Source organism: Vibrio sp. D54, assembly GCF_021728075.1.
In the GTDB taxonomy this organism is placed as follows: Bacteria; Pseudomonadota; Gammaproteobacteria; order Enterobacterales; family Vibrionaceae; genus Vibrio; species Vibrio alginolyticus.
On the sequence record NZ_JAKKCS010000002.1, the window covers coordinates 343,750 to 451,279 of the forward strand.

A 107,530-nucleotide genomic window follows, 5' to 3' on the forward strand; every position below is an offset into this window, starting at 1 on the left:
AACCGATGTTTACAACCAATATCACATGGGTGTGACGGCAGAAAACGTAGCAAAACAAATCGGCTTAACTCGCCAGCAGCAAGACGAATACGCGCTGTCTAGCCAACAGAAAGCGGTAGCCGCTATCGAAGCTGGCAAATTTCAAGACGAAATTGTTCCAGTGGAAGTAAAGCAACGCCGTGAAACCGTGATGTTTGATACGGATGAATACCCAAAAGCGAACGCGACAATGGAAGCCTTAAGCAAGCTACGTCCTGCTTTTGACCGAGAAGGCACTGTGACTGCGGGTAATGCATCAGGTATTAACGATGGCGCGAGTGCGATTATCGTGGCGTCTGAAAGCGCAGTTAAAGTGCATGGATTAACGCCGCTTGCTGAGATCGTAAGTTATGCGCAATCGGGTCTTGATCCGAAGATCATGGGCCTAGGTCCTGTAGAGTCGGTCAATAAAGCACTCGAAAAAGCGGAACTCACAGTAAATGACATCGACGTTTACGAGTTAAACGAAGCATTTGCAGCGCAAGCACTTGGCGTGATTCATCAGTTGGCGGAAACAAACCAAGTTCCAGTTAACGCGATTCAAGATAAAGCGAACTTTAACGGTGGTGCTATCGCGCTAGGACACCCGCTTGGTGCATCTGGAAACCGAATCTTAGTCACGCTGGTTCACGAGCTTCATAAGCAAAATGGTCAATATGGCGTTGCTTCACTTTGTGTGGGCGGCGGCATGGGCACGGCTGTGGTTGTAAAGACAGTTAAGTAATTATTTAAACGGACATTTTTAATTCTTTCTCTAGGAGACAAACCATGTACACAGATTTCTTCAAAACATTTAGCGATCAAACTGAAAAAAATCTAGAACCTTACTTGAAGTTCAACAAGCTAGTGACAAAAAACGTAGAAGTGTTGACCGAGCTTCAATTGAACGCCATTCGCACATACAGTGAAGTGGGTCTAAACCAGATGAAAGCAGCGACAGAAATCAAAGACGTAACGTCATTGACTGCTTTCAACAGTCAGCAACTAAGCGTACTTACTAAACTTTCTCAACAAATGATGGATGACAGCAACAAGCTTCAAGCGATTGCAAAAGAGTTCAAAGAAGACGTTGAGAAAATGACTTCGGAAAATCTAAAGACTGTTACTCCAGCGTAATTTGTCCGATTCTCGCCGCCCCTAGATTTGGGCGGCGTTGTTTTTTCCGAATATAGGAGTAAGACTATGTTTCAACACTTCTTTTCGGACTATCTTGTGAAGCTTCAGGAAACTAATCATCAGTGGTGGCATGATTTCGAAGTGAACAAGGCAGTCGTGAACTCTCCTTTAAACAAGGCCATGCAAGAAGTGAACTTTGAGGATACTGCCAAACTGTTCGAACAAGCTGCGAATCAGCCTGCTGCGATTTTAAAGCTGCAAGCACAGTGGTGGGAACAGCAGCTGCAAATTTGGCAGAATGTTGCATTGGCAGGGAACCAAGCACAAATCGTCGAAGCTGAAAAAGGGGATAAGCGTTTCTCAAACGAAGCGTGGCAAAATGAAGCCATGTATAGCTTCATCAAACAATCCTACCTTTTATTTAGTAAGACCTATCTGGACACCATCGAGTCTTTGGAAGGCTTAGATGAAAAGACGAAAGAACGTATTATTTTTTTCTCTCGCCAAGCCATTAACGCCCTTTCTCCTTCCAACTTCATCGCCACTAACCCAGAGCTTTTGAAGCTGACACTTGAGCAAAACGGTCAAAACTTACTGGCAGGCTTAGAGCAGTTGAAAGAAGACGTTGAGTCGAGCGCAGACATTTTAAAAATTCGTATGACGAATAACAATGCATTCCGCGTGGGCGATGACGTTGCGACGACACAGGGCAATGTGGTTTTTCAAAACGAATTGTTTGAGTTGATTCAATATCGACCTCTAACAGAGAAAGTGAATGCGACGCCGCTGCTCATCGTCCCGCCTTTCATCAATAAATACTACATCCTTGATTTAACGGCAAAGAACTCAATGGTTCGATGGTTGTTAGAGCAGGGGCACAGTGTATTTATGATGTCTTGGCGCAATCCAGGCAAGGCACAAGCGCACATAGAGTTTGGTGACTACGTGACAGAAGGCGTAGTGAAAGCCGTCGCTGCAATTGAAGATATAACAGGACAAGAACAAATCAATGCTGCTGGTTACTGTATTGGTGGTACTGTTTTAGCAAGCACGGTTGCGTACTACGCTGCAAAACGTATGAAGAAGCGCATTAAGTCTGCCACTTTCTTCACCACGTTGCTCGACTTCTCTCAACCAGGTGAAGTCGGCGCGTATATCAATGACACCATTGTTAGTGCAATTGAAGCGCAAAATAACGCAAAAGGGTATATGGACGGCCGTTCCTTAAGCGTGACGTTTAGTTTACTGCGTGAAAACAGCTTGTACTGGAACTACTACGTAGACAACTACTTGAAAGGCAATAGCCCAGTCGATTTTGACTTGTTGTACTGGAATAGTGACAGCACCAACGTCAGCGCTGCATCTCACAATTTCTTGCTTCGCGAGCTCTATTTAGAGAACAAGCTGGTGCAAGATAAAGGCGTCAAAATTGGTGGAGTATGGATTGATCTAAATAAGATCAAAATTCCTAGCTATTTTGTGTCAACGAAAGAAGACCACATTGCGTTATGGCAGGGAACTTACCGTGGTGCGCTGAACACGGGTGGTAACAAAACGTTTGTCCTCGGTGAGTCTGGTCATATTGCGGGCATCGTGAACCCTCCAGCTAAAAATAAGTATGGTTATTGGTTGAACGATAATTTGGATGACTCTGCTGATGAGTGGTTGAATAACGCGGAACACAAAGAGGGATCGTGGTGGACACACTGGAACGAGTGGTTACTCCAATTCAACCCTAAAGAGCAAGTTGAGCCTTTCCCTATTGGCTCAGAAAACCATCCGGTTATTGATGAAGCGCCAGGACAATACGTCAAACAGGTTCTGCCAGTAAAAGAATCTTAAACAACTCCCTATAGCAGTAAATCTTAGCGGCCTTTATGGTCGCTTTTTTTATGTATGATTGCTTGTTTATTTATTGTTGGCAGTACCATTGAGCAATAAATAAAAAGCGCCGAGAATTTGCTCGGCGCTCAGTGTCAACAAATAGGCTAGTTGACGAGTAGAGATGCGTTACGTTACACCTCTTTATCCTTACCAAATGACAGCAGCCAGAGAGAGATTGCTGCTACCGCCACAAAGCCGGAAAGAATAATCACTGGCATAGCACTGTAGCCAAGGATATGCCAAATTACAGATTCTAATGTACTCATGGTAAGTCTCCTTAGTGCCAGCCTTCAACGCCGCTCATGTCTGGTAGTTTGTGCGCAATACCTTTGTGACAGTCTACACATGTTTTCTCGCCTGAAGCTAGAGCGGTGGAGTGTTGTTCTGCCGCACGTGATCCTTGCTGAGAGTAATCCATGAAATCAAACTCATGACAGTTACGACATTCAAGAGAGTCATTCTTTTTCATACGTGCCCACTCTCGCTCTGCGAGGTGTCCACGACGCTCTTGGAACTTCTCTGGCGTATCGATCGTCTTCGTTACGAAGTGTGCAAATAGCTCTTTAGATGCCTGTACTTTACGAACGATCTTATCCGTCCATTCATGAGGAACGTGACAGTCTGAACAAATCGCACGAACACCAGATCGGTTGGAGTAGTGAATTGTTTCTTGAATTTCAGCAACGATCGGCGCGTGACAGCCAGAACAGAATTCTTCTGTGTTGGTTGCTTCCATACCTGTGTTGAATGCGCCCCAAAATAGAAGGCCACCAGCGAAGCCTAGAAATAAAACCACACCAGCGGCAGCTTTACTCGGGCTCGACAGTCTCTTCCAAAACGCTTTAAGTATTTTCATAAGTAACCTCTTAGTACTCGCGTTTCAATTACTGAAGCGAATCGACTGCCTTAAACTCGTTTTCCACTAGTGGTTTTGCATCCGTTTGTGGAACGTGACATTGCAAACAGAAGTAACGACGAGGAGACATATCTGCCAGTACCGCATCTTCTCTGTTTACATAGTGCGTTACGCTAATTTTAGTCGCACCTGACTCTTTTGCATTTTTCCAGCTATGGCATGCAAGACACTTGTTAGCATTTAACGAAATTTCGTAGTGACGAATGCTGTGTGGGATCAACGGTGGTTGATAAACATAGCTGTCTTCAACAATTTGATCTTTAGGGAAGTCTTTGAACTCGTCTGCTGGACGCGTATCTTCCAATTGAGACATTCCACGTAAAGATTCTAGACCACCAATACCACCTGGATTATCCAACTCAGCTTGCGCAATGCCTGTCACTAACGCACCTACAGATAAAACTGCGACAAGTAATTTTTTCATCATTTCATCTCCGCCTTTATGGCTTAAATTCTTTATTAGGCCGCCATAATGACGGCCGTAGCATTCAGTATCTGAAGGTTAAGCAATCTTAGTAATTTTGACTGGGCACTTCTTAAAGTCTGTCTGTTTAGACAGTGGATCAGTCGCATCTAGGATAAGCTTGTTAATCAAAATACGTGCATCAAAGAACGGTACGAATACCAAGCCTTTTGGCGGACGGTTACGACCGCGAGTTTCAACACGAACGCGTACTTCACCGCGTTTGTTTGCCATGAGTACTTCTTCACCACGGCGAACATTGCGTGCTTTTGCGTCTTCTGGGTGCATGTAACACACTGCGTCTGGTACTGCTTTGTATAATTCAGGTACACGACGAGTCATGGTGCCTGTGTGCCAATGTTCAAGAACACGACCAGTACATAACCACATATCAAATTCATCGTTCGGTACTTCTGGTGGCGCTTCGTATGGCGCGGAAATGATCTTCGCTTTGCCATCAGCATTGCCGTAGAAGTCCCAACCGGAACCTTCTTTCGCGTATGGGTCTGAACCTTCTTTAAAGCGCCACTGTGTTTCTTTACCATCAACAACAGGCCAACGTAGACCACGTACTTCATGGTAACGGTCGTATGGAGCCAAATCATGCCCGTGACCACGGCCAAATGTTGCGTATTCCTCAAACAGACCTTTTTGGACATAGAAACCGAAGTGGTGAGCATCGTCATTCAGTTCACGAGCTTCTTCGATAGGGAATTTGTCGACGTTACCATTGCGGTAAAGTACGTCGTACATTGTTTTACCACGGTATTGAGGCGCTTTCGCTAGAAGCTCTTCAGGCCACACTTCTTCCATTTTGAAGCGTTTCGAGAACTCCATTAGCTGCCACAGGTCGGATTTTGCTTGACCGACTGTGCCCACTTGTTGGTACCAAGCTTGGGTACGACGCTCTGCGTTACCGTAAGCACCTTCTTTTTCAATCCACATTGCGGTAGGAAGAATAAGGTCTGCTGCTTGTGCTGTTGCTGTCGGGTATGGGTCAGACACAACGATGAAGTTTTCTGGGTTGCGGTAACCTGGAAGACGTTCTGTGTTGATGTTTGGACCGGCTTGCATGTTGTTGTTACATTGAACCCAGTAACAGTTCAGAACGCCGTCATTCAGCATACGGTCTTGTAATACGGCGTGGAAGCCAGGTTTTGGTGGAATCGTACCTTCTGGCAGTTTCCAGATGTCTTCTGCAATCTTACGGTGTTTAGGGTTAGCAACCACCATGTCCGCTGGTAGGCGGTGAGCAAACGTACCAACCTCACGAGCGGTACCACATGCTGATGGTTGGCCCGTTAGTGAGAATGGGCTGTTCCCCGGAGTCGAGATCTTACCGGTTAGTAGGTGGATGTTGTAAACCAAGTTATTCATCCATACACCACGAGTATGCTGGTTCATGCCCATTGTCCATAGAGACATCACTTTCGTGTTTGGATCCGCGTATTGCTTCGCAAGCTCGATAAGCTTCTCTTTCTCAACACCAGAGATTTCAGATGCTTTTTCTACTGTGTATGGCGCTACTGATTTCTTGTACTCTTCGAATGAGATAGAAGTGAGTTTGCCAGAGTTCGGGTTCTTCGCTGCTTTTTGTAGCGGATCATCGTCACGTAGACCGTAGCCGATGTCAGTGTCTGCTTGAGTGAAGTTCGTGTGTTTGTTCACGAAGTCCCAGTTTACTGCATCGTTTTCGATGATGTAGTTTGCGATGAAGTTAGCAATTGCAAGGTCAGACTGAGGATTGAAAATGTAGCCGTGGTCTGCCAACTCAAATGAACGATGGTAGTAAGTAGAAAGCACGTTCACTTTAACGTGAGGGTGGCTTAGGCGGCGGTCAGTAATGCGAGTCCATAGAACCGGGTGCATCTCTGCCATGTTTGAGCCCCAAAGAACGAAAGCGTCTGCGTTCTCGAAGTCATCGTAACAACCCATTGGCTCATCGATACCGAATGCGCGCATGAAACCTACAACGGCAGAAGCCATACAGTGACGAGCGTTTGGATCAATGTTGTTTGATCGGAAGCCTGCTTTCATTAACTTTGATGCAGCGTAGCCTTCCATTACTGTCCATTGGCCTGAGCCAAACATACCTACGCTTGTTGGGCCTTTTTTCTCGAGGGAAGCTTTCCATTTCTCAGCCATGATGTCGAAAGCGTCATCCCAAGAGATAGGTGTAAATTCACCATCTTTGTGGAATTTGCCATCTTTCATTCGTAGCATCGGTTGAGTTAGACGGTCTTGACCGTACATGATCTTAGAAAGGAAGTAACCTTTGATACAGTTCAGACCTTTGTTTACTGGTGCTTCTGGGTCACCCTGTGTTGCTACCACTTTGCCGTTTTGAGTGCCAACAAGAACAGAACAGCCTGTACCACAGAAACGACAAGGTGCTTTGTCCCATGTGATTTTGGTTTGATCAGAGCTTGCAATCAGGTTGGCTGCAGATGCTGGTAGTGTCACACCTGCGACAGCAGCAGCTGATGCAGCCGCGTTTGCTTTCACAAACGCACGTCTTGTCATTTTCATACTTCACCCTCGATTTGGGAATGTTGTGTTCCAGTGTCTTCTTCATCCGTTTCTTCAAGCCCAGTTTCGATTTGGTGATAAACCAATACCGTGCTTAAGACGTTCGGTAAATTGTTAATGGCATCGATAGTGTCTGTGATGAAACCTTGGTTCTCAGTTTCAAGTACGACGATAATCTTGCCTTCAGGACTGTCACCATAGATTTCCGCATTTTCGTGTGCTTCTATCTTTTGTTTGATTTCGTCCAAATGTTCCGGCAGCACATGTACTACCAAACTTGAAATATGCACTTCATTTAGTGACATATAGCTCTCTCATTTATTTTTATTGCCTTTGGCCGACGACATTCGGCTTAGGCTGTTATATTGCTCACATTGATGGATGAAGTCGGGCACACTGAAACACAGGCGCCGCAGCCGTTACACTCATCAAGGTCTAAATTGGGTTGTGCTACTTTCCCCAGTTCTAATTTGAACTGAATTGCCATCGGGTCGCACATATCCCCACAGCTTCGGCATTCGACATTTTGTTTTGCTAAGCAGTTATCGTTGATACTTGCTTTTGCTTGCCAAGGTTGTTCTGTTTCTGGCAAGAAAAGGGGCTCAGGACAGGCGTTTGCACATTGATAGCAAAATGTGCATTCATCGATGGAAAAATCGACCGAGGGGAATCCGCCATCACTTTTGGTTATAATCTTTGTTTCACAGGCCTCAATGCATTTACCGCAGCGAGTGCAATCGTCCGTAAACTGTTGCGGTTTAGTTAACCAAGGCAAACGTACGGCGTTGTCGGGGTGCGCTTTTCTTGCAAAGAGTCTTCTTCTGGAAAGGTCTACCACTTAGTCACCTCGAAACTTGGAACCCAAACTAAGCATAGTCCACAATTTTCATTAATAAACTGTCATTTAAACTAACGAAATTGTAGTTTTTGACATATTTGTATAAATACCTCTTAGGGGGTAAATGGTGTGCAATATTGTTTTGGATCAATAAATTCCGTCGCAGGTGATCACATATTGATAAAGTTGAAAGGTAATGGGTTCATTGCACGTACAAATAGGATTGTTAATGGGCGAGGAACTCAGATTGTTTAAAAATGTGAAAAAGTCAGTGACGCGCACGATTGCGTCCGCGATGCTTCTTATTTTGCTGCTCTCAGTCGCTACGACTGGTTTTGCGATTTTTACGTTAGCGTCCAGTTTGAACGATGCTGAAGCCGTCAATGTTGCTGGCTCGATGCGAATGCAAAGCTACCGTCTGGCGAATGATATTCAGGTTAAATCTGTTGACTATTCTTCACATATTGACGCATTTGAACATTCGATATATTCACCTTCAATGAAAGCGCTTCAGCATTGGTCTGTGCCTGAAGACATCACTCACGATTACTACCGTCTTATTATCAGATGGCATGAACTCAAGGCGGTGCTTAGAGGAGACAACCCGGCAGAATATCAACTCCTAGTGGCCGGTTTTGTTGAACAAATCGATGAGTTTGTATTTAAGCTGCAGAGCTTTTCGGAGCAAAAACTGATTAACTTAGCCTGGATCGGCGGGTTAGGGTTGGGGGGCATTCTTTGTGTCAGTATGTTTGTCGTTCATTTTGTGCGCCTCGAAGTTGTTCGGCCTCTGCGTGCCTTAGTTTTTGCTAGCGAGCAAATTAAAAATCGCTCATTTAATATATCGCTCAATGTATCCAGCGATAATGAAATGGGAATACTGACTCGAACCTTTAATCGGATGGCGACAGACCTTGGTAAGTTGTACCGAGGATTAGAACAAGCGGTTGATGAGAAAACACGTAAATTGCAGCATGCCAACCAGTCTTTAGAGGTGCTGTATGACTCGTCAAAAGAACTCACGGCGTCGCGTATTAATCAAGACAATTTCCAGGCGATTTTGCAGCATATCGTCAGTCTTGAGGGCATTAAAGCGGTCAAACTTGAAATCGAGCAGCTGGGAGAACCGAGCTGGATATTGATGGAAGGAGAAGAATGCTGCCAAGATTGTGATGAAGATTGCCACGGTAAAGCCCTGATGCTAGATGGTGAGCACTTGGGCTATTTATATTGGAAAGCAGGGTTACCTTGTCCGAACGAGGCTCTTATTGACAACTTCGTGCAGATTTTATCACGCGCCGTGTATTACAATCGGGCGCAGCGCCAAGCAGAACAAATTCTGCTGATGGAAGAGCGAGCCACTATTGCTCGGGAGTTGCATGATTCATTGGCTCAAGCACTCTCTTACTTAAAAATTCAGGTCGCTTTGTTAAAGAGAAGCGTAAAGAACTTGCCTGACGAAAAGGCGATCGCGCAGGCTAATCAAGTTATTGCTGAGCTAGATACGGGCTTATCTGCGGCTTATACGCAGTTACGCGAGTTACTGACGACGTTTCGTCTTACGATTAAAGAGGGCAGTTTTGGCCAAGCATTGCAAGACATGGTTGAAACGCTCAGTGAACAAACTGCTGCGGACATTACGCTAAAAAATAGACTTTCATCAACTGAACTGGATGCACATCAGCAGGTTCATTTACTACAGTTGATAAGAGAAGCGGCAATTAATGCTATCAAACATGCGCAAGCAGATAATATTCACATTCAATGTCTCGATAATGATGGAAAAGTCACAGTAACCGTTAGCGACGATGGAATAGGCTTTGAACATCAAGACGAAAAATTAAATCATTACGGTATGAGTATCATGCAAGAGCGGGCCGCTAGACTGCATGCCGATCTTCACATCGAAGCATCGATAAACAAAGGTTGTACCGTAAAATTAGAATTCCAACATAGTAAGGAAGTAAATAGTGACAGTGTGTAAAGTAATGCTGGTGGATGATCATCCACTCATGCGAAGAGGTATCCACCAGCTTTTAAGCTTTGAGCCTGAGTTTGAGGTCATTGCAGAAGCAAGTAATGGCGCGGATGCAGTAGCGAAAGCGCATGAGCTGGAACTGGATCTTGTACTTCTTGATCTTAATATGAAAGGCATGTCTGGCCTTGATACTTTGCAAGCACTGCGTGCAGATGGCTGTGAAGCCAGAATTGTCATTCTAACCGTTTCAGATAGCCCAGCAGATATAGAAGCAATAGTTCGAAGTGGTGCCGATGGCTATTTATTGAAAGACACTGAGCCTGATGAGTTGGTTGAGTTGCTAAAACAAGCGCATCAAGGGGACAAGGCATACAGCCAAGAAGTTTCTAAGTATTTGAGTGAACGCTCAGAGCAAGAGGACGTGTTTGATACACTGACCGATCGTGAATCTCAGATCTTAAGAGAGGTGGCAAGAGGTTTCCGCAACAAGCAAATTGCCGATCGTCTTTTTATCTCTGAGTCTACGGTTAAAGTACATATGAAGAGTTTACTTAAAAAGCTTCAAGTTCCTTCTCGTACTGCAGCAACCGTCCTTTATCTTGAGCGCTTTGGCGACATCAAATAACATTGTTGGATTTGAATCTGTAATAATAAATAAAATCAAACAGTTATATTGATTCTGACAAGTAAAAAACCGCCTGTTAGGCGGTTTTTTTACTTGTCTGGGCGAATAGAGTACAAGTCACTGTTGTGCTTACCACACTCCAAATAGTACTGATAAGCCACTTTTTTGCTTTCAGCAATGACTCTCATGCAGTGCATTTTCCCCTGTTCAAAATATCGAATCTCATATTCTACACTGGTATCAAGTTGCTCAGCGGCTGCCATACTTCGCCTCCATAAACCATCCAAAAAACATCCATGCAAATTATATGCCGTTATAGGGAGCGTCGTTCGGTACGTTTTTTAGCCGATAATTGCGCTCTAACTCACTTTTTTGCGGATAGCTGTGATCAAAAAGTTAATTTCAAACTCTATATATTATTAAGGTGGCAATCAATATTTGTCACACTGGTGTAAGTTTGCCGCAATACTAAGTGATACAGGTTGAGTATAGAACTTAATCAACAGAAAAGGGAATACGAATAAGTGACTAAATTAAAGGATGTATCTAATAAGGCGCTTCGTTATGGCCTTCTATTTTGTTTCGTATTTCTGCTTGCCGGTTGTGCGAAAAAGTTTTTATACAGCAATATCGATTGGTTCGTGCTCGATTACTTAGAGGACTATGTCTCGTTGCAAGGGGAACAAGAAGTCCTGGTGGAAGAGCGCTTATTATTGTTGGCAGACTGGCACAAGAAAGAGGAGTTACCATTATATATCGAACATTTAAAAGACCTTGAGAGATTAAAAGCGAGCGATATCACCTTAAATTACTTGCAACAAAATCGAGATAGAATGCGAGCGCATTACGATAGAGTGGTAAGCAAAGCAGCACCAGATCTTTTTGCGTTAAGTTTGCAATTAACGAAAGAGCAAGAACGCGAGTTTTTGAGTAATGTACAAGAACATTATCAAGAGCGAAACGCAAAATATGCCGATAAGACAGAAGACGAAGTGCGTGAAATTATTCTGGATAACACTGAAGAGTGGATGGAAGAATGGCTAGGGAATCTATCAGGAAATCAGCGTCAATTAGCTCAAACATTTTCTCAGCAAGTTATTTTAAACAGCCCTTTATGGAGAGATTATCGAGCCACGGTATATCAAGAGCTCGAATACTTGTTCGACAACAAATCTAATGTTGTGACTTATCAAGATATATTTATGCGACTCTTGTTCGAGCCAGAGAGTTATTATAGTGAGCAGCTTTCTCTGAATATTGATTCTAACTTTGCATTGGTTGATCAACTGACATTAGATGTTTCTCGTTCGATGACCGATAAGCAATGGCGTCATTTTCGTGAAAAGGTTAAAGAGTGGCGAGTACTGGCTGAGGAACTTTTAGATTAAATTCATACTTCAATGAGCGAAAGCAAAGCGCAAAAGCCTTTCTTATCAAAAAATGATTCAAAGCAAATTCTTATTGAGCTAAGAGCGTAACATAGCGTGAGGTTTGATGAGGCAACGTCAGCTTATCAATGCGTGATAAGGCCTCATCGTACAAAACAATGAGAATAAATATGAAACATTTAGTTGAAAGATTTCTTCGATACGTCACGTTTGATACCCAATCCAATCCACATGTGACGCTTTGCCCAAGTTCACCTGGTCAGCTTGTGTTTGCTGAGTTACTTAAAAAAGAGATGATCGAGCTTGGTTTAAGTGACGTGACTTTGGATAAAAATGGCTACTTGATGGCTAAACTGCCAGCCAATGTTGATTATGAGGTTCCTCCTATCGGCTTCATTGCCCATATGGATACCGCGCCGGATGCATCTGGCAAAAACGTAAAGCCGCAATTCATCGAAGATTACCAGGGTGGCGATATTGCATTAGGGTTGGGGGATGAAGTGTTATCTCCCGTGCAATACCCAGATTTACATCACCTACATGGCCACAATCTTATTACTACCGATGGCACTACATTACTTGGCGCGGATAACAAAGCCGGTATCGCAGAGATTCTTTCCGCGGTAGCTCTGCTACTGGAAAACCCAGACATTCCACACGGCGACATTTGTATCGGCTTTACTCCGGATGAAGAAATCGGTCGTGGTGCAGATTTGTTTGATGTTAAAAAATTTGGCGCGAAATGGGCATACACTATAGATGGTGGCCCGCAAGGTGAATTGGAATACGAAAACTTTAATGCAGCAAACGCTGATGTAATTTTTCATGGTGTTAGCGTTCATCCAGGTACTGCAAAAGGCAAAATGGTCAATGCGATGAACTTAGCTGCGAAATTTCAAGTTCAAATGCCCCAAGATCAAACTCCGGAAACAACCGAAGGTTACGAAGGGTTCTTCCATCTAAAATCGGCAGAAATGGGCGTTGCACGAAGCGAGCTAGGTTACATTATTAGAGACTTTGACCGTCAAAGACTTGAGGATCGAAAAGCCTTTATGCAGAAACTCGTCGATGAAATGAACACGGGTTTACGCCATGGTTCTGTAGAGCTAAAAATAAAAGACAGCTATTACAATATGAGGGAAATGGTTGAGCCTTACCCTCATATCATTGAGCTGGCAAAGCAAGCGATGGAAGCGTGTGATGTGGAACCGATTATAAAACCTATTCGTGGTGGTACAGATGGTGCTCGTTTATCTTTTATGGGTTTGCCGTGCCCGAATATCTTCACCGGTGGTTTTAACTTCCACGGAATTCATGAGTTTATTTCTGTTGAAATGATGGAAAAATCGGTACTCGTTATCGTCAAAATTGCTGAGCTTACAGCGAAAAAACACAGTTAAAAGACTACGTCGAGACCTCTTGCAGATTTAATAAAAAATAGCCCAGATCTCTCTGGGCTATTTAAATATTAAGATGGAATACTAGCGCACGTCTTTGTCTTCAATTTCAATGTCTTCTAGTGGTAACCAGTCGACTTTCACACCCGCTTGATCGAACATATCTTGACTGACTTGGATTTTATCTCCCCAGCGAGATAAAAAGTCTTCAGACTGCTCAGGGCAGTGTACGTGTGAGATCCCTGTTTGAATGATTTTTGCCGCGCAGTTAGGGCAAGGAAAATGCGTTACCCAAATATCACATCCGTCTAAGTCACGTTTTGAGAACAAAATTGCGTTCTCTTCCGCGTGCAGTGTTTTAAGGTATTTCAACTCGCGCTCATCGGTGTCGACACTGTCAGAAACACCATGCGGATAGCCATTAAATCCAACAGATACAATGCGATTCTGTTTAGTAATAACGGCACCGACTTGTGTTGATGGGTCCTTACTCCAAGACGCCACTAGTTCTGCCATCTGGTAAAAGCGTTTCGCCCATTTAGAAATCATAGTCATCCTCTCTGTCGAAGGCGTTGAATTAATTGAATGATAACCCATTTATATTAAAAAAATAGTCAAAATCGGGGTCTTGAGTATGAAGGCGTCACTTTTTACCTTTTTAGCCACAAAACGTTCTTATCTTGAGCACTGAATCTCACTTTACGCCCGAATACAATACTCCCGTTAGTGTTTCCAAGCTCACGCTAAAATTCGCGATCTCCTAAGGCGTATATTAAATAGTTATGATTGAGTTGTATGTATGTTGCTCATTGAATACCACTGTTAACTAAATTACTTTATTTTCCTTTTGTTTCTCATGTTTACATTTAGAAACACCTTGGGCGCTTTTCAGTGAAGTTTTCAGTGGCAGCAAGGAGTAAGGTTGATAGGAATTCAACAATATCCTGTTCTATAAAGACGGTAAATACATGCAAAAGAAACCACTTGTCGCACTAATGGCGGCTACAGCAATCCTCGCTGGATGCGGGGAAGCTAATAATGCCCAAACGAAAGGTCAAGCGCCTCTCGTAGTGACTCAGGATGTCACGGTTATCGACTACCAACCGAGCAAGTCTTATATCGGTCGCATTGAAGCAGTAGAAGATACCAATATTACCGCGCAGATTTCTGGCTACTTAAAAGCTCGTCACTTTGAAGAGGGGCAAATGGTAGAAAAAGGGCAGCTCCTTTACTCTATCGAGCCATCTTCTTTTGAAGCCCAAGTCGCGAGTGCTAAAGCCGCACTTGCACAAGCTAAAGCGGCGCTAAAAAAAGCCGAATTAGATCATACACGAGGTAAAAACTTGTTGCCTCGCGGTAGTATCTCTCAATCTGAGTTTGATGCTTTAACTGCGGCACTTCTTGGTGCGAGAGCAGAGCTAGAAGCGGCAAATGCTCAACTTAAGCTTGCTGAAGTTAACCTTTCCTATACTCAAATCCAAGCACCTTTTAGCGGACGTATTAGTGATACCAAAGTGAGTACGGGTGATCTGGTTTCTCCATCATCTGGCGTGCTGACGACATTGGTGAGCTTAGACCCAGTGCATACTTCATTTAGTGTGAGTGAGCGCGAGCGTTTAGCCATGGGTATGGATCAAGTAAAAGGCGATGGCTCGGCTGAATCAAACCGTGTTGAAGTTCAGCTTGAACTGGAAAATGGACAGTTTTTTGAGCATCTCGGTAAGCTCGATTTCTTAGGTAATCGTATTGACACCAAAACGGGTACGATTGCAATGCGTGCGCTAGTGCCAAACCCAGAGCAGAAGTTACTTCCGGGTCAGCACATCAAAGTGAACTTGAGAGACAAGAACACGAAAGACGTTATTGTTATCCCACGACGTGCCGTACAGACTGACTTAGAAGGTGACTTTGTGATGGTGATGGCTGAGGGAAATGTAGCAGAGCGTCGTAACGTCGAGCTTGGACCTCAGGTTGAACAAGGCATTATCATTCGAGAAGGCCTAGATCAGGAAGATACGGTTATTACACAGGGCCTACAGCGTGTGCGTAATGGTGTAGAAGTGCGCATTCAAACACCTGCTGAAGATAAGCAGTAGGGGGCACTATGTTAAGTCGTTTCTTTATTCAGAGACCTAAATTCGCGCTGGTTATTTCGATCATACTAACGCTAGCCGGTGCGATCTCACTGGCGATTTTGCCAGTGGCTGAGTATCCACAGATAAGCCCGCCATCAGTAAGCGTTTCGGCTTACTACACTGGCGCGAGTGCGGAAGTTGTCGAGCAGGCCATTGCTGACCCCATAGAGACCTCAGTCAACGGCGTTGAGGATATGATATACATGTCTTCAAAGAGCGCGAACGATGGCTCTTACAGCCTAAACGTCACGTTCGATGTCGGCACCGATCCAGATATGGCGCAAGTTAACGTGCAAAACCGCGTGTCACAGATTGAGTCAAAACTGCCTCAAGAAGTTCGCATGGTTGGTGTGACGGTGAAAAAGCGTTCACCTGACTTGCTGATGGTACTTAACTTCTATTCACCTGATGGCAAATACGATGATCAGTTCTTGATTAACTACATTAACTTGAATGTAAAAGATCAGTTGGCTCGTGCGAAAGGTATCAGTGAAGTTAACGTGATTGGTGGTGGCGAATACGCAATGCGTGTTTGGTTAGATCCTGAAAAAATGGCCAACCTTAAGCTAACCACGTCAGACGTATACGCCGCTTTGGCTGAACAGAACGTTCAAGTTGCGGCAGGGCGTGTAGGTGCAGCACCATACAACAATCCGCAAGAAGTTCAGTTTAACCTTGTGACCAAAGGTCGCTTGGAAAGCGTGAGTGAGTTTGAGAACGTAGTCCTTCGAGCTAATCCCAATGGCTCTACGGTTTATCTGAAAGATGTTGCTCGCGTTGAACTAGGCAAAAAGTTCTACGATGGTAACGGTAAGTTCCGTGGCCAGGACGCGTCAATCGTTGCGTTGTCTCTTCAATCGGATGCGAATGCGTTAGAAAGTGGTCAGGCCGTCATGGAGCTCCTTGAAGGCTTGAGCAAAAACTTCCCAGAGGGAATGGAATACGAGACCAGCTACGATACAACCGTGTTCGTATCTGAATCGATCAAAGGGGTAGTAAAAACACTGATTGAAGCGATTCTATTGGTGATTGCTGTAACTTACTTGTTCTTGGGTAGTGCGCGTGCAACGTTGATTCCTGTTGTCGCGATCCCCGTTTCTCTGATTGGTACGTTTGCCATCATGCAGGCAACGGGCTTCACCATTAATACGGTTACTTTGTTTGGCTTGATCCTTGCGATTGGTATCGTGGTGGACGATGCGATTCTGGTTATCGAAAACGTCGATACTACCATGGCGAAAGACCCAACCATTTCACCGCGTAAAGCGACGTTGCTAGCGATGAAAGAAGTAACGGGACCAATCATCACGTCGACCTTGGTTCTACTTGCGGTATTCATACCCGTCGCCATGCTGCCAGGTATTACCGGTATCATGTATCGCCAGTTCGCTTTGACCATCTGTATTTCGGTTGTGATTTCATCCATCAATGCATTGACGCTGTCTCCAGCACTTTGTTCTCTGGTATTGAAGCAGGGTGGGGGCAATACCGCTAACTGGTTCCAGGCTTTCAACCGAGGCTTAGAGCGCATCACTACGCGTTATGGCCAGATCGCTGGTTTCTTGGTGAAGAAGTCTTTACTGCTCGTGACGTTCTTTATAGTTGCTATCGCAGCGGTCACTTTCTTTGCGAAAACCACCTCTACAGCGTTTGTTCCTCAAGAAGATAAAGGCATTTTGCTGGTTAACGTACAGCTACCAGATTCAGCCTCTTTATCACGCACTGAAGAAGTCACCAATGATTTAATGAAAATGATCGGTGAAGAACCTGGTGTGGATGGTGTGACGGTTGCGAACGGTTACTCGTTTATGACAGGCGCAGCAGCATCAAACGGTGCTTCTGTATTTATCAAATTGCATGACTGGGATACTCGTAACTCGCTGCAAGGAGAGCACTCTGCTAATGCTATCGCGGCACGTATTAACGGTCGAGCGGCGACAGAGCTACCTCAAGCGGTTGTTTTTGCGATGGGACCACCGGCGGTTCCTGGTATGGGCGCTGCGTCTGGTTTTGAGTTTGTGCTTGAAGACACGCTAGGGCGAAGTCGTACCGATTTGTCGATGGTCATGGGAGAAATGATCCAAGCGGCTAACCAAGCGCCTGAAATTGCCTACACGTTTAGCACGTTCCGCGCGAATGTTCCGCACTACTACGTTGATATCGATCGTGAGAAAGCGCAGCAATTAGGTATTTCGCTGTCGTCTATTTTCCAAACCTTGCAAGGCAACTTAGGTTCGCTTTATGTGAATGACTTCACCATGTTTGGTAAGAACTTCCGCGTAACCATGCAAGCTGATAGCCAGCACCGTAGCAGCATGGAAGATCTAGAGCGTTTCCATGTTCGTTCTTCGAACGGTGATATGGTTCCGTTAAGTACGCTAGTGAGCTACGAGCAAGTGTTTGAGCCTGATGTGGCATGGCGTTACAACATGTACCGCAGTGCTATCATTCAAGGCCAACCAGCACCGGGTTACTCTAGTGGTGATGCGATTGCCGCAATGGAACGCGTTGCTGCTGAAGTTCTTCCACAAGGGTACACGTATGAATGGACAGGTATGGCTTATCAGGAAGTGCTCGCGGGTAACCAAGCCATTTATGCGTTTGCGCTGGCTTTGATCTTCATTTACTTGTTTATGGTGGCTCAGTATGAGAGTTGGAGTATTCCACTGGCTATTATTTTGGTGGTCCCAGTAGCAACGTTAGGTTCCTTCCTTGCGTTGAATCTAACTGGCACGCCGCTTAACTTGTATGCCCAAATTGGTCTTGTCTTGCTCATAGCCTTGGCGGCGAAAAACGCAATTTTGATTGTGGAGTTCGCCAAGCAAGAGCGTGAAGAAAAAGATGCTGATATCGATAGTGCAGCGGTTAAAGGAGGCACGTTACGTTTCCGCGCTGTGAATATGACATCTTGGTCATTTATCCTTGGTATCTTCCCGCTTATCTTTGCCGCTGGCGCGGGGCACGTGAGTCAAAACTCACTCGGCGTGTCGCTGATTGGTGGTCTATTGTGTGTGCTTCTAGCAGGTACATTCTTGATCCCAGGCTTCTACGCTCTGGTGCAAAGACAGCGTGAGAAAGTTCATGGCGGCAACACCAAGCTGGTTCCTCTTGATGATGAATAATCACATCCGAAGTGTGCAGTAAGCACGAAGTGACAATTGAAAAAAAGCCCGAAGCAATGGTTGCCTCGGGCTTTCTATTTTGAAAAAGGGTTATTTTAGCGCAGTTTTGAATTGTGCAACGGCTTCATCCATATCATGAGCTTGAGCAGAGACAGAGTTCACTTCATGCAAGCATTCCTGAGCGGATTGCATGTTATTCTCAGATATTGCGTTTAGCTCGGTGATTGAACCGCTAACTTGGTTCATCACGATACCTTGTTCTTCAATTGCTGAAGCTATGCGCTCCGAATTACCTTGAATTGAATGCATGTCAGTGATGATCTGTTGCAGGCTAGAATCCAGTTTTTCAGAAGCATTAAGTGTTTGTTGCCCTTGATCGTTACATTGATCAATATCAGCAACAACTGTAGACATTTGAGTTTGAATATCTGCAACGACCCGCGTGATTTCCTCTGTGGATTGATGAGTTCGGCTAGCTAGGGCGCGTACTTCATCGGCAACAACTGCAAACCCGCGGCCTTGTTCGCCTGCTCGCGCGGCTTCAATTGCTGCGTTGAGAGCTAGTAGGTTGGTTTGCTCTGCAATTTCTTGGATGATGTTCACGGCACCACCAATTTTATCTACATGCTGATTCAGCGAGCCAATCGACTGCTGGCTGTTTGATAAAATCGTGGTTAGTTGACCGATGTTGGTTACCGTCGCCTCAACAACTCCTCGACCTTGTTCGGCATTATTCGCTGCCTGATGTACGCCTTCTACCGCAACTGATGTGCTTTCAGAGATTTCACCTATTGTGGCAACCATTTGCTGAACTGCCGTCGCCATTGATGCAGTGTGGTCAGTTTGAGTGTGGAATTGCTCCATAACGCCTTCTAACTCACGATGCATATTATCGGTACTTGCAGTGAGTTGCGCCGATTTTTCTTGGGTACTACTAATTAGATGCTCAAGCTTATCCAATAGGCCATTGAGGTGATGACTGATATCAAATAGCTCGTCTTGACCTTTCAAATCAGATCGAAGTCCCATGTTGTTCGTTTCGCTGATACTTCGAATGGTGCCAAGTAAGCTATTCACTCGCGTATTGATTGAACGTGAAATTTGCCAAATCAATGCGAAAATAACGACTAAGATCAGAGCTGTAATGACCTGCTTGATGGTCGACATTTGTTCATCACGTTGTGCGGCAGCAGAGCTAAGGGCTGTGGAAAAGGTTTCAAATTGCTCTTCTACGGCATGAGATAATGCGCGAGTTTCACCGAGTAGGCCTTTGTCATAAGCAACCCCAACAACTTGCTTTTGGGCCGCCAATTGCTTACCTGTTTTGATAAGCTCCGGAGCATATTGCCCCTCAAGCAAGTCACTATTGAATAGTCCTGCTTTTACCGCAGAGTCAAAACGGACTAATGCCAATAACTGCTGGTGGTCTGAACGTTGTTTTGCTTCTAATAGTGCTTGTTCGTAACCAGCGAGAAGCCCACTCTTTGAATCAAGCCCGTATCGTTGGTAAGCGCTGACCAGATTCTGAAAGCCCCTTTGGTATGCGAGCAAGTCTTGCTTAAATTGTTGACTGGAAGGTAATTCATTACTCTTGAGTATGTTCGCAAGCTCTTTTTCTGTGTCTATAAACTTGTCAACATTGGCGTCAAACTTATTTAGATATTTGTCATTACTACGTAGTAGGAAATCTTTTTCATTTCTGCGTAAGTTTAGTAAGCGTATTTCTAGATCACCAACGAGTTTGATGGCGTGATTAAGGTCATTGCTCTTATTTTCAAAATGGGATGACGTACCCAAAAGGGCCACGATGCCTAAAATGGCGATAACTCCGAGGAAGTAGAGTTTTTGCCTAATAGTCATATTGTTGTTTCCTGAATAAGTAACTAAAAAGAGAAATCCAATGAGATTTCCAAGGGCTAGCAAACGTTGTTCAACTAACATGTCGAGAAAACGACATTCACTAATACAGCACTTTTTTACGTTGCTGTTTTTTCGCTCCGTGCTTGTTTTTTGTATCAAGTCGTCGGCGTTGAGAAGCGCGGGTTGGTTTCGTTTTAATACGCTTCTTCTCCTGTAAAGCGGCAGCTTTTATCAATGCTTGAAGCCGATTTAGGGCGTCTTCCTTATTTTGTTCTTGTGTCCGAAATTGTTGCGCTTTGATGATGATCACGCCATCTTTACTTATACGACTATCAGAAAGTGCAAGTAATCGCTCTTTGTAGAAGTCAGGTAAGCTGGAATTCCGGATATCAAAGCGCAGGTGTATAGCGGACGCTACCTTGTTAACGTTCTGGCCACCATTTCCTTGAGCTCTAATTGGGGATAATTGAATTTCCCACTCTTGAATTGTGACGGAGTTCGAAATTTTGAGCATGATAAGTAAATGCCGGTAAGGACGATTGAAAGAGCTGATAAATTAACATTACAGATGCACAAATAGAAGAAAAGACATGAGCACGATTGATTTTAGACCCTATGAGGGATTCATATTTGATATGGATGGTACTCTAATCGATACCATGCCAGCCCACTTGGCAGCTTGGCAAGCAACTGCTGAGCGTTTTGATTTTCCGTTTTGCCAGGAATGGTTTCACAGTTTGGGAGGGATGCCGAGCTTTAAAATTGTTGAGGAACTAAATCGTGTGCATGAGCTTTCATTAGACCCTAAAACTGTCGCGACATTTAAAATGGAAACATTCGCTGCTATGGAGCTTCATGGTGACGTTATTCCTTGCACGAACATCGTGTTAGAGGAATATTTAGGCCATAAGAAAATTGCAGTCGGGACTGGCAGCCAACGAGAAAGTGCCATGCGCTTATTAAGTCATGCAGGTTTATTAGACAAGTTGGATGTTGTAGTAACCGCGAGTGATGTAGAGAACCATAAACCCTTTCCAGATACCTTTTTGGTGGCCGCGGAACAACTCGACTTGGAGGCGTCACAGTGTCTTGTGTTCGAGGATACTGAGTTGGGGAAGCGAGCGGCGCATGCAGCTGGTATGGATTGCGTTATGGTGCAAGATAATGAGTTGATCTTTTTCCCAAAACCATAGTGGCAATATCCCTTAATATGAGATCAAAATGGGGTGCAAATGCACCCCATTAATTTTTACCACATCATCGATCATGAATCATAGATGCTTATTCTGGTTGAACTAGCTCTTGGTATTCAAATGAAGGTACTACAACTTCTACGCGACGGTTTTTCTCACGACCTTCGCGAGTGCTGTTGTCAGCAACTGGGTTTTCTTCACCCATACCTTTGACTGTCAAACGATCTGAACCAATGCCAGCTGCGGTTAGGTAATCAGCAACAGATTGAGCACGACGCTCAGACAGTTTTTGGTTGTATGCCGCAGGGCCTGAGCTATCTGTGTAACCAGTAATCTCTACTTGAGCTTGAGGATATTCGTTCAAGAATGAAACAAAGTTGTCCAGACGTTCAGAAACGGACTCTGTTAACTTAGCACTATCGAATTCAAACGTACCTGTACCGTACTCTTCTTTGTGCACCTTGCTCATCATCACTGGTTCTGGATCTGGCTCGATCACTTCTTCCGTTACAACTGCTGCAACAACTGGAGCAGCTGCGAATTTGTAGTTAACACCGATACCAAAGAAGTTAGCATCCATGTCGTCCCACACGTCGTCAGACATGTCTTGGTAACGTTGGTATTCAGCGCGAACACTCCAGTTTCTATCGATCGAGTATTCAGCACCCAAAGAACCTGTTGGGACAAAGTCTGTTTCGTCATCAGACATCATGTAAGCACCACCGATCTTAGCAAACAGATTCCAAGAGTCGTTTAAGTGCCAGTTGAATTTAGGTGCAAGTGTTAAAGCCGTTAGATTGCCGTCAATCGTATTAATCGTATTAGCCCCTGACCTAGAGTTTCCTTCATAGTCGCCTAAGAAGTCTACGCCGTACTCTAGCCCGATGATATCGGTAAAGTCATAACCGATATGTAGTCCTGCACCGAACGCTTCATCATCACAAGGGCTATTTAGATAGCAAGCGTCGTCAAGTGTAGTCATGCCCACTTTGCCCCCGATGTACATTTCAGCTTGAGCAGAGTTTAAAAGCGCGCTACTACCAGCTACCACTGCTGCTACTGCAATTGCTACTTTGTTCATAATGTTTCCTTGTATTGATTGCATATTAACTTCTACTTCGTTTTATCAAAAAATTAGAAAAAACCAGTGTTTATAAGAAATTAGTTTAATACTCTAATCATTTCATATCAAGCAACAATATATTTGAACTTGATCAACATTTACTACCCAAAAATACCTCACAAACTTCTGATATTTCTTACATTGTAGTAAAGATTTTTTGGTGCATAAGAAAATTGATGATTATTTTGAACTTTTTTTCGTAAACTTTACTTTACATTGTGCGCGGTGGTTAACAGGTGGTTTTTATTTGCATTTATTTGCAAAAACTGATTGCAAGTCTACGCCTAAGCCGATAAGTTACTTAAACGCTAGACAGAAAATGACCACAGCCCTTGATGCTGCTCGCTTTGTGAACAATGTTGCAATGAGTTCAGTTGGTAAAAATGGGGTCGGAAATAAAACCAGGAAGTAGAAGTAATGTTTCAAACTGATGATGTAAGAATAAATAGAGTAAAAGAGTTATTGCCACCTGTTGCAGTATTAGAGAAGTTCCCAGCGACTGAAACCGCTTCTTCGACCACTTTTGATTGCCGTAACGCCATTCACAATATTCTTGAAGGAAAAGACGATCGATTACTCGTGATCGTTGGCCCGTGTTCTATTCACGATCCGGCTGCCGCGGTTGAGTACGGTAAAAAGCTAAAAGTACTACGTGATGAACTGGGCGAGCAGCTTGAGGTTGTCATGCGAGTTTATTTTGAAAAGCCGCGTACGACCGTTGGTTGGAAAGGCCTTATCAATGACCCTTACTTAAATGACACCTATAAGCTAAATGATGGTCTACGTATCGGACGTAAACTTCTTCTTGATCTAACCGATATGGGCTTGCCAACGGCAAGTGAATTCTTAGATATGATCACACCTCAGTACGTGGCGGATTTGATCAGTTGGGGCGCTATCGGTGCTCGTACGACAGAATCTCAGGTTCACCGCGAGCTAGCTTCTGGTCTTTCTTGTCCTGTAGGTTTCAAAAACGGTACAGACGGGAATATTAAAATAGCGAGCGACGCGATTCGTTCTGCAAGCGCTTCCCATCACTTCCTTTCAGTAACAAAATACGGTCATTCCGCGATCGTAGAAACCGCTGGTAATCCAGACTGCCATATCATTCTACGTGGCGGTAAAGAACCAAACTACAGTGCAGCACATGTAGCTCAAATTAAAGATGAGCTGGACACCGCAGGTCTGCCGAAAAAAGTGATGATTGATTTTAGCCATGCTAACAGCTCGAAGCAGTTCAAGCGTCAAATGCTGGTGTCTGATGATGTATCCGAGCAAATCTCAGGTGGCGAAGAAGCCATTTTTGGAGTGATGATCGAGTCTCATTTAGTTGAAGGTCGCCAAGACTTAGTGGATGGCAAAGCAGCCACTTATGGTCAGTCGATCACTGATGCATGTATTGGTTGGGAAGATACGGAAACGGTACTTCGTCAGCTTTCTGATGCAGTAAAAGCGCGCCGCAACAAGTAAACTCAACAGAAAAACTTTTTTAAAAGTGAATAGTGAAGAGCCAGAGGTACTATGCCTCTGGCTCTTTTTGTTGAGAATTACTCTCATATCTTTCTATTGCTTCTGCTTTCCTATATGTTATCTGTATACGTTGTAACCAAAAGGAATTTGGAATTGAATCGTAATGTATGGCTTCTATCCCTCTGCCAAGCCTTATTAATGACAGGGAATATTTTACTCATATCTGTTATTGCCCTTATTGGCAAAACACTTGCGCCGTCATCAAGTTTTATCACATTACCAGTTGCACTGCAGTTTTTGGGACTGATGGCCGCGACAATTCCCGCGTCGCTAATTATGGGCAAGTTAGGGCGTCGCCTTGGTTTTAGCCTTGGTAATGTCATTGGCATTTTGGGTGCTAGTCTAGCGACGTATGCATTAAGTCAACAAAACTTCTATCTGTTCTGCATGTCTACGTTTTTGCTTGGTGTTGGTATAGGTTTCGGTACTCTATACAGGTTTGCTGCCATTGAAGTGTGTGAAGAGTCGGCAAGGCATAGGGCGATTTCGATATCTATGGCGGGTGGGGTGTTAGCGGCGATCCTTGGACCTAATTTGGCGGTGTACTCACAGCAGTGGTCAGGTGATGGCTTATACATTAGTGCATTTGCTGTGCTTGTCGTGCTTTATATAACTGCGTTGGTTGTGCTACAAACCATTCGTTTTCCACCTGCACACACGCAGGCGCTACACGCTAAGGCGGATAAGCTGAGACTGATTATTCGTCGACCTAATTTCATGCTAGCAGTTATCGCGGCAATGGTTGCGTACGCGGTGATGAACATTTTAATGACAGCAACTCCTTTAGCGATGATTGGTTGTGGCTTTGATTTTGATAAAGCGGCGGGAGTGATCGAATGGCACGTGTTGGGTATGTTTGCACCTGCGTTTGTCACGGGCCGTCTGATAGAGCGGTTTGGCGCTAAGAATATGATTTTGGCGGGTGGATTGCTATTTGTTGCTTGTATTGGAATTAATATACATGGAGTGTCTATCTGGCATTTTAGTCTTGCTTTAATCCTGTTAGGAATAGGGTGGAACTTTATGTTTATCGCAGCAACCGGGCTGTTTAGTCAAAGCTATGAAGCGAAAAACAGAAGCAAGGCTCAAGCGTTTAATGAATTCTTCGTGTTCAGTTGTGTCACCATCACCGCATTACTATCTGGTTGGCTTGAGTCTACCGTAGGTTGGCAGAATCTTAATTTGTATGTTCTTCCATTTGTGTTACTCGTTATCGCGATGTTTGCGTTAAAAACGAATAAAAAGCCAGAATCACAAACCGCTTAATTAAGGCTTAATATATAACCCGGCCGATCGTGTCGGGTTTGTTTATTAGCTCAAATCAACAATCTCTTCTTTATGTTTTTATCGATAATGTGAATTCCCACAATAAAAATGTCGATTTGATAAGACTTTTTATCTAACTTTTTGTAATAAAAATAAAAATCCTGTATATATCTTGCCGAAAATCAATAAAAACTAAAGAAGTTTCGTCTATGTCAGCCAATATTTCTCATAAAGCTCAAGAAACTCTCGTGAGGGAGTCTGAGGAACTCGTCTCAACAACGAACTTACAAGGTGTTATTACATATTGTAATGAAGCCTTTTGCCGCGTTGCTGAATACACTCACGAAGAACTTGTCGGTCAGAACCACAATATAGTTCGTCATAATGATATGCCTAAAGCCGCTTTCGGTGACATGTGGGCACGCCTTAAACAAGGTAAAGCCTGGCGTGGAATGGTTAAGAATGCCACTAAGTCTGGCGGTTACTATTGGGTTGATGCTTATGTCACCCCTATCTACGAAGACAACCATGTTGTTGGGTATCAATCAGTGCGCGTGAAACCAAAGCGAGAGTGGGTTGATATTGCGACAAAAGCCTACAAAAGCATGCGTGCTGCAGAGAAGTCTGGCCGAACTTGGTCGTTGAAAATCAATGAAACCATTCGCTATGCGATTCTACTTGGTGCACTAACCGCACCTGCAACCGCATATGCGTTGTCTGTTGAAGGGCCGTTGGCTTGGCTTGCAAGTGCGTTACCTGCAAGTGTTCTGGCTCTGTTATTCCGCCAAGAGTTAATTGATACACCTCAGCAACTTAAAAAGTTACAAAAGCAATATGACAGCGTAAGTCGCTTGATCTATTCCGGTAACACGGCATTTTCGATTGCTGATTTCCATATCAAAATGCTATCCGCAAGAATTCGAACCGTGTTAGGAAGAATGACTGACTCCGCATTGCCTTTACAGCATTGCGCCGAAGAGCTTAGTCAAACAACGGCAGAAGTCTCAGCTGCATTAAATCAGCAAAATACCGATATTCATCGTGTGCGAGATGCTACCCAAGAGGTGGAGTTGTCGGCAAATTCGGTTTCTTCGAGTACCAATGATGCCCATATGTTGATTGATGATACATTGAAGTCATGCTTGATGGCGAAGGAGACCATTGATCAAACGCACACCAATCTAGCGCAATTAAGCCTTCAAGCTGAAAAAGCGACGGAAACGACGTATCAACTGAGTGATCAGGCGCAGAAGGTGAACCATTTGATGGAAGAGATTGGTGGGATCGCAGAGCAAACCAATTTACTGGCACTTAACGCGGCGATTGAAGCAGCAAGGGCAGGGGAGCAAGGTCGTGGTTTTGCTGTTGTAGCTGATGAGGTCCGCGCGCTTTCTGGGCGTACATCCAATGCAACTGAACAAATCCAAGCCTCTATCTCCACTATGTTGGCAACGATTCAAAGTTGGCAGAAAGATATTCTGGCAAACAAAGAGCAAACCGATGCCTGTTCTCAAGTAGCAGAACAAAGCGCGTTGCGTTTGTCTGAAGTTGAACAGATGATGCAAACCATGAGTGGGCTGATGGTTGATGTAGCAGAAGCGGCGAATAACCAGTTAAAGCTATCTAGTGATGTAAACCAGCACATTCATTCTATCGCTTCGACCGCAGAACAAAACTTGGCAGCAACACATTCAGTTGAGCAAAATAGCCGACAGTTGAAAGACCAAGTACAAGATTTCTATCAGCTCGCACTTCGATTTGAAGACAAATAGTCGTAACGAAAGTTGTGATGTTTATGCCCTGGCTGCGTTTATGCGAATAGGAGCCAGATAAAAGAAAGCCCCGCCATTGCTGGTGGGGCTTTTCAGTTTTCACATTCGCAATAGAGAAAACTGACTATCTTTTTACTGCAATTACGCGAGTAGCTCTTTTGCTGTGTTCACTACGTTTTCAGTCGTGAAACCAAACATTTTGAATAGTTCGCCGGCTGGTGCAGATTCACCGAATGAAGTCATACCAATGATGCGACCGTCGAAGCCTACGTACTTGTACCAGAAGTCAGCAATACCTGCTTCAATTGCGATACGTGCTGTTACGTCTGATGGCAGTACAGCTTCACGGTAAGCGGCGTCTTGTTTGTCGAATGCGTCTGTTGATGGCATTGAAACAACGCGTACTTTCTTACCTTCAGCAGTTAGCTGTGCTGCTGCTTCTACTGCTAGTTCAACTTCAGAACCTGTTGCGATAAGGATTAGCTCTGGCTTGCCTTCGCAATCTTTCAGAATGTAAGCACCTTTCGCGATGTCTGCTACTTGTTCTACTGTGCGCTCTTGTTGCGCAAGGTTTTGACGAGAGAAGATAAGTGCTGTCGGTGCATCTTTACGTTCAATCGCTAGTTTCCAAGCTACAGCGGACTCAACTTGGTCACATGGACGCCATGTGCTCATGTTTGGTGTTAGGCGTAGCGATGCCATTTGCTCAACTGGTTGGTGAGTTGGACCATCTTCGCCAAGACCGATAGAGTCATGCGTGTACACTTGGATGTTCTGAATTTTCATCAGTGCAGCCATACGCATTGCGTTACGTGCATACTCCATGAACATTAGGAATGTTGCGCCGTAAGGAACGAAACCACCGTGTAGCGCGATACCGTTCATGATCGCTGTCATACCGAATTCACGCACGCCGTAGTGGATGTAGTTACCAGAGAAGTCGCTTGCTTCTAGAGACTTAGAACCAGACCACATTGTTAGGTTAGAAGGTGCTAGGTCAGCAGAGCCACCCATGAACTCTGGTAGTAGAGCACCAAATGCTTCTAGAGCATTTTGAGACGCTTTACGTGATGCAATGTTTGCTGGGTTAGCTTGAAGATCAGCAATGATTTGGCTTGCTTTTTCTTCCCACTGTGCAGGAAGCTCACCGTTTACGCGGCGTTTAAATTCAGCTGCCAGCTCAGGGTACGCTGCTTCATAAGCTGCAAATTTCTCGTTCCACGCTGCTTCCTTAGCTGCGCCTGTTTCTTTCGCTGACCATTCTGCGTAGACTTCTTGCGGAATTTCAAAAGGACCGTGCTCCCAACCTAGTTCTTTACGTGTTGCTGCAATTTCCTCAGCACCTAGTGGCGCACCGTGACAGTCGTGTGAACCAGATTTGTTTGGTGAACCAAAACCGATGATAGTTTTAGTACAGATAAGTGTAGGGCGTGGATCCGCTTTTGCCGCTTCGATTGCTGCGTTGATCGCTTCAGAGTCGTGACCATCTACAGCAGGGATTACGTGCCAGCCGTATGATTCAAAACGCTTAGGTGTATCGTCAGAGAACCAACCTTCAACGTGACCGTCGATAGAGATGCCGTTGTCATCCCAGAACGCGATCAGCTTGCCTAGACCTAGAGTACCTGCAAGAGAACATGCCTCGTGCGAAATACCTTCCATCAGACAGCCGTCGCCCATGAACACGTAAGTGAAGTGGTCAACGATGTCGTGGCCTTCTTTGTTGAACTGTGCTGCTAGCGCTTTTTCAGCTAGAGCCATACCAACCGCGTTAGTGATGCCTTGACCTAGCGGACCCGTTGTGGTCTCGATACCTGGCGCGTAACCATACTCTGGGTGACCAGGAGTTTTAGAGTGAAGCTGACGGAAGTTTTTCAGATCGTCGATAGACAACTCGTAACCTGCAAGGTGCAGTAGAGAGTAAATCAGCATTGAGCCGTGGCCGTTAGACAGTACGAAACGGTCGCGGTCTGCCCACTCAGGGTTTGATGGGTTGTGGTTTAGATGAGAGCGCCAAAGAACTTCAGCGATGTCAGCCATACCCATAGGTGCACCTGGGTGACCAGAGTTAGCTTGTTGAACACCATCCATGCTTAGCGCACGGATTGCATTTGCTAGATGTTTACGATCCATAGTGATTACTTCTCGATATTTGATTTAAATAGAGGGAACTCGCCGAAACAAGTTCAAATAGAATTTTTTGAAAATAGTGCTGATGGTAAAAGCGAGTAGACGGGCTACTCGCTTTTGGTAAGCAATTAAAGCTTAGCTTCGATCATCGCTTCTAGTTTGCCTTGGTCAACGGCGAAGTTGCGGATACCTTCAGCCAGCTTCTCAACAGCCATTGGGTCTTGGTTATGTTCCCATAGGAACTCAGCGTGAGTCATTGGTGCTGGACGCTCAGCTGCGCCTTTAGAATCAACTAGTTTCTCAACTACTTCACCTTCAGCTGCTTCTAGTTCTGCAAGTAGAGCAGGAGCGATAGTTAGACGGTCACAACCAGCTAGTTCTAAGATCTCACCGATGTTACGGAAGCTTGCGCCCATAACTACAGTTTTGTAGCCGTATTCTTTGTAGTAGTTGTAGATCTTAGTTACAGATAGTACGCCTGGATCTTCTTGAGCTTCGAAGTCACGGCCTTCTTTCGCTTTGTACCAGTCCATGATACGACCAACGAATGGCGAGATTAGGAATACACCCGCTTCTGCACAAGCACGTGCTTGAGCGAACGAGAAGAGAAGCGTTAGGTTACAGTTGATACCTTCTTTTTCTAGGATCTCAGCTGCGCGAATGCCTTCCCAAGTTGAAGCCAGTTTGATAAGGATACGGTCGTTAGTGATGCCAGCATCGTTGTACATTTTCACTAGTTGACGAGCTTTCGCTACGCTGCCTTCCATATCGTAAGATAGACGAGCGTCTACTTCTGTAGAGATACGACCTGGGATAGTTTTTAGGATTTCTTTACCGATGTTTACTGCAAGCATGTCACAAGTATCTTGAACTTGTTGAGCTTTGTCGTTGCTCTGTGCTTTAGCGTATTCGATTGAAGCATCGATTAGAGGTGCGTACTCTGCGATTTGAGCGGCTTTAAGGATAAGAGAAGGGTTAGTTGTTGCGTCTTCTGGCTGATACTTTTTAATTGCATCAATCTCGCCAGTGTCTGCTACTACAGTCGTTAGTTTACGAAGTTGCTCTAACTTGTTGCTCATAATCGATCATCCTATTTAAATGGGCTTAAGCGTGATTTTTGTTATCACAGCTTGTGCATTTGCAAGCGAGTTAGCTAACCGTCTCATCGCATTTAATGAGACATCTGCTCAGCCAACTACGGAAAATTTCGTTACCGAACAAATGCTATGAACATTTGATCGATAGCTGAGTAAATGATGTGTCCATATTTATCCTATCTATGCTGAAAGTCAATCGCTGAAATGGACTTATAGTGAACTTCATCAACGTTTTTTTACTGTGTGTTTAGTGGTTAACCCAAATAAACGTTTGCCCTTATTGTTCAAAGCTTGAGCGTTGTCCAAGAGGGTAAAAAATTGTAGTGAGAAAATGTTATTGCGATGAGCAAATGTAGCGTTTAAATTGATAAAGAACATATGCTAAGTCAATGAGCATATGTTCACTTATTGCATACAATATCGATCCTCTTAAAGGGCGAGAGAAACCATGAGCAGTTCTAATCAAGATATTTCCATTGAAAACACGGATTTGTTGACAGAGATTTCCGTCGCGTATTATCAAGACGGTGCGACTCAGGAAGAGATATCGAGAAAATTTGCCATATCACGCGCAAAGGTCGGGCGAATGCTCAAGCAGGCGCGTGATGAAGGCATTGTTGAAATTACCGTTAAATACCATCCGGTGTTCAGCGCCAAGATTGAACAACGTTTGATCGAGCGATTCGGCGTTAAGCGCGCGCTTGTTGCTCTTGATCAACCGAATGAAGAAGCGCAACGACTACAGGTATCGGGATTGGTGTCCAATTATCTCACTAGCACGCTCAAAAACGGCATGGTGGTGACGGTCGGACAAGGGCGCAACGTGTCGTCTGTCGCTCACCATATTGGTGTTATTACGCCGCGTGACTGTAAATTTGTGTGTGGTATTGGTGGTATTCACCCGCGTGGCGGTATGTATAACGCCGACCATATTTGTCGTCAGTTGGCGAAGAAATATGGGGGGACCTCTGAAACCCTTTATGCGCCGGCATACGCAGAAAATAGAGAACAGAAGTTGGCCTTCATGCAAAATGCAACCGTGAAACAAACGCTCGACCTAGCACGTAAAGCCGATGTTGCTTTGGTTGGTATTGGTGACATGAGCGAAAACAGTTACATGGTCGACTTAGGTTGGTTTACGCCTGATGAAGTGGTTCAGTCGAGACTTCAACAAGGTGTGGTAGGGGATTTTGCAGGTTATGACTTCTTTGATATTCACGGTAATGTAGCGAACACGGTAATGAGTGACCGAGTAATTGGACTTGGTATTGAAGAGTTTCGGCCGATCTCGGAAGTTATTGCGATCGCAGCTGAGAACAGCAAGCCACTCGCTCTACTCGGAGCATTAAGAACTGGAGCGATAGACGTGATCGCCACGAGCGTTAGCAACGCATTAACCGTGCTCAACTTAGATGAGCAAATGCACGGTAACGCGACATCTGAACGCTAACGGAAATAGTCGGCTTTTGATGTAGTCAGGCTATGAGGAGGGACAAATCACTCATAGCCAGTTTCTATTTCGAAATGACAAGTTTGGTTTAGAAGCTGCGTTTAGTTTATTGGAACACATCATCTTTAGATAAACGTAAGATACTTTGTTAAACAGACACTTGTCTTAACACTCGATAGGTAGAGAGTGGTCTGCACCCCATTCGGTCCAAGAACCGTCGTACACCGACAGGTTGTCCAGACCAATTTGATACGCCGCGAGTAATAAAATGCATGCGGTTACACCGGAACCGCAACTAAAAATAATCGAATTGTCACTATCTATCGTTAGTGCGCTAAATATCTGTTGCAACTCTGAATTTGGTTTAATGTGACCGTTGGTCAAGAGTTCTTGAAACGGTAAGCAAACCGAATTTGGAATGTGCCCACTACGTAGACCTTCTCGTGGCTCAGGCACTTCACCAAGGAAGCGAGCTTTGGCTCTGGCATCGATGATATTGGCACTTTTATTGGTTGAATGAGCAAGAACATCTTGTGCACTCAAAAAGGCATTTTGGTTGAGCTTGCCCGCAAAGTTGCCTTCTTCGCTTGGTTGCGATAGGGCACTTTCGGCAGGGAGTCCTGCTTCAATCCAAGCTGGAAGACCGCCATTTAAGACTCGAACATTGTCATGCCCCATGGCTTTGAACATCCACCAAGCTCTTGGTGCCGCTAAAGTGCCTGAGTTGTCATAAACCACAATCAAGTCTTCGTTGTTCAAACCGAGTTGTTGCGCACTTTGGTTGAAGCCTTCTTCTGTTGGCATCATATGCGGTAGGGAGGAGCCGGGTAAGCAAAAGTCATTGTCGTAATCAAAGCGTAAAGTATTTGGAATCCACTTATCTTGAATCTTTTTACCTTCAGAAGGGATTTGAAACGCAATACTAGCGTCGAGGAGCTTGACGTTAGGTTGGCCGAGAAGGCTATTGAGTTCATCAGTACTAATCAGTGCTTGCATTGTCTTTAGTTTGCTAGGTGGATAATCTTACTGTTTTACAACAAAAAAATCGCATGTTCAAAAGAACGATGCGATTTTTAAGTTAAAGATTGAAGATTTGTTCTGAAAGACAGCTTTCGATTTACCCAGTTACATGGTCCAAGTGTTGTCTCCAGAAGTAATCACTTTCTGAATTGGGTCACTACCGTCATAGAACCAAATTTCAACAAGTAGGCTACCTTGGCTATCAGAAACATTAAAGTCGACATTTGCTGTACCATTGTTGAGTGGAACCGATGCGACTTTGCTTGGGTATTTTGCATCGTAGTTACCTGAACTGTTCTCGACAAACTCTTTGTACACGCTTAGGTGCGCTCGTTGAGAAGAGAAACTACTGATGTCTACATTGAGCGTACCTTCCGTCACTGGGTTGTAGCTAAAGCCATCCGGTACTACTAGGTCCTGCATGGTTGCATCTTCTACAGTTACGGTAGTCTCTTCTACGGTTTTTTCTTCCTGTTGGGTAGTGTCTTCCTCTACAACGGTGGTTTGGGTTGGTGGAGGTGGTGTACTGTTACCACCTCCGCCGCCACCGCCTCCGCCACAAGCTGTTAGTGCTAATCCCATGATGATTGTGATAAGTGCTTTCATAATGTTATCTCCCTATGGAATGTAGCATTTGTTAGGTGTTGGAGCGGTGTGCCAATCTGTGCTTCGTTCGCCACCAGACTCGGCCCAAGTTTGGAATTGAGGGTATGCATCGACCATGTCTACACGCTCTAGCGGCCAATCCCAATCTTCTACTATCAACAGTGCCCAAGGTAAGTTGTTTGCTGTTTTGAAGTACACACCTTGTACAGGGTCACTTGCATCGACGCCGACACCGAAGAGGTTTTGGTCATCAAACTGTTCTGTTGGTGCTTGGTCTGCTAAGTGAACCTCCCATTTACGACCTGGTTGGAAGGTAATCCCGTCGCCATGGTAAGTCCCCGGCGTTGCGAAGATGAACGGGTCGTATGGCATGGCTTGAATGGCTGAACGGTCAGAGCCTTCGGTGAAGTACACATTCAAGGTAAAGGTGAGTGAAACGTTATCATCACAGCCAGACTCGGTACGGAAGTAGCTACAGCTGCTCGCCGCGTGTGTGCTTAAGTCTTCACTGATGATGAAAATGGCTTCATCAGAAATACTTTCCAAGCCATTAGATGCTTGCTCTACACCATTGAAGGATAGCGTCGTTAATCCATTTTCAATCGAGCTTCTCAATACACCCGGTAGTCGGATTGCGAAGCCATTTTTGTAGCTTGCACCGTAAGCCGCTAGGTCGCCAGTAATTTGAATACTCTCAACATGACCCGCAAGACTGGTTTCGGTGATGCGGAATTTTACGACCACATCGTTCATGTCGTAGTCTGCGGTGTATGGCCAGTTATCTTCGTAAGCGACGGTGGCGTAATCTTCTGCACTCGGGAAATATTCCACTGAGTAACCATTACCAGTGATGGTAATTGGGTAATCTTCCACCTCACCAGATGTCGAACCACCATCGTAGTTTAATCCGGTTTGTTGGCTAAAGCGGAATCGGCTCCAGCTAGACCCTTCCGTTGCAGCGGTTGAAACGACAAACGGTAGGGGATTATTACCCGCAGACAGTAATTGGTCAGTAAAGACCTGTTCGCCTTCATCATCAAAGTCACCATCGCGGTTCCAGTCAAACCATGCTGATAGGTAGCCAGAAGTAGAAGCTGTCACATTCACAATTGAGCTTAAGCCTGGATCAAGTGCGGATACAAAACCAACACCATCTTCATCGGCTGTGCCCACAGAGTTGTCGTTTGCTTGACCGTCGGCATCACCATCTGGAGCGACGGAACCAAGCCAAGTTACACCGTCCACTTCGTGACGAGGACCGTTTGACGCAAGTGTTGTGTGGTAGCTGTCTGGAGCATCACCGAAATCAATTGGCTCGTCTTCGTTAATCACCGGAGCATTTGCACAACGTGCACCGTCATTTTGGCTTGAGCTTGGACCGTTGGATACAAACTCAACCGCAGGAACGATACCTGCTGCGATATTGGCTGCGTTGCCTTCCGAAAGGTCAACGCGATAGATTTTGCCATCTTGGTTACGTGACACGTAGTAGTTGCCGTTTACATCGAAGTAGCCAGCACCAAATGTGCCTAACTCGCCAGTGTCGCCTATCGCAGTCGTGTTACCATTCGATGGGTTGAACTGGTACAGCACTCCAGAATTATTGTCGATGCCGTAAAGGGAACCGTCGCCTGGATGGAATGCAAAGTCGGTTAGGTTCACAGTCGCTGTTGAGCTGATTTTCACGATGCTCAATGTCGCATTTGGATCAGAATCGAGCGGAGAAAGGTCAATGGAGAAAAGTCCTTTGCCTTTGCGGTACAAGTAGTAGACGTGGTTGTAAACGTCACCTACGTAAAACGTGTGGTCGGTAGGAAGACCCGAAACATTAAGTGTCTCTGCTTGGAAGTCTTGACCAAGACGAACAATCTTTTTGTTTGTGGTGTCGTAGCCGTAGATATAACGGTCAGTGAAGTTAAAGCCTACACCGTTGATGCCCGAAGCCAAACCTGTGTCGTCCTCTAAAAGAGTCGTAGAGCCTGTAACCAAATTGACGCCATAGATTTGAACCGGGGTTGATTGGAATAGGTATGCTTGGCTTGGGCACGTATCAAATGGCGCCGCTTGTGCGTAAGCGCTCGCTATTAGAGACCCAAGTAGTAGTGATGTCCTTTTCATAATTCGCCCTCTCATTGGTTCGTGATATATGCAATGAAAGGAATGTGCCAACTTTTAAGTTGTTGAATTTTATAGAGCTAAGATTTGTAAGAAGAAGGGTTGTAAATCTGATTGTCAAAATGAGAAAAAGCCCAACATCGAGTTGGGCTTTTTGGGAATGATTAGAGGTATAGAACTAACTACAAACCGGACAGGAGGGCATTTTCATCAGATTCATTTCTCGCCAAGACATGCTGAGCGCATCCAAAATCAGAATTTTTCCTTTCTTTGGTTGGCCGTAATCAGCAATCACTTTAATCGCTTCCATCGCTTGCACTGCGCCAACAATACCCACAACAGGCGCCATTACTCCGGCTTCGACACAACTTAGCGCATCGCTGCCGAAGAGGGCACTTAAGCACTGGTAACATGGTTGCGCTGGATCATCGTAAGTAAACACACTCACTTGGCCTTCCATGCGAATGGCCGCGCCTGAAATCAGCGGTGTTTTGGTCGCAAAACATAGGCGGTTAAGTTGATTGCGCGTATCGACGTTATCTGATGCATCGACAACAATAGTGTGCTGTTCGATCAAGCTTTTTAGCTCTGTATCATCAAGACGCTTTGCGATGGTATCTACAATGATGTGCGGGTTAAGCTCGCGTAGTGCATCGGCCGCTGATTCTACCTTCTTACGACCAATATCCGCATCGTGATGCAGTACTTGGCGCTGAAGGTTAGACAACTCGACGATATCATCATCAATCAGCGTGATTTTACCGACACCAGCAGTCGCCAAATATTGGCTTGATGCGCAGCCTAAACCGCCAGCACCAAGCATCAATACCGATGCTTGTTTGAGTGCTTCTTGTCCTTCAAAGTCAAACTGACGAAGAATGATTTGGCGGTTGTAACGCAGCATTTCCTGATCGGAAAGAATATCCACAACGTCTTCCTAGTAAAGGGTTGAGTTGAATAGTTGAACCTGAACCGTTTCGCCCACTTCAACTCGGCCGCGCTCACGTTCCAAGACAACAAAACAGTTCGCTAGGCTCATTGAGCGGAATGCGCCAGAGCTTTGGTTACCGGTTGTTTCAACCACAAACTTGCCATCTTCCAATGTGTAGATACCACGTTGGTAATCGGTACGACCTGGTGCTTTCTTAAAGGCGGTTTTGGTTGTTGCTGGAATAGACTCGGGTGCTTTCCATTCGGTATGGCCTGCAAGTTTTGCCAGCATTGGTTGAACAAGCACGTACATAGTGAGCACGGCAGAAACCGGGTTACCCGGCAGACCACAGAACCAAGCAGTGCTTAGCTTACCAAACGCGAAAGGTTTACCCGGCTTGATTGCTAGCTTCCAGAAACCGATTTCACCAAGCTCTTCAAGAATGTCTTTGGTGTAATCCGCTTCGCCTACACTGACACCGCCGGAGGTCACAACCACATCTGCCAATGTTTGCGCTTGTTCAAAGGTTGCTTTCAGAGTCTCTGGGCAATCTGGAATGATGCCAAGATCAACGGCTTCACAACCGAAGTTCTCGATAAGTGGTTTAATACCGTAACGGTTGCTGTCGTAGATCTGACCTTCGTCTAGCGGTTCGCCCAGTGGTTTAAGTTCATCACCAGTAGAGAAGAAAGCAACTTTGGGTTTACGCACTACTGTCACATGGCTTATACCAAGAGACGCAATCATCGGAATATCGCGAGGTGTCAAACGTGCACCTTTTGCCAGTACGATGTCGCCTTGCTTGATGTCGTCACCTGTTGGGCGGATGTTGTTTTGTGGCTTCACGTCGGTTTGGTTGAACTGAATGCCATCATCTGTCACTTCAGTGTTTTCTTGCATGATAACGGCATCACAACCCTGTGGGATTTTTGCGCCAGTCATGATGCGAACACAGGTACCTTGAGGCCATTCACCTTCAAAAGGTTGTCCTGCAAATGATTTACCTGCCAGAGGCAATACAGAAGATGACTCAAGATCTTGAATGCGAATAGCGTAGCCATCCATTGCTGAGTTATCGAATGGCGGTACGTGAATAGGAGACAAGATATCTTCTGCCAGTACAAAACCGAGTGCTTCAGCAAGTGGAAGAGAAAGCGTTGTTTGGATAGGTTTGATTCGCGATAGCATTTTGTCCATCGCTTCTTCAATTGGCATCAAGCCAGGTGCGTCGCAGCAGCCCATTGAGAAAATCCTGTGTTCTTTTGTTTTGTGGCAACTTTACCATAAAAAGGGGACCGAGTAAGAATGTCCACCTATAAAATATGGGTGTAATTATTCAAAAATCCGAGTATCCTTGTCAGCCATCCGAAAGGGGTAAAAAGCCCGCGGAGCTCAAGAAAATCAGCTCAGTACCTTCATCTGATGTGACTTGGTGTAAAGACACGAACTGAGCAACTCAAAGCGAAAAGTATGAATGCAATTTTGATTGGGTTTGTACGAAGGCTGAAGTAAAACAAAAGAGGAAGTGGAATGTCAGGTCTTAGCGAGTCAGCGAAGTTAGTAAAAGAAGCGCTAGAGCAACGCGGTTTGGAAACGCCAATGCGTCCAAACAACGTAAGTCGTGAAGAGAAGAAAGAGAAGATCGAACACCACATGCGTGAGATCTTAGGTCTGCTTCAACTTGACCTCACTGACGATAGCCTAGAAGAAACCCCTCACCGCATTGCTAAGATGTACGTTGACGAAATCTTCTCTGGTCTGGATTACTCCAACTTTCCTAAAATCACGGTGATTGAGAACAAGATGAACGTGAGCGAGATGGTTCGCGTGAAGGACATCACAGTGACCAGTACTTGTGAACACCACCTTGTGACCATCGATGGCAAGGCTGCTGTGGCTTACATTCCACGTGGCAAGATCATTGGCCTGTCAAAGATCAACCGTATCGTTCGCTTCTTTGCCCAGCGTCCACAAGTTCAAGAGCGTATGACTCAGCAAATTCTTGTTGCACTTCAAACGTTGCTTGAGTCCGATGATGTGGCAGTGACGATTGACGCAACACACTACTGCGTGAAATCTCGCGGTGTGATGGATGCAACCAGCGAAACCACGACAACAGCATTGGGCGGTATCTTCAAAAGCAACCCAGCAACGCGTGCCGAGTTTCTGCACGGTTTACGTTAGGTAACCAAGCACTATTCTAAGAGGATGGCAAACGCCATCCTTTTTTTATGCTTGTTTAGAAAATGACTTCATGATTTCTGGCCAATACATTTTGACGTAACCTGCCGATACCCAAACAACCAATACAGTCGCGATACTGAGCTCTAGAAAACCAAAGTCGTGCAGCCAGTGCCAGTGAGGGTGCGATTCGGCAAAAAAAGAGGTTAAGCGATGCATTGCGATAGCGCTGATCACGGAAGGAAAGGTTACTGCCGCGATAGAAGGTTGAAACTTCAAGCGAAGTAAGCGGAAGTAACATAAGTAGATCAATAAAGTCATAGTGATGGCGATCCCTGCCAATGCGCCTGTTAGTATCGGATCAGGTAAGGGAAAGTTCACCAAGTATGCTGCTAATGACAAGTTTACCGGCGCGGCCATAATCGCGAGGGTCGGTCTTGCTCGCCTTGGTAGAGAGCCGAAAAACACTAAGCGATACAACACGAGTGGCAGCATGAAGAAATAAATGCCGATGCACATCATCGCTAATGTTTCGGAGAATAAGTTGTGACCTAGTTGAGAACCGGCTAGTGAACTACTGATTAGCCCCACCGGATAAAGAAACCAACTCGGTACGATATTGGACATTTTGAAGTTCATTAGCTGAAAGCTAAAAAACAGCACCATCATAGTAAAATGCAGCAAAAGCGCCATAAACCAAAGTGGATAAGCGATGATAGGCGCTACAGCGGCAAGATAATCTGCAAGGATCAGTAACGCCATACTCATTGGTGCCATTAAACTACCACTCAGTGGGTGACGAATGTCGACCATGAATAATCGTGGATTCGCGGCATATTTTATGAGTGCAGGGGCGAGTAAAAGTGCGCCGAGTGACGCCAAAAATGGGCGTATCGGTTCACCAATCTCAGGAACATAGAGTGCCCAAGCTTGCCCTAAACCTATCATACCTAGTGCCAACGCGGCTTGAGACGGCGGGACACTATAAAACTGCACAGGTCTTCTCCAGTTCAAATCTACTCCATTTGATTTTTGCCTGAATGAAACGAAACATGACGATTTGGATGAAATGCTCTATTTAAGTAGCGAATACTAACAAGTATGGAGAGGGGTTTCTCATGAAAGGTGGTGAGCAAATATCAGAGAATGATAATTTTGTGAGTTTGGTATCGAATATTTGGGAAAAGATGTAAAAATGCAGAGTTTATCGCTCCAAACCCTTCGATAGTCTGGAGCGAAGTGATAACAAAGAGAATGTTATGTTGATTGATTCTCCGGTAGATCCTGCTGGCGTAACTTTTCGTTTTTGATTGTACGATGCAGCAGCTGGCTGTAAATAGGTTGTCCACCCAACAATTGAGCAATAATCACAGCGCCCAAACAAGTAATGATCAATGGCAGGATTAAGTAGTAGTTATTCGTCATTTCAATCACTAACAGAATACCAGTAATCGGTGCACGTACCGTTGCAGCAAACAGGGCACCCATGCCCGCAATCGCAAAAACACCAGGCTCGATATCAAGCGCAGGGAGCAAGACATCAGCACTTGCTCCGAACGCATAGCCAAATAAGGTTCCCAGAGCAAGCATAGGTGCAAAGATGCCTCCCGGCGCACCAGAACCAAAACAGAGCAGGGTTGTAATTACGCGACCAAAGAAAAGCAAAACTAAAATAGATACCGAGTAGTTACCGTTAGTAATGTCAGGAATAAGGCCGATACCACCACCAGTTAGTTGGGGTACGTACAAAAGAAGCAAACCAAACACGCCTCCCAGTAGCGAACCCACAATCAAGTAGCGCTTACGATCGTTTTTGTGAATTGCGACAAAACTGTCTTGTGCCACGGTAATCAGTTTATTGAAGATCACGCCAAACACGCCAAACAATGCGCCAAGCAATAAAAACAGCCATAGGGTTTGAAGCTCTGGCGACTGGTATTGCGGCATAGTGATAACGGCGTCTTGCCCGTTGATGGCGCGAAACACTATGTTCGCCATAATGGCAGAAATGATCACTGCGCGAATTGAGATCAAAGAGTAGCGAAACTGAGGTCGCATTTCCTCCACAACGAACATAATGCCTGCGAGTGGGGCATTAAAAGCCGCAGCCAAACCGCCAGCAGCACCAGAAGCGAGCAGGGAGTGGCGGGTATCGTCATCCTTTACGCGGAATATATCGGTCACCATTCGACCAACAGCGCCCCCCATTTGAACGGTTGGGCCTTCACGACCCAGCACCATACCTGAGCCAAGTGCGCCCATGCCGCCGAAGAATTTTACTGGTAGAACTCGCCACCAGCGCACTGGACGAATATTATCCATTGCCCCTTCGATTTCAGGAATACCAGAACCTGCCGCTTCTGGCGCAAAGCGGTGCACAAGAAAATAGCCAATAAAAGCTAAAAGTGCGCTAATGAGAACCGCTGCCAGCCACAACGGTAGAACATTACCAATTTCGCTTCTTAACCATTCTGTTCGTGTTTCAGAAACGAAATGAACGGCAAGCTCGAAATACGTACCGACAAAACCAGCCAACGTACCCACAATGGCGGCCATAATGAGAACAGAAAATGGTGTTGACCCTCGAGAGACAAACTGGTTAATCGCATCTTTCGGTACGTGCGCCAACACAGATTTCACAATTCTCTCGCGTTTGGTCATTAACAAGCTCTCCTGTTGCTGGGGGGAAGGGACGAAAGAAAGTATACGCTTCGCAGAGTCTAGACCTAATCAATAAAGATGCAATTTAGCTTTTCACTATTGAGTGTTCGAAGTGTCGCGATATTATTCATTCACTCAGATTGTGCTATTGCTCTCATAATTTAGGATAAAAAACTTGTTTTTTGAGAAAAATGAACCATGCTTTAATTGTAAAGCAACATGACTGCTTCAGAAGGAGGGATGTGAGGTTTTACACACAATTTGGATGGATTCAAACCCTACGGTAAGTCCTCGTTTTATGTTCGGGATGCATCAATAGACATCGCCGATTCGCACACTCACGATTGAGTAACGAGGTAGAGGCGCACGCACATGTGCGCCTTCTTAATTTCTGCGTTATAACTTTCATCACCATAACTTTCATCGCCACCTGCCACTATTTTTCTCTTGAACATTTTTTTGCAGTCAGTAATGTCTTGGTTCGATGTCAACCAACTAGAGCAGTGCATGCGCTTTTATCTTCGACTCTTACTTTCTTTATGTTGTTGTTCGGTAACGTTTCCGGCACTTTCAACGCCGAGCTGGTGGCAAGACACGTTGTCAGCAATGCCGTACTCCAATTTAAAAGAGCGTATAGAGACAAGGGGAAGCTGGTATCGCTGTGACGTGCAGCAGCAAGATGTTTCAACGTATATCAGCACATTTTGTTTGGACGATTTTTCGTACTATCAGCAGCATCTGTATGGTGAAGTTGTTTTGGGAAAGGACAGTGCTCAGTTCTCTTTTTTGACCGAATATCAATGGCAAAGTCTCAATGACTTAATCCTCAATTTAAGAAAAGACGGATTAGTTTTACGCAACATAACTATCGGACAAGAACACTATGACGTCGTTGAAGCGCTGGAAAACAAATCTTCTGAGCTTGTCGATAAAGAAGTTATCTTGTTGATAAACCGCTATCCGCAAGAAACGATTCGAAGCTTATTTTGGGTAAAACCGGACGAGTTTTCGTCGCCATCACCGTCTTTAAATGTGGAATTGCACAGCGATGGCGAAATTATCGATGTTAAAGTGACTCGTTTTTAGATTCTTTATGGAGAGATAGGAAGGTCGCCATCGCAGACTCGTCTAAAAATCCATCCGATTTTTTGTGCGCACGCAGGTATTGATAGCCAGCGATGAGCTTACGGTGCTGTTCTTCTGCCTCATCTGGCAACGGCTGATTCATAACGTGTTGAAATGCAAGTTTGTACGCATCCATATCTACGACTTCAGCGCGGCGATATAAATAACCACATCCCGTTGCTAACCATTCGAGAGAGCAATTGGCGCGCATTGCAATTTGATTTGCTTTGGTTAGGCTAGGTTCACTGCCTTTAAGGTATTTGCGTATTAAAGCTTCAGACACATCGACGCGTCGAGCGAACCCACTGATGCTTTCTTCTCCGATCAGGGTGGCTAGGCGTTGGGCAAAAGACATATTTCGTACTCCAGTTCGAATTGCGAAAGTTTACCCGTTGAGCCGGTACGAAAACAAGACTACGATGAATGCAGATCAATTGAAGGAGAAAACCCATGGTTGCAAAAGTAGTAACTGCACCAAAAGGCCCAGAGTTCTCAGAGCTGGTTCAAGGATATTGGCGTGCAGTTGAGTGGGGAATGACGGCTCAAGAGCGTTTGTCATTTCTTAAGCAACACATTGAGTTAGGCATTACGACAGTCGATCACGCCGACATCTACGGTAATTACGAGTGTGAGGCGTTGTTTGGTGAAGCGTTAGCTTTAGACAAGAGTGTTCGTGAGCAAATTCAGATCGTGACGAAATGCGACATCAATTTGTGTGGCGATAAAACGCCAGAGCGTAAGATCAATCACTACGACACGAGCTCAGCACATATCTACCAATCGGTGAATAACTCGCTAGAACGTTTGAATGTGGATGAAATCGACGTACTTTTAATTCATCGTCCTGACGTGTTAATGGATGCGGACGAGGTTGCAGAAGCATTTTCTGAGCTTCACAAAGTCGGCAAAGTGAAGCACTTTGGCGTGTCTAACTTCACTCCACGCCAGTTTGAACTGCTGCAATCTCGCTTAGGTAAGCCGTTGGTTACTAACCAAGTGGAAATCAACCCACTTAACTTTGAGGTTGCTCACGATGGAACGCTTGACCAAATGCAAATGTTGCGTACGCGACCAATGGCTTGGTCTTGCCTCGGTGGAGGTTCAATTTTTAGTGGTGACAGTGAGCAAGCTGTTCGTGTCCGTAACGAATTAGAAGCAATTCGTGAAGAAGTGGGCGCAGCGAGTATTGACCAAGTAATTTATGCCTGGGTACGTCGTTTGCCATCTAACCCTATTCCAATCATTGGCTCTGGTAAAATCGAGCGTGTGCAAACTGCAGTTAATGCATTGAACATCGAACTTACTCGAGAGCAATGGTATCGCGTATGGGTGGCTTCTAAAGGTCATGGTGTGCCATAGAATTGATATCTTATCGATGAAATTGTTATTAAAGGCATCCTCTAGCAGGGTGCCTTTTTAGTTTTAGCGCGTTACTGTTTACCCATTATGGAAATGGAAAGAATGAAATTCGAGCAAAAATGGGCTTTGGATGTTAGCTGCAACTTTTTGCTTACTTTGGGTGGAGGAGTTTTACCCATGTTTGTTTTATGTCACTAAACAGCGAATGTGATGCTTGCTTTTTAGTCATTTTGTTCACTCATTCATTCATATTGCGTATGCTTATTGAATAATAAAGAAATAAAAAACTCGTCAGTTTTCTCGTATTACATGCTGTAACAATCTGTTAGACTCCGGCGCAGATTGTGGAATATAAAAAGGTGATTGAATGTCTTTTCCCGTACTCATCTGTGATGATTCAGCGTTAGCACGCAAACAGATGGCGAGATCACTACCAGCCACATTGAATGCCGATATTACGTTTGCTATCCACGGAAAAAACGCGCTAGAAGAACTCGAAAAAAACGAGTTTAAATTGATGTTTCTTGATTTGACCATGCCAGAAATGGATGGCTTTGAAACACTAGAGCACATGCAACGGTTGGGGGATAAAACTCCGGTGGTTGTTGTGTCGGGGGATATCCAACCTAAAGCGAAAGAGCGCGTGTTCGCACTGGGTGCAAAAGCGTTTATTCAAAAACCGATCGCCAAAGATGAACTCAAGAAGGCGCTTAAAGAGTTGGTCGAGCCAGAACCTCGTCCTCAAATTATCACGCCTGTCTCTATTGAGTTACCGATTTTACGTCGTCGCGATATTTACATGGAAGTGGCTAACGTTTCAATTGGTCGAGCAGCCGATGCGTTGGCGCGTCACTTTGACGTGTTTGTGCAACTACCTCTGCCGAACGTCAATATCTTTGAAGTGAGCGAACTTCACATGGCGCTACGCGACTTGGCGTCGCATGACAACGTATCGGGCGTTTGTCAGGGATTTTGTGGCGAAGGTATTGCTGGCGAAGCGCTAGTGATTTTGAGTGATTCAAGCGTATCTGATCTCAAAAAGTTGATGAAAGTACCAGCAGACAGCGAAGAGCTAGAAGAGCTTGAGCTGCTAATGGATATTTCTAATATTTTGGTGGGGTCGTTCTTAAATGGTTTAGGCGAGCAGTCTGAAGTCCGATTCTTCCAAAGTCCACCAGTACTCCTTGGTCAACATATCTCAATTGACTCGATCATTGAATCTACAACTGGAGCATTCAGCCGCACGATGACATTCGAAGTGAGCTACAACATTGAAGGAACGTCGATTCGTTGTGACTTGTTGTTTATGTTTGTGGATGAATCCTTGCCGCTGCTTGATAACAAACTGTCTTATCTAATGGAGGAGTTCTAATGTTGAATATGCCAGCAGAGTTTGAACAATTCCATTGGATGGTGGATATGGTACAAAACGTTGACATGGGCTTAGTGGTCATTGATCGAGATTACAATGTACAGGTCTGGAATGGGTTTATGACTCATCACAGTGGTTTGCAGTCTCATGATGCGATAGGTCGTTCTATATTTGATATCTTCCCTGAAATCCCACAGGAGTGGTTTAAATTAAAAACAAAACCAGTGTATGACCTAGGCTGTCGCAGCTTCATCACATGGCGACAACGACCTTACTTATTCTGCTGTCGCAATGTTCGACCAGTTACGCAGCAAGCGGAGTTTATGTACCAGAATGTTACGTTGAACCCAATGCGCACACCGACTGGAAAAATCAACTCGTTGTTTTTGTCTATACAAGACGCGACGGCTGAAGCTCTGATGTCTCAGAATCAATAGCGATAAAAAACTTTCTCAAAAGCCAAGGTCCGCCTTGGCTTTTTTGTATACTTATAATTGTGTTTCCCAATGCGTAGAACGTGAATATGGACTTTAATCTCGCCCTAAAACTCTATACCGCAGAGCAAGTAAAAAACGGTGAAACGCTGGCTGCGCAAATGGCTGGTGTTTCTATGTATAGCTTAATGCAACGCGCTGGTATGGCCGTGTATGAGCGCTTTTTACATCTGTATCCTAAATCAAAAAATATCTTAGTGATTTGCGGTAAAGGGAATAACGGTGGCGATGGTTACGTATTTGCATCTCTTGCGAAACAAGCTCAACTCAATGTACATGTTTTCCAAATTGGTGATGTATCTGTGCTAAAAGGTGATGCTTTGCGCGCATACCAAGACTGGCAGTCAATCGACGGTGTTAACAATGATTGGGATGAATGGAATACCGCATTGCTAGAAGCAGATGTGATCATCGATGCCATGTTAGGCACTGGTTTAAGCGGTGAGGTTCGTTCGGAGTATCGTCGCTATATTGACCAAATTAATCAAATTCATACCCCTGTGATTGCAGTCGACGTTCCTTCTGGTCTGTGTGCTAATACAGGTGCAGTTTTAGGTGATGCTATTCGTGCCGAGCATACTGTAACCTTCATTGGGGTTAAACAAGGCTTATGCACTGGACAAGCGAGAGATCGAGTTGGCGAGCTCTACTTTTGTGGTTTAGGCGTCAATACTAAGTTTGATACTATCGAAGTAGAAAGTGCATTAGGTATTGATCATCAGGTTGTTTCAAGATTAATGCCCAAGCCAAATCCAACGGTCCATAAAGGTGACAACGGGAAGTTGCTTTGTGTTGGTGGCAATCAAGGGATGTCTGGAGCGATTCGTTTATGTTCCTCCGCTGCGATTAGAGCCGGAGCGGGTTTAACTGCCGCAATTACTCACACGAGTAGCCTTATTCCACTGCAGGTTGGTTGCCCAGAAGTAATGAGCCAGAGCATCACCGCTGACTTACTCAGGGATACTGAGAACGACTTAACTAAACGCATTCGCTGGGCTGACGTATTAGTGTTTGGTCCTGGCTTTGGAGATGATGAGTGGGCTTATCAAGCCTATCAATATCTGGCTCAAGAGCAGAAACCTAAAGTTGTTGATGCTGATGGCCTCAATATTCTAGCGATGCTGAGTCAGCGATGCGATGGCACTCTGGTGTGCGACAACCATCGAGTGATCACGCCGCATCCTGGAGAGGCAGCTCGACTACTAAATGTAACCATTCAACAAATAGAAAGTGACCGATACTCTGCTGCAAGACAACTGCAAGAGCGTTATGGCGGTGTAGTGGTTTTAAAAGGCGCGGGGACGCTTATTTACGATGGAACGAGAATGTACGTCTGTCTAGCGGGTAACGCCGGAATGGCGACGGGGGGAATGGGAGATGTGTTATCTGGAGTCATTGGTGCATTACTAGCCAAAGGTTTACCAATTTCTGTTGCCGCACGTTTAGGTGTGGTACTTCACAGTCATGCTGCTGATATAAACGTGAGTCAGAATGGTCAAATTGGTCTTTTGGCAAGTGATGTCGTTAGCACTCTTCGTACCGCTATCACCCAAGAGCTCTATCGAAATTAATTAGATTTCATGCATTGCTGAGAAAATTGGTCGATTTTTTTGAGTACTTTTTTACGAATTAGCAGGGCATCTTAGTATTAGGTGATTGAGTTTTAGGCAGGTTTGAGAGGTGATGCGTTTTAATTTTTAAGATATGACGCAAAGGTTTGCGCAATAGGTTAACTCAAGTACTTTCTCAAGTTGTTGATAGTTATAAATAATAAGAGGTTTTGGTGACTTGGGGAGCGTTTTTGATATGCGATTTTCAAGATGGTATCACAAAAAAAATTCAAATATCAGACTTGTAGGAAATAAATCACAGCCTATAATGCTGAAAACCGGAGCGTCTGCCAACGCTCCGGTTTTTTTGTGTCCGAAGAACAGTGAACTCGTCTGCCAACGAAATCACTACGCACTCTGGAATGACACATATACATATGAATCAAGGAATTACACAATGCGTATCGAACAAGAACTTAAGTTAGGTTTTAAAGATGTACTGTTTCGCCCGAAACGTTCTACCCTTAAGAGCCGTTCTCAAGTAAATTTAACCCGCGATTTTACATTCAAGCATAGTGGTCGTCAATGGTCTGGTGTGCCAGTAATCGCAGCAAACATGGATTCGGTTGGTAGCTTTGCAATGGCTAAAGCGCTGGCTGAGCATGGTGTAATGACCGCTGTTCACAAACATTACACGGTAGAAGATTGGGCTGAGTTTGCTAAATCAGCAGATAAAGTAACCATGAATAACGTTATGGTGTCTACTGGGACATCTGACGCAGACTTCCAAAAAACCAAAGACATCATGGCACTTTCAGATGAATTTATTTTCATTTGTATCGACATTGCTAATGGTTACTCAGAGCATTTGGTCGAGTATGTTGAACGCGTGCGAGCTGAGTTCCCAGACAAGGTCATTTCTGCAGGCAACGTGGTTACTGGTGATATGTGTGAAGAGCTAATCCTAGCTGGTGCAGACATCGTTAAAGTGGGTATCGGCCCAGGCTCTGTATGTACAACTCGTGTAAAAACGGGTGTTGGTTACCCGCAGCTTTCTGCAATCATCGAGTGTGGTGATGCAGCGCACGGCCTTGGTGGCATGATCGTCGGTGACGGTGGTTGTTCTTGTGCGGGTGACGTAGCGAAAGCATTCGGTGGTGGCGCGGATTTCGTAATGCTAGGCGGGATGCTAGCGGGTCACGAAGAGTCAGGCGGCGAAGTGATCGAGAAAGACGGCGAGAAGTTCATGAAATTCTATGGCATGTCGTCGAAGAGCGCGATGGATAAGCACTCAGGTGGTGTCGCTGGCTACCGTGCGGCTGAAGGTAAAACCGTATTATTGCCATACCGTGGTAGCGTTCACGGCACTATTCAAGACATCCTTGGCGGCGTTCGCTCAACATGTACATACGTGGGTGCAGCAAAGCTTAAAGAGCTAACCAAGCGTACTACATTCATCCGCGTTCAAGAACAAGAGAACAACGTGTTCGGTAAAGAGTAAATCGACTGAATGTAACAAGTGTAAAAGCAACCATATATTGATATTTGGTGCAACCATAATTTGATATTGCCTCTTCGTAAGTCTATTGCTTTTTAAGTTTATGACATTTTTGAAGGGGCTATTTTATATCTGCTTTAGGATGAAATACCTAGCTAAGTGAGTTTGTTTAACACTTCTATCATGGCGTAGGTTTTTCCAACTTGAGCATTGTAATTTCTCAAACTTAACTAAGCGGCAATGAAAATACATGCTTAACCATAGGAGCCATCGTAATCGCTAAGTCATTAAATAGGCGAGGTCTTCCAGGTTGGTTCCCTTGCTTGATTTGCTTCCATAGCTGAACAGTCTCTTAATTAAAAATGTCCGTTAACAGCGGGTGATTAAAGCTTGGTTGTTGTGTTTCCAATTGGTTGTTCTGTAGCGAGGCTGGCTATTAGCCTAAGTATATGAGTGAACTTAGCTGCTCAGCTCATGGGTTGAAGATTTAGTTGCCTGATTTAGGAAACAAAGCTAGTACCCGGCACTAATTTGAATTTTAAGGTAATAAATCACGAATATAACAGTAGAAGTGAAAGACATGCGCTTAATCTGATTAAGCGCATTTTCTGTGTTTTAAGTTTAGTATTTCACTTCGTAGTTCAAGTGGAAGCGACGACCCGGTGCGTTGTAGTAACGTGAGTTGTTACGCTCTGATTGCGCGTACGCCGTCATGTAGTCTTCGTTGAATAGGTTTTCAACAGCGAAGCTTAACGTACCGAACGGAAGATCGTAGTCCACACCAGCGTTTGCAACGAAGTAGCTGTCTACTACGTATTTCGCGCCAGAAGTGATTTCATCTTCTTTATCACGGTTGCCTGAGTAAACCAGCGTCATGTTGTAGCGACCGAATTCGTAAGCGTCGTAACTGATAACAGACGTTACTTTCAATGGTGCGATACGCGTGCCGTCTAGTGGTTCCCAGCCGCTGTCTTCGTTAAGTTTACGCTCACCTTCTTGCCAAGAGATTGTGCTGTCTGTACGAAGGTTAGCAAGAATGCTGTAACCAAGCGTTGCTTCCGCACCCCAAACTTTTTCTGGTGCACGAGTACTTTCTAGCGCATCGCCGGCTTCGTTTACGTTCAGTGTCGAACCTAGGTCAGATTCGCTGTAGAACGCTGCAAGAGAGTAGTCCGCTTCACCAAGGAAGCCGCGCACACCCACTTCGTAGTTGTCTGTAGTAATTGGCTTAATAGCACCTTCAACGGTCGAGCTGTTACCAGAACGAATGTCACGTAGTGCTTCGTTCGTTGACATACCTTGCGCGAAAGACGCAAACAGCTGGTGGTTGTCGGTCAGATCGTGTGTCACACCAATGTTGAATAGGAACTCGTCAAAGTACGGATCACCGCCTTGAACTTGGTCACCTGCGTTGTTGTGCGTGTTACCTACCGTGAAATCATCCACGCTTAGGCGAACGTACTCGTAACGGATACCGTAAGAAAGAACCGTGTTATCGCTTACATCAGTAATGAACTGTGCGAATGGTGCGATAGCAAACTGCTCTACATCCGGTGTGTTGTTGTAGAAACCGACGCTGTTTGGTTGTTTGAACGACTGTTGTTCAACGTCCATACCCCAAGTCACGAATGCCCAATCAATTTGGCTAGAGATGTCGGCTTTCACGCCGAAACGATCAAAATCTGTCTCGTTGTGGCCGTATAGCGTTTGACCAAAGGTTGGAGAATTTGGGTTCTTGTCTTTCATCGCAAGCGTGAACGTCTCAGTGTCCTGAGCCATCCAGTAACCCGTTACATCTAGCATACCTAAGCCAAAGCCCAGATCTTGGTAACGTGCTTGGTAGTTAGCGAACGTACGTGTCACATCGTTTGGTTTCGCGCCATCTTTGCCTGCAACGCCGTTGTTGTAACCAGGGCCACAGTGAACCGCTTCTGCAGGTTTGCCGTTAGCTGCATCGCCATTCGCTGCACACCAACCGTCGTTGTCAGTAATGTTACGAACGCCAACAGTCAAAGTCAGTGAGCGATCTTCGTCGATGTTACGGTTCCAAACGCCGTTTACGTTTAGGTTGTCCATGTCATCTTCGTTGTTTACCGAAGGTAGGCGGTCACCGTTAGCATCGTAGCTGCCGCCACGTTGCTCGTAACCCAAACCTAAACGCCATTGATCTTTCTCATCCCCGCCTGTCGCTTCTTGGTATACGTTCCAAGTGAACGCATCGCTACCAAACTCTTGGAAGCTTGTGCCAACTTTAGTGCGGTATTCTACCGCGCCTTCTTCTGGCATTTTGGTGATCACGTTGATGATACCGCCCTGTGCGCCAAGGCCGTATACCGCAGAACCACCACGGATAACTTCGATACGCTCTACGTTTTGCGGATCAATGGCCGACAACTCTTGGCCGAAGTCTAGGAAGCTGTTGTTTTGTGCAACGCCGTCAATCAGTAGCAGAACACGACGGCCACGGATTTGGTTTTGACCTTTGCTGCTCAGGTTACCGTGAACAGAAGTTCCCATACCCGGAACCAACGTTGAAAGCACATCGTTGATGCTGCGGCTTTGGTTTAACTGAGATTGAAGTTGTTTTTGATCGATAACGGTCACAGAGCGAGGAACGTCGTTAAGCAGCTGTTGAGAACGGCTTGCGGTAACAACCATTGTTTCCATTGCTTGGACTTGGTCGTTACTTTCCGCTGAAACGCCGAAAGGTGAAAGAGTAATTGCACTTACCACTGCAATATTTAGCTTAGATAGTTTGAGTTTCATAACTTCCTGCAACTAAAAGTTGTCTTTTATAAACTTGTTAATAAATTGATTTAGCTAGCGATTATTGAGCACTTTGTAATTACGTGGTAGTCTAGCACGCAAAGAAGTAATGTAAATATCAATAATTATCATTTGTAATTTAATGGGCAATTTTACAGCAGTCGTTATCATTTCAATAATTAGCCAAATGCTGTCTATTCAGCTTGCTTATGCAAGTGGATTAAACGCATCAGTTGTCGATGATCTAGACCATACTATTTCGACGTCGAATGTGACCCATTTCCCGCGTGTTGCAAGCGTGTCTACTTTTGGTGCAGAGCTAGTAATAGCAATGGGTGAGAAGCCTGTTGGTGTATCCGATTATCCTGGTGGATTTCCTCCTTATCTTTCTGCTTTAAATGACGTGCCAAGTCTTGGTAATCGTTCAAGAACCAGCTTTGAAGCTTTGTACGATGCGAAGCCAGATTTGGTTGTTGGTTTGGGGCGAATGTTAGAGCCTTACTATCAGCGCTTCGTCGAAATCGCACCGCCTCTCGGTTTTGATTTGATTACTTTAGAAGACAGTTTTTCTGCGGTAGAGCGTGCAAGCATGGCAATGGGGCGAGAAGAGCAGGGCAATGCACTAAATATGTGTTTTCAGACTTTTCTTGATGAAATGCAATCAAAGCTTGGTAAAAGACAGCTTTCTGGTCTATTTCTGACAAGCGCAGGCGTCACTCCTCGAGCATACTACTCACATTTTATGTCCGTTGCTCTTATGGAAAAATTGAATATCCGAAGTGCGAATGGTGACTCGCCGTACGCGACGAAAACGCCTTTTTCTGGGCAAGTGGGTCTTGAGTGGTTGGTAAAACTCGATCCCGATGTGATTTTTATGTACCAGAACGCCGAGCCACAATTTACCGAATCGAAAATTTGGCAGAGCTTAAAAGCGGTGAAGAACAATCGAGTTTACTTGGTTGATATGGCATGGCGAGAGCCAGAAGGGCCACTTTCACGAATTTGGGTCGCGATGGATATCGCCCACAAAGTGTATCCCGATCTTTTCCCTGCGCCTTCTGTTGAGCGAGTTTATGAGGTGATCAATGGCTCATGCTCTTAGGATAACCAAACCAAGTGCGGTGATGGTTCGCAGTTTGGCGACGGTTTTGTTACTAGCGGTGGTTTATGTGTCTTTGTCGAGTGGCATTTACCATTTTGATGCCCAGCAGATCATGGCGTTTTTGATTTCTGATTCAAGCAGCCAAGCATCTTTAGTGTTTTGGGAACTACGTTTACCTCGCACCTTAATCGCACTCTTTGGTGGGGCGGCGTTGGCGGTATCCGGCTCACTCATGCAAGACATCGTTCGCAACCCATTGGCATCTCCAAATCTGACTGGTGTGATGTCTGGCGCAGCGCTTAGCGTGTTGACGGCGACCATGTTCTTGCTGCCATTGCCAACTTTGTTTTGGGGGATTGTAGGTGGTTTGCTTGGCGGTGCCATTACCTTATCCATTAGTTGGAAACAGGGCGTCACACCAGCGCGTTTGGCGTTAGCTGGCATTTCCGTGAGTGCGTTTTGCCAAGCAGCGGTGACCTACATTCTTCTGTCGGATCGCGTAGACAGTGAGTCACTGTTTTTCTGGTTAACGGGCAGTAACGCAGGCGCGAATTGGTCGGTGTTTACGCCGCTTGTTTATACCGTCATTCCTGCGTTTATATTGCTTGCGGTGACGCATCGACAGCGTGGTTACTTACTGCTGGATGACACGGTTGCTCGTGGTTTAGGTATCGCGATCAACCGTTATAGATTGGCGTTTGGTTTTGTCTCTGTCGTGCTTACTGCGGTTGCGGTTGGTGCATTTGGTCCTGTCGGTTTTGTTGGCCTTGTTGCCCCTCATCTCGCTCGCATGATGGGGTTGGGACTTGGCGGCGCAGCTTTGATTGGCGCGGCACTCGTTACCGCAGCAGATCTCCTTTCTCGAACCCTGCTTATGCCGTTGGAAATTCCGATTGGCGTCATTACCGCGACTTTAGGTGCGCCTTGGTTTCTTATGTTGATTGTTCGTAAGCTGAGAGGGAAATAATGAAAACGCGTTTCTTATTCCCTTGCTTGGCTTTGTTGGTGTTCGCTCCTGCACTGTTTATCGCTTCTAACCCAGAGCTTAGACAAGCAGGTGAACTGTTTATTACTCGCGGTACTTACCACCCATTTTGGTCGCTAACGTTACCAAGATTTTTGCTGGCGATTATGGCGGGTATGATGCTGGCAGTATCAGGCTTATTGCTGCAAACCACCCTCAAAAACCCGTTGGCAGACAGCGGTATTTTAGGGGTGAACGCTGGTGCTTCTCTTGGTGCTGTTTGTGCGATTTTGTTGCCCGCTTGGTTTAATTGGAATATCACCACAGAAAGCGCGTTGCTGCTGTTTTCAATGGCGGGTGGTTTGCTCAGCGCGATTCCTGTTTTGATCGTTAGCCGAATCGGAAATACAAGTCTCACTCTACTCACAGGTGTGGCGATCACGGCGATTCTTGGCGCATTGAGTTCGGCGCTGATCTTCACTATTGGTCAGGGTAAAACCGACATCGCATTGCAATGGATGGCGGGTGGTATGTATGGCCGAGGTTGGGAGCAAGTAAGTTATCTTCTGCCTTGGTTCTTGGCCTGTTTAGCGTTCATTGTTTTGGTGTATTTGCCATTGAAATGGGTACGCTACGATGATGCGATTTTGCGTGGTATTGGTATTAACGGTGCTTTGCTGCGTTTGGGGATTTTATTAGGCACGGTATTTATTACTGCGCCTGCTGTCTCAGCCGTTGGGCCGATTGGTTTTGTGGGATTGGTGATTCCGCACATTGCACGTTTGCTCAGTGCGAATGATCCTTTGCGAACCATGTTCACGACTTTGATTTTCGGCGCTGGCTTCCTCGCTCTTTCAGATGTTTTAGCCAAACACTTACTGTTCCCAACCGAAATCCCAGCGGGCGTGATTACCGCACTGCTTGGTGTGCCATTTTTCCTCTTCTTGTTAAGGAAACACTCATAATGACCCTATCTTCAAAAGGGCTTGAAGGGCAATCGCTCACCTCAGGCTACAACGATACGATGATCTTGAACGATGTGAACATCCGTCTTCAAGAAGGTAAGGTGACGGCGTTCATTGGCCCAAATGGGTGCGGTAAAAGTACGCTGATGAAGACCTTAACCGGTGCAATAAAAGCGAAAAAAGGCGACGTGACTTTTAAAGGTAAAGCGCTTAACCAATGGAAGCTTAAAGATCTCGCTAAACACATTGCGATTCTGCCTCAACATCCTACGGCACCAGAAGGTGTCTTGGTTGAGCAGCTTGTTGCGCTTGGTCGTGTTGCTCATCGCAAGTGGTATCAGGGCAACAGTGAGCGTGACCAAGAAGTGATTACTGAATCGCTTGCTTCTGTCGGGTTGGCTGGTTACGAAAAGCGTGTAGTGAGTACGTTGTCGGGTGGTGAGCGTCAGCGCGTTTGGCTGGCGATGTGTTTGGCGCAAGAAGCTCAGTGGTTATTGCTGGATGAACCAACCAGTTATCTCGATTTAGGTCACCAACTCGAGCTACTCGAAGTGCTCGATAAGTTGAACAAGGAACGCAACTTAACCATCGTTTATGTTCTGCATGAACTGAGCCAAGCTGCGCAGTTCTGCGATGAACTGGTACTAATGAAAAAAGGTCAGATCTTAAAACAGGGAGCGCCTTTGGATGTGCTCACTGAATCGACCCTTGAATCGGTGTTTAAAGTGGAAGGAAAAATGGAAGTCATTGATGGCTACGTTTACTGTTTACCAAAAGCTTATGTTCGTGAGGAAGTGCGTTAATGGAAAGCCTGTTTAATCAGTTTCGTACTTTAGTGTCTTTGCCTGAGAATGTTAAAGCGCTGAGTGTCAGCGAGCAGCAAGCCATCTTGAATCGACACGAACCTTTCTTCCGCTTACGTTTTGCTGAACAGCCGACAGGCACTAAAGCCAGTGAATGGTTTGAGCGTGAGTTTCCTGCTGTTGTGCAAGATTACGCAAACTCTATTGAGGCAAAGCTGCCTTTTGCCGTGCCTATCTGGCAGAAAGTGTTCAACGCGATTTTGCTGACGTCGCTGGTCGGTCACCGTGTGGTGTTTGATCGCGTGTTGCAGTTAACACTCGATGATCTGTATCTGACCATTGGTGAAGACCATCGTATCGCAAGCATTGAAGTGTTGAGTGCAACGCCTTTCTTTGCTCTTGAGGCTGGTAACGAAAACGCGATGCAAGTGGAGTCAGAACTGGCTTTAGATGAGAAACTTGCGCAAGTCATTACGACGCTCTCTGAGCCATTGGTGCCGCTGTACAAAAAGCAGAAAGTTAGCCCGAAAGTGTTTTGGGGGAATGCCTTGTACGCGTGTGATTTGGCGTTTTCTAAACTTGCGCATCAACCATTAGCCAATGACAGGTTAGATCTAGACGTGCAAGCGGCATCAAAGTGGCAGCAAAACCTATTTAACGCGGTAACACCAAAAGGCGGTGAGTTAAACACGGTAAAAAAGGTGACCTTTAATGGTTTTCAAAAGCTCTACGTGAGACGAGAAACGTGCTGTCTGAAATACAAAATTGAAGGCAAAGAGAAGTGCTCAACCTGTAACTTGCACGATTCAGAAATCCAAGAAAACATCATGCGTATGAACATGCTTGGGTTATTTCAGTAAAATCGATAAATTATCATTTTTTATTGACCACATGTAATTTCAGTAAAAGTCGCTTATTTGAAAAGGTTTTATGTGATTTAGAGCAAAGTTATGGCCTACTGTAGTTGCGGATAAATGGCAGTAGGAAGAATACACGAATCGAAGTGGCTGTTGTTACCTGTTTGACTACTTATACCGTTGCCATTCCGCTGTTAACTCTGCTTTTTCTTTTCTCGCTGCAATCAGCATTTCTATATTTACGTCAGTGTTTGGGTGCCTTTGAATGTATCGCTCGTAATCAACCGGAACACCATTGATGTGCAGTTCAAGATGTAAATGCGGCCCTGTTGTTCTTCCTGTGTTACCCGTTTTCCCTATCACTTGTCCTCGGCTAATCTTCTCACCAACATGGACGTTGCGCTGAGATAAGTGTAGGTAGCGTGATACAGCGCCATTTGTGTGGCGGATATTAATGTAGTTGCCGGCAAAACGGTTGTAGCGGGACTTTAAAACGATGCCATCAGCAATACTACGAATCGGTGTACCTACAGGTGTGGCATAATCAGTGCCTAAGTGCGGAGTCGTTATATTGGTCACTGGATGTGTTCGCTTTAAGTCATAGTCAGAGCTCACTCTGTAGTTTTTATCAAAGGGTGAAGAAAACATGAACTGATTATTTATCGACACACCATGCTCATCAAATACGTTACCGTGACCATCATTGATAATAAATAAATCAGTTTTACTGCCTAAATAGTAAAAAGAACTAATGTAAGTTTCATTTTTACTATTTAATTTAGTTCTTAAGATAAAGTTATCACCTCTTTTAATAGAGTCAATAATATTAAACTTGCTTTTGATAAGTGCTAATAGCAAGTTGATCTCTTTTTGACTCACTCCTGATTTTAATAATGAAGCGACAAAAGAGTATTCAACAACACCGATAGTGATTTTTTGCCTACGAGTATTCTTATTAATTGGTGGCTGCACATTCTCACTTTCGAATTCTAAAGGCTTGATGGTAGGTAGCCTATCTACAGGAGTGAGGAAGTAGTGAGAAAGCGATACGCTAATCAATATGATTAACGCAGTAGTGATAAGGGCTACGGTAGGAGCTTGCACACTCCTTTTTATTATTAAAATAGTCATTAGTTTTGTTGGTTTATCAATACTGACAGTTGTGCGTAGAGTATAATATTTTAAATAAAAACTAGCATTAAAGCATGAGTAATTCCTCTGTTTTAACTAAGTTAATAATTATAGGATGTAAAAATAATTTTAATAATTCAGTCAAAGTGACGGTTGGCTTGGTGTTTATGCCTATTTTGTTGGTGTTAATGTCACGTTGAGAAAATATTTTTCAATAATATAATCTCGGGAAAATATATTTTGCCAAATTACTATGTTCGCTAAAAATACGCTGAAATTAACATTAGGTCTTACGCTTACATCTCTTTTATTGAGTGCATGTGGTGGTGGTGATGGAGGAGACAACACACCGCCAGCTAGAAGCAAAGGAAGCATTTCCGGTATGGTGTTTGACGCCCCAGTCAATGGCGCCAAGATTGAGGTTTTCGAGTTCAAAAATGGAAACTTAGGTCGGAAGTTGGCTAACACAACGTCTGATGCCTTCGGAAACTATCTGCTAGAGTTTGAATCTTCGTCAATGCCTCTTTTTGTTGTTGCAAAAGAGGGGAGTTATACCGATCCGTTTACAAATGAAACGGTATCTGTGAGTAATGCGAAGACACTTAAATTTGAAGGTGTTGTGAACTTTAAAGAGGGGAGTGAGCAAAAGTTAATGCTTACTCCGCTGTCGAACTTGGCAGCAGGCTTGGCAAAGTACAAAATTTCTCAGGGGGCCACAGATAAGAGTGCCTTTTCAACCGCTTTGGATAGTATCAATAGCATGTATGGGTTTGACGTAAATGAGACCAAACCTATTGATATAACCAAAGGTGGGCAAAGCAGTTTTGCTAGTACAGGGCATCAATACGGCGCTTTATTAACAGCATACTCGTCTTACTCTTACGATCTTATAAAAAAATACGGCAACAGCGATAACGTCTACACTTCGATGCACTTCGCTGACATCCAATATCGGGATGTTATTGCAGATGGTGTTCTTGATGGTCTTGAAGTGAGCAAGACTTCAGGAGCAGTGACTCCCCTCAGCTTTGGACAGAAAAAGATAAACAGCGACGTTTACACACGTGACTTATCTCAGCACGTTTTGATCGTGGTAAACGACCCAAGTATCAATATTTCAGGTACTGATGCTTCCGACTATGTCGACTTTAGTAAGAAGCTTAATGATTTAGGTACATATGGCAGTACAGATGGCGTCATTCCACCGCGAGATGGGACGGAGATTGATACCACAGCGCCTATCGTGACACGCATTGACCGTGATGTACTTGCTGGCACCGATAAAGTTGATCTAAAAATTGTTGATGATATCGGTGTAGAAGACGTATCCGCTTTTATTCAATATCAGATTAATGGCTCTTGGTCTGGTGAATTTCAATGTAACGACATACAAGATTTTGGAAGCACATTCTGTTCGGTTGAATTTGATGATTTTGAAGTTGGCCTTCGAGAGACCAACGTTAAAGTTAACATTAATACTAAAGAGATCGATAGTGTAGATATGAACCCTGCCACAGGGATCTCAAACGTAACAGCAGCACGGTTAGTCTTGTATACAGCGGATGTACTGGGTAATGAGTTAATTCCAGGCAGCCATTCGGGTCTTCATATCAACTTTGAATGGGATAACGATGCGCCTGTTATCGATATTACATCGGCGAGTGCAATTAATAACCAACTTAAAGAATACGTTCTGAAAGGGGTTGTAAAAGAAAGCTCGCAAGAGATTAGTTCGGTCAGTATTTCATTTAAAGATGGCTTACATGAGGGCGTCACATGTTCTCCTGTCACTGTAGAGTCTGGAAATGCTTGTGAGTTTAGTAAGGCTTACCCAACTGATGAATTCCTATCTACGACGGTCTTTGAGGTTCGAGCGAAGGATAGCAAAGGCAATACGGGCTCTGCGCAGCATGCAGTAAGTCGTGACGATCAAGCGCCAGCACAGACGATAACCTATCCTGAAGGTACGTCAATGACGTACGTAAATGTGGGTTTAGATGGTGAACGAACCACTTACGATGGTATCTACTCTCAAGATACGTACACCCCAGATAATGTTCAAGCAAGCCGCGATTTCCTGAAGATTGACTATGCGTACGCAAGTATAGGGATTCAGAACTCATTAAAAGGGGTAGATTTTAGTAACTTCAACGCTAATTTATTGAAAGAGAATAAAATCCCTTATGTTCGTGTGAAAGTATCAGACGTAAATACCGATACGGTTTTAGGCTCTAACGCTAATAAGCTTAAGCTCGTCGTCAAGTACTACGTAAGCCAAAACAACGATAACAACTACTCACTTCAGCAAGTTATTGACACAACCGCATCCGATGATGATTACATCGCAAAAATTCCGCACGAAACGCTGTTAGATAGCAATGGGCGAGTTGAGGATGTCATTTATTACATTCCGTTTGTAAGAGATATTTTGGGTGACAGCTTTAAATCGGTATCAGAAAACAGTAGTCAAAAGTTAGTCATTCAAACCGTCGATGAGTCTGATAACGAGAGCACTCCAAGAGAAGTATATTTTAGAAGTAGCTTTGACCTACCAACCATAAAAGTGGTGACACCATTTATTGGTGCGCGAGCTCAACTTGAAGGGTTGAGCCCAAGTGGTGAATTCACTTCACTTGCAAGTTGTACCACTATCCAGCAACTGGAAAGTGACCAGTCCATGGCCCTTGACGTAGCGAGCTGTGAAACCACAACTGACGTAGTGAATTATGATTTCATGCGTGTTCGTTTAATTGGTATCGAAGGCAGTGAGCCATACTATTACCAATGGAAAAGAGATCCAGGGACCAAGAAAGTAACGGTTGACTTAAACAAGGCCAATATTGGTGTGTATTTTAAGCTCAAAGGTTCTCAAACTTACTATATTACTGAACTATCGACATATCAGACTGGTTTGTTTGATTTCCAGTGGGATCAAGTGACAGCGGGAGAGAAAACTTCAGAACGTGCGATTCAAATTCTTGATGAGGTGAGCTACGCGTTATCAGGTACGAATAACAACTCATTCTTTGGGTTTGACCCAACGGTTGTGTCTTATGCAACCAATGAAATGCTTACGACTAAAGCGATTCCAGACAAGCCATCAAATGACTATCTACACCGATTCCTTGTTGAAGCAATTGATAGTATTGCCGAGAGAATGCCAAGAAATAACTCATTAGATTTTGCATCTGCTATTTACGATGATTTTAGCTACGATGGAAAAGCAAATGGTATAGGGGCCGGAGGAAGTCAAGTTACGCTCGATTCTTACACGTTTGGCGCTGAAACTTACCGAAAAGACCTGGCGCAATCGTATTATGAAATCATGGCGAGCAAATACGGTATTGAGACCAATATCGCGCAGCTCTATGCTGATGATATTTCGATGGCTAATCCTGACTTAAATGGTAAGAACATTTTTGATACTGAGGGTAGCAGTATCGATACCTTGCCTCCGCAGCCAAAATTAACCATTGAAAGCGGTAGAGAGACGATGGTTGGTAATAGGCTTTATATCGCTGGCGAGGTTGTTTCTAAAATTGTCCTAGACGATCCTTCTGGTATTGTAGGAACCGACGCTTACGGTCCGAAGTTTAGCACGATGTGGTATCAAGCCAATGAGCCAAATATTGAAATACCACTGGACATCAACATCGTAGAAAACTCAGGCAGCAGCAATGCTTATCGAAAAGAGTACTTCTTCACCCTCAACTCCCAGTCTAGTGAACTAAAAGACATTATAGAGTTTGCCGTGGAGACCAGTGCTATGGACCCACATGGCAATGCGTATGGTTACAATGGTAAATCTCCGTTTATAGAATCGCTGTTTATTGATAACGACTTCCCTAAGGCCAGTTACCTTCCACCGAATGATGTCGATGGTAAACCTGTAGAAAACGGTATTTATTTAAATGCGAACAATACTCATGAATTAACCTTCAAGGTTGAGGATATTGTTGGTGATAAGCTTGCCTCGAGGGGCCTTGTTTTCTACCAGCAAACCGGTGAAAAAGTAACATACACACCAGAAAACTTTGCAAGTAACTCGAAAGACGCGTTTAAAGTCAAACTATGTACGGGCGAGATTTGTTCAAATCAAGGCTCTACGATTTATCCTGGTGATGGAGATTGGTTAGTTGTTGCAGCAGCAGAGGACAACTTAGGTAACTCCGTTTCAGAGTTAACTAGCACCGCTCCGAGATTCAATATTCGTATCGACTCTGAAGCCCCTATTGTAAAAAGTGAGCAGGTTCAAAGCCGTTTAGGTGGTAATAACCAATGGACACCTGTCATTGATTGGGGGACGTTAAGCTCTGGCAATAACGTAAAAATAGATTTGCGCCGCGGATCTGGTCAGGCTCTGACATTAGAAAGCTGTGACCCTCTAACAGAGGCGTGTGACGTACCATACCTAGTTGGTGAACAGCCTGACGTCAAAGTCCAACTGGTTTCAAAAGCATTTGATTACGATGAATGGAATGAATTTTACGTCACTGCGACGGACAACGCTTACCCTGCCAATGTTAGTACAACAGGGAAATTTACCTTCCAAGTCGATAACAAAGGCCCTGAAATCATCCTAAATACGCCTTGGGTTGAAGACACATTGTCCAAAGAGAACTATGTCATCGGGCGTGAGTTCAACGTGCGATTTAAATCCGTAATAGACGATTCAGACCTTGAGCAAGTCTCGTTGTATCAAAGTGGTAAAGATTCGCCAATTAAGACAATTGTGCCAACGGATTCATCTAAAGAGTTTGTCATGTCTCTGATCAAGAGTGACACAGATAAAATAGACATTTCCGAAGATGAAAAAACAACGTCATTGTATGTAAAAGCAACCGATATTTATGGTTTTGAGTCTAGTTCTAACACGCACAAGGTTATTCTTGATCGTGATGGGCCAACATTAGGCTTAAGTGGTTTCAATGCGAATGACTACTACTTAGGTAACTATGTCTTTGACCTAACGGCGCTAGACCTAAATGCAAACGGTGATGTTTCAATTAATGGCGTAAATCGAGAAAGCCTAGAGTATTGGACGTTTAGCGATCTGGAACCATTACCTGGCTCTCCGGGTAAAAAAATCAATGAAGATCTCAAAGTGAGCCTTGGTGATTTAGGTACGGGTACACACAAGGTTCGTTTAAAAGGGTCTGATGTTCGTGGCAACACAACCTTAACCAGTGATGAGCAAGATTTTACCGTCAAAGTGTACAACTCAATCCCGCAGGTGACGCTGGCGATGAGTTACACGGATGGAACGCCAATTACAAACAACACCATCTATCAAGATGGGAATATCGTACTTACGCTTGATATTGTTGATGACAGTGGCGTTGATCGAATTGACTCAACGTATAGATTTTCTGGAGAGCAAAACGGGACTAACTTTACGTTTTCAGAAACCGCAGATGGCACTTGGACGGCAACGCTGCTTTCTACACAAATTGCCAAAGATGGTAACTATGAACTTGATATAAAGGTTTACAACAAAGTTCGTTACCTTGACGAAAAAGACAGAAAGGTTGGAAAAGTAAACCAAACCTTTAGCGTACAGCGTGAAGGCGTGGTTCTAACAATTGAAAGCCCGCTGGACTTCCAAAATTACTTATCTGATGGTGTTCTTGATGTCACCTTTACTACATTGAGTGCGGTCAAAGCCAAAACGTTAGAGTGTTGGGTTCGTGAAGAATACAACTCTCTGGATGCGCCACCAACTAATGAGCAACCAACTTCTGGTGTTATCAACGTATCGCAAGAACCTTACAGTTGTAGTGTTAATGTTGGGCAAAACATGACCAAAGCACCTGTTACTTTGATCACTAAAACCTTGGGTACAAATGGGCGTGAAACGATCAACAAGTTCAATTTCTCGATGGTGGATATTGATGCACCGACAGTCGTAGATGGTAACTCATACAGTTTTAAAGGAAGTGATGTTTGGTTTGATGAAGCTTTGAAGAAGAAGATGCTCACATTTGAGCTCTCTTTCAATGATGCTTTATCAGGCGTGAATACCGAAAGTTCAGATGAATATCCAAAGTTGGTTCGTAATCTTGGCAACAAAGCTTATACACCAACGACTTGTGCCAAAGGTGTTGGAAATATCAAGTGTACGTATTCTGAATCCTATGCCGATATTATTGATGGCCTGAGTACAACTCAAGAATACAAAATCAAGAACTTATCTGATTTAGCAGGAAACTTGACGCCAGAGCACGATCTACTGCTTGAATTACCTAAAGGTTCGGTAGTCGTTGAAATTACTGATCCGGTTGGAAACACAACCATTAATGGTCAGCAGCTTGTCGCCAAATTCAGAATTAAGCTGTATGAAAACTCTAGACTAGACAATGTGATGGCCAGATTTGGAACGGAATCCTACAACTATAAAGATAACCCGGAGAAGTTTGCGCAATTGGAAGTGTGTGCAGATGACCCAACCTACAAGTGTTCAACATTTACGAGTGAACTTCCTAGCGATGCGGATGGAAAAACGATCAGGACAATTATTACCGCAACGGATGTGTGGTCGAGAGTCGGTGAAGCGACCGTTGATATTAAAGTTGACAACACACCTCCAAGTGTTGGCGATGAGATTATCGTAACCGAATCGCCAACAAATCCTGATAATGTTCGTTTTCGTTTTGACATAACGGACACTGGTAGCAGCCTCGCAAAAGTAAACTACTCGGTTTTAAACCCGAGTTATCAAGAAGAAAGAGTAGAGGATGGGAATGGTTCATCTACGTACTTTGAACTACCGAAATCTCAGTTAGAGGGGCGTGGTTCAATCACGGTTGATATCAAAGCGACAGATAGTGTTGGGCTATATTCAGACATCAGAAAAGTCATTGATATTAGTGTTCCTAAAGTCACGATTGATTTCGATGGGATTACGAGTTTGCAGGGGGGGAAACTGTTTTTTACCAAGGCGAGCCAGCCGTTCACGGTATCTACGGTGGAAGGAGAAAGAGTGAAAGCTTCACAATATTCTGTGGAGCTTATTCCAAGCCTCGGTGATTCCTTACGTTACTCAGGTGATATTGTTTCATCCAGTGGCAATGGAATAATGAACTTTGCCGTCGATAACCAAGGGTCATATACCCTTAAAGTGACAGTGACGGACTCAGTTGGAAGAGAGAATACAAGCTTTGAATTACTAGGAAAAAGTTATGATGGAAAGGTTATCGAGTCTATTGTTGATTATGACGCTCCAAGTATTTCCGGCTTAAGTGCTAATCAAACCTCTAAGGTGCCGACAAACGATAAGTATCAACTAGAAATTAGTGCATACATTACAGATAAAAATTTAAATCTCGTCACGTCAAAAGCGGTGAGTGGTGGCAGCACTGTGGCTCCTCAAGCGATTACTGAGCCGACAACCGAAGCGGGGCCTTATGTCATAAGCTATTTGTTACCTAAAGGCGATCATACGATCACGGTGGCAGCGACAGACAAGGTGGATAACAAGAGTGAAAGTTCTATTGACGCGCATGTGGAAGCGGCAACCGTTCCCGGGCTAAGTATCTCTACCGCCTCAAGCGCCCCTCTTTTTGGAGGCGAAGAGATTACGCTTGCGTTTAACTTTACAGAAGAAGTTACGAACTTTGTTATCTCAGATGTCCATCTTGTCGCTAGTGATAGCGGTGCAACAGGAACGTTAAAACAAGATACTTGGTCGACTTCAGACAATATTACGTGGACGGTTAACTATGTCAGCCCAGAAAAACAAGATAAAAATATCACTATTCAGGTAGAAGACAATAGCTATCAAAGTACCAACACAATTCCTGGAAAAGGAAGCAGCTTAAGTATCGCGGTTGAAGGAATCTTACCAAAACTAACCAATGTGACATTTAACCCCGAGCATCAGAGTGTGGGTCAAAGCGTGAATGTATCGCTTGAGTTTGATAAAGAGCTCCAAGAGGCGACCGCTACGCTTGGCGGCAATCGCATTAGTTCTCTGTCAGCCACGGCAGATAAAAAGGTCTGGGTTGGTGATGTACAAGTTCCGAGCACCGCGCTGTTAAGTGTCGACTTGGTTGTTAGTCAGTTTAAAGATTTGACTGGCAACATAGGTGAAGATAACACCGCTCACGAATTACCGATCACGCCAACCTTAGCTATTAAGCCAGTGGGCAGTGTGGATGAAACGCATGCCGCCACGCTACAATTCGAAGGCACGTCGACACGTTTTGACGGTCAGTCCCTGCGTCTTGAAGTAAAATCTCAAGGCAGCGCGACGGTACTAAAAAGCGGCAGCGCGACAGTACAAGCCGGTGGCACTTGGACCAGTGACGCAATGGACATGAGTCACCAAACCAATGGCACTTATACCGTGATGGTGACGGGGACGAACTCAGCCGGCATTGAAGTGAGTGAAAGCCAGAGCTTTACACTCGCGCAGTCTCTGCCAACGCTGACTAACGTGACGTTTACGCCTGAGCACCAAACCATCGGCCAAAGCGTGACGGTGACGCTGGAATTCGATAAAGATCTGCAATCCGCCGCGGCGGAACTAGGTGGCACGACGATCACCTCCTTAGTGGCAACCGCGAACCCAAGTGTTTGGACTGGTGATGTAGTGGTACCAGACTCGTCAGAGCTGAATGTGGCGTTACTAGTTCGTGACTACCAAGACTTATCAGGAAACACCGGTAGTCAGAGCACGGCTTACTCCATGCCGATCACACCAACCTTAGCTATTACGCCAGTGGGTAATGTGGATGAAGCGCATGCCGCCACGCTACAATTTGAAGGTACGTCGACACGTTTTGATGGTCAGTCCCTGCGTCTTGAAGTGAAAGCCCAAGGCAGCGCGACGGTATTGAAAAGCAGCAGCGCAACGGTACAAGCCGGTGGCACTTGGAGCAGTGACGCAATTGATATGAGTCACCAAACCAATGGCACTTATACCGTGATTGTGACGGGGACGAACTCTGCGGGCATTGAAGTGAGTGAAAGCCAGAGCTTTACACTGGCGCAATCTCTGCCAACACTGACTAACGTGACGTTTACGCCTGAGCACCAAGCCATCGGCCAAAGCGTGACGGTGACGCTGGAATTCGATAAAGATCTGCAATCCGCCGCGGCGGAGTTAGGTGGCACGACGATCACCTCATTAATGGCAACCGCGGACCCAAGTGTTTGGACTGGTGATGTAGTGGTACCAAGCACGTCAGAGCTGAATGTGGCGTTGCTTGTTCGTGACTACCAAGACTTCTCAGGGAATACCGGTAGCCAGAACACGGCTTACTCCATGCCGATCACACCAACCTTAGCTATTACGCCAGTGGGTAATGTGGATGAAGCGCATGCCGCCACGCTACAATTTGAAGGTACGTCGACACGTTTTGATGGTCAGTCCCTGCGTCTTGAAGTGAAAGCCCAAGGCGGCGCGACGGTATTGAAAAGCAGCAGCGCAACGGTACAAGCCGGTGGCACTTGGACCAGTGACGCAATGGATATGAGTCACCAAACCAATGGCACTTACATCGTGATGGTGACGGGGACGAACTCAGCGGGCATTGAAGTGAGTGAAAGCCAGAGCTTTACACTCGCGCAGTCTCTGCCAATGCTGACTAACGTGACGTTTACGCCTGAGCACCAAGCCATCGGCCAAAGCGTGACGGTAACGCTGGAATTCGATAAAGATCTGCAATCCGCTGCGGCGGAGTTAGGTGGCACGACGATCACTTCATTAGTGGCAACCGCGGACCCAAGTGTTTGGACTGGTGATGTGGTGGTACCAAGCACGTCAGAGCTCAATGTGGGGTTGCTTGTTCGTGACTACCAAGACTTATCAGGGAATACCGGTAGTCAGAACACGACTTACTCCATGCCAATTACACCGACAATACACCTAGACGTTATCAACGATGTTACTGGTGTGGAAAGCGTGACAGTAAGTGGCAGCAGTGAACGGTTTGAAGATGGTGAGTTCATAGATATAAAAGCAGTCGACGCTGATGGTGCAGAAGCCACAGGCATGGCTACCGTGCTTTCAGACTCATGGACAACTGATTTAGATCTTTCAGGACTGAAGGAGGGGGTAGTGACGATTTATGTAAATGGTACCAACAAGCTTTCCGCCTCTGCCGAAGAGGCTCAAGCAACATTTAACTATGATCGTTTCGCAAGTACAGCCTCCTTAGGTGCTGTTTACAACCGATATTTTAGTGATAACAAAACTTTAAAAAATGCGGCATAAATAAAGCGAGCGTTTAGCTCGCTTTATTTCTTTGGGACTTTTTGTGATATTTATCAAAATAATTGCCTTTATTGATAAGTTACTCGAATTAATGAATCGTCTTAATACAAGGCTGAATAACTATAATAACTAGGCCAATGTTGCTTTTAGGTGTGTATGAAGTGATTGTGATGGTCGCTCGGCAGGTGCTGTGGTGAATGTGTCGCGTTGAAAATCTTTTTAAATATTATATATTTACGCTCGTTTCTATACTCTGAGTATAGTGTTCTGCATGAGGTCGATGGGTAATACCTCACCTCTTTAACTCGCGATGAAGCAAATTTAATCCTAGCAAGCTTCAGAGCAGTTACTTTTGTGAGTGCGTAATGCGCTCACCTTTTTATTTAAACTTCCTCAGTAACAGTCAATTTGTTGTTTGTTGCTGAGGAGGGCACCTCATAAACTTCTGAATTTCCTCGTGCTTACCTGAAGCGCACGTTACTACGATTTTTGTTAACTTCAGTCCATAAATTAAATTTTTTTAGATAGTAAGATTTTACCATTTTGACAGAGTGGGTGATGTTACTGGCTTTTATTGTGGTCAAATCGCATGTTTTAATAGTAAAAATCACCATTTTTTTGGTGTTTTTGATTTCGGGCGATTTTTCTATCTCGTTGAAAATAAATGGCTAAGTAAGTAGGATACGCAGACCAAATCGTACTTGTAAGCCTTATCAGCTTAATTGTCACCGCAGCCATATTTACGATGTTGGTTGTGGAGAATTCAAATGCATTTAGTTTGCAAATTTATACCTAGCTCGAAGCTATCCTCCAACGAGCTATCTTATGTTCTTACACCGGACGAGTGTATAGGACAGCTTTCGCGTTTGCGAAATTCAGATGACATCCTTAGAAACCTCCCTAAAGAATTGGCGCAAAATATTTCCACCTCTGCCAAAAAAACGACCAGCGCATTGCTAGCTGCGATAAGAATCGAATTGGGGAAAGGCAATTGGGTGTCATTATCTACCGTTGCTCGTCGTTCGCCATTGACGGACTCTCAGCTGCAAAGCTTCCCTAGACTTAAATCACTCGTTGACTCTGTATCTGCTTCGAATGAAAGCAAAGCTTTTAAAGCAGGATACAAGCAGGTTACTGACGATGTTGCTTTAGTTCGTAGTTACACGCATGTACCTTCTGAGCCAAGCCCAGACCAAAAAATCGTTGTCGAGTTTGCAGGGCAGTGGTCTAGCAACGCGGCATGTTTGATGTTGGGTAAAACGGACGCTCAAAAAGAAAAAGTGACTGTAGGCAAGGCTGATACAGAAAACAAACACCGCAGCCTCGCGACATTTAAAGCTCTCGAAGCTGAGGGCAAAACGCTCTATATCAAGATCCCTTGCACTGACCAGCCTCAGCCAATTTTGCTTAAACTCGCCGAAGACCTGCAACCCGTTGATAAAGAAACTCAAATGGATGAGTGGGATAACGTGTTGGTGCCTGTACTACCTATGCTAGAGGGCCCAAATGGACATGAGTTGGTTGCAGAAGGTTATTTCTATGTAATCTGGAATAACAAAGTTTGGCGAGAGGTTGAAGTTACACCAAAAGGCTACTTTGCTGATGTCGATTTAGAGTACTACAGAAATAATGATCCTGAATCCTCGATGAAAACACGACATGTCAACATTGATGGGGCCAACCTTGTACCAGACTACTATATTGGCGAAGAAGCATTTGAGATTTATCAATCCGGTCAGAAAGTGTATTCGGGACATCTAAGCCTTGATCAAGGTGCTAGGGTATTCCGCTTTGTAGATGAGGAAGTAGATGTTGTTTTTCCAGAATTAGATATTGATCCTATCACTGTTAAAACGGTGCTAAGCCCTTATAAAGCTGGCAAAGATGGTTTGCGTATTGCGCAAGGCGTTCCTCTACCGCATATTTGGGTGCCATATAAAGTCGCGGGAAAAGCACAAGAATGTTATATCCATTACTCCGAGTTGGCTTTGACAAACACGGAACTGTCTGAGCTAGAGAGTGATCCTGCTTCAATTGCTAAGTCTCTTTCAGAGTTGCAAATATACTCCTCATCCCAAAGCTTTAATAATGCGGGCGAGAATATTATTCCAGTTTCCGGTACCGCATCGACAGGCATCGGCAGTGGAGTCATCAACGAACACAAAGAGAGCAATATCGCGGGGCTTAAGTTGGCTCCAAGAGGCGCATTGCCTTCTATACGTTACCTTCACGAGCCTTTGACAGATCAGCCGGACGATTTCTTTGGGCTTCGTAACATAGAACAGGATTGGATTCACAAATCGTACTTTCGTTCAGCAATGAAAGATGACGATGGTTATATGACGCTTCGGTTCGCATTCCCGCCGGAAGAGGTCAAGAGCGTCGATATTGTTCGAGGTGTTCATTCGAGCCTCTCCACCGGTAGCCAACGTCTTGTCGTTGTAGAAGAAAATGTACCCATTTCAGAATTGCTAGGTTAAACCATGAAGAAAATACTATTACTGTTGCTTGCTGCTTTATCGATAGCGGGTTGTAAAGATGACGGCCGCACTTACATTGGTGAACACAACTATTACACCATGGAGCCAAGTGAGATCTTTAAATCTGACTCTGCGACATACCAACAACGTGACTTTCCTCGTTACTTTATCCATCGCGCCAAAGAATGGCCAAGGGAAGACTTAAATGACGCGAGCTCTTACGATTTGCCACGCGTTCAGTTTACTTGGGCCAACTTATCAAACGACTCAGGCTATGAGCCAGACCCTATGTATAATGAATACGAAGGACGAACCAAAATTTGGAGTATGAAGACTGATGGCACCGATTTACGTTTGGTGACCGATTTGCCATGGCTTGGCGATGGTGACATAACTGTTGATAAAACCAGTCGCTCGCCAAACAATCGTTACGTTGCAGTCGGTTTTGGTTTGACTAACTACCTTTTTGATATCAAAAACCAGAAGCTGATTAAGCTGCCACATGATATTGAAGGCCCTTCCGGATTTTTATGGGCGGAAGATAGCAGCTACGTTTATTACCGCACTGGTAAGGTTGGTCGTGTGGTTTATAAGTGGGATATTGCTAAAGGTGAGGCGGAAAAGACCGATCTTTACATCAGTGATACTGGCTTCATAAAGGACGGGAAAAGATATCAGGTAAATGATTTTGCTGCGCTTATTTACGATGCAAATACAAATCAAAAAGCAAAAGCAGTTTTTTGGGATAAGGACTTAGCGACGAATAAATCAAAAGCGGATTATAAAGCCATAAGTCCAGAAGGGGACATTGTCTGGGCGGCTAATCGCAACTATCACAATGTGTTTGTCGTCGACCTAGCGAAAGGTAAACAGATTAAGCGTGATGGGGCAATGCAATATGCCATCGGTTTAAATAATCGTTTTTCGCTAACAAATTACAACGCGATGCTGATGTCGGTGCAGAAAAACCATACTAAACAAGCGTGGAGCTGGTCTCCATTGGGTTATGGGCGCACGTTAGATCCTGCAATTGTGTATAACCTCTCCGCAAATCAAGGAAATTGGTTTAAGGAGGCGAACTAATGGCTTTTACGTTTGATAATGAAGTCTATCTGTTTGGAGCTTTCTTTAGTGCCGTAAAGAACGATGATGGTGTGGAAGTGTGGCCGGACTGGCATTCCCAGCCAGATCTCACTCAAGTAAATGAGCTAGAGGGTAAGATTCGTCCCATACCTTTGACTCCAGTGATGGTCAATGCCTTGTCGGGAGGTGAACCCGCACTGTGGGGCACCACCAGAGAGGGAAAATTGGTCGAGTTAGGTTTAGGCGAGCCACCACAAGCAACGGGTAAGCAACCTTTATCGGGAGAAAAGGTCGACTCTGAAAGTTCTGTACCGAGTGATGTCAACAATTACGAAGTACTCAAGTTGGGCAACCGACCGGAAGGGATCTGCAAAGGGAAAAGCTATGAATTAAGCTTTCCACCATTGCGTTTGTTGGCGCAGATGATTGCGCCGCTGAATGATCCAGAAAGTACTGGGGGCGCAAAAAATCTAGTAAGTCTTGCAGAAAACATTAAGCATTTTGCCCAGTACATTGATGATGGGACCAACAAAACAAACCAAACGGGTGTGAAGTTCCAACTTACTGAAATTGCAGTAAGCCAACTTGCTCCTGCCTATGCTGGTGGTGACCTTTCGCCAGAACAACAAAGTTACAATGATTGGTTAGAGCGTCAGAAAAAAAGAAACAAACCCCTGAAAGGTTTCGTTGTGCCAAGAACGCACAGTTGTGCAGTGTTGTTCACTGATAATCTTTATCGTGGCGCGGAAGTTTCGCTAGTTAGACCGGTTAAGCAGCTCAAAGCGGGCGATTTAGAGAGCGCCGCAGAAGAAGTGATTAATGTGAAGGTAGTCGATACCAACGTTGCAAGATGGGCAATTGAAGTTGGTGAAAAAAACGTTTTACCAAGTGCATTGTTTAACCTTGACCCTAGCCAAGTTGAAGATGGTTTTTATTTGTTGCGCATCCAATTTTGGGAAACTGAATGGAAAGCACTCGATGAAACACGTAAAAAGTTACCTGAAAGTGTGTTGAAGGCCAATGCCACAAAGCAGTTTATGAAACACCCTAAAACTGATGTGGAGCAGAATGTATATACTTATGAGCTGCATGAAAAGCTGACGTTTATCGAGACAGCGGGCATTGGCAAAATGGCGTGCGTGTGTGGTGACATGATCACCTTAGAGGAAGCGCTCATCCAACAATTTCCTAATCAGTTGCCATCTTATTCAGACTACGCGACAAAGGGGTTAACCTATCAAACTAAGCAAAAGCCGGGCGTCGCACCGTTATCTTTGCATGCTGCGATCAACAAAACCTACGAATCGTTGAGCAGTGATTTTCTCTCCATTGACGGTGCTAAGCTTTTTGGCCCACCTGCGGATATGGCGAAAACCATCGGGCAGGCGCTATGGGAAAACAGTGAATCAGGGGCTTTACCTCCATTTCTGATGAGTGGTATCGCGTTACATTCGGCACTTGCCGCCACCAGTGGTGTTAAAAAGAGCGTCAGCCTTGCAAAGGTTTTTGCGCGTAAAGAGCTAACGCTGAAACAAGCACAAGCGTTAGTGTTTAGAAAGCATGTAATCGATATTCCTTATATCAAACGTGCTTTTAAAGCGGCAGGCCCAGAGTCAAAAATCATGCGTGGCGTTGGACGTTTAAGCAGTGATTTTTTGAGCGGAACAAATCGCGCGCTACCAGCAATTGGAGTTATCGCAAGTGGCAAGGAAGCGTTAGAGCAATATTCGGCGTTCTCTGAACAAATTAAAAATGCGAAAGAAGCGCAAGAAACTTTAAGCAAATACTCTGAAAACTATCTTTCTTCTTTAACGTTTGTTCGTCGCTTTGATAATCCAGAACATTGGCAAAAAAAGGCAGAAGCGGTGCAGGAAGCGCTTGGTAAAGAAGGGAATGCTCAGATCTTTGTTGATGGTCAAGGGGTCGTTGTTCGAATGAACTTCAAGTTTAACTCTGCTGAGTTTGAGAACGAAGTTCAAGTACTGCATATCGACTATATAGAAGTATGTAAAAAATTATGCCAGCTTTTATCCAAAAACCCTGATTACCAAGTTGCCATTATTGGCCATGCAGGGCCAATAGGAACGCATGAAAATAACTTAAAAATTTCCAGATTGCGTGCGGATGTCGTTAAAGAGGCCATCCTTGCCAAAGCAAGCGAAAAAGAACGAGCGAATCTAGAATCAAGGTTGTGGATTGAATTTAAGGGTAAGTCACAACTGATTGATGATATCGAAGGTTATGCCGACGTTAACGACCGATCAGATACTGCTGATATCGCTGTGAACCGACGTGTAGAGGTTAGGTTGATCATCCCTGACTTTGCGGTTTCCCTACCACCGAGCCGCTCGGGAACGATGGCATTAAATCGCGCGCATCAAATTTGGGAAGGGCATCAGCTTGCGGCAAAGGAAGCTCAAGATAAGTTGATTATTGCTGCCGTTGATGCAATGGCAAGTGTCGCAATCTGGACGCCTGCCGCACCAGTGGCTGCCTATTATTTTGCCGGTAAAGTGGGTGCAGATCTTTTGGGCGCTGCAACTGATTTCTATGGCGACCTTTTTGGTGATGCGACGTTTAAGGAGATCAAAGCTCAGTACAACAACAAAAGCATGCTAAAGACACTCAGTAGCATCAACAAAGAGCTTATCTCTCTGTACAAAGGGATAAGTCAAGACCTTCAACCTCAGGTCATTGATGCTGTTGGCTTAGCTGACTTTCTCAAAAAACAGGCGAATCATGATGAATTGTTGAAGCGCTTTTTGTTGCGCTCTTATGCTTTGAATTCATTGATTGAGTTACTAACGCTTCTCCGCGCTAAGTGGAGCCTGACGGGTGACTTTGATGATTTCATTGAGGATTATCGAGTTGACGAGTTTATTCAGCTGTATGTCATGAGTGATAACTGGGAAATTCCAGTCGATGATGGTAATACACTGGCCCTGAACTGGGTAAACCGATTTAAAAAATCTGGTTTGTTCTCTAACTCAGATGCCAATAGCTCGTTACAATGGAGTTACGGTGAAAAAATAGGTGGTGCATTTAATACAGGATTCCCTGTACAGACACGTCTATTCTTGGACCGAAAATCAGATGAGTCCTTGCAAGAAAGTGCTTCTATCCGAGAAGGCCTAAAAGCATTTTGTCACGACTTCAACTTAGCTAAAGAAGAACTTGGCCGTGATGATATAGAGTTCAGCCGCTTGCTGGTTCAAGACGGTGAGAAATGGACGCCATATGTAGAGTGGGCATTTGCGCAGAATGGACGAAAGCTACGCCCACAAACTCGCGTGAAACTACAGGTGGTTTTAAAAGACAATGTCTCATCTAAGGCACTGTTTTTACAGGAGGTAGCTTATCGCGCAGCCGTTGTTGGCTTGGTTGGCTTGGACTCTCATGGGCCAACCTTTGATGTGTTGTTTACAAAAATGGATGCTTCTCAATTCGAAGACCCTGATAAAGCGATTCAAAAACACTTTGAGAGTAAAGGTGTCGAGGAGTTGTATGGTCTTGAATTTGAGCCAACATATGGCTTTGGTGAGTTTTTAATTCATGGAATCAAGCCGCTATGCCCAAATGTTAAAGTCATAGATGAGGTGAAAGCCTTCTTTACAGGTCAAAGCGTGTTTGAATATGTTCGAGACACTGGTGCTTTTGAACAGATGAAATATGTCTTCTCACTGGGAGGGCATGATTTACTAGCGGGTAAGTTAGAGGGTTTGGGTACATATAAAAACTACACTCTAGATATTACTGAAGTTAACTTTGGTATCGATGGTCAAAGCCCTGCACAAGAAGCGAAAAACTTTAACGGTCGAACATTGGAAAAGACGAAACTCACAGACACTGACTTTTTGATCGAAGAGTTTGTCATGAGTGAGTCTGCATCATCTCGAGACAGTACACCGAAGGTGATCGATGGCAACCTTATTATTTTGCCTGGTGTTGAAATTGACGGTGACCTTGCTTGGGGTGAAGGCAATGCGAATAAACTGATAAGCAACAAGTTTGATTGGTCGAAAGAGCAACGGTTCTCACTTTGTTTTGCGGTGTTGGGGGATGATCGTGCGAGTGACGACTACGATACAATGTTACTCAACGCCATTGAGTGTGGGGTGAAACTGCAGATCAAAGATGGTCCAGTTAAACATGATGTGATGCATTATGCCGGGGTAGTCAACATTCATTCTCGTCTTGTTACCGAGAAGTCAAATACTGGGTATAATGGAATAGAAACAAGAACCGTTTTTGATCTAGAGCTTGACGATAGCGGCGCGACTAAGCGTACAGGTCTGGAGCAAAGCGCCGTTCAATTTATTGATCAGAATGACGCGAATTTCTCCCGTTTATTAACTTCAAGCGAGAAAAAGTACCTTTATATCATTCGCTTTGAGTACTCTTATGTGTCGCCTACAGGCAAACTAGTTAATGGTTTAAGACCTTTTGGTGATGTTTTAGATGGTAATGATCTAAAACCTATCAAACTTGAGCTGGCTTCATTTGAACAAATGGATGTAAGTGAAGGTTATGAACTACCGAAGTTTGAGCTTCAAGTTCCTGCGGTGAAAGACTTCATGACGGGTAAGCCATGGATAGAAACGGTTGAAAAGGAAAATGCGACAAGTGAGGCGAATCACTTACACTGGAAAAACCTAGGGGTACAGAACGAGCAGAAAGGATATGTTGAGAATTGGATAACGAAACAAGCGTCTTCGCTCAATGCTCCGGAAATCGCTCTTTTACAGGCAAAGTAACATACAAAAAAACCGCCTTCGGGCGGTTTTCTTTTCTTATCACTTCATACTGAATTTAGAAGTTTCTTTTTAACCCCCATCAACCCGCTGCAGAAATATCGTATTTCTTCATCTTATGGTTGAGAGTGCTCATTGGCAGCGCCAATTGCTCAGCGGCTTTCTTGGTGTGCCAATTGCAGGCATTTAAGCAATCGATGATTACTGTACGCTCGTATTGGCTGACAACGTCCTTAAGGCTCTTTGAAACGTCTTCTAAATCCGCTTGTGCTTGCTGCTCGTAAGCAGGTTGCTCTGGGGTAGGTGAAGCTGCTTTCATGTCGATACTTGGTACATCTTCTGGGATTTGTTCGCCAAACTCAATGTGAGTAATGGTTTCAAAATCGGACAGTAGCACCGAGCGCTCAATGATGTTCTTAAGCTCACGCACGTTCCCTGGGTATTGGTAGGCAAGGAGCTGTTTACGTACGTTGGCACTTAACCCTGGCGCTTGCGGCAGACCTAGCGTGTTGGTTGTGTGTTGCACGAAATGTTCGGCAAGGGGAATAATGTCTGACTTGCGAGCTCTCAATGGTGGTAATGTAATAGGGAACACATTCAAGCGATAGAACAAGTCGGCACGGAATCCGCCATCTTTGATTTGCTGCATAAGGTTACAGTGAGTTGCTGCAATAACGCGAACGTCTACTTCAATCTCTTTGCTGGCACCGATAGGGCGAACTTTGCGTTCCTGAAGTACACGCAGCAACTTTGCTTGCAGTAGCATTGGCATATCGCCAATCTCATCTAGGAATAGCGTGCCGCCGTTGGCTGCTTCAAACAGGCCGACTTTGTCTTTGTCTGCGCCTGTAAATGAACCTTTCTTATGCCCAAAAAGCTCAGATTCCAATAACTGCTCTGGAATAGCCGCACAGTTCTGAACGATCAAAGGTTGTTCTGAACGATTAGAGTTTTCGTGAATGTATTTCGCGATCACTTCTTTACCAGCGCCCGTTTCACCACGCAACAGAACGTCGACAGGAAGAGATAGCACCTTATCAAGACGATTCAAGACATTGAGCATTTCTTCGCTCTCTGCAATAGGACCTTGATAGGCTTTCTGGGTACGTTTTTTGAGCTGAGTGTTCTCGCGCACTAGGGCTTGATTGTCGGCATTGAGATTTTTTATTACTTGCCCGTATTGCTCTAACCAAACGGCTTGGCGAATATTACTCGCAGCCATACGACAAAACTCAGTCAATGCAGTTTCATTGTCGATAACACTTAAATCGAGTAAGACTAACAGCCCAATAGTTTTGCTTTCGCTATCAATCAAAGGCCAAGCCAGTAAGTTCTCGCTTTTTAATCCCAGTGTCTGCTCAGTTTGATAGATGCTTTCGCAGTCATAGCCGTTGTACTTATACAACTCGTTAATCAACACCACTTCACCATTACGAATGGCAAAGTTAAATGGATCGTTCTCACTGGCTGAGTCTAACTGTAATGCATCCCAAGGATGGGAAACGATAGTTTTATCGTTATGGTGAGCGGTACTTGGAATCAACGCCTGCCCAGTCTGGTCCAACACATAAATGATGCCGTGCTTTGCGAGGGTCATTTGTCTCGCAGCGGTCAACACAGCATCCAACGTTTGGGTAAGCTGGCTGCGATCAGCCAAAGACTGACTGATCGCAAGTAGGGCGTTACTAAGTTCGCTATGGTTAGCTGAACGCATAGGTTAGTGTTCCTTGCTCATCGACAGACACTTCGATTTGCGTATGTGAATCATCCTTGTCATGCACCAATAGTTGAGTCGATAGTTGCGGCAGCAACTGACGGTTGATGACCGCGTCGATGTTACGCGCGCCCGTTTCAGCAAGGCGACAGTTACCTAGTACGAACTCAACCAAGCTATCTTCGTAGCTCAGAGACAACTTGTGGTGGCTCTGTAGACGCTGAGAAACTTTGTTCAGCTTGTGGTGAATAATTTCTGTCATTGCTTCATCAGACAGCGGAACAAATGGTAGTACTGACATACGTGCCAACAGCGCTGGCTTGAAGTGTTGGTTCAAAGTAGGGCGAATAGCTTCTGCGATGATGTTCGCATCGATGTCTTTTGATTGATGAACCAAAGATTCAATCTCGTGTGTTGCAAGGTTACTGGTCATGATGATCAGCGTGTTCTTGAAGTCGATGGTTCGGCCTTCGCCGTCGTTCAGCGTGCCTTTGTCGAACACTTGGTAGAACAGGTTCAACACTTCAGGGTCGGCTTTTTCCACTTCATCAAGAAGAACAACAGAATATGGACGTTGACGAACCGCTTCTGTCAGCATGCCGCCTTCGCCGTAACCTACGTAACCCGGAGGTGAACCAATTAGGCGAGATACCGTGTGCTTCTCTTGGAACTCAGACATGTTAATGGTCGTCATAAAGCGCTCACCACCAAACATTTGATCAGCAATTGCACGAGCAGTTTCGGTTTTACCCACGCCACTTGGGCCAACCAGCAGGAATACGCCTGTTGGTGCGTCTGGGTTGCCTAAGCCTGCTTTTGCGGTTTGAATGCCTTCAGACAGTGCATCGATAGCGTATTCTTGGCCTTTGATGCTTTGTGTTAGGCTTTCTTTCAGTTTTAGCGTGGTTTCTGCTTCGTCTTGAAGCATCTTACCCATTGGAATACCAGTCCAGTCCGAGATCACATGGCTGACTTCATCTGGGCCCACTTCAAAGTGAACCAGTGGGTTGCCATTGCGGATTGCATCTAGCTGTTCTTGGCAGGCCGAAATGGCAATGCGAACGGCTTCTTCATCCATTTCTGCATATGGAGAAACGTCTTGCTCTTGTTCTGAATCTTCGTCTGCAACAAGCTCTTCTTCATTTGTTTCTCCAAAGACCAGTTCATGTAAGCGAGAGCGTAGAGCAATCATCTCTTGGATCTGCTCTTTTTCTTTGTGCCATTGCGCTTCTTGTTCTGCTAGCTCTTCTTTCGTTGTTTCCATTGCCAGTTTTAGGTATGGAATGTTAGCAAGGCTGTGCTTGTCGCCAGTTTGCTGCAGAGCATCACGCTCAAGTGCTTCAAGCTCGCGCTGTTGAGCTGCAAGTTCTTGTTGCAGTGTTTCTACAGACGCCGGAATGGCATTTAGGTTGATGTTCACACGCGCGCATGCTGTATCTAGAACATCAATGGCTTTATCTGGCAGTTGACGACCAGAGATGTAACGAGCAGAAAGTGCTGCCGCAGCAGTGATAGCATCGTCACGCACGTAAACGTTATGTGATTTTTCATAAGCAGGGCGCAGACCACGAATGATCAATGCTGCTTGTTCAGGAGATGGTTCGTCGAGTTTCACCAATTGGAAACGACGTGCAAGGGCAGGATCTTTCTCGAAGTACTTCTTGTATTCCGACCATGTTGTCGCAGCGATGGTTTTCACTTCACCACGCGCTAGGGCTGGTTTTAGCAAGTTTGCCGCGTCGCTGCCGCCTGCTTGGTTACCACCGCCAACAAGGGTGTGCGCTTCATCGATGAAAAGAATGATGGGGGTTGGCGAGTTTTTCACTTCATCCAATACTGCGTTTAGGCGTTTTTCGAATTCGCCTTTTACGCTTGCACCAGCTTGCAGAAGACCCATGTCCAGGCCGTAAAGCTCAACACCTTTGAGGTTGTCTGGTACGTCACCTTGTACAATCTTAAGTGCCAAGCCTTCTACTACTGCGGTTTTACCAACGCCCGGTTCACCAACAGCAATAGGGTTGTTTTTACGGCGACGAGCAAGAATGTCCACGATTTGGCGGATTTCTTGGTCGCGGCAGAAAACAGGATCGATTTCGCCTTTGCGTGCTTTACCAGTGAAGTCTGTTGTGAACTTGCTCAGTGCTGAGCCATCCTCACGAGCTTGTGTTTTCTCTGAAGTAGCAACTTGCGCCTCAATAGATTGGCTTGTTAGCTCTGCAAAGTTACGCTTAAGGCTGTCAGGGTTTACCGCTTCAAGGATAGAGGCGTAACCATGTTGGCCGTAACGGAGAGGGTTGCTAACAAGAGTAAGGAGCAGGGCACCAGAGCGGATTTGTGTTTCGGATAGATCTAAAGAAGAAACCAGCCAACTTTCTTGCAACCATTCGATTAATAAAGCAGAAAAAACAGGTTTGCTGCCATTTCCTTTGGCGTTGGTGTCGAGTGTGGATCGAACCGATTGTCTTAATAAGTTCTCAGAACAATCAAAATGACTTAATAAGACGTCAAAATCACTATTTGGCCTTTCTAATAGACTCAGTAAATAATGCTCAATTTGAACTTCGTTTGCTTTTTCAGAGACTGCAAGTGCAGCGGCGTCTTCTAATGCTACTTTTGCAATCGGGTGTAGACGCTGAATTAATGAAGAAAGGTTTATATTTATCATAGCCATTTTATTCTTTAGAGGAAAAGAGGTAGCGGCTATTATACTAAAAGTGATTGCGTTCTTTTTTTATCAAGATATTTTGACTATCGTTTGTTGGTTATTTTTAATGATTATTGTGACATTAATGTTTGTGGTTATTTTAATGGCGTTGTTATTCTAAATTAATTGATAGTAAAAGTGTCGGATTTGTTAGTTTTAATGACTTTATTTACACAGTTTTATATGGTTATTTTCACTTTTTAAAGTTAGAACAATTTATTATTATCTTAATCCAACTTTTTGTTTTTTTATCCAATAAATTGTACTCAAGGTATTAGTGAATAATGCCTTAATTTGTATAAGTTGTTGTTTTTTGTTGTGTTTCTAAAGTTGGCATGAACTTTGATTATACCAAGTAGTCGCGGTGATAAGCGATTTGGTGATTTAAACAAAACAGATTTTAGAAAAGGAAATAGCGATGCCAACTCCAGCATATATGTCTATCCAAGGTGAGACTCAAGGCCATATTACTAAAGATACTTACTCTGCAGATTCAGTAGGTAACACATGGCAAGAAGCTCACGTTGATGAGTTCCTAGTACAAGAACTTGATCACGTGCTAACTGTTCCACGTGATCCACAAAGTGGTCAGCCAACTGGTCAACGTGTACACCGTCCACTTGTTGTAACTAAAGTTCAAGATCGCTCATCTCCACTACTATTCAACGCACTAGTATCTGGCGAAAAACTTCCTGAGTGTGTGATCCGCTTCTACCGTACTTCAGTTCAAGGTAAACAAGAGCATTACTACTCAATCAAATTGATTGATGCGCTACTTGTCGATATCCAAACTCGTATGAACCACTGTCAAGACGCAGCAACAGCTGACCGCGTGACAGAAGAAGTGCTTAAGTTCACTTACCGTGCGATCGAAGTAACTCACGAAAACTGTGGTACTGCGGGTAACGACGACTGGCGTGCTCCACGCGAAGCTTAATTGCTCGTCGTGTAAAGATTCAGGGCCAACGATTGTTGGCCCTAATTCGATTATTTGTATCAGGTAAAAGATATGGTGAATGACGTAGAATTTAAATTTGAAGTGCCTGGATGTGGGCATGAATTCCGGGTTGAGAGCTTTCATGTTCATGAAGAGTTATCTAAGCCTTTCCACATCAATCTCTCATTACTTTCACTTGATCCAGATATCTCGTTCGATGAGTTAATACGTAAAGCAGGAACGTTGACACTTTACGGACAAGGTGTTGGGGCTGCGCGCGTGTTCAACGGCGTGGTGAATGAAGTTCGTTACTTAGGGACTGGACGTCGTTTTTCTCGTTATCAATTAGTCTTGGTTCCTCAAGCTTGGTTCTTATCTCAGCGCCAAGATTGTCGTATTTTCCAGCAAAAGTCAGCGCAAGACATCATCACAGAAGTACTCGATGATGGGGCAGTCACCGATTACCGATTTGAAGTGTCGGGTACTTATCCTCCAAAAGAATACGTTCTGCAATACCGTGAGTCTGACTTGCACTTCGTGCAGCGTATGATGGCTGAACACGGTATGTGGTATTACTTTGACCATAGCGATTCAAATCATACGATGGTCATTGTCGACAGTAATGACGCGATTGCACCTTTGATAAGCTCGCCACTAAATGCTTCATACATTGGGCCGATTGTTTATCATGCCGATGGTGGCGGTGTTGCCGATCGCGAACATATCTCTGATCTCGAGTTAGTTAACCGCGTTAGAACGGGACAGGTTACGTACACAGATTACAACTACGAACACCCTAAAATTCCACAAGAGATGACACAGGCTGGCGAGCTAGACCAAGATCTCAAGCAGTTTGATTATCCTGGACGATACGTCGACCCGCTGATGGGTCAGGTGAGAACCACGGAGTGGATGTCGGAACACATAGTCGATAATCAACAAGTGGAAGCAACGAGTGACGTAATGCGCTTAGCATCTGGTTACAGCTTTAACGTCAGTGACCACCCGCGTTCTGAGATTAACCGCGATTACCTCATGTTGTCTGTAATGCACACAGGTCAAGATCCGCAAGTGCATGAAGATGAAGCGAGTGGTATGCCAACCACTTACTACAACCAGTTCTCGTGTATTCCACGCGATGTGGTGTTTAAAGCGCCTAAACTAGCGGCACCAGTAGTGGATGGCCCTCAAACGGCGGTCGTTGTAGGACCAGAAGGTGAAGAGATTTACACCGACAAGCTTGGTCGAGTGAAAGTACAGTTCCATTGGGATCGCTACGGTGATAACAACGAGCATTCAAGCTGTTGGATTCGTGTAAGCCAATCCATGGCGGCGCCAACATGGGGCGCAGTTTATTTGCCGCGTATTGGCCACGAAGTCGTAGTAACTTTCCTTGAGGGGGACCCAGATCGTCCGTTAGTTACGGGCGCAGTTTACAACGGTTTGCATTTCCCACCGTACTCTTTGCCAGAAAACAAAACTCGTACCACGTTCCGCACGCAAACGCACAAAGGAACAGGTTACAACGAGTTGAGTTTTGAAGACGAAGCGAACCAAGAAGAAGTCTATATTCACGCTCAAAAAGACATGTCGACCAAGGTGCTAAACAACCGTTACCGTGATATCGGTCAAGATGAATTCTTGAAGGTTGCACGTCACCAAACGAATGAAGTTCATGGTGACCATAAAGAAACCATTCATGGACATAAAACGACACAAGTAAACAGTACGTTTACCGAGACAGTCGAGCAAGACGTTACCGTCACATACAACGCGAACGAAGCCCAGTATGTGAAAAACAATTCTGACTTAGAAATTGGTGATAACCGTACGACTAAGATCGGTAAAAATGATGACTTAGATATTGGCGAAAACAGTAACCTTACTATCGGTGCGTCTAAGAGTTCAGATATTGGTGCGGATGATAACCAGACGATTGGTGGCAACTTAACGGTATCAGTGAAAGGGAACACCGCTTATAAAGCCGATGGTGCAACGCAAATTATCAGTGGCGACAAGATTGTATTGAAAACGGGTGGTTCCTCTTTAGTGATGAACAGTGATGGTTCAATAAAGTTATCAGGCTCGGCTATTACGATCGAAGGCAGTGACAAAGTCGTCGTGAAAGGTGGCAACGTAGTGGTTAACTAACAATGGAAAAACAACCTCTTACAACAGAAGTAATATCAGAGCAGCAAGCCGAATCAACGGCTTGCTTTTCGCGTTTTGGAATAATAGTGGCTATCAATGAGTCTACGGGCAGTGTGCGAGTTGATTTTGATGGTAACCCATTTAAGCAGCCACTCACTGCGAGACTGGGACGTGGCTTTCGTCGTTCTGAACTGCAAATGGCTATCGATAATCGATTAAGTTGTCGAGTTGAGTTTTTGAACGACGACTTAAGCTTGCCTCTTGTGACGGACATTTTCTTCTCCATTCTGGATGACTCTGACGAGTTTGTATTGCGAGCGAAGAAGATGGTTATCGAGACAGAACAAGAGTTGGTAGTCAAAAGTGGTGAGACAGAAACTCGCTATAGCGGGCGCGATGGACGAATTACCACTAAAGCGAAGTACGTCACTTCTCAAGCAGAAAAAGCACAAAAAATTCAAGGCGGAACGATCGCAATTAACTAATTACCTCGCGTTAGCTAATGGTTTTGTGTTAACAAGTCACGCCGAGTGAGCTAATTACTTCGAGTTAACTAATTGCAATCGCGTTATGGCACGCTAATAACGGATAACTAGATGCGACAAAGAATCGGTGTCGAGCACCTAAAGGCACCCATAACCAATCAAGAAGTCGAAGGCGCGTTAGCAAAAGCTGATCGCGCTGTGAATGACCTTTCCCAGTTGCCAGTAACATGGCTGGATTTCTGTAATGAAAAGCTGTCCATTGCTTCTGAAAGTATCGGGTTTTTAATCAGGCAGCGAGTTCAAATTCACAAAAGGGGTTATCCAAGTCGTGAGTTGGCGTATCTCAAGCTGATCGAACGCCAAATTGAAGAACTGAAGCAGGTGTACTTGTCGTTTTATCGGCTAGCACCGGGGTTGATTCATCAGTTAAGAGGCCAGGAGCCAGAAATCTACAGCTGGCTGATGCTACAGGGCGAGTTGGGCTCAGAGTTGGATAACCTTTTGTGCGGATTGAGTTTACTCGAAGATATTGACGCTAAAACCGCAATGGTCATTGCCGTACAATCTCCGGTTGAATCTATGGATAGCACGCTTTCGGAGCTTATTGAGGGCAATGCGACATCCAGTGCGTTTTACTTTGAATGCTTACGTGTACGTCAAACATTAAGTGTTTCTCTCATCAAGCGCTGGCACAAAGCCAGCATCATTAGCTCTCAAGTTGCTTTGCCACTGCTCGCTTTACAAGACGTAAAAGAGGGGATTGATTGGCTTAATGACAATGCAGGCAGCGAACAATACCTATTTGAACGTTTGATTACCAAACGTGACAGAGGCACTTGGTTCCGTCAGAGCTTTGGCATCGAACCAAATGGATTACCATCAGCGCAAGTGCTTACTTATGCCAAGTTGCTTGAGTTAAAAGAGTTTGAGGCGTTTGATATCTCTTCTTCATTAGCACCTGTTGATTTTGCGCTGGGTGGTGATTGGAAACTGGTACCTCAAATCATCGAGCACTTGGAAAGCCTGGAGGAAGCTGAAGCTGAGGGTGAAATTTGGCTTCAAGCCTTGTATGTCGTCTACGGAAAGCTTCTTCCTCTGAATCCGCAAGACGTTGGTGTCGAGTATGAATGGGAAGAGATCGTCGATCTGCTCAATGAGTGGGTGGAAGATGAAAAATATATCCAAAATCTACCAAGCCGCTTGGGTTACGCATTGAGCTTCGAGTCTACGTTAGCTGCGATGCAAGATTCTAACGTTGATGTGCTGTTCCGCGATTGGCTATGGCGTCAAATCTGCATTCAATCCAGAGCCTACGTGCCTTGGGATATGGCGATGCCGATACATCAGCAAGACTGGAACTTCAACAATTTAAAGGCCGCACCTTCTGCGAGCGAACGATTCAACTTAAGGAATAGCAATGCAGTTATGGGATATTGAAGCGCACCCTGAGCTATCACTTAAAGGTCGTTTTCAACGTGACGAAAACGGCGATGAAGTGTGGGTTGTCGTTGCCAAACGCACATGGCAATTCGATGGTGTGGTTTGGCGCGAATTAGGTGAAAGTGAAATCTTCGATGATCCCCAATATTTGGGCGAAGAAGGCTTCTCTGCGATGAAAGTTGACCACGAATTCGCGTATACCAAAGACAATACAGATGTACTTGTTTACGGTAAAGCGCGCAGTTACGCGAAAAAGCCAGTGACATACCAAGAGTGTCGCGTGTTGATTGATGGTCATATCGATAAGACTCTCGCTATTCACGGGGAACGCGTATGGGTTGAGCATGCTGGCAGTATCACGCTGAGCAATCCAGTCCCATTTATTGAAAAAGACATTGATTACACTTGCGCGGTAGGCGGTGATTTACGTAACCGAATAGGTGGTGGGGTTGCCGACTCCAACAAAGAATTGCTTGAACAGAAAGTACCCTCGATTTTTTATCCCCGAGAGGACTGGAGTGCCGCCGCGAAAAAGCTACGCGTTGCGGGGTTCGGGCCTGTGCCTCCGTTCTTTGAGTCGCGCCAGAAGCTGGCCGGCACGTTCGATGACGATTGGATTGAGAATCGCAAGCCAATGTTGCCACTCGATTTTGATAAGCGGTTCTTCCAAAGCGCGCCTATTGATCAACAGTGCAAAGGCTTCCTTCGTGGGGGGGAGCGTTTGATGATGAGTGGCTTTTGTCATGATGACACGCTTTCATTTCGAATCCCTAAAGAAAAATACCGTGCGATCGCGACGTTCAAAGATCAAAGTTATCAAGCTGATATGGCGATGTACACCTTATTCGTTGATGCGGAAAAGAAGACTATATCAATCAGTTACACCGCTGCGTTTCCTTGTCAGGGCAAGGAGCATTTGTTGGTGTCGACATCGATCACTAAGTTGGAAGAGGTAAGCGAGCATGCATAATTCAACAGGCCGTTACGTGCTAGGGATGGAAGTGATGACGCCAACCGGTATGAATTTAGATATTGCTAGTGCAGTTTCGTATGCTGATTTAGGAAGATTCGACCAATGTGTAGGGGATGATGGTATCGAGCGTTTTACTTACGCCAAAATCGAATACACCAAAGAAAGTGAGCAGTTTGAGAAAACGTGTGAGTTAATCACCCACTTGCTTGATTCATTGTTAGCACAGTTACCACGTTCATTGAGACCAATACCTTTGCTTATAGCGGTGCCTGCGTCTGTTTCACTAGTAAAGGTGCAAGAATGGCTTGGTGAAAGTAACTATGCTGAATTTCTCTCTGTGGTGAATGCTGTTCATGCCAGTGGGCCTAGTTTCGTTCTCCAGGCCATGAAATCATTGGATAAATATGATGCTATGATGTGTATCAGTGTCGATTCCTTGGTGAGTTCGATGCAAACACTCATCGACGATGAGATGGTAATGAGTACCAATAATCCATGGGGCGTTATTCCGAGCGAGGGTGGGGCGGGTTTAATTCTTTGTCGAAAAAACACCGTAGAAACATTGAAACTTAAGCCTCAAGCGCAGCTTGGCTACATTGATACGGAACTAAACACTTCAGACCGAAGAGGCATGTTTCGACTTGTTCAACGTGCGAGTAAAAAGCTCGATTCATTTGGTGAAGTGTATTCCGATATGACGAACCTTCGCATGCACTCGGAAGATTACGGTTTTGCTCTGGGAGCTAAAGCAGAACGATTCACGAACCCAGAACAACCGCAGCTTATCAATGAGTTGTGGGGCACAATGGGCAGTTGTTCTTCTCTCGCTTTAATTGCCTTTGTGGTCAGAGAGCACCACTTTAAGCAACCAACTACGTTGTTAATGTTCGACTTTCATGGTGACAAAGGAGTTCTCCAATTACTGCAATGTTAGTGGGCACTCATCGATCAAATAGCAATGAAAATATACTCATATTATTAGGTTGAAGTTTGTAACACGAAAAAGCGTATAACTCATGCAGTGAAAGCGTAAGTAAAAAGGTCTAATAAGTTAGTAATAATAACTAAAATAATAGGCTTACTGTTTGTTTTAAATACCAACCTTGATACAAGTACGTTCAAGAAAATATTATTCAACTCTAATAATATTTATTCTATGAAAGAGTACTAAGTGTCTAATAATCAGAGTACAGCCAAAGGATATATCGATCAGTTGGTTGTTAAAGCTATTGAGAAAAAGAAACTGAATGAGCAAAGGCTAGCAGAAAAAAATAAGCCGAAGCTTGAGTACGTGCTTTTTTCACAGTTTGATGTATTAGACAAGCTTCCTTCTAAAAATGGTAAGACAACGGTTTACCATCTTGCAAAAAAAGGGCAGCCAGAGAAGCAAATCTGTTGCAAAGTTATCAATGATGACTCGCCAGAATTTGCGAGCAAAATGTTGATTAACGAAGCGAGCAGGCTGGAGCTTTCTCAACACCCTAGCGTGGCTAACTTTGTAAAAATCGGCAACGAATTCGAACGCCCATATTTGATGTACGAGTGGATCCAAGGTGAATCACTGGCAGAAAAAATGGAGCGTCATTCTTCTAAAGGCTTCCGCCACGACCACATCGCTTGGTTGGTGTATCAACTCGCTGGCGCTCTAGAGTTTATGCATACAAGAGGTATCTGCCATCTTGATATTAAACCATCTAACGTATTAGTGAGTGAAGGCGATTACGTTAAGCTCATTGATTTCGGCGCTGCTCGTTACATTGGAGAGACAGAACCTTACGCAGAAGCAAGCTTGAACTACGCTTCCCCTCTTTATATAGAAACTGGCATCGCGGAACCGCAAGATGATGTTTACTCTCTCGCTTTGCTCGCTGGACATCTATTTTTGGGATCAATATTTGGTGATTCTTGGAATAAGCAGTTAAAAGATCGAAAGCGTCCGGCTTTGATCCCGGTTCATATTTGGAAATTGCTGAAAGAAGTCATCAACAAACCAAGAGGGCATGGCTATACCGCTATTTCTTTTGCTCAACAGTTAGCGCGAATCGATACGCAATCAATTAGCTCAAATTCTAACGCACCAATTTTCAGTAGCTTGCGTAACGCGGATTTGCTGCTTACACACTGTAAGCCAAATGATAAAACAGCGTACGGTCGCTTTAAAATATTAGAGGCGAGCTTAGTGCTGAGTGTGCTGGCAACAGCAGGAAGTTATTTATATCAACAGAATAAAGATCAATTGGATGCCATTTTTTCCCAAGGAGTCGCTCCTGTAACTCACGTTATTACGCCCTCTGAAACGGCTTCTTTTTTGGCTCAGCCTCCATGGAAAATCAAAGAAGAATTGTCTCAAGCTACTCAGAGTATTGATATGACAGAAGCTTATCGAACAGCATATCAAGCTCAGCAGTTAAGCCTCTCGAATTTATATGAAGAAAAACAGGCTCAGTTAACGTCGTATCAATCGTTAGCGGATGGCTTACCAATGGCATTAGTCGAATTACGTAAGGAGCTTGTCACCTTGCGAGAAACCCTTGTTCGTGACGGTGCTCTGTTTCCATATGCGGATGAGGCGTTGACTAAAGTGATGTCTGGATTAAATGTCGCGTCTATCGATTCCATGAAAGTATCTGCCATAGCTGGCAGTCGAGATAAGCAGATTGCTCGCTTAATTTTAGATGGTGAAGCTAAGCTCGCAGAAAATGAAATGAAAGAGGCATGGTTGTTAAACCAGTCACAAGCCTATTTCTACAACCAAATCTTACCAAAGGCTGTGATGGAAAATATTAATGACTCCATCGATAAACATGCAGAGGCGCACTTTTACACCAAAGCAATTGAAGAAGCTGAATTAGCCAAAGCCTACTTCGGTAATACGCCAGAACTAGACAAAAAAATAAAGGATTTAATCGTCGCAAGAAGCGAATTTATTTTGTTTAGCACCGTGATGGAGCAATCCGTTTACGACAAACAAAAGCTACATGAATCCCTTGCCGATTTAGAACGGAATGCACCAAGCAAATTTACAGAAATCACGAAAATTCTAGATAGCATGGCGTCGGATGCGATAGAGCAGAGCCATCGGTTATCTAAGCCAGCAAATGGCGCAATTGCGGTAGCGCGTGCGTTGAGAGATTACTTGACTGAAGGAGACGTGAATTTTGTTCAACATTGATATCGATCGTCTGCTTAATCCTATTTCTGATGAATCTCCAGTGGGAAACGATGCCCGTTACGAGTTTTGCTACGAGATGATGGAATCTGAAGTAAAGAAATTCGGTTCCTTGTTTGGCGAAACAGTAGATTGGAGCGTGGTAAAAACGCACGCGACTGAAGTTCTAGAGCACCACAGTAAAGACTTAAAAGCCATTTGTTACCTCGTTCGCGCGCTAACAGAAGAGTTTGGTCTGCAAGGCTTTGAACAAGGTCTAAAGCTGCTTAGTGAGGCGTTAAGTCGCTTTGGCGTTGAATTGTATCCTTCGCGAAAGCGGGGTCGAGATGGCGCGGTTGAATGGTTGAACCATCAGTTTAAACTGGTCAGTAGCAAGTTAGCGGAAAGTGCTCAATCATGGGATTTGGTATCAAACTGCATTTCGACTATTGAAGAAGTGCAGCGCCAGTACGACGAGGTTTACCAAGACTCAGAAGCGGATTTCTTTGAGATTCGCACTCAACTCAATGTTTTATCTCAACAAGCGGCGGCTGATGAGCAGAGCGATGAAGCAGTCGTTAACGTCGAACAAGCGGCGCCTGCACCAGCTACGCAGCCTGCCGCCGCAGAAACGCCAGCGCAGAGTGAAGTGCAAACCGCACCGGTGAAGGCGGTTCCGCCGGCCCCTAAACCTGCGCCAGTTAAGAAAGCGGTAGCAAAAGAAGTCGATCTCGATACGGACTTCTCTTCGCCGACGGCTTCTAAGCGCACCTTGAAGAAGGTTGCGGAAGTCATGCTTCATGCGAGCCCAAGTGATCCGCTGGCTTACCGGATTTATCGTCATCTGACTTGGGATGACATTGATGGTCTACCCGACCACCAAAATAATCAAACGCCTTTGAGCTTGGCAGTGTCGTCCGATCAACAAGCGGAATACCGAGATAAAGCAGACCAAGAAAGCGACATCGACACCATTAAGCGTTTGGAGCGCACATTAACGGATGCGCCGTTTTGGCTGACGGGCCATTACTTCGTGTATTCGATGCTTAATAACTTGGGCTTTGATGATGCAGCACTTGCTGTGAAACAAGAAGTGACGCGTTTTGTTGAATCGCTAGAGGGCATCGAGCACCTCTCATTTAAGAATTCTATACCATTTGCAGATGAAGCGACCTTGAGCTGGTTATCGACTCAAGATACCACTTCTTCGATTTCTCAACCCGTTGTTCAAACGGTTGTGATTTCGCAGGAAGACTCGCTGCCAATGGAGGATATCACTCTAGAAAATCTAGGGGAATGTGCCGCAGAGCTTGCCCACAAACTTGAGCTGGATAGCTCGGGACGTGGGCAGTTCATGCTGTATTTACAATTGATAGCAGCTTACCAGTCTGTTGGATTATACCCGTTGTGTTTGCCGTATCTTGAGAAGGGGTGGGAAGTACAAAAAGCGTTTAATCTCGCGAGCTGGGAACCCCACTTATCGTCACAGTTAGAAGACCTAATTCGAAAAACACTCCATCGGTTATTTGGAAGCAAGGATCTTCTACCTGAGAAGTATGAAGAGTGGAAAGCAATTTACGACTAATTAAAGAGTTAGATAAGGAACGAATTATGTCACGTGACGGCTCGGTGGCTCCTAAAGAGCGAATTAATATCCGTTATGTTCCAGCAACTGGCGATACGCAAGAAGACGTAGAGCTGCCGCTAAGCATGATGGTAGTTGGCGACTTTACTGCGCGTGCAGATGAGACACCAATTGAAGAACGTACTCCAATTAACATCGACAAAGACAACTTTAACGAAGTGCTAGAGGGCATGTCTCCAAACGTTAAAGTCAACGTTGAAAACCGTCTTTCTGATGAAGAAGGCGGCCAGATTGGTGTTGATCTGACCTTCCAAAACATGAAGGACTTCTCTCCTGAAGCGATCGCGAAAAGTGTACCTGAACTAAACAGCCTACTTGAGCTTCGCGAAGCCTTGGTTGCACTTAAAGGTCCTCTAGGAAACGTTCCTGCGTTCCGTAAGAAGATCGCATCGGTTCTTCAAGATGAAGAAGCGAGAAAGAAACTGTTGGATGAACTAAGCATTGGCAACGACCAAGACGCGAAAGAAGAGTAAGGGATATCATGTCTGCAGAAGCACAAGCGCCAGAACAAGAAGCAGCCTTAGTTGAATCAGGCTCACTTCTGGATAGCATTCTTAACGAAACACGTTTAAAGCCAAGTGATGAAGGTTTTGACGTTGCAAAACGCGGCGTAGAAGCATTCATCAGTGAGCTACTAAGCAGTTCGAACACAGAGAAAGTCGACCAATCTCTGGTTGATCTGATGATCTCTGAAATCGACCAAAAATTGTCTAAGCAAGTTGATGCAATTCTTCATAACGAAGAAGTTCAAGCGATTGAATCAACGTGGCGTGGCCTTAAGTACCTGGTTGATCACACTGACTTCCGCGAGAACATTCAAATCGAACTGATCTCTGCGAAGAAAGATGAAGTTCTTGATGACTTCGAAGACGCTCCAGAGGTGGTGAAGTCTGGCCTGTACAAGCAAATCTACACACGTGAATACGGCCAGTTCGGTGGTAAACCTGTTGGCGCCGTCATTTGTGATTACGCTATGTCTGCCTCGTCGCCTGACATCAAACTGATGGAATATATGGCGAACGTAGGTGCAATGTCTCACGCACCATTCATCACGTCGGCATCGGCTAAATTCTTTGGTCTAGACAGCTACGAAGAGCTGCCAAACCTAAAAGATCTTAAGTCTGTATTCGAAGGTCCACAGTACGCGAAATGGCGTGGTCTGCGTGAGCACGAAGATGCACGTTATTTAGGTCTCTGTACGTCTCGCTTTATGTTACGTACGCCTTACTCTGTTGAAGATAACCCAATCAAGGCGTTTGACTACGATGAGCAAGTGACAGACAGCCATGATAACTACCTATGGGGCAACTCAGCGTACGCGATGGCGTCTAAGATCAGTGAATCATTTGCTAAGTACCGTTGGTGTCCGAACATTATTGGTCCTCAAAGCGGTGGTACTGTACAAGATCTACCGGTTTACAACTTTGAAGCTATGGGTCAAATCGAGACTAAGATCCCAACCGAGATCCTGGTTTCTGACCGTCGTGAGTACGAGCTAGCGGAAGAAGGCTTCATTGCGCTAACCATGCGTAAAGGTTCTGACAATGCGGCGTTCTTCTCTGCAAACTCTGTTCAAAAACCAAAAGTGTTTGCGAACACGCCTGAAGGCAAACAAGCCGAGATGAACTACAAGCTAGGTACTCAGCTTCCTTACATGTTCATTATCAACCGTTTAGCGCACTACATAAAAGTGCTACAGCGTGAGCAAATTGGTTCTTGGAAAGAGCGTTCTGACCTAGAAATCGAATTGAACAAGTGGATTCGTCAATACGTTTCTGACCAGGAGAACCCGCCAGCGGAAGTTCGTGGTCGCCGCCCACTTCGCGCTGCGAAGGTTGAAGTATCAGACGTAGAAGGCGATCCAGGCTGGTACAAAGTATCGATGTCTGTACGTCCTCACTTCAAGTACATGGGCGCAAGCTTCGACTTGTCTCTAGTTGGTAAGCTAGACCAATAACCCATTACTGAAACCATCAAGCAGCCAGTGAAGACTGGCTGCTTTTTTCGTAGGACCGCATATGGAAAAAGGTTACCGTCTTTTAGAGCGGATCGAGCTAGGAGAACCAAAAAACTGCTACGAGAAAGTGGTGTCTCATAAGCATTTGATTGAATCCATTCACTCGCATCTCGCTGACTTGTTGAATACGCATTCCGGCAACGCAATGATCGACAATGAGTATGGTCTGCCAGATTTTAACGACGTACTTTCTAACAACACGAACCTCGTTCGCCATATTCAAAAAAACATCACGTCAACCATAGAACGCTTTGAGCCCCGACTCCTTAATGTCGAGGTTCATTACCGTGAAGACCACCATAATCCATTACAACTCGGCTTTGGTATTCGCGGCGAAGTTTCCCATAACGGCGGTAAAGTCCCAATGTCGATCGATGTCTACATGGGAACCGACGGCCAATTTAACGTTTAGTAGGTGCCACTTGAGTAACAGTAAATACTTTCAAGATGAACTCACGTATTTACGCGAGTCGGGTAGTGAGTTTGCCAAATATCATCCGAAGTTAACTCACTTTCTCTCTGAAGGAACTTTTGATCCAGATGTCGAACGACTGCTGGAGGGTTTTGCTTTTTTGACCGGACGCATCCGCGAAAAGATTGACGATGAACTGCCTGAGCTTACGCAATCTCTGATGACTTTGCTGTGGCCACATTACATGCGTTCGATTCCGTCTTTGTGTATTAGCGAACTAAAACCGCATACCGGAAGTGTTACTGAGAAAACCGTGGTGAAACGTGGTGCGGAAATGGCCAGCGAGCAGGTAGAAGGCACGCAGTGTTTGTTCCGTACTTGTTATGACGTCAATCTATACCCAATTACGATTACTAACATCGAACAAACTAACAGCCGCACCAGCTCGATGATTGATGTGACGTTATCGACGGAGCATGGCCTTGAGCTGTCTCGGATAGGTTTAGACACGCTGCGATTGCACCTGCATGGTGAGATTCATATTACTCGCACTGTCTTCTTATGGCTGTTCCGTTATCTAGATCACGTCGAGTTGGATGTTGGTGGCGGCTACAAACATCGTTTAGGGCCAGAATACGTTAAGCCAGTCGGGCATGAAGAGGACGAGGCGCTGTTGCCTTACAGCAAAAATTCCTTTGCAGGCTACCGTTTGCTGCAAGAATTCTTCTCTTTGCCAGATAAGTTCATGTTCTTCGACATTAAAGGCTTAGAGTGGCTAAAAGGCATTCCACAGCGCAGTACGGTCAAAATCAAATTCCACTTTAAGCGTGCTTTGCCTTCAGAGGTGGTGCTTAAAGATAAACACTTAAGGTTGCACTGCACACCTGCCGTTAACTTGTTTGAGAAAGACGGCGATCCAATCCGTTTAGAGCATCGACGAAACGAGTACAAGGTGCGTCCACAAAGTAACACTCAAGAGCATTACGAGGTTTATTCCATTGAGCAAGTGGAGAGCTGGAGTAAAGACGAGCGTCGCCGAAAACCACTGATTGAATTTGAATCGTTTGAGCACCAAATCAACCAGCGTGATAAGCGAGAGTTCTACAAATCCAAAGTGGGCGAGCGAGTAAGCGGAAGAGGGTTAGAGCGCTATATCTCATTCCATACTCACAATGGCGACATCGCGGATTTAGGGACTGAAACAGTATTGATGAAACTGCAATGCAGTAACGCGGACTTAGCGGAGCGCCTGTCAGTAGGAGATATCACGTACGCGACGCACAAATCGCCAACGTATGCGACGTTTAAAAACATTACTAAGCCAACACAGTCAGTAAGTCCTCAGGTTAATGGTGAACTTCAATGGCAGCTGATTGCCAACATGTCGCTCAACTACTTGTCTTTGGCCAATATCGATGTGTTGAAAGTGTTGCTCTCGACTTACGACTTCCACTCTCGAGTCGATAGACAAGCCCACCGCGCGTCGATTCATCGACTTGATGGCATTATTTCTTCAGAGATGAAACCAATCGATCGCGTATTTCGTGGTGTATCTGTGCGTGGTAACCAATTCAAGCTCGTGACGGACTCTAAGTTCTTCGTAAATGAAGGCGATATGTTCCTTATGGCCACGGTATTGAATGAATTTATCCGTTTGTATTCGAGTGTGAACTCCTTTACCGAACTAGAGGTGTTCGATGAAGCGACGGGCGAGGTTTACAACTGGGCAAGCCTAATCGGGCAGCAGACAATACTATGATTAATACACTTTCTGATAAGTCGAATGAGTTTAGTTTCTACCAAGCGGTGTTGCTGTTAGAGAAACACTACCAGCTGGAGCCAAACTCAAACTTTGTTGCCGTGGGCGAGAACAAATACTTTCACCAAGAGCGAATTGAGTTCAGCGTGTCGCCAAACCTGTGCTTTCCAAAGAGTGATATGGACTTTATTACTCATATGGAAAGAAACGGACAGCAATATTCACGTATTGAGACGAACTTTCTTGGCTTGCATGGTTCAAGCTCGCCCCTGCCTGCGTCTTACACTGAGAAACTCGTCGGTCGTGATCCCGATGATAACCCAGTGAAGGATTTCTTCGACTTTTTCCACAACCGCTATACAAGCTTACTGTATCGTGTTTGGAAGAAATACCGATATCACGTGCAGTACAAAAGCGGGGCAAGCGATGCGTTTTCTGGGCGCATACTGCATTTGGCTGGTCTCTCTAGTGTTATGCAAGATTGTGAAGTCGCGGAGTTAGATCGAGCGAAAGTTCTGTCTTACGTGAACCAGTTATCTACGCGTACACGTTCACCTAAGCTTATTTCCGGTATTGTTTCGCACTACTTTTCACTGCCGAATGTGCGAATCGAAGAATGGGTTTATAGACGTGTAGAAATCGCTGAAAGCCAGCGTAACAAACTCAATCGTTCCAATTGTGTAGTGGGGCAAAGCTTACACTTGGGACAAAGCATTGCGGATTTGAACGGCAAGTTTAACTTGTGTATCGACAACATTGATTTTGAAACGTTTAAGCAGTTTTCCTACGATGGTGAGTTACATAAGACGCTGGTGGGCTTGATGCGCTTTATTCTGCGTGACCCAATGTCGTGGGACCTAAAGTTGACAGTTAACCTAGACAGTATTCCAGAAAACAAACTGGGTAATGGAGAAGGGAACCAACTAGGTCAAACGTTCTGGCTAGGAAACCCAGGTGATAAAGACGCCAAAATTCGACTTATCGGAAGCATATAAGAAAGCCGCTCAACGAGCGGCCCTTTATGTTTTCCTCGAAGAGGTCAGAAAAGCTTAACGACTGATCGGCTGGTGCAGTACAACGGTAGTATCAAGCCTTTGAATGCCGTTAAATGATTCAATTTCATTACAAAGATGATGAATAGACTGCAGGTCGGGCGCTTCAATTAGGGCAATAATATCAAAGTTGCCACCAACAACGCTCGTTAAGCGAACCTCAGGGATTTCTTTAAGTGCATTCGTTACATCATTCTTCTTACCCTTTTCACAAGAGATCAGTAGATAACTAGCGGCTTTTCGCCCTTCATTTTCTACACGAATCTGTGCGGTATAGCCTTTGATAATACCGGTCTTTTCTAAACGATTAATTCTTTCTGCTACTGCTGTTCGAGACAAACCAATGTTTCGGGATAGATTCGCAATCGACTCTCGCCCATTCGACAATAGACTTGAAAGTATTTTTCGATCTAATTTATCTAAACCTTGTAAAGTCATGTTTGAAATCATGTGTTCTGCCTATTTTGTTTTTATATTGTTATTAAATCGACTCAGGGAGCGTAAAGTTATACAGCTCAGCAAGAGTGAATGGGTTTTTCTGTGTCAACGGAGTGATGCGTAAGCTCAAGTCCCTCCCTGACACTTTTATGTCACTGACAAAGCTGCCGTTATGAGTGTTTGTCAAGGTCGAGTCACCTAGCAATCTGTATATCGCCCATTGACCACTCTTATTTAAAACGTGCTGTCTGCCTTCATCGGTTACATCCTGGAGTGTGATACTAATATTGAAGTCACCATTTTGCGGTGGCCATGCCATTTCACGAATGCGGCTTGGACCGTGGTAGTAACTTATATTGGTATCTGCAATTTTTAAGCTCGCTCTAATCGCACTAGAATCAAGATCGAGTACTCTTGCACTAAACGGAATATGAACGCGGTTAGTGCTTTTATTAATTAATGTGTCTCGAATAACGTTATAGTTACGCAGTTGCACTAACAGAGCCGGAGAGATTGGCATCGTCTCGCCATCCACCTGTTTTGGCGTCCACAAATTGGTATCGTAGAACGGTGCAAAATTTTTCTGAATAAATGTGTCTAACAAGCCACCTGAAGCAAACAGTAATTCAAAATCTTCAATTGAGATTTCCTCGGTCGCTGTTAGATCAAATGGGTATCGTCCTAGCCCTATCTCTTTAAACTTGGTGTAAATCTCGCTGTACCATTGGGTTTGAATGCCTTTAGCGGACTCTTTAATCATGACTGACCAGCTTTGTTGAACCACATCTAACAACCAGCTACGAACGGGTTCCGGTGATTTTTGGGCAATCTGTTTAAGTTTTATTAATGGGTCAGCGTCACTGCTGTTCATTCGATGCTGAGCTGCCGCTAGCGCCGCCATTTGCGGGTCAGGTGCATCAGCAATGTCTTTCATATACGTGCGAACACGGCTTAGCGCTGTTACGGTCTCATCCCAAGGAGTAGGGGAGTTTGGTGTTTCACTGACCTGAAGTTGGTTTAATAAGTGAAAAGCTTGTTCAACACGTTTCATCAACAAGTAATCAGGCTTAACTACTTCCTCTACTGCGTCTGATGCGGAGTCTGCCGCTGCCACGAGTTTCGGGTCTAGCTTTGAAATCAGAGCATTTTTTTCACCAACGGGTGAAAATTGTGTGTTGGCATAGACCTGCTTCAGTACGGTTGTCATTGGTGAAGAAGGGCCCGAGATTAAGTCTATCGCGTTCGTTAGATCGCCGACATTGTCATAGTTCTGGACTTTTAGTTCACTCAGCGCATTGCGCCAATTACTGATGTAGTCGTCAGTATATTTTTTACGTACTTCCTCTTTGAAGGCTTCTTGTTCTTCACTAGTAGGAATAACGTGTTGTGATAGACCTAAAACCCAGTTGTCACTGATGACTTGTTGTGACATTAGGTCCACGCGTGGTCGATAAAAAGTGCTAAAACCAGTGGAGGTATAGATCTTATCTACGATCAAGCGTTCGCTATCGATTGGTGTGTTGAACACATTGCTAAACTCAAAACCCACAGCTCGTTGCAGATCTAGGGTTCCTAAATCAATCGAATTTGCTTCGTTTAAAATGCCTGCATAAACGAGATCAACATTCGAATTTGCTAGCAATGAGCGACGTGTTGCGCGAACAAGATCCATATTGATATCAATTGGATCAAACTGTGTGCGAAAGTAAGCGTCCAAATAGCGCATCGCCTGATTGACGACGTCATTTTGGTTGCTCAAGTCGTTCATCATTTGGAGAGTTTGATGACGCAAAAAACGGATATCACGCTTTGTTGGATCGTTTAGCATTAGATACCCCTTCAATAGAGGTAAAGCGCGTGTAAAAGTGTTTTGATTTTGTGTCAGTTGTAGACGGTAACCTTTCTCAATGAGAGGTATCAACTGTTGAGCAACGTCCTTAAGTAATGCTTCGTAAGCGATGCGAGTGCTTTGATCCAAACGGCTAATGTTGAGTGGTAATATCTCTTCATCCAAAGCCTTAGAACCTTTAAGCCACGCCCCATAAGAAGGCTCTATTGCTTTCGTCGCCTTCGCTAAAAGCTCATCGAATCTTGCATCTTGCTCCACTTGTGATTTGTCATCGATACTCAAGAGTTGATTCATCACATGTAAGTTACTGTCTAATGTCGTGAAAAAGAAGTAACTGCCCCCAGTAAGCAGGATAATAGAGCCGAGTATTGCCAAACGGCTTTGTCTCTGAATTAGACGAAGATACGTCTTGTTTTCGCCCGCAAAGTCGCTTTCCGGCAATATTTGTGAATCAATCAGAAAGCGAGAGAAATAAGGCGTTTCTGTTAACTGAGTATGCTCTGACGCGATAATAGGTAAGTTGAAGTAATTACTACAACTTTTTGCAAGTAAATTGTACTTGCGACCGCCTTGCAGACTCGAACTAAAGAAAATCTCACGGATGTCTAGTGAATAGACACCGTTGTTAACATCACATAGACGCTCAAGCACATAGCTGACTTCAGACTGACATAGCTCAAACTGCTTAGGGAAAGCGAGTATTGCTTGTTTCTCATCAATGTCCGTTGAATTAGCGGATGCATCTAGCGCATTACTTTCAAGCACTCTCACTAGATTTCGATAGCTATCGCGGTAGTACTCTGCAAATACACCTTTGGCTTCTTTTAGTGGGATAGAGAGGAACTCAACACGTGTCTTGAGAGAGCTAAAGTGCATGTATTCTTTAAAGCCGTCTAACTTGTCTAGCTTTGACATAATCAAATAGATTGGCAATGCTGAAGACGTTTTAGAGTTGATGGTACTCAAGCGCGCCAATAACGACGAAATGGTGTACTCTTTTTGTTCTGGCTCAGAGACGATCATGAACTCGAAATCGGTGAAGAATAGACAGCCTGAAAATGGCTTTCGAGGTCGATGATGAATAACTTCTTCAATGAACGTATTCCATAAAGAAGCATCACTGCTTGATACTTCCTGGAACACTAAGCGTTGGTCAGGTTTGATGTATACAGCGCTGTCAGATTCGTACCATTCAAAAAAGTCATTCTTAGCGGTTCTAGTGCGATCCATCGGTTTAATTGCACTAGAATTAAATAAAAATTGACGTCGCCCTGACCCTTTATTACCAAGCATCAGGTAAATTGGTTTCTTGCCTGAGTTAGCAAGAAGAGGCTGGATAACCATAGAAAGTGCTTCTTCCTCGGTTTCCAAATGTTGAGCTTTAGCGTTGTTCTTTTTCTTCAACCATAATGTGAATTGAAAAGTGACGTAAACCATGGCGATAACACCAAGGGTCAGCCAAAGATAAAGTTGATCGATTTCGTCAAGAAAAAGCAGATAAATAGTGGTGATAATTGCAACCACTAAAAACATCAATATAGTAGAAATCACCACTGGATTTCTAAACAGTTTTTGTTTGAACATAAGCCTAAAACTTCTTTAATTGTATTGTTATTTATTGTCAGTTTTTTCAGCTTGTAGCTGACTCAATTTATATAGGTAGATGTTCAGTAAAAGGGTTGCGCGGTCAATTTCCCTTTGCTGTGAATACTTTTCAGCGTATTCAATACGACCTAAAAGCGGGAATAACGAGTTACTGTATTCGTACGCCTTTTCAGAGTTCTTATCTACATTCTGTCTAGCTACGTTGGCAAACACCGTTCTTGCGTCTGAGAATCGCTTATAAACATCCATAAACTGGTCTTCTAAATGGGCGCTCTGTGTCAAAAAGTTTTGACGTAGCTGCTGTGCAGAAGACGAATCCGGATAGATTGCGATTAATTCATTGGTCAAGCTATCGAGCTCGCTGACGTTACTTACTTTTGCCGAGTCTAAAAACCAGTTATTCATCATAATATCGACACGATTAATGGCCTGCGTTTTCAATGACTGAGCATATTTTTTATTTTCGTAATCTAACGAGGCGACCAAATTTACAAGTTCATTAAGTGAAGCTTGATTAATTTTTTGCTCCAATGTTCGATAACGTTGTTGCTCGTACATGAAATGTGAACATATCGCAGTAACAATCAAACCAATAACGAAGTAGATCATAAATCGACCAGACTTTGCCGGTGATGCTTTCTCTTGGCTATTTAGGTTGGGTGATGACACCGGTGCCGGAGAGGGAGACACATTCACTTTAATTTCAGGTGCCTTCTGCGTTGCTGCAGGAGCGCTAGTGTTGGCTTGTTTTTTCTCGCGTAACTCAGCCGCAATTTGTTGTTCTTTTATCTGCTCAATCCATTGATTCAAAATACGGCGAATGCGACCTAATGACGGCGCTTCAATACCGTAATGAAGACGAAGCTCTTCCTCAATCCTCAAGCATAATTGATGTGCTGCCTCTATCAATGGAAGCTCTTCTGGTAACGCCCGATGCTTATTAATTCGTTTTTCAGTATGCTCTACCATCCATTCAATAGCGCTCATTCGTGCCTTTGACTTTGAATGCTCTGGATACGCGTTGAACCAATATACGACACACACATCAAGTATTGAGTTTAACCCTTCAACAAGGCCTCTTAAGCCGTCGTTATAGGTTGACGCAACGGTAAAGTAACAGCAACAACGTAGGTCTTTCGCTTGGGTACTCAAGATCTTTTTTGAGAGTGTTTGAACCGTTTTCCACGAGACTCTCCCTGTGACTTTATTCAGGTTGTTTATTTGACGTTTAATTTCGTCAAAATCCTCAGAACCATTAGGATTAGAGCCGCTTGGGTTATTTTCATCGATTGGTCTTCGAGCGAAGTCGGTAAAAAGCATAAGGAAAGTTCCAACTGATCATATAGAAGTATTAAGTTATATAGGATTTCACTACTGTTGTTATATTAAATTATAAGCAGTGCACATCTGTCGCAATTCTATAGACAAAATAAGCGGATTAGATAATAAAAATTCATTAAAAGAAATTAAATTACTTTTAGTGTGATCTTTGTTCATAATATTAATATCAATAGTTAAGTCTATTTATAAGAAGAAACTTATATATGAAGATGAGAACGTTGATTAAAAAGTAACTAAATTGTTATCGGAGATTACGTTTTGTTCAATTAGCAATCAAATTCTGTTACTTCTATTTAAATAGAAAGATTTACTGTCTCGTCACTTAATCTGTAGTCGGTTCTTTAGTTTTTGTTTGTAGGTAAAACAACCAACCTGATAGTTGAAATGTATTAAATTATAGGTGTTTTTTTAGGCTTATTGAAAAAGAGAATATAATTGATATCTTTCGCCTCTAAGTAGAATATCGGTTTTCCTAGAGGGACGAAATGCTAAAACCAAGTCAAATTGGGCTGATTTCAGCCATGTGTCTATTTTCTTCTGTTGCAATGGCAAAAGGGGAGCGATATGGACTCTCTACCAGTATGTTGACTATCGATAGCATTAAATACGATGAAGGTAAAAGTGGTGAGCAGGATACGCTTAGGTTCGGCTTGGTTCATACTCGTCCTATTGATGAAAACAATAACCGTTGGCGTTGGTGGTTAGGGCTAAACTATCTAGCAGAAGATATTGAAGCGCCAGCAAACGGCTTATATCAAGAAGCGACGAACTATGAACTTCGTGTTGTTCCTCAATATGCGTTGACTTCTTGGAGTGTTTTCACGCCATACGTTGGTGCGGGCTTGTCTGTCGGTTACTCGCAATATTCTAATCGCTGGCAAGTAGACCAAGAGGGCTATCGTTATGAGAGTGTTGAAGACATCGACCAGTTTGAGTTAGGTGCGGTTATGACCCTTGGTACTGCTATAAAGTTAGGCAGTAATCCTGACGCCCATATACAAATTATCCCGCAGGCCTCTTATATCCTTCCGGTTGTAAATGATGGAATTGGTGGGCTTGAACTATCAGTTTCTTTGCTCTTTTGAGGTTCGTAAATGTACTCAAATCAGCTAGTTTTATTTATCTCAAAGTGTCCAGAGGAATACACCGGTGCAAAGCATATTGAAATGCCTGAAAGTGGTGGTTCGATAGGTCGTTCCCCAAGCTGTAGCGTGTCTTTAGCCGATCACAACCGCTTTATATCGGGCACTCATTGTTTGCTCAGCGTGTATGGAGATACCTACTATATAAGTGACGTATCAACTAACGGCACAATGGTAAATGGGAATAAAATACTAAAAAATCAACCCGTTGCGATAGTTGATGGCGACATCATTTCTTTAGGGCAATATGAGATTGGTGTTTCTCTTGAGCACGTTACCTCAACACTAGACATCGCCGCTGATATTGCTCCTGAGCGAGTATCTAGCGATCCTCTGGTTAGTCTAGGAGATGCGGTTGTCGAAGAGGAAGAAAAAGTCGGTGCCTTAGAAGATTTGTTTATGGAGACTAAACAGGATGACATTGATTGTCATGATCCTGTTGCTCACCTTAACTTTTCGATGCAGCGAGATGACGATTACTTAATTCGTGATAATGAGCGTACAGAATCTGAACAACCTAGAACCGTGGAAAGCACGCGTCAGGTGGTCGATGACAGTTTCAGTATATATTCCGAATTCGATCAGCCAAGCCTAATCCCTGAAGACTGGATGGCTGCGGAAACCAAGAGTAACGCATCGGTCAATGATGCATTAGCGCCAGAAAGCGGTAAGGCACATAGAGCCGATATTGCCTCAGCTGAGGTGATGCAACCTGGCACGGTAGCCCCAGATAGCACGATTCAAAGACAACATCGTACGCATAATGTTACTGAGATGGTCGTAGAACAGGCTAACACAGGGTCAAAATGGGAAGAGATGACCCAATCTTTTACGCCTTCTCCTAACACTAATCAGCAACTTCAAATACCTACGGCAGAGCACGCGATAAACAGTACGACGAAAGCACAAGTCGATACTGATGCGGCCGTTTGCTCTCAAGATATAGCGCAAGCGTTTTTTGATGGTTTGGGTATTCGAAACCCAGAGTTGATGACAAACGAGGCGCAGTTATTCAAGCAAATGGGCACTTGCTTGCGTTTATGTATTGATAACCTACAGAAAGAGTTGCACGAAGTGGAATCGTTAAAAGATGAGCAGAGTGCGAGTGAGGCTAACTCGAACATTGCAGAGCTAATGCTTACTTTGAATAGTCAGCAATTACTGGCTCCAAATGAACTGGTTGAACAAATGCTCGATGAGCTGAACGACCACCAAGTTATGTTTAACAAAGCACTGAATGAGCTCATTTTAGAACAGTCAGAAACGAACGATCCCGTAGCATTTGCTAACAGGGTCGCTAGCCAGTCTTTGTTCTCAACTAAGTCAAAGCTGTGGGCCGAATACCTAGATTTCTACACTAATAATCGTCGCCTGCTTAATGAAACATCCTTAAAAGGGCTGATTAAGAAAAACTATAACAAAGTGATTAAGGGAAACCATGCGTAGTATCGCCGTATTACTCGGATTTGCCATGTTGTCCGGTTGTTCCATGTGGGATCAATTTAAAGAGTCCACTGGTATCACACCAGAAACTTCGTCGATTGAATTGGTTATTGAGGCATCACCTGTACTCAATGTGAGAAATGGGGGCCAGTCATCTCCAGTTATTCTCCGTCTTCACGAATTAAGTTCGCCAGTATTGTTCCGAAGCTTAGATTTCTTTGCCTTGTTTGAGAGCGATAAAGCGTCGTTGGGTGATGAGTACATCAAACGTTACGAATATCAAATACAGCCAGGTGGAAAAGTTCATGAAATGCTAACTCTAGACCCTGACACTCGTGCCGTCGGTTTTTCAGTGGCTTTTCGTGATATTGATGGTTCGTCTTGGCGAAAAGTGGAAGTTATTGAAGAGAAGAGCGAGTACTACATCAAGCTCAAGTTAGAGGGCAGTGAGTTAATTTCTGATAACACTCGCGGCATTGAACAGGTTTACTTTTAAGGGATAGAAACATGTCTTTATACAATCCAGTTGTTTGGCAAGATGGAATGTTCATGAAGCCGCAGCATTTTCAACAACTCGATCGTTCGCAAAGTAAACTATCGAGCCTACTGAGTGCCAATGCATCGCCTTTGCATTGGGGAATTAAACGTTTAGAAATCAACTCTCAGTTACTAGCACTGGGTAAAATCGGTATTACTCGTGCTGAAGGTATTTTACAAGACCGGACACCATTTGAGCTTCCGTTGCTTGCTGAGCTGCCTGAAGTGAAAGATGTAGATCCTTCGATTGCCGATAAAGTCGTTTATTTGTGCTGTCCGTTACCATCGGAACGTTCTGAGTTATTTGGTACCAAAAAAGACGGTGCGCGCTATACGATGGAATCTCAAGAAGCGGTTGACGCTTGTTATGATTCGGAAGACATGGCAAATATCGTCGTCGGTAAGCTTAACTTTTGCTTAATGTACGATCATGAAGATAAGAGTGCTTACACGTCTATTCCGATCTTAAAGATCTCAGAAGTGAAGCCTGATGGCAGCGTGATCTTAGATGATAGTTTCATTCCTACCTGTATCGATATTCATGCGTCGACAGTACTGAGTAAATTTGCGACCGAGTTTGCTTCTATGTTGAAGCATCGCGCGGAATCGATAGTTCAGCGATTAGGGGTGGTGGATCAACAAGGCGTATCATCGGTTTCTGACTTTATGCTATTGCAAGCGCTCAACCGATACGAACCCTTGTTTTGGCATTTCGCCAGCACAGAAGCTGTGCATCCTGAGTCTTTGTATCGAATTCTTCTTCAGGCAGAAGGTGAGCTTTCGACGCTGTGCTCAACGACACGCCGACCTATTGAGTTTACGAAGTACAATCATGGTGATCTTACTAGCTGTCTTTCTCGCGTCCTAGACAGTGCAAAAATGACATTGAGCGTGATGTCTGAGCAAAGAGCAATTCCACTGACCTTAAAAGATCAGAACTATGGCATCAGAACGGCAGCAATCCCTGACAATAAGATCATTGATACGACAACCTTTATCCTCGCAGTTAAAGCCGACGTGACCTTGGATGTTCTGCATACCCAGTTTGTCAGCCAAACGAAGATCGGTTCTATCGATAACATACGTGACTTGATTAACCTTCAACTGCCTGGGATTGAGATCAAACCAATGCCAGTTGTGCCACGCGCGCTGCCGTATCATGCTGGCTACACCTATTTCGAGCTCGATAAAACGGGCGAAGAGTGGATGGCATTGAAGAACACTGCTGCGATTGCGGTTCACGTCGCGGGCGATTTCGCTAACTTATCATTGCAACTTTGGGCCGTTCGTCTATGAGTTACGCAGAAACCGACGTCACCGTAGTCTTATTCCAACCAGAGCCTGGCAAACCAATGGAGGTAATGCCAGCGCCTGACTTGTCGAGAAACATCGCAGTACAAGATCTATCTATCGACAACATGGGTATTAACCCGCTAGTGGACCAGTTCTCATGGTTGATCGCCAGTCTGTCTTGTATGTCTTCGATCCCTTGGCTTGATGACCCGATGCCATTTCGTGAACAAGTGGCACGTGAGATTCGAAAAGGTGAACGAAAACTTAATGAAATGGAGCTCGATCGTGCTTCGGTTCTTGTTATTCGTTACTGCTTGTGTGCGGCGATTGATGAATCTGTTTGTCGACAAGAGTGGGGGGCAAATAGTCACTGGAGCCAGAACAGCTTACTGTCTGAATTCCACAACGAAACATCTGGTGGTGACAAGTTTTTCGTTATTCTCGACCGCTTAAAAGCCGACCCTCGCAAATACCGTCACGTTATAGAGTTTCTCTATTTATTGCTTCAACTTGGTTTCCAAGGCAAGTACGGCCGTGAAGAGCGTGGCAACGAAAAGTTAGCGGAAATTGGCAGCACCATTTATCGATTAGTGCGAGATGACCGCCTAGCAGAACAAGAAAAAGTTTCTTTAATCAACCTTAAAGCTAAATACCTAAAGAAGCCGTTAAAAAGGGTAATTTCACCCAAGCTGATCTTAAGTCTTAGTGCGATGACGTTTGCGCTTATGTATGCGGCAACCTACATCGTCATAGACTTAAAATTCCAGCAACTGCTTGAAGTGTATAGATAACCAGAAATCTAAAAATGAGATCTTCTGCCAGTTTTAGGGCTTATTGTGAATATCACTGGTCTTTTAGTGAAATTCACTAGTTATTTAGAGAGATTGCAGTTTGCGATCTCTTTTATCATTCAATCAATAAAATTCAAATGGATTGGTTATGGGCGTAACAGTTGGTGCGAATGGACTTTCGGTAGTTCATAAAGGCTCAGGTGGTGAAGCGAATGCAACGCTCCCAGATGTTTGTTTAACTAAGGTCGGCAAGCCAGTCGTTCCTATCCCTTATGGCAACAATGCTAAATCAGTAGACCTTGCTGGTGGGACTACGACAGTCTCTATGGATGGCGGTAACAGTGTCGCTATCAAGGGCAGTACGTTCTCAAAAAGTACCGGCGATGCGGGCGGTGACAGAAAAGGCGTTGCCTCAGGCACGATAGAAGCCGAAGCAAAATTCATTTCAGCCTCACCAACGGTTAAATTTGAAGGTAAGGGCGTATGTCGCCTGTCCGATCAAATGACCATGAACAAAGCCAACACCATGTGTTTGGGTGGGGCACAAAACCCATCGGTTTCTGTTACGGAAGATCAGGAAGGGACGTATACGGTTGATTTGTATCTCTCATACTCAGATGGTGAACCCGTTCAAGGCGCAACATACACTCTCACAGATCAATCTGGCGCGGTGTTTGAAGGAACTCTCGACAACAACGGTAAAGCATCGGTTGGTGGCGTTGCTCCGGGTGAGTTTGCCATAGAGTACGGCGAGGACAGCCGTGATTTTATGC

At 44.5% G+C, this 107,530-nt stretch carries 77 protein-coding genes and 1 pseudogene (1 of these 78 cut by a window edge); 49 read left to right on the top strand and 29 right to left on the bottom strand.

What is annotated here, in order from left to right:
* From L3V37_RS04215 to phaC, 3 genes are all read left to right on the top strand, one after another.
* On the top strand, positions 1–763 hold the 3' portion of the coding sequence (locus tag L3V37_RS04215; RefSeq protein ID WP_130546513.1) for an acetyl-CoA C-acetyltransferase. The gene continues 446 nt to the left of window position 1, outside the view; 763 of the gene's 1,209 nt are visible here — the last part of the coding sequence; its start codon lies beyond the left edge, outside the window; its stop codon occupies positions 761–763.
* Between the two features lie 44 nt (positions 764–807).
* On the top strand, positions 808–1,155 hold the full coding sequence (locus L3V37_RS04220) for a phasin family protein (RefSeq protein ID WP_005373550.1): 348 nt from the start codon (positions 808–810) through the stop codon (positions 1,153–1,155).
* 66 nt (positions 1,156–1,221) lie between these two features.
* Positions 1,222–2,997 carry a class I poly(R)-hydroxyalkanoic acid synthase gene (gene phaC / locus L3V37_RS04225; protein WP_017819891.1) on the top strand — a complete coding sequence of 592 codons (1,776 nt, stop codon included), beginning with the start codon at positions 1,222–1,224 and terminating at the stop codon, positions 2,995–2,997.
* A gap of 173 nt (positions 2,998–3,170) precedes the next feature.
* On the opposite strand, the gene L3V37_RS04230 is transcribed toward phaC, so the two are convergent.
* From L3V37_RS04230 to napF, 6 genes are all read right to left on the bottom strand, one after another.
* On the bottom strand, positions 3,171–3,305 hold the full coding sequence (locus L3V37_RS04230; RefSeq protein WP_005373546.1) for a TIGR02808 family protein: 135 nt from the start codon (positions 3,303–3,305) through the stop codon (positions 3,171–3,173).
* Positions 3,306–3,316: 11 nt separating this feature from the next.
* Positions 3,317–3,895: a NapC/NirT family cytochrome c gene (locus tag L3V37_RS04235; RefSeq protein WP_005373542.1), complete on the bottom strand. Its 579-nt coding sequence runs from the start codon at positions 3,893–3,895 to the stop codon at positions 3,317–3,319.
* Between the two features lie 28 nt (positions 3,896–3,923).
* Positions 3,924–4,379, bottom strand: a complete 456-nt coding sequence (locus tag L3V37_RS04240) for a nitrate reductase cytochrome c-type subunit (RefSeq protein ID WP_005389061.1) — start codon at positions 4,377–4,379, stop codon at positions 3,924–3,926.
* Between the two features lie 78 nt (positions 4,380–4,457).
* Positions 4,458–6,947, bottom strand: a complete 2,490-nt coding sequence (gene napA, locus L3V37_RS04245; protein ID WP_005373537.1) for a periplasmic nitrate reductase subunit alpha — start codon at positions 6,945–6,947, stop codon at positions 4,458–4,460.
* Positions 6,944–7,252 carry a chaperone NapD gene (locus L3V37_RS04250; protein ID WP_005373535.1) on the bottom strand — a complete coding sequence of 103 codons (309 nt, stop codon included), beginning with the start codon at positions 7,250–7,252 and terminating at the stop codon, positions 6,944–6,946. Before L3V37_RS04250 ends, napA begins: the two co-directional genes overlap by 4 nt.
* Before the next feature lie 47 nt (positions 7,253–7,299).
* On the bottom strand, positions 7,300–7,785 hold the full coding sequence (gene napF, locus L3V37_RS04255) for a ferredoxin-type protein NapF (protein ID WP_080276949.1): 486 nt from the start codon (positions 7,783–7,785) through the stop codon (positions 7,300–7,302).
* Between the two features lie 247 nt (positions 7,786–8,032).
* Here napF and narQ point away from each other — a divergent pair, with 247 nt between their 5' ends.
* Together narQ and L3V37_RS04265 are read left to right on the top strand one after the other, a co-directional pair.
* Positions 8,033–9,769 (top strand): nitrate/nitrite two-component system sensor histidine kinase NarQ, encoded by a 1,737-nt coding sequence (gene narQ / locus L3V37_RS04260; RefSeq protein ID WP_025767926.1) that lies wholly within the window; start codon positions 8,033–8,035, stop codon positions 9,767–9,769.
* 4 nt (positions 9,770–9,773) lie between these two features.
* A complete protein-coding gene (locus L3V37_RS04265) occupies positions 9,774–10,388 on the top strand; it encodes a response regulator (protein WP_031777156.1) in 615 nt (204 codons plus the stop codon).
* 89 nt (positions 10,389–10,477) lie between these two features.
* Here the strand turns inward: L3V37_RS04265 and L3V37_RS04270 are convergent, their stop codons facing one another.
* A complete protein-coding gene (locus tag L3V37_RS04270; RefSeq protein ID WP_005373524.1) occupies positions 10,478–10,651 on the bottom strand; it encodes a hypothetical protein in 174 nt (57 codons plus the stop codon).
* A 261-nt stretch (positions 10,652–10,912) separates the two neighbouring features.
* Between L3V37_RS04270 and L3V37_RS04275 the strand changes: the two genes are divergently transcribed.
* Positions 10,913–11,776 carry a DUF6279 family lipoprotein gene (locus L3V37_RS04275; RefSeq protein WP_064354854.1) on the top strand — a complete coding sequence of 288 codons (864 nt, stop codon included), beginning with the start codon at positions 10,913–10,915 and terminating at the stop codon, positions 11,774–11,776.
* 170 nt (positions 11,777–11,946) lie between these two features.
* Positions 11,947–13,176, top strand: a complete 1,230-nt coding sequence (gene pepT, locus L3V37_RS04280) for a peptidase T (RefSeq protein WP_031781280.1) — start codon at positions 11,947–11,949, stop codon at positions 13,174–13,176.
* A gap of 81 nt (positions 13,177–13,257) precedes the next feature.
* Here the strand turns inward: pepT and L3V37_RS04285 are convergent, their stop codons facing one another.
* Positions 13,258–13,722, bottom strand: coding sequence for a dCMP deaminase family protein (locus L3V37_RS04285; RefSeq protein ID WP_005373515.1), 465 nt, complete (start codon positions 13,720–13,722; stop codon positions 13,258–13,260).
* 419 nt (positions 13,723–14,141) lie between these two features.
* On the opposite strand from L3V37_RS04285, the gene vmeY reads away from it, so the two are divergent.
* On the top strand, positions 14,142–15,269 hold the full coding sequence (gene vmeY, locus L3V37_RS04290) for a multidrug efflux RND transporter periplasmic adaptor subunit VmeY (RefSeq protein ID WP_130546370.1): 1,128 nt from the start codon (positions 14,142–14,144) through the stop codon (positions 15,267–15,269).
* An 8-nt stretch (positions 15,270–15,277) separates the two neighbouring features.
* Entirely contained in the window at positions 15,278–18,430 is a 3,153-nt protein-coding gene (gene vmeZ / locus L3V37_RS04295; protein WP_017635194.1) for a multidrug efflux RND transporter permease subunit VmeZ, read from the top strand.
* A gap of 90 nt (positions 18,431–18,520) precedes the next feature.
* Here vmeZ and L3V37_RS04300 read toward each other — a convergent pair whose 3' ends face one another.
* Positions 18,521–20,290, bottom strand: coding sequence for a methyl-accepting chemotaxis protein (locus L3V37_RS04300; RefSeq protein WP_237305888.1), 1,770 nt, complete (start codon positions 20,288–20,290; stop codon positions 18,521–18,523).
* Between the two features lie 100 nt (positions 20,291–20,390).
* The gene (gene arfB / locus L3V37_RS04305; protein WP_005389036.1) at positions 20,391–20,804 is read right to left on the bottom strand and encodes an alternative ribosome rescue aminoacyl-tRNA hydrolase ArfB; all 414 of its coding nucleotides are present in this window, start codon (positions 20,802–20,804) and stop codon (positions 20,391–20,393) included.
* 76 nt (positions 20,805–20,880) lie between these two features.
* Here arfB and L3V37_RS04310 point away from each other — a divergent pair, with 76 nt between their 5' ends.
* Entirely contained in the window at positions 20,881–21,483 is a 603-nt protein-coding gene (locus L3V37_RS04310; RefSeq protein WP_017819896.1) for a beta-phosphoglucomutase family hydrolase, read from the top strand.
* An 88-nt stretch (positions 21,484–21,571) separates the two neighbouring features.
* Here the strand turns inward: L3V37_RS04310 and L3V37_RS04315 are convergent, their stop codons facing one another.
* On the bottom strand, positions 21,572–22,564 hold the full coding sequence (locus L3V37_RS04315) for an OmpA family protein (RefSeq protein ID WP_005373499.1): 993 nt from the start codon (positions 22,562–22,564) through the stop codon (positions 21,572–21,574).
* Between the two features lie 459 nt (positions 22,565–23,023).
* Between L3V37_RS04315 and aroG the strand changes: the two genes are divergently transcribed.
* The 3 genes from aroG (at position 23,024) to L3V37_RS04330 (ending at position 27,174) form a co-directional block, all read left to right on the top strand.
* Complete coding sequence (aroG, locus tag L3V37_RS04320; protein ID WP_005389030.1) at positions 23,024–24,076, top strand: 3-deoxy-7-phosphoheptulonate synthase AroG; 1,053 nt, start codon at positions 23,024–23,026, stop codon at positions 24,074–24,076.
* Positions 24,077–24,229: 153 nt separating this feature from the next.
* Positions 24,230–25,402, top strand: coding sequence for an MFS transporter (locus L3V37_RS04325; protein WP_025767923.1), 1,173 nt, complete (start codon positions 24,230–24,232; stop codon positions 25,400–25,402).
* Between the two features lie 209 nt (positions 25,403–25,611).
* Complete coding sequence (locus L3V37_RS04330) at positions 25,612–27,174, top strand: methyl-accepting chemotaxis protein (protein WP_065275191.1); 1,563 nt, start codon at positions 25,612–25,614, stop codon at positions 27,172–27,174.
* Between the two features lie 141 nt (positions 27,175–27,315).
* On the opposite strand, the gene tkt is transcribed toward L3V37_RS04330, so the two are convergent.
* Together tkt and tal are read right to left on the bottom strand one after the other, a co-directional pair.
* Positions 27,316–29,307, bottom strand: a complete 1,992-nt coding sequence (gene tkt, locus L3V37_RS04335) for a transketolase (protein ID WP_237305889.1) — start codon at positions 29,305–29,307, stop codon at positions 27,316–27,318.
* 125 nt (positions 29,308–29,432) lie between these two features.
* The gene (gene tal / locus L3V37_RS04340) at positions 29,433–30,383 is read right to left on the bottom strand and encodes a transaldolase (RefSeq protein WP_005373488.1); all 951 of its coding nucleotides are present in this window, start codon (positions 30,381–30,383) and stop codon (positions 29,433–29,435) included.
* A 466-nt stretch (positions 30,384–30,849) separates the two neighbouring features.
* Between tal and L3V37_RS04345 the strand changes: the two genes are divergently transcribed.
* Complete coding sequence (locus L3V37_RS04345; RefSeq protein ID WP_005387670.1) at positions 30,850–31,851, top strand: sugar-binding transcriptional regulator; 1,002 nt, start codon at positions 30,850–30,852, stop codon at positions 31,849–31,851.
* Between the two features lie 165 nt (positions 31,852–32,016).
* On the opposite strand, the gene L3V37_RS04350 is transcribed toward L3V37_RS04345, so the two are convergent.
* The 5 genes from L3V37_RS04350 to moeA all read right to left on the bottom strand — a co-directional run bounded on the left by L3V37_RS04350 (position 32,017) and on the right by moeA (position 37,765).
* Positions 32,017–32,847, bottom strand: coding sequence for a sulfurtransferase (locus tag L3V37_RS04350; protein WP_171346090.1), 831 nt, complete (start codon positions 32,845–32,847; stop codon positions 32,017–32,019).
* A 129-nt stretch (positions 32,848–32,976) separates the two neighbouring features.
* A complete protein-coding gene (locus tag L3V37_RS04355) occupies positions 32,977–33,477 on the bottom strand; it encodes a hypothetical protein (protein WP_237305890.1) in 501 nt (166 codons plus the stop codon).
* A gap of 12 nt (positions 33,478–33,489) precedes the next feature.
* Positions 33,490–35,595, bottom strand: a complete 2,106-nt coding sequence (locus L3V37_RS04360; protein ID WP_237305891.1) for an LruC domain-containing protein — start codon at positions 35,593–35,595, stop codon at positions 33,490–33,492.
* A 175-nt stretch (positions 35,596–35,770) separates the two neighbouring features.
* On the bottom strand, positions 35,771–36,520 hold the full coding sequence (moeB, locus tag L3V37_RS04365) for a molybdopterin-synthase adenylyltransferase MoeB (RefSeq protein ID WP_005387678.1): 750 nt from the start codon (positions 36,518–36,520) through the stop codon (positions 35,771–35,773).
* 9 nt (positions 36,521–36,529) lie between these two features.
* Complete coding sequence (gene moeA, locus L3V37_RS04370; RefSeq protein WP_237305892.1) at positions 36,530–37,765, bottom strand: molybdopterin molybdotransferase MoeA; 1,236 nt, start codon at positions 37,763–37,765, stop codon at positions 36,530–36,532.
* 288 nt (positions 37,766–38,053) lie between these two features.
* On the opposite strand from moeA, the gene folE reads away from it, so the two are divergent.
* Positions 38,054–38,707 (top strand): GTP cyclohydrolase I FolE, encoded by a 654-nt coding sequence (folE, locus tag L3V37_RS04375; protein WP_005373478.1) that lies wholly within the window; start codon positions 38,054–38,056, stop codon positions 38,705–38,707.
* Between the two features lie 45 nt (positions 38,708–38,752).
* Here the strand turns inward: folE and L3V37_RS04380 are convergent, their stop codons facing one another.
* Together L3V37_RS04380 and clcA are read right to left on the bottom strand one after the other, a co-directional pair.
* Positions 38,753–39,700, bottom strand: coding sequence for a TDT family transporter (locus L3V37_RS04380; RefSeq protein ID WP_237305893.1), 948 nt, complete (start codon positions 39,698–39,700; stop codon positions 38,753–38,755).
* A 261-nt stretch (positions 39,701–39,961) separates the two neighbouring features.
* On the bottom strand, positions 39,962–41,365 hold the full coding sequence (clcA, locus tag L3V37_RS04385) for a H(+)/Cl(-) exchange transporter ClcA (RefSeq protein WP_005373473.1): 1,404 nt from the start codon (positions 41,363–41,365) through the stop codon (positions 39,962–39,964).
* A gap of 471 nt (positions 41,366–41,836) precedes the next feature.
* Here clcA and L3V37_RS04390 point away from each other — a divergent pair, with 471 nt between their 5' ends.
* Positions 41,837–42,451, top strand: a complete 615-nt coding sequence (locus tag L3V37_RS04390) for a hypothetical protein (protein ID WP_237305894.1) — start codon at positions 41,837–41,839, stop codon at positions 42,449–42,451.
* On the opposite strand, the gene L3V37_RS04395 is transcribed toward L3V37_RS04390, so the two are convergent.
* Positions 42,432–42,845: a helix-turn-helix transcriptional regulator gene (locus tag L3V37_RS04395; RefSeq protein WP_005396084.1), complete on the bottom strand. Its 414-nt coding sequence runs from the start codon at positions 42,843–42,845 to the stop codon at positions 42,432–42,434. The two genes, L3V37_RS04390 and L3V37_RS04395, sit on opposite strands and share 20 nt — an antisense overlap.
* 95 nt (positions 42,846–42,940) lie before the next feature.
* Here L3V37_RS04395 and L3V37_RS04400 point away from each other — a divergent pair, with 95 nt between their 5' ends.
* The 5 genes from L3V37_RS04400 to L3V37_RS04420 all read left to right on the top strand — a co-directional run bounded on the left by L3V37_RS04400 (position 42,941) and on the right by L3V37_RS04420 (position 48,766).
* Positions 42,941–43,849: an aldo/keto reductase family oxidoreductase gene (locus L3V37_RS04400; protein ID WP_005387688.1), complete on the top strand. Its 909-nt coding sequence runs from the start codon at positions 42,941–42,943 to the stop codon at positions 43,847–43,849.
* A 367-nt stretch (positions 43,850–44,216) separates the two neighbouring features.
* Positions 44,217–45,221 (top strand): response regulator, encoded by a 1,005-nt coding sequence (locus tag L3V37_RS04405; protein WP_005373466.1) that lies wholly within the window; start codon positions 44,217–44,219, stop codon positions 45,219–45,221.
* Positions 45,221–45,658: a PAS domain-containing protein gene (locus L3V37_RS04410; RefSeq protein WP_005373463.1), complete on the top strand. Its 438-nt coding sequence runs from the start codon at positions 45,221–45,223 to the stop codon at positions 45,656–45,658. The genes L3V37_RS04405 and L3V37_RS04410 overlap by 1 nt, the downstream gene beginning before the upstream one ends.
* An 86-nt stretch (positions 45,659–45,744) precedes the next feature.
* A complete protein-coding gene (locus L3V37_RS04415; protein WP_005387691.1) occupies positions 45,745–47,286 on the top strand; it encodes a bifunctional ADP-dependent NAD(P)H-hydrate dehydratase/NAD(P)H-hydrate epimerase in 1,542 nt (513 codons plus the stop codon).
* A 436-nt stretch (positions 47,287–47,722) separates the two neighbouring features.
* The gene (locus L3V37_RS04420; RefSeq protein WP_005373458.1) at positions 47,723–48,766 is read left to right on the top strand and encodes a GMP reductase; all 1,044 of its coding nucleotides are present in this window, start codon (positions 47,723–47,725) and stop codon (positions 48,764–48,766) included.
* Positions 48,767–48,995: 229 nt separating this feature from the next.
* Here the strand turns inward: L3V37_RS04420 and L3V37_RS04425 are convergent.
* Together L3V37_RS04425 and L3V37_RS04430 are read right to left on the bottom strand one after the other, a co-directional pair.
* A pseudogene (locus L3V37_RS04425) lies at positions 48,996–49,147 on the bottom strand (transposase); the annotation flags it as partial.
* Between the two features lie 237 nt (positions 49,148–49,384).
* Complete coding sequence (locus L3V37_RS04430; protein ID WP_237305895.1) at positions 49,385–51,529, bottom strand: TonB-dependent receptor; 2,145 nt, start codon at positions 51,527–51,529, stop codon at positions 49,385–49,387.
* Positions 51,530–51,671: 142 nt separating this feature from the next.
* On the opposite strand from L3V37_RS04430, the gene L3V37_RS04435 reads away from it, so the two are divergent.
* Genes L3V37_RS04435 through L3V37_RS04455 form a run of 5 tightly spaced genes read left to right on the top strand, consistent with a single transcriptional unit; the run spans position 51,672 to position 56,223 of the window.
* Complete coding sequence (locus L3V37_RS04435; RefSeq protein WP_237305896.1) at positions 51,672–52,631, top strand: ABC transporter substrate-binding protein; 960 nt, start codon at positions 51,672–51,674, stop codon at positions 52,629–52,631.
* Positions 52,615–53,598 (top strand): iron ABC transporter permease, encoded by a 984-nt coding sequence (locus L3V37_RS04440; RefSeq protein WP_237305897.1) that lies wholly within the window; start codon positions 52,615–52,617, stop codon positions 53,596–53,598. The genes L3V37_RS04435 and L3V37_RS04440 overlap by 17 nt, the downstream gene beginning before the upstream one ends.
* Positions 53,598–54,560 (top strand): iron ABC transporter permease, encoded by a 963-nt coding sequence (locus tag L3V37_RS04445; RefSeq protein WP_012127577.1) that lies wholly within the window; start codon positions 53,598–53,600, stop codon positions 54,558–54,560. The genes L3V37_RS04440 and L3V37_RS04445 overlap by 1 nt, the downstream gene beginning before the upstream one ends.
* Complete coding sequence (locus L3V37_RS04450) at positions 54,560–55,363, top strand: ABC transporter ATP-binding protein (protein ID WP_009705685.1); 804 nt, start codon at positions 54,560–54,562, stop codon at positions 55,361–55,363. The genes L3V37_RS04445 and L3V37_RS04450 overlap by 1 nt, the downstream gene beginning before the upstream one ends.
* The gene (locus tag L3V37_RS04455) at positions 55,363–56,223 is read left to right on the top strand and encodes a (2Fe-2S)-binding protein (protein WP_237305898.1); all 861 of its coding nucleotides are present in this window, start codon (positions 55,363–55,365) and stop codon (positions 56,221–56,223) included. Before L3V37_RS04450 ends, L3V37_RS04455 begins: the two co-directional genes overlap by 1 nt.
* 165 nt (positions 56,224–56,388) lie before the next feature.
* Here L3V37_RS04455 and L3V37_RS04460 read toward each other — a convergent pair whose 3' ends face one another.
* The gene (locus L3V37_RS04460) at positions 56,389–57,351 is read right to left on the bottom strand and encodes a peptidoglycan DD-metalloendopeptidase family protein (RefSeq protein ID WP_130546352.1); all 963 of its coding nucleotides are present in this window, start codon (positions 57,349–57,351) and stop codon (positions 56,389–56,391) included.
* 253 nt (positions 57,352–57,604) lie between these two features.
* Here L3V37_RS04460 and L3V37_RS04465 point away from each other — a divergent pair, with 253 nt between their 5' ends.
* The 4 genes from L3V37_RS04465 to L3V37_RS04480 all read left to right on the top strand — a co-directional run bounded on the left by L3V37_RS04465 (position 57,605) and on the right by L3V37_RS04480 (position 75,884).
* Positions 57,605–67,567, top strand: coding sequence for a tandem large repeat (locus L3V37_RS04465; protein ID WP_237305899.1), 9,963 nt, complete (start codon positions 57,605–57,607; stop codon positions 67,565–67,567).
* Positions 67,568–68,334: 767 nt separating this feature from the next.
* Positions 68,335–70,047 (top strand): hypothetical protein, encoded by a 1,713-nt coding sequence (locus L3V37_RS04470; RefSeq protein WP_237305900.1) that lies wholly within the window; start codon positions 68,335–68,337, stop codon positions 70,045–70,047.
* A gap of 3 nt (positions 70,048–70,050) precedes the next feature.
* Positions 70,051–71,130, top strand: a complete 1,080-nt coding sequence (locus tag L3V37_RS04475; RefSeq protein ID WP_033906402.1) for a hypothetical protein — start codon at positions 70,051–70,053, stop codon at positions 71,128–71,130.
* The gene (locus tag L3V37_RS04480) at positions 71,130–75,884 is read left to right on the top strand and encodes an OmpA family protein (RefSeq protein ID WP_237305901.1); all 4,755 of its coding nucleotides are present in this window, start codon (positions 71,130–71,132) and stop codon (positions 75,882–75,884) included. Before L3V37_RS04475 ends, L3V37_RS04480 begins: the two co-directional genes overlap by 1 nt.
* Positions 75,885–75,963: 79 nt before the next feature.
* Here L3V37_RS04480 and L3V37_RS04485 read toward each other — a convergent pair whose 3' ends face one another.
* On the bottom strand, positions 75,964–77,595 hold the full coding sequence (locus tag L3V37_RS04485) for a sigma-54-dependent Fis family transcriptional regulator (protein ID WP_237305902.1): 1,632 nt from the start codon (positions 77,593–77,595) through the stop codon (positions 75,964–75,966).
* Entirely contained in the window at positions 77,582–80,260 is a 2,679-nt protein-coding gene (gene tssH / locus L3V37_RS04490) for a type VI secretion system ATPase TssH (RefSeq protein WP_237305903.1), read from the bottom strand. Before tssH ends, L3V37_RS04485 begins: the two co-directional genes overlap by 14 nt.
* A 457-nt stretch (positions 80,261–80,717) precedes the next feature.
* On the opposite strand from tssH, the gene L3V37_RS04495 reads away from it, so the two are divergent.
* From L3V37_RS04495 to tssG, 13 genes are all read left to right on the top strand, one after another.
* Complete coding sequence (locus L3V37_RS04495; RefSeq protein WP_005373415.1) at positions 80,718–81,236, top strand: Hcp family type VI secretion system effector; 519 nt, start codon at positions 80,718–80,720, stop codon at positions 81,234–81,236.
* Positions 81,237–81,308: 72 nt separating this feature from the next.
* The gene (gene tssI, locus L3V37_RS04500) at positions 81,309–83,387 is read left to right on the top strand and encodes a type VI secretion system tip protein VgrG (RefSeq protein ID WP_042523523.1); all 2,079 of its coding nucleotides are present in this window, start codon (positions 81,309–81,311) and stop codon (positions 83,385–83,387) included.
* A gap of 2 nt (positions 83,388–83,389) precedes the next feature.
* Positions 83,390–83,872, top strand: a complete 483-nt coding sequence (locus L3V37_RS04505) for a hypothetical protein (protein WP_064376245.1) — start codon at positions 83,390–83,392, stop codon at positions 83,870–83,872.
* 111 nt (positions 83,873–83,983) lie between these two features.
* Entirely contained in the window at positions 83,984–85,309 is a 1,326-nt protein-coding gene (locus L3V37_RS04510; protein ID WP_237305904.1) for a hypothetical protein, read from the top strand.
* A complete protein-coding gene (locus L3V37_RS04515) occupies positions 85,290–86,282 on the top strand; it encodes a DUF2169 domain-containing protein (RefSeq protein ID WP_237305905.1) in 993 nt (330 codons plus the stop codon). The genes L3V37_RS04510 and L3V37_RS04515 overlap by 20 nt, the downstream gene beginning before the upstream one ends.
* Positions 86,275–87,219, top strand: coding sequence for a hypothetical protein (locus tag L3V37_RS04520; RefSeq protein WP_237305906.1), 945 nt, complete (start codon positions 86,275–86,277; stop codon positions 87,217–87,219). Before L3V37_RS04515 ends, L3V37_RS04520 begins: the two co-directional genes overlap by 8 nt.
* A gap of 237 nt (positions 87,220–87,456) precedes the next feature.
* Positions 87,457–89,457: a protein kinase family protein gene (locus L3V37_RS04525; protein WP_237305907.1), complete on the top strand. Its 2,001-nt coding sequence runs from the start codon at positions 87,457–87,459 to the stop codon at positions 89,455–89,457.
* Positions 89,444–91,018, top strand: a complete 1,575-nt coding sequence (gene tssA, locus L3V37_RS04530; RefSeq protein ID WP_237305908.1) for a type VI secretion system protein TssA — start codon at positions 89,444–89,446, stop codon at positions 91,016–91,018. The genes L3V37_RS04525 and tssA overlap by 14 nt, the downstream gene beginning before the upstream one ends.
* Positions 91,019–91,044: 26 nt before the next feature.
* Positions 91,045–91,551: a type VI secretion system contractile sheath small subunit gene (gene tssB / locus L3V37_RS04535; RefSeq protein WP_005373381.1), complete on the top strand. Its 507-nt coding sequence runs from the start codon at positions 91,045–91,047 to the stop codon at positions 91,549–91,551.
* Between the two features lie 8 nt (positions 91,552–91,559).
* Complete coding sequence (tssC, locus tag L3V37_RS04540) at positions 91,560–93,035, top strand: type VI secretion system contractile sheath large subunit (RefSeq protein WP_005373378.1); 1,476 nt, start codon at positions 91,560–91,562, stop codon at positions 93,033–93,035.
* Between the two features lie 61 nt (positions 93,036–93,096).
* Entirely contained in the window at positions 93,097–93,507 is a 411-nt protein-coding gene (tssE, locus tag L3V37_RS04545) for a type VI secretion system baseplate subunit TssE (protein WP_005373376.1), read from the top strand.
* 10 nt (positions 93,508–93,517) lie between these two features.
* On the top strand, positions 93,518–95,266 hold the full coding sequence (tssF, locus tag L3V37_RS04550; RefSeq protein ID WP_017820373.1) for a type VI secretion system baseplate subunit TssF: 1,749 nt from the start codon (positions 93,518–93,520) through the stop codon (positions 95,264–95,266).
* On the top strand, positions 95,263–96,261 hold the full coding sequence (gene tssG, locus L3V37_RS04555) for a type VI secretion system baseplate subunit TssG (protein WP_237305909.1): 999 nt from the start codon (positions 95,263–95,265) through the stop codon (positions 96,259–96,261). The genes tssF and tssG overlap by 4 nt, the downstream gene beginning before the upstream one ends.
* Positions 96,262–96,315: 54 nt before the next feature.
* On the opposite strand, the gene L3V37_RS04560 is transcribed toward tssG, so the two are convergent.
* The 3 genes from L3V37_RS04560 to L3V37_RS04570 are packed head-to-tail and all read right to left on the bottom strand — an operon-like array spanning position 96,316 to position 101,530.
* A complete protein-coding gene (locus L3V37_RS04560; protein ID WP_005373369.1) occupies positions 96,316–96,768 on the bottom strand; it encodes an Lrp/AsnC family transcriptional regulator in 453 nt (150 codons plus the stop codon).
* 31 nt (positions 96,769–96,799) lie between these two features.
* Positions 96,800–100,189 carry a type VI secretion system membrane subunit TssM gene (tssM, locus tag L3V37_RS04565; RefSeq protein ID WP_237305910.1) on the bottom strand — a complete coding sequence of 1,130 codons (3,390 nt, stop codon included), beginning with the start codon at positions 100,187–100,189 and terminating at the stop codon, positions 96,800–96,802.
* 27 nt (positions 100,190–100,216) lie between these two features.
* A complete protein-coding gene (locus L3V37_RS04570; RefSeq protein ID WP_237305911.1) occupies positions 100,217–101,530 on the bottom strand; it encodes a type VI secretion system ImpA family N-terminal domain-containing protein in 1,314 nt (437 codons plus the stop codon).
* 506 nt (positions 101,531–102,036) lie between these two features.
* Here L3V37_RS04570 and L3V37_RS04575 point away from each other — a divergent pair.
* The 6 genes from L3V37_RS04575 to L3V37_RS04600 all read left to right on the top strand — a co-directional run.
* Complete coding sequence (locus tag L3V37_RS04575) at positions 102,037–102,636, top strand: hypothetical protein (protein ID WP_054574680.1); 600 nt, start codon at positions 102,037–102,039, stop codon at positions 102,634–102,636.
* Positions 102,637–102,645: 9 nt separating this feature from the next.
* A complete protein-coding gene (locus tag L3V37_RS04580; protein WP_137282735.1) occupies positions 102,646–104,139 on the top strand; it encodes a type VI secretion system-associated FHA domain protein in 1,494 nt (497 codons plus the stop codon).
* On the top strand, positions 104,132–104,632 hold the full coding sequence (gene tssJ / locus L3V37_RS04585; RefSeq protein ID WP_005386118.1) for a type VI secretion system lipoprotein TssJ: 501 nt from the start codon (positions 104,132–104,134) through the stop codon (positions 104,630–104,632). Before L3V37_RS04580 ends, tssJ begins: the two co-directional genes overlap by 8 nt.
* Positions 104,633–104,643: 11 nt before the next feature.
* Positions 104,644–105,969, top strand: coding sequence for a type VI secretion system baseplate subunit TssK (tssK, locus tag L3V37_RS04590; RefSeq protein WP_237305912.1), 1,326 nt, complete (start codon positions 104,644–104,646; stop codon positions 105,967–105,969).
* A complete protein-coding gene (gene icmH / locus L3V37_RS04595; protein ID WP_025767903.1) occupies positions 105,966–106,757 on the top strand; it encodes a type IVB secretion system protein IcmH/DotU in 792 nt (263 codons plus the stop codon). The genes tssK and icmH overlap by 4 nt, the downstream gene beginning before the upstream one ends.
* Before the next feature lie 148 nt (positions 106,758–106,905).
* Positions 106,906–107,530 (top strand): DUF4150 domain-containing protein (locus L3V37_RS04600; RefSeq protein WP_237305913.1); only part of this gene is annotated, 625 nt, incomplete at its 3' end.

Bases quoted from the DNA above. Each gene is read 5' to 3' on its own strand.
- L3V37_RS04420 (WP_005373458.1), top strand. From the start codon at position 47,723: ATGCGTATCGAACAAGAACTTAAGTTAGGTTTTAAAGATGTACTGTTT.
- L3V37_RS04330 (WP_065275191.1), top strand. From the start codon at position 25,612: ATGTCAGCCAATATTTCTCATAAAGCTCAAGAAACTCTCGTGAGGGAG.
- tssM (WP_237305910.1), bottom strand. From the start codon at position 100,189: ATGTTCAAACAAAAACTGTTTAGAAATCCAGTGGTGATTTCTACTATA.
- L3V37_RS04355 (WP_237305890.1), bottom strand. From the start codon at position 33,477: ATGAAAGCACTTATCACAATCATCATGGGATTAGCACTAACAGCTTGT.
- pepT (WP_031781280.1), top strand. From the start codon at position 11,947: ATGAAACATTTAGTTGAAAGATTTCTTCGATACGTCACGTTTGATACC.
- vmeZ (WP_017635194.1), top strand. From the start codon at position 15,278: ATGTTAAGTCGTTTCTTTATTCAGAGACCTAAATTCGCGCTGGTTATT.
- icmH (WP_025767903.1), top strand. From the start codon at position 105,966: ATGAGTTACGCAGAAACCGACGTCACCGTAGTCTTATTCCAACCAGAG.
- L3V37_RS04395 (WP_005396084.1), bottom strand. From the start codon at position 42,845: ATGTCTTTTGCCCAACGCCTAGCCACCCTGATCGGAGAAGAAAGCATC.
- L3V37_RS04350 (WP_171346090.1), bottom strand. From the start codon at position 32,847: ATGCAAGCACTGATTAGTACTGATGAACTCAATAGCCTTCTCGGCCAA.
- L3V37_RS04250 (WP_005373535.1), bottom strand. From the start codon at position 7,252: ATGTCACTAAATGAAGTGCATATTTCAAGTTTGGTAGTACATGTGCTG.
- L3V37_RS04445 (WP_012127577.1), top strand. From the start codon at position 53,598: ATGAAAACGCGTTTCTTATTCCCTTGCTTGGCTTTGTTGGTGTTCGCT.
- L3V37_RS04265 (WP_031777156.1), top strand. From the start codon at position 9,774: ATGCTGGTGGATGATCATCCACTCATGCGAAGAGGTATCCACCAGCTT.
- L3V37_RS04575 (WP_054574680.1), top strand. From the start codon at position 102,037: ATGCTAAAACCAAGTCAAATTGGGCTGATTTCAGCCATGTGTCTATTT.
- vmeY (WP_130546370.1), top strand. From the start codon at position 14,142: ATGCAAAAGAAACCACTTGTCGCACTAATGGCGGCTACAGCAATCCTC.
- L3V37_RS04310 (WP_017819896.1), top strand. From the start codon at position 20,881: ATGAGCACGATTGATTTTAGACCCTATGAGGGATTCATATTTGATATG.
- L3V37_RS04315 (WP_005373499.1), bottom strand. From the start codon at position 22,564: ATGAACAAAGTAGCAATTGCAGTAGCAGCAGTGGTAGCTGGTAGTAGC.
- phaC (WP_017819891.1), top strand. From the start codon at position 1,222: ATGTTTCAACACTTCTTTTCGGACTATCTTGTGAAGCTTCAGGAAACT.
- clcA (WP_005373473.1), bottom strand. From the start codon at position 41,365: ATGACCAAACGCGAGAGAATTGTGAAATCTGTGTTGGCGCACGTACCG.
- L3V37_RS04480 (WP_237305901.1), top strand. From the start codon at position 71,130: ATGGCTTTTACGTTTGATAATGAAGTCTATCTGTTTGGAGCTTTCTTT.
- tssK (WP_237305912.1), top strand. From the start codon at position 104,644: ATGTCTTTATACAATCCAGTTGTTTGGCAAGATGGAATGTTCATGAAG.
- tssB (WP_005373381.1), top strand. From the start codon at position 91,045: ATGTCACGTGACGGCTCGGTGGCTCCTAAAGAGCGAATTAATATCCGT.
- L3V37_RS04300 (WP_237305888.1), bottom strand. From the start codon at position 20,290: ATGACTATTAGGCAAAAACTCTACTTCCTCGGAGTTATCGCCATTTTA.
- L3V37_RS04345 (WP_005387670.1), top strand. From the start codon at position 30,850: ATGAGCAGTTCTAATCAAGATATTTCCATTGAAAACACGGATTTGTTG.
- tssI (WP_042523523.1), top strand. From the start codon at position 81,309: ATGGTGAATGACGTAGAATTTAAATTTGAAGTGCCTGGATGTGGGCAT.
- L3V37_RS04515 (WP_237305905.1), top strand. From the start codon at position 85,290: ATGCAGTTATGGGATATTGAAGCGCACCCTGAGCTATCACTTAAAGGT.
- tkt (WP_237305889.1), bottom strand. From the start codon at position 29,307: ATGGATCGTAAACATCTAGCAAATGCAATCCGTGCGCTAAGCATGGAT.
- L3V37_RS04270 (WP_005373524.1), bottom strand. From the start codon at position 10,651: ATGGCAGCCGCTGAGCAACTTGATACCAGTGTAGAATATGAGATTCGA.
- L3V37_RS04430 (WP_237305895.1), bottom strand. From the start codon at position 51,529: ATGAAACTCAAACTATCTAAGCTAAATATTGCAGTGGTAAGTGCAATT.
- arfB (WP_005389036.1), bottom strand. From the start codon at position 20,804: ATGCTCAAAATTTCGAACTCCGTCACAATTCAAGAGTGGGAAATTCAA.
- napA (WP_005373537.1), bottom strand. From the start codon at position 6,947: ATGAAAATGACAAGACGTGCGTTTGTGAAAGCAAACGCGGCTGCATCA.
- L3V37_RS04470 (WP_237305900.1), top strand. From the start codon at position 68,335: ATGCATTTAGTTTGCAAATTTATACCTAGCTCGAAGCTATCCTCCAAC.
- L3V37_RS04440 (WP_237305897.1), top strand. From the start codon at position 52,615: ATGGCTCATGCTCTTAGGATAACCAAACCAAGTGCGGTGATGGTTCGC.
- L3V37_RS04520 (WP_237305906.1), top strand. From the start codon at position 86,275: ATGCATAATTCAACAGGCCGTTACGTGCTAGGGATGGAAGTGATGACG.
- tssJ (WP_005386118.1), top strand. From the start codon at position 104,132: ATGCGTAGTATCGCCGTATTACTCGGATTTGCCATGTTGTCCGGTTGT.
- moeA (WP_237305892.1), bottom strand. From the start codon at position 37,765: ATGGGCTGCTGCGACGCACCTGGCTTGATGCCAATTGAAGAAGCGATG.
- L3V37_RS04580 (WP_137282735.1), top strand. From the start codon at position 102,646: ATGTACTCAAATCAGCTAGTTTTATTTATCTCAAAGTGTCCAGAGGAA.
- L3V37_RS04560 (WP_005373369.1), bottom strand. From the start codon at position 96,768: ATGATTTCAAACATGACTTTACAAGGTTTAGATAAATTAGATCGAAAA.
- folE (WP_005373478.1), top strand. From the start codon at position 38,054: ATGTCAGGTCTTAGCGAGTCAGCGAAGTTAGTAAAAGAAGCGCTAGAG.
- L3V37_RS04450 (WP_009705685.1), top strand. From the start codon at position 54,560: ATGACCCTATCTTCAAAAGGGCTTGAAGGGCAATCGCTCACCTCAGGC.
- L3V37_RS04465 (WP_237305899.1), top strand. From the start codon at position 57,605: ATGTTCGCTAAAAATACGCTGAAATTAACATTAGGTCTTACGCTTACA.
- L3V37_RS04400 (WP_005387688.1), top strand. From the start codon at position 42,941: ATGGTTGCAAAAGTAGTAACTGCACCAAAAGGCCCAGAGTTCTCAGAG.
- aroG (WP_005389030.1), top strand. From the start codon at position 23,024: ATGTTTCAAACTGATGATGTAAGAATAAATAGAGTAAAAGAGTTATTG.
- tssG (WP_237305909.1), top strand. From the start codon at position 95,263: ATGATTAATACACTTTCTGATAAGTCGAATGAGTTTAGTTTCTACCAA.
- L3V37_RS04230 (WP_005373546.1), bottom strand. From the start codon at position 3,305: ATGAGTACATTAGAATCTGTAATTTGGCATATCCTTGGCTACAGTGCT.
- L3V37_RS04510 (WP_237305904.1), top strand. From the start codon at position 83,984: ATGCGACAAAGAATCGGTGTCGAGCACCTAAAGGCACCCATAACCAAT.
- L3V37_RS04220 (WP_005373550.1), top strand. From the start codon at position 808: ATGTACACAGATTTCTTCAAAACATTTAGCGATCAAACTGAAAAAAAT.
- L3V37_RS04495 (WP_005373415.1), top strand. From the start codon at position 80,718: ATGCCAACTCCAGCATATATGTCTATCCAAGGTGAGACTCAAGGCCAT.
- tssE (WP_005373376.1), top strand. From the start codon at position 93,097: ATGGAAAAAGGTTACCGTCTTTTAGAGCGGATCGAGCTAGGAGAACCA.
- L3V37_RS04455 (WP_237305898.1), top strand. From the start codon at position 55,363: ATGGAAAGCCTGTTTAATCAGTTTCGTACTTTAGTGTCTTTGCCTGAG.
- L3V37_RS04460 (WP_130546352.1), bottom strand. From the start codon at position 57,351: ATGACTATTTTAATAATAAAAAGGAGTGTGCAAGCTCCTACCGTAGCC.
- L3V37_RS04410 (WP_005373463.1), top strand. From the start codon at position 45,221: ATGTTGAATATGCCAGCAGAGTTTGAACAATTCCATTGGATGGTGGAT.
- L3V37_RS04505 (WP_064376245.1), top strand. From the start codon at position 83,390: ATGGAAAAACAACCTCTTACAACAGAAGTAATATCAGAGCAGCAAGCC.
- L3V37_RS04415 (WP_005387691.1), top strand. From the start codon at position 45,745: ATGGACTTTAATCTCGCCCTAAAACTCTATACCGCAGAGCAAGTAAAA.
- L3V37_RS04240 (WP_005389061.1), bottom strand. From the start codon at position 4,379: ATGAAAAAATTACTTGTCGCAGTTTTATCTGTAGGTGCGTTAGTGACA.
- L3V37_RS04475 (WP_033906402.1), top strand. From the start codon at position 70,051: ATGAAGAAAATACTATTACTGTTGCTTGCTGCTTTATCGATAGCGGGT.
- L3V37_RS04360 (WP_237305891.1), bottom strand. From the start codon at position 35,595: ATGAAAAGGACATCACTACTACTTGGGTCTCTAATAGCGAGCGCTTAC.
- L3V37_RS04570 (WP_237305911.1), bottom strand. From the start codon at position 101,530: ATGCTTTTTACCGACTTCGCTCGAAGACCAATCGATGAAAATAACCCA.
- L3V37_RS04235 (WP_005373542.1), bottom strand. From the start codon at position 3,895: ATGAAAATACTTAAAGCGTTTTGGAAGAGACTGTCGAGCCCGAGTAAA.
- L3V37_RS04435 (WP_237305896.1), top strand. From the start codon at position 51,672: ATGGGCAATTTTACAGCAGTCGTTATCATTTCAATAATTAGCCAAATG.
- tssC (WP_005373378.1), top strand. From the start codon at position 91,560: ATGTCTGCAGAAGCACAAGCGCCAGAACAAGAAGCAGCCTTAGTTGAA.
- tal (WP_005373488.1), bottom strand. From the start codon at position 30,383: ATGAGCAACAAGTTAGAGCAACTTCGTAAACTAACGACTGTAGTAGCA.
- L3V37_RS04285 (WP_005373515.1), bottom strand. From the start codon at position 13,722: ATGATTTCTAAATGGGCGAAACGCTTTTACCAGATGGCAGAACTAGTG.
- L3V37_RS04405 (WP_005373466.1), top strand. From the start codon at position 44,217: ATGTCTTTTCCCGTACTCATCTGTGATGATTCAGCGTTAGCACGCAAA.
- tssH (WP_237305903.1), bottom strand. From the start codon at position 80,260: ATGATAAATATAAACCTTTCTTCATTAATTCAGCGTCTACACCCGATT.
- L3V37_RS04390 (WP_237305894.1), top strand. From the start codon at position 41,837: ATGTCTTGGTTCGATGTCAACCAACTAGAGCAGTGCATGCGCTTTTAT.
- L3V37_RS04485 (WP_237305902.1), bottom strand. From the start codon at position 77,595: ATGCGTTCAGCTAACCATAGCGAACTTAGTAACGCCCTACTTGCGATC.